The organism is Pseudoduganella sp. GW821-FHT05F09 (assembly GCF_059419605.1).
This window is the reverse complement of the sequence record NZ_JBWKSD010000006.1, coordinates 53,761-166,059: the sequence shown is the minus strand read 5'-3', so window position 1 is coordinate 166,059 and position 112,299 is coordinate 53,761. Positions and strand designations below refer to the sequence as shown.

Here is a 112,299-nt window from a genome sequence, read left to right as displayed (position 1 = left end):
CGCCATCTACGACGAGCAAAACCGCGTGATCGCCCAGCTGCACAGCATGGACTACGCCGCCATCGGCCTGGGCGACTACGGCAAGCCGGGCAACTACTTCCAGCGCCAGATCGAGCGCTGGAGCAAGCAGTACGTGGCCTCGCAAACCGAGCAGATCGAGGCCATGGACCAGCTGATCGCCTGGCTGCCCAACAACATCCCGCCCGGCGACGACACGTCCATCGTGCACGGCGACTACCGCCTGGACAATATGATTTTCCACCCCACCGAGCCGCGCATCCTGGCGGTGCTGGACTGGGAACTGTCCACGCTGGGCCACCCGTTCGCCGACTTCTCCTACCATGCCATGGGCTGGAATATCGAGCCGGGCCAGTTCCGCGGCATCGCCGGGCTGGACCTGAAAGCGCTGGGCATCCCTTCGCAGCAGGAATACATCGCCAAGTACGCCGAACGCACCGGCAAGACCATACGCCTGGAAGACTTCAACTTCTACCTGGCCTTCAATATGTTCCGCCTGGCGAGCATCATGCAAGGCATTATGAAACGCTATGTGGTCGGCACCGCCGCCAGCGCGCAGGCGCTGGAATCGGGCAAGATGGCGCGCCCCATGGCGGAGCTGGCCTGGGCCTACGCGTCCGGCAAACAAATCTGACAGGAGACCGGCATGGAATTCGAGTACTCGGAACGCTGCAAAGAACTGCAAGCCAAACTGCTGGCCTTCATGGACCAGCATATCTACCCGAACGAGAAGGTGTTCTACCAGGAAGTGGAGCGCAATGGCCGCGAAAAAGGCAACCGCTGGATCCCCACCGAGATCATCGAGAAGCTGAAACCGCTCGCGCGCGAACAGGGCCTGTGGAATCTGTTCTTGCCCAAGTCCACGCGCGCGCCGGAAGGCCTGTCCAATCTGGACTACGCGCCGCTGTGCGAAATCATGGGCCGCGTGCCCTGGGCGCCGGAGGTGTTCAACTGCGCCGCGCCGGACACCGGCAATATGGAAACGCTGGAGCGCTACGCCAGCGAGCAGCACAAGCAGCAATGGCTGGAGCCGCTGCTGCGCGGCGAGATCCGCTCGGCCTTCGCCATGACCGAGCCGGCCGTGGCCTCCTCGGACGCGACCAATATCGAGACCCGCATAGAGCGCGACGGCGACGACTACGTGATCAACGGCCGCAAATGGTGGATTTCCGGCGCCGGCGACCCGCGCTGCAAGATCTACATCACCATGGGCAAGACCGACTTCAGCGCCGCCCGCCACCAGCAGCAGTCCATGATACTGGTGCCGGCCGACACCCCCGGCCTGACCGTGGTGCGTCCGCTGCCGGTGTTCGGCTACGACGACGCGCCGCACGGCCACTGCGAGCTGGTGTTCGAGAACGTGCGGGTGCCGGCCGCCAACATCCTGCTGGGTGAAGGGCGCGGCTTTGAAATCGCCCAGGGCCGCCTGGGGCCGGGCCGCATCCACCACTGCATGCGCGCCATCGGCGTGGCCGAGCGCGCGCTGGAGCTGATGTGCCAGCGCCTGCACAGCCGCGTGGCCTTCGGCAAGCGCATTTCCGAACAGGGCGTGTGGCGCGAACGCATCGCCGAAGCGCGCATCCAGATCGACACGGCCCGCCTGCTGACCCTCAAGGCGGCCTATATGATGGACACCGTGGGCAACAAGGGCGCGCAGGCCGAGATCGCCATGATCAAGGTGCTGGCGCCCAACGTGGCCCAGCAAGTGCTGGACTGGGCCATCCAGGCGCACGGCGCGGCCGGGGTGTCGGACGAGTTCCCGCTGGCCTACCAGTGGGCGGGCAACCGCACGCTGCGCCTGGCCGACGGCCCGGACGAGGTGCACCGCAACGCCATCGCCAAGCTGGAGCTGGCCAAGCACCTGCCGCTGAAGGAAGACCTCAGCCTGCCGGTCACGCGCAGCTGAGCATCCTCCGGCCCCTGCAACATTGCCATCAGTGTTGCATCGAGGCCGGCGGGCGTGACAATTTTTCTTGGTCGCCGCGCGGCGCTCGGCTATTATCAGAGCGCTATCCACGCACTCCGGGGGCGACGCGGTGCTACACACTAAGGCCAGGCTGCCATCGATACGCTTGCAGATCGCGCTGCTGGTCCTGGCCTGCGCGCTGCCCTCCGTTATCGGCCTGGGCGTGCTGGTCCAGCACTTCTATCACCGCCAGCAACTGCAGATCCAGCACGACACCCTCATTACGGCGCGCACCTTGGCCGCCGCCATCGGCCATGATATCGACGAGGCCGAAGGCGCAGCCCTGGGGCTGGCAAGCTCGCCCGCCCTGGACGGCGGCAGCGCCGCCGGCCTGGCCGCCTTCGCGGCGCAGGCCGAAAGCCTGCTGCGCCCCAACTTGCCGGTCCAGCGCTTCCTCCTCAGCGGCGCGGACGGCAGGCTGCTGCTGAGCGCCGGGCCCGCCGGCGCCGCCATCCCCCAGCAGGACAACGCCAAACGCCTGGCCCCCCTATTCGAACAAGGCAAGCCGGCCCTGTCCGTGCTCGCCCAGCCCGGACAGCCCCACCATCCCCAAGTGGCGGTGGACGTGCCGGTGCTGCGCAACGGCAAGGCCGTCTACGCGCTGACCGCCGTGCTGCAGCCCCAGCGGCTGGACGCGGCGGCCGCCGCGCAGCACTTCTCGCCCCAACTGCTGATGGCGCTGATCGGCCCGGACGGTGTGGTGCTGGACCGCAACAAGAACCGCGAGCGCTACGTGGGCACGCCGATGTCGGAGGCCAACCGAGCTTTGCTGCTGGCCGACGGCGAGGCCGCGCTGCGCACCGACTCGCGCGACGGTTTCCGGGTTTTCGCCGCCCTGTGCCTGCTGCCTGGGCGGACTTGGGCGGTGGGCGTGGGCATGCCGGAGCAGGAAGCCATACTGAACGCCGAACTGCCCTCGGTGCCACTGGTGTCGGGCGCGGTGGCGATGCTGCTGGCGGTGGGCATCGTGCTGGCCTGGCTGATGGGCGGCCAGATCAGCCGCTCCATTGTCGGCCTGACCCGGCCCGCGCGCTCGCTGGCCAGCGGCGAAGCCATGCAACTGCCCATCATGACCTTCCGCGAGGCCGACGAAGTGGCCCAGGCCCTGGCCCAGGTGGAAGTGGACGTGCACCGCCACCGCCACGAGCTGGAGGCGCTGGTGGCCGAACGCACCGCCGAACTGGAAGCGTCCAAGGCCCTGCTGGAAACCGTGTACGCCAGCGCGCCGGTCGGCCTCAGCTATGTGGACCTGGACCTGCGCATCGTCATGATCAACGACTACCTGGCCTCGGTGAACGGCAGGCCGGTGGCCGAGCACATCGGCCTGCACTTCGGCGACGTGATTCCAGACCCGCAGGTGAGGAGCGACGTGGAGCGCGACTACCGCAAGGTGATCGCCACCGGGGTAGCCATTTCCGGCATCGAGATGAGCGGTAGCGCGCCGGGCCGGCCGGACCAGACCTCCCACTGGCTGTCCGGCTACTTCCCGGTGCGCGACGCCGCCGGCCGCATGATAGGCATTACCGGGCTGCTGGTCGACATCTCGCCGCAGAAGCGCATCGAGCGCGAGCTGCGCCAGTCCAAGCAGCTGTTCAAGTCGGCCGTCGAGCACATGCCCGCCATGATGTTCGTGAAAGGCGCGGCCGATCTGCGCTTCGAAATGCTGAACCGCCAGGGCGAACTGACGCTGGGCCGCCCGCGCACCCAGGTGCTGGGCAAGAACGATTTCGACTTCTTCCCGCGCGAGCAGGCCGAAGCCTTCGCCGCCGCCGACCGCGCCGTGCTGGCCAGCGGCGACGTGGTGGAAATCGCCGAGGAGGAGCTGACCTCGTCCGACGGCACCGTGCGCGTGCTCAACACCCGCAAGGTGGCCTTGCGCGACGACGACGGCAAGCCCACCCATTTGCTGGGCATGTCCATCGACATCACCGAACGCAAGCGCGCCGACGAGGTGCTGCGCGCCACCTCGCTCAGCCTTGCGCGCAGCAACGCCTTTATCCGCACCGTGACCGACCACGTGCCCGGCATGGTCTCCTACTGGGACGAGCAGCTGCGCTGCCGCTTCGCCAACCGCGCCTTTATCGAAGCCACCGGCAGCGACATCAACACCGTGCTGGGCGCCACCATCCCCGAAATCATGGGCGGCGAGATGTACCGGCGCAACCGCCAGCGCATCGAGGCGGTGCTGGCCGGCCACCCGCAAAGCTTTTACCAGGACCGCCCGGACCGCAACGGCGACTCGCGCTTCGTGTGGGCCAACTACATTCCCGACCTGAACGAAGACGGCAGCACGCGCGGCTTTTTCGTCATGGTGTCGGACGTGACGGAGCTCAAGCGCACCGAACTGCGCCTGCACGACCTGAACGAGCAGCTGGTGCGCGCGCGCGACCGCGCCGAAGCGGCCAGCCGCGCGAAAAGCGCCTTCGTTGCCAATATGAGCCACGAGATCCGCACGCCGATGAACGCCATCATCGGCCTGGCGCGGCTGCTGGAGGAGGCGCCGCTGGCGCGCCGCGAGCGCAGCTACGTGGGCAAGATCCAGCTGGCCACCCACTCGCTGCTGGCCGTGGTGAACGACGTGCTGGACTTCTCCAAGATCGAGGCCGGCCAGCTCAAGCTCGATCACAGCCCCTTCAATCTGGACCACATCCTCACCAGCATCGGCGTGCTGATCGGGCAGACCGCCTGGAACAAGGGGGTCGAGCCCATCTTCTGCATCGCGCCCGAGGTGCCGCTGGAGCTGCAGGGCGACGCCATGCGCCTGCAGCAGGTGCTGCTCAACCTGTGCAGCAACGCCGTCAAGTTCACCGAGCAGGGCGAAGTGGTGCTGGCGGTGCGGCAGCTGTCGTGCACCGCCACCTCGGCCACGCTGGAATTCGCCGTGCGCGACACCGGCATCGGCATCAGCCCGGCGCAGCAGGCCCATTTGTTCGAGGCCTTCTCGCAGGGCGACAACAGCACCAGCCGCCAGTACGGCGGCACCGGCCTGGGCCTGGCGATCTGCCGCCGCCTGGCCGACCTGATGGGCAGCGCCATCAGCGTGCACAGCGAACTGGGCAAGGGCTCCACCTTCCGCTTCGCCTGCACCCTGGAGCGGGCCGTGCACGGCCTGCCCGCGCCGCGCACGCTGGCGCCGGCGCTGGAGGGACTGAGCCTGCTCATCGTGGACGACAACGCCACCGTGCGCGACATGCTGGCGCGCCAGTGCGAGGCCCTGGGCTGGCGCGTGTGGAGCGCCGACAGCGGCCAGGCCGGGCTGGCCATGCTGCGCAAGCTGGCGCGCGCCGGCGCCCCGGCGCAGCTCGACCTGCTGCTGCTGGACGCCGGCCTGCCCGACCTGGACGGCATCTCGCTCTTGACCCAGGCGCATACCGACGATACCCTGCTGCTGCCGCCCACCATCATGATGGCGCCCGACCACTACACCGAGGAGTTGATCCCCATCGCCGATAGCCTCCACATCGCCACCGTGCTGGCCAAGCCCACCACGCCGGCCCGCCTGCTGTCGGCCATTACCGCCGTGCGTACCGGCTCGGTGCAGCAGTCCGCACTGCCGGCCCACACGCCGCTGTCCGGCCGCCTGGCCGGCATGCGCGTGCTGCTGGTGGAAGACAATGAAATCAACCAGGAAATGGCGCAATACATCCTGCTGCACGCCGGCGCCCGGGTCGACATCGCCGGCAACGGCCGCGTGGCGGTCGAGCTGCTGGCCGAGGACCGCAACCGCTACGACGCGGTGCTGATGGACCTGCAAATGCCGGTCATGAACGGCTACGAGGCCACCGCCGCGCTGCGCGCCATGGGCCTGGACGAGCTGCCCATTATCGCCATGACCGCCAACGCGCTGGACGAGGACCGCCAGCTGGCCATCGAAGCCGGCGTGAACGCCCATGTGCCCAAGCCCATCGACGTGGACGAGCTGCTGGCCACCTTGTTGCGCCTGGCGCCGCTGCGCCCCGGTCCCGGCCGGGCCGCGCCCGACGACAGCTGGCGCAAGCCGGGCGCCGAGGACAGGCCGCTCAGCCTGCCCGGAATCGACCTGGAGGCGGCGCTGAAGCGGCTGGCGGGCAACTACCCGGCTTTTGTCGGCCTGCTCAAGCGCTTCGAGAATTCGCAGGGCGGCACGGTGGGCGAAGTGCGCACCCTGCTGGGAAACAGCAAGCACCACGCCGCCGCCCAGCTGCTGCACCGCCTGCGCGGCGTGGCGGCCAACCTGGGCGCGGGCGACATCGCCCGCCTCAGCGCGCAGGCCGAGGTGGCGCTGCACGAGGCGCGCGAAACCGAGCTCGCTTTCCTGCTGACTGCGCTGGACCAGTCCATCAGCGTGGTGACCGAAGCGGCGCGCACCCTGCCGCTGCCGTTGCCGGAAACAGACGCGGCCAGCGGGCCGGCCGGGGCGTCGGGCGGCCCCGCCCTTCCGCAAGCACTGGAAGACCTGTTATCCTTGTTACAGACTAACAATATGAAAGCGTTGACGCACTTCCAGTCACTGCGTTCCGGACTCAAGGCACACGGCCACGACGCCGTGCTGGCCCTGGCCCACGCCGTGGAAACCCTGGATTTCGCCGCCGCGGAACAACTGGTGCAAGATATGCTGAAGCGAAAGGACACTGCATGAGCTGGAGCGACCTGGCGATGAACGGACGCATCCTGATCGTCGACGACGCGATGGAGAATATTCAGATTCTCCACCACGCGCTGCAAGACGAGCACGATGTGCTGTTCGCCCTCAGCGGTGAAAAAGCGCTGCAGATTGCGCACAACCAGCAGCCGGACCTGATCCTGCTGGACGCGGTCATGCCCGGCATGGACGGCTACGAAGTGTGCGCCGCGCTGCGCGCCTCGGCCGACGTGCGCGACATTCCGGTGATCTTCGTCACCGCCCTCACCCATCCCGAAGACGAAACGCGTGCGCTGGAAGCGGGCGCGGTGGACTTCATCAGCAAGCCCTTCAACGTGGCGGTGGTGCGCGCGCGGGTGCGCACCCAGCTGACCATCAAGCGCCAGGCCGACGCCATGCGCGAGCTGACCCTGACCGACGCGCTGACCGGCGTGGCCAACCGCCGCAGCTTCAACGAAGCCTTCGACAACGAATGGCGCCGCTGCGCACGCTCCGGCGTGGAAATGGCGGTCGTCATGATAGACATCGACCACTTCAAGCACTACAACGACGCCTATGGCCACCAGGCCGGCGACCTGTGCCTGCAGCAGGTGAGCGCGGCCATGAAACGCTGCGCTGGCCGCCCGCCCGACCTGCTGGCGCGCTACGGCGGCGAGGAATTCATCATTTTGCTGCCGCAAGTGGGCGCGGACGGCGCCGAAGTGGTGGCCAAGCGCATCCTGGACGAGATCCGGCTGCTGCAGATACCGCACAAAGCCTCGTCGGTGGGACCTCTGGTCACCGTCAGCATGGGCGTCGCCACCGCCCTGCCGGACGAAAACGCCGACCCCAGCGCCCTGATACGCGCCGCCGACGCCCTGCTCTACCGCGCCAAGGAAACCGGCCGCAACCGCTATTGCATGTCCGCCACGGATTAAGCCTGGCGGGTTACGGGCTTTGCGCTAGTAGCGCCGCATCACGAACTCGGCCACGCAGACGGGCTTGGGCTGGCCTTCGCGCTCGATCACCACGCCCCACTCCACTTGCGCACCGCCTTCGATGTCGGCGATGGACTGGATGGTCATGCGGGCGCGCAGGCGGCTGCCGACCGGCACCGGGCCCGGGAAGCGGACTTTGTTGAGGCCGTAGTTCAGGCCCATTTTCATGTCCACCATCCGCAGCGCGCTTTCCAGCATGGCGGGCACCAGCGACAGCGTGAGGAAGCCGTGCGCGATGGTGCCGCCGAACGGGGATTCGCGCTTGGCGCGGTCCTCGTCCACGTGTATCCACTGGTGGTCGTCGGTGGCGTCGGCGAAGCGGTTCACGCGCTCTTGCGTGATGTCGAACCACGCCGAGACAGCCAGCTCTTCGCCCACCAGCTGCTTCATGTCCTCCAGCGTGGCGATTTCACGCATCGGCCGCTCCCGCCGGGCGGCGGCCGAACATGCCCATGCCTTCCACCGTGGCAACCAGTTCGCCATTCTGGTTGGTGGCTTTCCAGACCGACACCACCACGCCCCGGTCCGGCTTGGAGTTCGACGGCCGCACCTCCTTGGTCACATACGTGACGTTCAGCGTGTCGCCCGCGTACACCGGCTTGACCCAGCGGATGCTGTCCAGGCCGGGCGAACCCATGCTGGACGAGTCGTTCAGGATGCCGTCCACCACCATGCGCATCATCATGCTGCAGGTATGCCAGCCGCTGGCGGCCAGCTTGCCAAAGATGGACTTGGCCGCCGCATCGTGGTCTATGTGGAAGGGCTGCGGGTCGAACTGTGTGGCGAAGGCGATGATCTCCTCCTCCGTCACCTGCCGGCCGCCCAGCGTGATCTCTTGGCCCTCGGCAAAGTCCTCGAAATACCATTTCTTCATGCGGCCTCCTGATTAAGCGGCGTGTTTGAATCCCGGCTGGGCGATGAAGCGTTCCAGGTGGTGGTCGGCGTCGCCCAGGGTCAGGTCTATCATGGTCAGGCGCTTGAAGTGGTGGGCGGCGGGCAGCTCGTCCGTCACGCCCATGCCGCCGTGCAGCTGCACCGCCTGCTGGCCGACGAATTTGCAGGCGTGGCCCACGCGCACCTTGGCGGCGGACACCACGCGGCGGCGCTCTTCCACGTCGCTGGAAGCCACTTTCACCGCCGCCAGCATGGCCATGGAACGGGCCTGCTCCAGGTGGATGAACATGTCCGCCATGCGGTGCTGCAGGGCCTGGAACTTGCCGATCGGCGCGCCGAACTGCTGGCGCGTTTTCAGGTAGTCCAGCGTGGCGGCGAAGATGGCGTCCATGGCGCCCACGGCTTCGGCGCACAGCAAGGTGGCTCCGTAGTCGGAGGCTGCGTCGAGGATGTCCCAGCCGGCGCCCACGCCGCCCAGCAGCGCGGATGCGGGCACTTCGGCGCCGCTGAACTGCACGGTGGCGGCGCGCTGGCCGTCGATGGTGCGGTAGTCGGTAACGGTCACGCCCTTAGTATCGGCCGGCACCACGAACAGGGAGATGCCGCCCTTGTCGCGCTGCTCGCCGCCGCTGCGGGCGGAGACGATGAAGGCGCCCGCCTGGCCGCCGTGGATCACCACGGTCTTGGCGCCGTTCAGCACATAGCCGTCGCCCTGCTCGTGGCCGGTGGTGGCGACGTCGCTCAGGTCATGGCGCGACTGCTGCTCGCCCAGCGCGCAGGCCAGCTTGAGTTCGCCGCCCGCCACCTGCTCCAGCAGCCGGTCCTGGCCGCCGGCCAGCTTCAGGAACTGCGCGCCCAGCACGGTGGCGAAATAGGGTTCCACCACCAGGCCGCGGCCCAGTTCCTGCATCACCACCAGCATGTCCACGGCGCTGCCGTTGAAGCCGCCCTGCTCTTCGGGGACGGGCAGCGCCAGCATGCCCAGCTCGGTGAGCGTGGCCCATGCTTCGTCCGACACGCCGGCCGGCGAGTGGATGATGCGCTTGCGCGTGTCGAAACCGTAGTCCTTGTCCACCCAGCGGCGCAGGGCGTCCGCGAACTGCTGCTGTTCTTCTTTGAAAGTAAAGTCCATGCTGTCTCCCCTCACAGGCCCAGTATCATCTGGGTGATGATGTTTTTCTGAATCTCGTTCGAACCGCCGTAGATCGAGGTCTTGCGGAAGTTGAAGTAGTAGCCGGCCAGCGGCGCGTGGTCGTCGTCGCCGGTCACGGCGTGTTCGGACTTGCCTTCCAGGTAGCTGGTGTCGAAGGGCAGCGCGTCCGGCCCCAGGGCTTCTATCATCAGTTCGGTGAGGATCTGCTGGATCTCGGAGCCGCGCACTTTCAGCATGGACGCTTGCGGGCCCGGGGTCTGGTCTTCCTGGCAGATGGTGCGCAGCACCGTGGTTTCCAGCGCCATCAGCTCGATTTCCAGGTTGGCCACTTTGGCGGCGAACAAGGGGTCTTCCAGCAGCGGCTTGCCGCGCTTGAGCTGCTTGAGCGCCACTTTCTTGAGGAACTGCAGCTCGCGCTTGGAGCGGCCCACCGCCGCGATGCCGGTGCGCTCGTGGCCCAGCAGGTATTTGGCGTAGGTCCAGCCCTTGTTTTCCTTGCCGATGAGGTTGGCGACCGGCACCTTCACGTTGTCGAAGAAGACTTCGTTCACTTCGTGGTCTTCGTCCAGCATGATGATGGGGCGCACGGTGATGCCCGGCGTTTTCATGTCGATCAGCAGGAAGGAGATGCCCTCCTGCTTGCGCACGGTGCTGTCGGTGCGCACCAGGCAGAAGATCATGTCGGCGTGCTGGCCCAGCGTGGTCCAGGTTTTCTGGCCGTTCACAATGTAGTGGTCGCCCACCCGCTCGGCGGTGGTTTTCAGCGAGGCCAGGTCGGAGCCGGAGCCCGGCTCGGAATAGCCCTGGCACCACCAGTCTTCGCAGCTGAGGATGCGCGGCAGGTAGTAGGCTTTTTGTTCTTCATTGCCGAAGGCCATGATGACCGGGGCCACCATATTGATGCCGAAGGGCAGCACGGGCGGCGTGCCGGCGATGGCGCACTCCTCTTCCCAGATGTGGCGCTGGGTGGCGTTCCAGCCCGGGCCGCCGTACTCGACCGGCCAGGCGGGGGCAACCCAGCCTTGCTTGGCGACGATACGGTGCCAGCGCACGATGTCTTCGCGCGACATGCGCAGGTGCTTGCGCACTTTCTGCTGCAGGTCGGCGGGCAGGTTGGCCGCGAGGAAGGCGCGCACCTGGTCGCGGAACGCCAGATCCTCGGACGAATAGTTCAAATCCATGCTGTCTCCTTTTATTCTGTTCTATCGTAAAAGCACGACCGTTCGCTAAGTGTACATCAGCGCACGGCGCAGCACCATGAGTCTGTGTGAGATCGCGCACAGATCGGCGACTCGAGCGTGTCACATCATCCACACAGTGGCACATACAAGGAGCACATCATGCCCAGAGGAGCAAGCCCGAAACGCGAACGCGAGTTCAAGGAAATCGAGCACAAATTCAAGGAGGAAGGCAGGTACAAGGGCCGCGAGGAGGAAGTTGCCGCCCGCATCGTCAACAAGCAGCGCGCGCAGAATGGCGAGACCAAGCACAAGCCGCTGAACCGCTCCGCTTCGCGCAGCAAGAGCCGCTCGACGAGGACGGCCTCGCGGCGCGGGAAGTCGAGCAGCTGATACTGCTATTCCACCTGGAACGGCAAATCGCGCCCTTCGATGGCCTGGTTGCCAGCGTAGTCCGCCGCCAGCACGCGCAGCTTGTAGTTGCCCGGCGCCAGGCCGGCCACGCTCCACATGCCGGGCGTGACTTGGCCGTGCATCATGCGGTTGGTGAGCGTGTAGGCGAAGCGCGTGGCTTTGCTGCCGTAGACGGTGATGCCGCTATTCGGCGCGTAAGCGTATTTCACGGCTTCCTTGTTGCGCGGCAGTTCGTCGTAGACCTGGGTGATGGTGGGCTGCTCGTAGCCCGCCACCGGGCTGCCGTCTTCGCGCAGCAGCTGGTAGCCGAGCTTGTAGAGACCCAGGCGGCGGCGCGCTTCGTTGCCGTCCATCTGGTCGTAGGCGTCCACCACGATGCTCAGCTCGCCGACTTCGCGCGGGATGACCAGCGGCTTGCGCTTGGCGGCCTTGATGACCTTGCCCCGGCCGTCGAACAGGGTGATGCTGTTGATGTGCGGGCGCACCGTATCCACCTGGCCTTTGAACGGCAGGCTGAGCGGGTTGAGGACTTTGCCCTGCTCGTAATAGTCGAGGTGGACGTGGGCCATGCCGTTGATGGTGCCCAGCGTGTCGCCCGCCGCGAAGCGCGCGCCGCGCCGCACGCGCACGCGTTCGGGCTTGCCCTTGGCGTTGCGCAGCAGCTGGAAGCGTTCGTCCAGCGCGGCGTTTTTCGTGTTGCGGCCCACGCGCATGTGGATGTAGGAGATGTGGCCGAGGGCGATGCCTTCGCTCAGGCTGCCGAAGCCCCAGTTGGGCAAGGGGTCGCTGACCTTGACGGGGGCCACGGCCAGCACGGGCTGGCCGACGTCGGCCTGCACGTCCAGGCCGGCGTGGAAGTGGTCGCGGCTCTCGCCTTCGAAATTGCCGCGCACTTCGCCCATCAGGCCCACCACTTCGTGCGGCTCGTTTTGCGGGCCGACCGGCCACAGGATACTGGTCACCGGGGACGCCCGCCGCGCCGCGCCGGACGGCGCCGTGGCGGCGGCTGGCGACGCTGCGGCGGTGGCAAGCACGCCATCGCCGCCAGCAGGCTGCGGCTGTGGCTGTGGCTGCGGCTGGGTCTGGACCTCGGCCGGCGTGGCCATGCTGAGGCGGTGGATGCGGAAGGTGGCGGCGTCGCTCACCACCAGGCTGCCGTTGCGCGCCAGCGCTATGCCGCGCGGCGCGTAGAGCTGCACTTTGCCGTCGCTGCCGTAGCCCGGCTCGACTTTCTGGCCTACGTCGGCCAGCCCGTCCAGGCCGCCCTGCGGCGTGAGCTGCAATATCCGGCCTTGCGAGCCGGTGGCGATGTATAAATGGCCGTCGTGCGTGCGCGCCAGCGCGATGGGACGGCGCAACAGGGCTTGCCTGTCGTTGTCCGGCGCGCGCACCACGGTGCTGACCATGCCGTCCTTGCCCAGCTTGCGGATGGCGTTGTTGCGCGTGTCGGCAATCAGCAGCGCGCCGTCCGCGTCCAGCAGCAGCGCGCAGGGAGTGTCGAAGCCCGCCTTCAAGGCCGGGCCGTCCGCGTCGCCCGGCAGGCCGTTGCCCGCGATGGTGCTTACCGTGCCGTCGGGCGCAATGCGGCGGATGGCGTCGTTGTAGGTGTCGGCCACGTAGACCACGCCGTCCTCGCCCACCGCCACGCCCACCGGGCCGTTGAACTGCGCTTCCCTGCCCTTGCCGTCCGCCGTGCCCGCCACGCCGCTGCCAGCCAGCGTGCTGACGGTGCCGTCCGGCGCCACTTTCCTGATGGCGTTGTTGCCGGTGTCCGCCACGTACAGATTGCCTTGCGCGTCGATGGCGATGCCGGACGGCGTATTGAACATGGCTTGCGCACCCGGGCCGTCGGCAAAGCCTTCCTTGCCGCCTGCAATTGTGGAGGTGGCGCCGCCCGGCGTGAGCTTGCGGATGCGGTTGTTGTCGCCCGCGTCGGCGATATAGATATTGCCGGCGGCGTCGAGCGCCACGCCGTAGGGGTCGGCAAAGCGCGCCACGGTCACGGGCATATTGCCTTCCGCAGCGCCCGCGATGCCGTCGCCCGCCAGCGTGGTCACGCGCGCGGCCCAGAATTCCGGCGTGCGCTCCACCATCTTTTCCGGAACAGCCTGCCCGGTCTCCGCCTGCGGCGCGCGCGCTTGCAAATAGAAATACACGCCCGCCCCTGCCACGGCCGCCGCCACAGCGATGCCCGCCAGGGGCAGGTATTTTCTTTGGTACTGCCGATTCTGATTTGCCGCCACTTTACTACCCGTCCAGGAATGAAGGATGAGCTTAACCGAAAAGGTGATGTGGATGCTATAGTTGGCGATCTTGCAACCCACCAGCCGGAGACCGTCATGCTGAAAATTTCCCTGCTTCCCCTCACCCTGGCGCTGAGCCTGTGCAGCGCCGGCGCCGACGCCAAAGTGCAGCAGTTGCCGGGCTTTGCCGCCAACAGCAAGGAGGCCAGCATCGCGGTCGACATCAACGCCAATGGCCAGGTGGCGGCGGTGATCGAAGACGAGGATGGCAAGCAGCGCGCGGTGCTGTACGACAAGGGCGTGCTGGAACTGGGTACGCTGGGCGGCAGCGACAGCTATACCAAGGGCATCAACGACGACGGCGTGGTGGTGGGCTCGGCGCAGGACGGCAAGGGCCACTGGCGCGCCTTCCTGGTGCGCAAAGGCGAGCGCATGCGCGACCTGGGCACGCTGGGCGGGGGCAGCAGCTACGGCACCGCCGTCAATGCGTCCGGCCAGGCCGCCGGATTCGCCGACACGGCGGACGGCTATTTCCGCGCCTTCGTGCTGGACGCGCAGGGCCGCATGGTGGACCTCGGCACGCTGGGCGGCAATATCAGCTACGCGTCCGGCATAAACAACCACGGCGCGGTGGTGGGCACGGCCGCGCTGCCGGACGGCTACCGGCGCGCCTTCATCCACCGTCCCGGCGCGGGCATGATGGACTTGGGCACGCTGGGCGGCCGCTCCAGCGCGGCCACCGGCGTGAACGACGCGGGCGTGGTGGTGGGCGCGTCCGAAATGCCGAACCGCCGCTGGCACGCCTTCCTGCACGACGGCGGCAAGATGGTGGACCTGGGCGCGCTCATCGGCTACGGCAACAGCTACGCCACCGGCATCAATGCTGCGGGCCATGTGGTGGGCACCATCCTGATCGGCGACGAGCGCCGCTCCTTCGTCTACCGCGACGGCAAGATGGCGGTGCACCAGGCGGGCAAGGGCTTGTACCTGACCAACGCCATCAACGACGAGGAGATCGTGGCCGGGGCAACCTACCTGAGCAAGCGCTACGCGGCGGCCACCATGCGCTCGGACATGATACCGGTGGTGCCCAAGGGCCACCGCGAGTTCATGGGCATGATGACGATGGCGGTCGGCGCCGCCGTGGCGCTGATGCTGCTGCGCCGCCGCTATCGCGGCATTGCGCTGGCGCGCTATTGAGGCCTCGCTATTGAGGCTTATTTCTTCCGCGCGCGCTTGAGGAAAGCGGGCAGCAGGTTGAATAGCCGGACCAGCGCGTGCAGCTGCCAGGGGAACACGCAGCACTCATCGCGCCGGGCGATGGCGGCGGCGATGCGCTGCACGGCCTCCTGCTCGGACATGAGGAAAGGCTTGCGGCTGGCGTCGCCGTGGTTCAGTTCGCGCAAGCGTGCCGTGTCCACATAGCCCGGCACGATGACGGTGACGGCGATGCCGAACGGCGCCAGCGCCTTGCGGTAAGCGCCGCACATGGCGATGGCCGCGCGTTTGCTGGCACTGTAGAGCGAGCCGTTGGGGTAGTCGTCCTGCAGGCCGGCGATGGAGGCGACCGCCACGAGGTGACCCTGCGCCTGGCCGGCTTCCATCATGGCGTCGGCGGCGGCCGCGAAGGCGTTATCCAGGCCACCCACGTTCACGCGCAGCACCGGCAAGGCGTTGTAGCGGTCCCGCGCGATGGCGGCGGCGTCGGTGTACTGGCCGGCAGTGACGATGAGCAGGTCGAGCTGGCCGGCGGCGTCCGGCAGCGCCGCCACCTCGGCCACCGTGCGCGCAACGGCGGCCCGGTCCGCAATGTCGCAGACGTGGATGCTGACCCGGCTGTCCCGCGTGAACGCCACGCCGTCCAGTTTCTCGGGATGCCGCCCACAGACCGCCACGCGCGCGCCCTGCGTCCAGTAATGCCGCGCCAGCCCCAGGCCTATGCCGCTGGTGCCGCCGACAATCATCACTTTCATGCCAGCGCCTTGTTGTGGCGCGTGGTGCGGCGCATGGCCGGGCTGCGGCCCTGCTCGGCCAGCGCATAGGCTTCGGCTGCGCGCTGGTAGCCGTACTGCCACTGCGCTTCCACTTCCTCCACATAGCGCGCATAGCTGCCCGGCGCCACCAGCCGCACGCGGTTGCCCAGCCAGTCCACGCGCTTCTGGATGCCGTTGCGGCGCAGGACTTCGCCCACGTCGCTGGTATCCACCCACACGTCCACCGGCTGCCCATGCACATGCCGCATGCGGCGGTTGCCGTCGAAACCGAATACGGCGCGCAAGGCGGGAATGGCCATCAACTGGTCGTAGGGCGGCTTCATTTCCATGGTGACGTGCCGCGCCAGGCTGCGCGCCAGCTCAACGGGAAACAGGTCCACTACGCCGCCGGTGTAATCGCCGGCATCGACCGAGTGGCAGCGGAAATAGTACATGTCCGAGATCGAGATGCGGACAGCGTCGACCAGCGGCATGGTGGTATCGACAAGCAGCCCGGGCGCCACCGCGTCCGTCCAGCCACCGCTGCCGATGGCAGACGGCAGGCCTTCGGCCAGCGCGGCGGTGCGGCTGCCGCAAAACAGGGTCACGCCGTACAGCTGGCGCCCCAGCCTGGGCTGGCCCACCTCATGCTCGCCGAACAGCATCTTGCCGCCCAGGATGGCCAGCGCTGTGCCGCCCTGCCCGGCCGCTGGCGGCAGCGGCAGCACGGCGGGAATCTCGAACAGATAGTCCTGGAACAGGTCCGGCAGGCGTGCCGCCTTGCCCGGATGCAGGCGGCGCAACGCCACGTTGGCCAGCGCGCGCAGCGGCGAAGCGCGCGGCCCCGGCTGCAGGCCGCAGAAGAACTCGTACATCTGCGGCGAGGCGACCCAGGCTTTGCGCGCCGCGCTGTCCGGCAGGTTGCGGATGATGGCGCCGGCCACCGCACCGCCGCAGGCGGCCAGCAGCAGGTCCGGCTCCTGGCCCGCGTCCACGGCGGCGGCGTGCATGCCGAGGTAGTAGCCGAAACGGAAACCGCCGCCGGCCAGCACCATGCAGCGCTGGTATGGTTCGGGGCGTTCCTGGTGCTGGTCTGGTTGTGCTTGCATCATGCGTGCCATAATGCATCAATTACATAGTTAATAACAAGGACAGCTTGACCATGACTCCGGTGGCGGTGCCCAGCATGCGCGAGCGCGTGACACAGCTTGCGTTCAATGGCGCGCTGTTCGGGCTATGTTACCCCTTGGCCAACCACCTTGCCGAACGCGCCGGCGCTACCCGCAGCGCGGCGCTGCCGTGGGATGCGGCCGTGCCCTTTCTGCCGTGGATGGTGCTGCCCTATATGACGTCCGGCCTGCTGTTCGGGCTCAGCTTTCTGCTGGCGGACAGCCGCGCCGCGCTGTCCGCGCTGAGCCGCCGCGTGGCGTTTTCCACCGTGGCCGCCTGCCTGGTGTTCGCCGTCTTCCCACTGCGTTTCAGCTACTTGCGGCCGGTTGTGGAGGCGCCGCTGCCCGCCTGGCTGTTCGCGCAACTATCCGCCATGGACCAGCCTTACAACCAGTTGCCATCGCTGCACGTGGCCTACTGCGTCATCTTCTGGCCGGCGCTGCGCCGCTTTGCAGGACGCCGCGCACCACGGACGGCCATGCAGGCGGCGAGGCAGGCCGCGCTGGCCGCCTGGCTGCTGCTGGTGGCGGCCGCCACCGTGTTCACCTGGCAGCACCACCTGGCCGACGTGGCGGCAGGCGCGCTGCTCGGCGTGCTTGCCATAAGCATGTTGCCCGAGGCCGCACCCGACGCGTCCAGGCCCGTCGCCTTCAGCTACGCGCTGATGGCCGGCCTGTCGCTGCTGGCCTGGCTTGCGCTGGGCGGCCCGTGGTGGCTATACCTGTGCGCCAGCCTGCTGCTGGTGGCGCTGGCCTACCAGCGCCGCCATGCAGCCTTCCTGCACAAGCACCAGGGCCGCTACCCGCTGTGGGTCTGGCTGCTGTACGCGCCCTATCTGCTCGGCTATCTGCTGACCTGGCAACTGGTGCGCTGGCGCGAGCGCGGCCGGCCACCATTCGAGCGGCACGGCGAGCGCCTGTGGGTGGGCCGGCGCCTGAGCAGCGCGGAAGCGGCGCGCCTGCCGGCCGCCTGCGCCGTCATCGACCTCGCCAACGAACTGAGCGAAACAAGGGCGCTGCGCCAGCGCCACTACCAGCACTTCCCGCTGCTGGACCTGCATGCGCTCGACACGCGCACGGTCCAGCCCATCCTGGCCGCCATCGCAGCCCACGCCGCCCAGGGCCGCGATGTTTACCTGCACTGCGCGATGGGTTACCAGCGCAGCCGCCATATCGCCCAGCTTTACAAGGAGTATTCCCAGCAATGAGCTTTTCGATCTACCAGCTGAAGCCAAAATTCCAGCAACTGCTGCAACCCCTGATGCGCGCGCTGGTGCGCTTCCGCGTGACGCCGAACCAGATCACGCTGGCCACCATGCTGCTGTCCGTGGCTTACGGCGCCGCGCTCGCGTGGCAGCCCGATTGCGCAGGCCTGTGGCTGGGCCTGCCCGCCTTCCTGCTGCTGCGCATGGCGCTGAACGCCATCGACGGCATGCTGGCCAATGCCACCGGCCAGAAGACCCGCCTCGGCACGCTGCTCAACGAGCTGTGCGACCAGGTGTCCGACGCCGCGCTCTACCTGCCCTTCATGCTGGCCGCCGCGCTGCACGCGCCGCTGGTGCTGCTGTGCGTGGTGGGCGCGCTGCTGGCCGAGTTCGCGGGCGTGCTGGCGCTCAGCGTGGGCGCCGCGCGCCGCTTCGACGGGCCCATGGGCAAGAGCGACCGCGCCTTCTGGTTCGGCCTGCTTGCCCTGCTGATCGGCTACCAAGCCGCGCCGCTGCTGCTGAACGGCATGCTGGTGCTGGTGATCGTCCTGTCCGTGTGGACCGTGTTCAACCGCCTGCGCCAGGCGCTGCGGGCTTCTGCGCCAGCGACACCGTAAAGATGCCCTCCAGGCCGATGCGCGTGGCAAGCTTCCGTCCGCCCGCATAGGCCACCAGCCCGTCCATTTCGGCCTGCGGCCGGGGCCGCATCTGCCATGGCGTGCCCCGGTGGCTGGTCAGCGTGAGCGCGATCATCTCCAGCTGCGGGTGCCAGGGCTGGCCGGTGTAGATCAGATAGCCGCCCGGGCGCAGCACGCTGAAGATGCCTTTGAGCGAGGCGTACACCGGCTCGTTGTCGCTGAACAGCTCATGCAGGCCGGACACGATGGCAATGTCGTATTCGCCTTCGGCGGCGCGGTAGCTGTCCGGGCTGAAGGCGTCGCGCAGCTGGAACTCCACGCCGGCGCGCAATTGCAGCTGGTCGGCCAGCAGGCGCGCCTGGTCCAGATTGTGCTGCGTGTAGTCGCGCAGGGTCACCTGGATATTCTTGTCCTGGAAGCGCTTCACGGTCTCAAGCACGTAGCGGCCGGAGCCGGCGGCAATATCCAGGATGCGCAGCGGCGCTGCACCCGTGTGCGCCGCGATGCGCTCGCCCAGCATCTGCTGCAACTGGCGCTTGCGCAGGCGGATGCCGCGCCACCCGACCGCGTCCAGATAGCCCCGGTCCATGGTTTTGCCCATGATGAAACGGCCGCCGGCCTGGTTGCGGTACACATAGTCCAGCGAGGCGCCCGAATCGAAGCCGTGCTCCAGGCCTGTCCTCATGCCGTCGCTCACGCCGCCCAGCGCGCCCAGCATGACGCGCTGCATGCCGAACCAGGCCTTGTGCAGCGCGCCGCAGCTCTCGCCGGCCTGCATGGCGGCGTAGCGGCGCGCGCTGTGGCTGTCCCGGTCGGCGTTCAGGTAGTGCGACGGGGACAGCGGCGCGCGCTGGAAGCACTGCTCGATGAACTGGCGGCTTTCATGCAGGGCGACGCTGGTGTCCTGCTCGTAAAACAGGGCGTGGAAGGCGTCCGGCAGGCGCACGTAGCGCTTCAGCGGCGAGGACAGACGGTCGAAAAAGGTCTGCTGCGGTCCTTCCTTCACCACATAATCCTTGCCTGCGGCCAGCATCAGCACGGGCGTGTCGATGGCGGCGGCGTCGTGCACGATGCGCTGCGCCGTGTCCGCCAAGCCCAGCAGCACGCAGGCGGAAATGGCCTTGGCGATCAGCGGATCGGCCGCGTAGGCGGCGGCCTCCTGCTGCGAATGCGTCAGCATGCCGGGGCGGATATAGCTGGTGACAAACAGCTCGGGCTTGAAGCGGCGCGCGAAACGCAGCGCGGGCTTGGCCAGCGGCACGTAGAGCTTGATTTCGAAGGCGGCGGCGGCCATGATGACGCCGCGCACGCGCGGCGCGTAGTCGTGCAGCCAGGTGGCGGCGATGACGGCGCCCACGCTATTGGCCACCACCAGGATGTTTTCCTCGGCAAAGCCGTGCGCGTCGCGGATGTGGCGGATGAAGGTGTCGAAATCCTCCACCAGGGCCTCGAAGCTGGGCGCGTCGCCGCGCTCGCCGGGCGAATAGCCGTGGCCGCGCGCATCCCAGGCAAAAGCATGGTCCTGCGCAAAGCCGAACTGTTCCACCAGCGGCTGGATGCGGCCGGAATGCTCGTGGCCCCGGTGCAGGAACACCAGCGCGCGCTGCGGCCCGTCCCGGCGCGGCGCCATCGGTTCCCAGGCGCGGTAGAACAGCCGCGTTCCATCCTTGCAGTCGAAGCCGGATTCGGTCGTGCGCCAGGCCAGTGAGCGTTCAGCTTTCATGCGGGCATCCCTTGTGCGGAGCTAATCAGAAAATACAGCAGCGGCGCGGTGACCACCAGGCTGTCCACCCGGTCCAGTATGCCGCCGTGGCCGGGTATCAGTTGCGAAAAATCTTTCACGCCCAGCACGCGCTTGGCGGCCGAGAACATCAGGTCGCCGCAGAACCCGCCCAGCGACAGCAGCACGCCATAGCCTGCCAGCTGCCGCGCCTGCGCCAGGTGCAGATAGCCGCCCAGCGCCAGCGACAGCAGCAGCGTTGCCGCCACGCCGCCCAGCAGCCCCTGCCACGTCTTGTTCGGACTGATGCCGGGGGCGATGCGGTGCCGTCCGAACAGCGTGCCGCTGATGAACTGCGCCACGTCGTTCAGCGCGGTCAGCACGTACAGGTAAAACAGCCAGGCCAGCCGCTGATGCGGCTCCAGCGGCAGCATTTCGTAGCGCGGCAGAAAGCTGGCGCCCAGGCACAGCATGAGCCAAAGCAGCCACAGCAGCGAGGGCGCGCTGCGTGACCAAAGGAAATATACCAGCGTTACAAGGATAGCAATGGATAGCGCGAACGCAACCGCCTGGGGTTTGACAAAAATCAAGGCGATCGTGGCGGCCAGTATGGCGGCGGCGGGCCAGGTGTAGCGCACCGCGCCGCCCTGGCCGGCAAACGGCGCCAACTCCCGCAGCGCCAGCACGCCTATGGCCAGCGCCAGCAAGGTGGCGCCCGCCGGGTGCAGCAGTAGGCTGAGCGTCACCACCGGGAAGATGGCCCACCAGGCGTTGACCTGCAGCCTGAGCCGGCTCTGCGGGCGGGCGCGCAGCGTCAGGCCAACGCCCAGCGAGGCCACGCCCAGCATCAGGTACAGCATGCCGAGCGCGGTCAGGATTTCCGTGCCCAGCAGAGAAAGCAGTCCTTGCATAATCGCCCTAATTGCATGAAAAGCAATTATACGCCGGATTTCTCTTTAGACAACGTCCTGCGCGACGGGCAGCGCTTCGGTCTTCCAGCGCAGCATGCCGCCGGCCAGGTTGGCGACCTGCTTGAATCCGGCCTTGGCCAGCAGCACGCTGGCCTGGGCCGAACGCACGCCGGAGCGGCACACGGCCACGATGGGGCGCTCGCGGTCGAACTCGTCCAGCTTGAACATCAGCTGCGACAGCGGCACCAGGCGCGCGCCGCGCAGATGGCCCAGGCGGTCGATGAACTCCGGCGCCTCGCGCACATCCACTATCTGTACCTGGTCGGCGTGCTCGAGCAGCGCCATCGGTTCGATTTCCCACACGCCGCTGAAACGCAGCGTGAGCGGCGCCCAGGCCGGCGTATCAGGCGGTTCGGCGCCGCCCTCGGGCTGGCCGCAGCGCAGGTTGGCCGGCACGGCCACCGCGATCATCTTGGGATGCGGCAGGTTCAGGTTGTTCATATGGCCGGCGAAATCGCCCTCGTCCACGTCGCCGCCCAGGCGCGGGTTGAAGCGGCGCTCCTCGGCCACGCTGGTGACGGTGATGCCGCGGTAGTCGTGTGCCGGATAGAGCAGGCAGTCGTCGGGCAGCGTCAGGATCTGGCCGCGCACCGAGGCGAACAATTCCTGCGGGCTGCCGCCCTGGAAGTCAGTGCGGCCGCAGCCGCGTATCAGCAGGCTGTCGCCGGTGAAGGCCATACTGTGGTCGTCCAGCACGAAGGTCAGGCAGCCGCTCGTATGGCCGGGCGTGGCGCGCACTTCCAGGTAGCGGCCGCCGAACTGGATGCGGTCGCCGTGCCGCAGCGGCCGGTCCGCCAGCTCGGCGCCGGCCGCCGCCGCCAGCGCAATGCCGCTGCCGCAGCTCTGGTGCAAACGCCAGGCGCCGGTCACATGGTCGGCGTGCACATGGGTGTCCAGCGTGGCCAGCAGGCGCAGGCCCAGCTCGCGCAGCAGCGCCAGGTCGCGCGGCACTTGTTCATAGACCGGGTCGATCAGCACGGCTTCCCCGCTGTCGCCCAGCAAGTAGGTGTAGGTGGACGAGGTTGGATCGAATAGCTGGCGGAAAATCATGGTCGTCCCTGAGATAGTATTTCTCGAATGATAGCAAAGGGCGACGGCCGTGCCAGGCGGCAAGGCAAAAAAAAGCCCGCTCAGGGAGCGGGCTAAATCTAATCTCTTGGAGGAGAATAGAGGAGACAGGTGTAATCATGCCGCGTCGCAGCATATAAATCCACTTTATCTTTCTAATGACAGTCATAGCCAAAACAAATAAGTCTGTCGCGTTGCGCTGCATAGGCAAAAAAAAAGCCCGCTACGGGAGCGGGCTGAATCTAATCTCTTGAAGGAGAATAGAGGAGACAGGAACTATGATGCCGTAGCGCATCATATATTTCTACTTTATATTAGTGATGATAGAAATAAATGATGCGTATAACTTGGCAAAGATACCTACTTTCCCACGTCGGCTGCGTATGGGAGCACGCGGGAGGCCAGTCGGGTATCGGTTTTGAGCAGGCCTACCTCGTCCGCCAGGATGTGTACCGCTTCATTGAGCAGCACGTCCTTGGCGGCTTTGGCGGCTTTTTCCGCGTCCAGCTCGGCGCTCAGGCTGCGCTCGTCGCCTTGCAGGCCGTCGTCGGTGCGCAGTGCGCCCTTCACTGCCGCCACCTGGCGCGCGGCCTTGGCGTTGGCGTTGGCCGGCTTGGCGGCGATGGCCTTGTTCAGCGCTTCCTTGGCGTCCGGTATCAGCACCGGGTCGTCCGGTGAGGCGACCAGGTTCAGCAGGCGCGCTTCACGCAGCTTGGCGCGCGCTTCCTGCTGGTCGCGTTCCTTGCGGCGGGCGGTTTCGTTCAGCGAGATGACGTTGTCCTTGCGCTGCTTCTTCACCAGGGCGATATCCTCGGCCAGGTACTGGAAGTCCTTGTCCTTGGCCACGCGCGCCTCGTGCTTCTTGTCCAGCAGCGGCACGATCTCCTTCAGCTCGCCTGCGGGAATGTAGATCGCCGGCTTGATGGCCACCCACGGCAGCGCGTTGTCATAGCTCGATTCGCCGAAGGTTTCCGGATCCGACATGGACGGCAGGTTGATGTCCGGCACCACGCCGCGCAGCTGGGTCGTACCGCCGTTGATGCGGAAGAACTGCGCCACCGTCATTTTCAGTTCGCCGTAGCGCGGCTTGTCGGCCTGCGAATAGCGGTCCAGGCTCACCAGCTGCTGCACGGTGCCCTTGCCGAACGACGGTTCGCCGATGACCAGGCCACGGCCGTAGTCCTGGATCGCGGCGGCGAAAATCTCCGACGCCGACGCCGAGCTGCGGTTGATCAGCACGCCCACCGGGCCGTCCCAGGCCAGGCCGGCGTTGGTGTCGCTTTCCACTTCGACCTTGCCTTGCGCATTGCGCTGCTGCACCACCGGGCCTTTGTCGATGAACAGGCCGGTCAGTTCCACCGCCTCGGTCAGCGAACCGCCGCCGTTGTTGCGCAGGTCGATCAGCACGTTGTCGACTTTTTCCTTCTTCAGCTCGGCCAGCAGGCGGGCCACGTCGCGGGTGGCGCTCTTGTAGTCCTTGTCGCCCTTGCGGCGCGCTTCAAAGTCCAGATAGAAGGTCGGCAGCGAAATCACACCGACGCGGCGCTTGGCCGTGCCGTCGCGCACTTCGAGGATGGATTTCTTGGCCGACTGCTCTTCCATGCTGATTTTCTTGCGCACCAGCGACAGCTGCGCCAGCTTGCCGTCCGGGCCGGCGTCGGCCGGCAGGATCTGCAGGCGCACGGTGGAGTCCTTGGCGCCGCGGATCTGCTGCACCACGTCGTCGATGCGCCAGCCCACCACGTCGGTGAAGCTGCCGGACTCGCCCTGGGCCACGCCCACGATGCGGTCGCCCACTTTCAGCTTGCCCGACAGCGCGGCCGGGCTGCCCGGCACCACTTCGCGCACCACGGTGTAGTCGTCGCGCTGCTGCAGCTGGGCGCCGATGCCTTCCAGCGACAAACGCATGGCGATGTCGAAGTTTTCGGCGGCGCGCGGGCCGAGGTAGTTGGTGTGCGGCTCGATCGACATGGCGTAGGCGTTCATGAAGATCTGGAACACGTCTTCATTGTTCAGCTTGCGCGAACGGCTCATGTAGTTGTCGTAGCGCTTGTCCAGCGTCTCGCGGATGGCCTTGTCGTCCTTGCCGGCCAGTTTCAGGCGCAGCCAGTCGTTCTTGACGCGCTTGCGCCACAGGTCTTTCACTTCCGCGTCGGTCTTCGGCCACTCGGCCTTTTCCCGGTCGATCTGGTAGCTCTCGTCCAGCGAGAAATCGAATTTGGTCTTCAGCAGTTCGCGCGCATACGTGATGCGCTCGTTGAAGCGCTGCTGGTAGAGATTGTAGATGGCGAACGGCACCGTCAGGTTTTCCGACATGATGGCGTCGTCCATCTTGGTGCGCATGGGGGCGAACTGGTCCACGTCGGCTTGCACGAAGAACAGCTTTTCGCCGTCCAGGGACTTGAAGTAGCGGTCGAAGATCTTCTCCGACATCGCGTCATCGAGCGGGGTAGCCTTGTAGTGGTAGCGCGTCATGACGTGGGAAGCCCACAACGCGGCTTGCGACTGCACCGCCTGCGGCTTGACGATCTCCGCTGCCTTGTCAGGCGCGGCAGCGCCCACTTGTACCGAAACGGCCAGCGCAATCGCGCTCAACAGCATCTGCTTCTTCATCGGCTTACTCCGAAAACTTTGATTTCATGGAAAACTGGGTACAGCTGCGCTTTATTCTACAGGATAGCAGGCTGCCAGCAATGGCTGTGCGGCACAGTTTCCGTGCCTAGCCTTAAGGCTGAATTAAAGGTGGCCCAGGGGCGCCCTAGCCCGCCAGCCGCGCCGGCAAATAGCAGACGGACCAGGCCAGGACGGCAATCAGCAGATAGGGCCAGGAACGCAGCGAAATCTTCCAGTCCACGGCCGACGGCCAGCAGGCCAGGAACTGCGGCGCCACGGCGAAGGCCAGCAACAGGTCCAGCGGCTCGAAATGCCAGCCGGGCTGGGCGCGCCACAGCGCCACCGCCAGCGGCACCGCCGCCACCAGGAAGGGCGCCAGCGCCACCGGGGCCGCGTTGTACCAGCGCACCCGGGTCAGGCTCACCGAGCCGAGCTGCCAGCTCTGCCCCACCCTGCGCGGCATCACGGAAAAGCCGGCCGGGCGCGCGCCGGTCAGCACGCCGACGCAGAAATGGGCCAGCTCGTGGCAGATGGTGCCGGCCAGCGTGAACAGGAAAAAGATGGGATGGAAGGCGGCCAGGCGCCGTATCACCAGCGCCAGCAACAGCGACGGGGCCAGGTAGAGCAAGACGTTGAGCAGCACTTCGCGGTGCTGGCAGAACCAGGCGGGGGCGATGGCGGCACAGTCGAACATGCTCGGATACTACCGTGTTTCCGCCGCCACCGGCACAACAATCAATTACTCGGAATAGAAGCAGCGGCCGCAGGCCTGGCGGTAGCTCTCGTTGCCGCCGATACTGATCTGCTCGCCTTCCTTCATGCGCTTGCCGTCCTGGTCCACGCGGATATTCATGGTGGCTTTCTTGCCGCAAGTGCAGATGTTTTTCAGCTCCTCGATATCGTCCGCCAGCGCCAGCAGGTAGGCCGAGCCGGGGAAAGGCTCGCCCCGGAAGTCGCTGCGCAGGCCGTAGCTGATGACCGGAATGCCGCGCACCTGCGCCAGCTTGTGCAATTGCTGCACCTGCACAGTGGTCAGGAATTGCGCCTCGTCTATCAGCAGGCAGGCGATGCGTTGATCGATCACCTTGAGGAAATCGGTGTCGGCGTCGAACACCTCGGTCTCGCGCTGCGGGCCGAGGCGGGACGTGACCTTGCCCACGCCGTAGCGGTTGTCGATGGCGGCGGTGAACAGGCGCACGGCCTGGCCCTGCTCTTCGTAGTTGTGGGCGACCTGCAGCATGGCGGTCGATTTGCCGGCGTTCATGGCCGAATAGCGGAAGTAGAGTTTTGCCACGGCGATGCGAGTGAAATGAACAAAGCGGGATTATACGGCCCGAGTCCCCGGACCCGCCAGTATGGCATTGCCGCGTCGCCAACTGCGCACGCTGGCGCAGCAAACCGATATGATTGCAATATGGGCAATCACATTTGACTTCAAATGTATTGCTTGCTACGATGGCCGCGTCCTCTGGCGCCTGGCGCCCGGAACCATATCCACATATGCCATCACCTTTGCCTTTGTGCAGCAGGAACCGAGATATTGAGTCGATTAAATAAACTGGGCGCTATCTTGCTGGCGGCCATGATGCTCGCCAATGCAGCTCGTGCGGAAACAACCCTGGAACGCATAGTCCGGACTGGAGTCCTACGCTTGGGGTATGTCGACGAGGCGCCGTTTGCCTACCTCCTGCCCGACGGCACGCTGACCGGCGAGTCCGCCGTGATCGCCACCGAAGTACTTGGCCGTTTGGGGGCGCAGCGCATCGAGCCGGTGGCTGCGACATGGGAGTCGCTTATTCCGGGCTTGCTGGCGGGCCGCTACGACATGGCCGCGGGCGCGCTGACGATTACACCGGAATTGAGCAATACCGTGTTGTTCAGCAATCCGCACTACCGGCTGGGCGATACGCTGCTGGTTGTGCGCAGCAATCCGCGCCAGTTGCGCAGCTACGGCGACATTGCCGCCGACCGGCGCCTGCGCCTGGCCGTGGTGACTGGGTCGGCCCAGTACGACTATGCGCTGGACGCCGGGATGAGCGCGCACCAGTTGCTGTCGGTGCCGAACAGCCAGGCGCAGTTGCAGGCCGTGCGCACCGGCCGGGCCGCCGCGGCCGCCGGCTCGGAACTGAGCATGCGCCGGCTGGCGCAGCGCGATCCGGCCCGGGTGCAAGCGCTGGCGGTGTTCGCTGACGACCCGGTACATGCCGGTTACGGCACGTTCGCCTTCCGCCCTGAAGACGCGGCCTTGTGCGATGCAGTGAACCGCGCGCTGAAGGGATGGCTCGGTAGCGCAGAGCACCTGCGCCTGGTGGCGCCATTTGGTTTTGGGCCGGTGCATGTCACAACCAGGACGGCGGCCGAAGTGGTGGCGCGCGCAGCACCTTAACACTTGTCGAAGACAAGGCAGTCCAGCTCAGTAGGCGGGTTACCGGACCCGTTGGCAGCCCTCATCGGGCTGCTTTTTTTTGCGGCCCGCAGCCGGCCTATCAGCACGCGCGGGTTTTTCCGCTATGATGCGCCCATGTCTACCTCCACCTCGTCACTTGGCCACGAAAGTTCTTCCGATCCGGCGGCGCCGGCACGCGTGCTGCGCCAATTCCGCGTGCTGTTCAACGCGGTGCGCGGCCATTTTCGCGAAGTGGAGCGGGCAGCCGGCATAGGCGGCGCACAGTTGTGGGCGCTAAGCGAGATCAGCGCCTCGCCAGGCATAGGACTGGGAGAGCTGGCAGCGGCGCTGGATATCCATCAATCGACCGCCAGTAATTTGGTGAAGGCGCTGCTGGAGCGCGAGCTGGTCACGCTGGCGCGGCGCGCCAAGGACCGGCGCGCGGTACAGCTGACGCTGACCGAAGAAGGGGCTGCGGTACTGGACAAGGCGCCCACACCTTTCCGGGGCGTGTTGCCCACCGCGCTGGGGGAGCTCGATCCGTCCGTGCTGGTCCGGCTGGAGGACGATCTGGCCGCGTTGATCGGGCTCTTGCAGGCCGGCGACCATGGCGCCAGAACGCCCTTGGCGGACTTGTAATTGTCCAGCTAGCGCGGCGGCGCCCGGTTTTTATTGATGATCGCCACCAGGATCAGCACATAGGACGCCAGACGGATCAAGTAATACAGGGGCGCGTCGGCATCGCCCAGCGGCGCCAGCGCCCACAGCAGGCGGTGCAAGGCCTCCAGCATGAAGGCGACCGCGAAGTACAGGAAAAAACGGTCGCGGGTCTGGCGCCAGAAACGCAGGAAAAACAGCGCGGCAACCAGTGCCGCCATCACGATGGCGCCGCTAAGCAAAGAGTTGACCGCCATCAGTCGTCCTCCCAAATCAAGCCATACAGCAGCGGCATCAAGGACAGCAATGCCGAACCCAGGCGCCAGAGCGACAGGTCCTGCTCAGGAAGAATGACGCGGTCCAGCATGAGCAGCATATTGTTGATGAACATGCCGGCGAAACACAGTCCGCTCCACAGCAGCAGCCGGTGCCGGGTCCTCGTGTAGCTGCGCAGCAGCAGCCAGGCACAGGCCAGCGCGGTTGCCGCGCACAGCAGATAAATGATGATGGCCATTCAGCGCTCCTTCTTACGCCACACAAAGGCATCGGCAAACAGATGCGCTTTGCGGTTGGTCTTCAGGTGGATCAAGGTACTGACTTCGATCAGATTTTGCCCGTATATCACCGCCAGCTGGTCAACCAGGCCAGCGAGCTGCGGCGTGCGCGGGGCGTAGAAATATCGCGCCGGCGCCGCCTCGTGCAAGCTCAGCAGGCCAGCGCGCAGCAGTTGCGCCAGCAACTCGTCGGCCTTGGCCGTATTCAGGTACAGGCGCTGCGCCAGTTGAGCGCTGTCCCACTCCCTGGCGCCGCCGTCGCGCAGCAGCAGCAGCGCTTCCAGGAAGGGCACGGAGGGAATGCACTGGACAATGAAGCGTCGGATGTCGTCAGGAATCATGGATGGGCAGTCGCGCCACAAAAATACATTTGGACAAATTATATTGCGGAAACAATATGCCTGGCGCACGATGTAGTGCGACCGTCATGGGTCGCTTCACCGGCGGCACAGCCTAGGCCGGCGGCGCCACGCGCCGCAACTGCAATTGCGCAAGCGCCCCGTACAGCGGCGGACTGAGCACGCGCGAGACCGTGCTGGCGATGACCGCGCAGGCCATCAGGCTCAGCACCATGGCATGGCCGTCCACCATTTCCATCACGATGATGAAGGCGGTCAGCGGCGCCTGGGTCGCGGCGGCCAGGAAGCCCACCATGCCCAGCGCGATGAGCGCCGGCGCGTAGGGATAGGCGGTCAGCAGCGCGATATCGCGCCCCAGTCCTGCGCCGATGGACAGGGACGGGGCGAAGATGCCGGCCGGTGCGCCGGTCCACACGGTAAGCCAGGTGGCGGAAAACTTTTGCAAGGCGAAGCCCGGCGCCGGCGCCGCCGCGCCGTCGAGCATGGCTTTGGTGGCCTCGTTGCCGCTGCCAAACGTCGCGCCGTGACTCAGCACGCCGATCACGGCGACCAGCAGTCCGCAGCCCGCCGCGAACAGCACCGGACGGGCCGCGCGCCAGCGGCTGAAGCGGTCCGCCGACTGGCCGCTCAGGCTGGCGATCAGCAGGCGCGCGAACAAGCCGCCCGCCAGACCGCTGGCCAGCGCGGTGAGCAGCCCCGGCCAGAACAGCGGCCATCCGATAGGGCCGGCGTGGATCACGCCGAAATGCGTGCCGTTCCCATACACTGACACGGCGATCAGGCCAGCCAGGACGATACCGGCGACTATCAGGCCGCTGTTGCGCTGCTCCGGCGCCCGCGACAGTTCCTCGATGGCGAACATCACGCCCGCCAACGGCGTGTTGAACGCCGCAGCGATGCCGGCCGCGCCGCCTGCCACCAGCAGCGACTGCGCCGAGACCAGGGATCGGCGCGGCAGCAGCGGCTGCACCGCCAGCATGACGCCGGCGGCAATCTGCACCGACGGCCCTTCGCGCCCCAGCGACAGGCCGCCCAGCAGGCCGGCGGCGGTCAGCCCGATCTTGGCCGCGCTCAGGCGCAAGGACACGAACAGCCCGCGTTGCGTCGGCCCCACCTCAGCTTCCAGGCAGGCCATCACTTGCGGGATGCCGGACCCGGCCGCGCCGGGGGCGTAATGCCGCGTCAGCCAGACCACGCCGGCCGCGCACGCCGGGCTCCAGACCAGGGGCAACCACCAGGCCCAGTGGCTGGCCCACTCGAACACGGCCAGCGCCGATTCGGCCAGCCAGGTGAACCCGACCACGATCAAGCCAGCCAGAGCGGCGGCGCCCACCACCACGGCGCGTGTCCACCATAGCCGTGGCGTGGCGAATTCGCGCCGGAAGGCGCTGGGTATGTCGTGCCGCTGGTGCATGGGATCGCCGGAGCAGGAAAGAATCGCCATTATAGAAGATAGGTTTGAACAAATGTAATTTCCGCATTGACTATATTTTCCATGCTTGCCACTTTGCCAAATTGAACGTTTGTCTGCGTGATGACGGTGGTGGCCACGTCGCGGCCGGTAGTTACCCGTCTACGCCAACAGCTGCCCAACACACACCGCTCCGCCACCGCCACTGCCGCCGAAAATAGGCGCATACTTGGACATGCAGAATTTGCATATACAAGCACACAATGATTCCTTCCCAGCGAGTATCGTGCGGCCTAACATCCGCCTTTTTTCACGGAAAGCGCGGCCGACACAATCAGCCGGCGCTGTTTCGAAGCGAGGAGTGTTTATGAACAAACCCCACGAGGCCGCCCTGTTCGGCCTGATCGGCAATACCCCGCTGATCGAAGTCACCCGGCTCGACACCGGCCCCTGCCGCCTGTTCCTCAAGCTGGAATCGCAAAACCCCGGCGGCTCCATCAAGGACCGCATCGGCCTGTCCATCATCGAAGCTGCCGAGCGCAGCGGCCAACTCCAGCCGGGCGGCGTCATCATCGAAGCCACGGCGGGCAACACCGGCCTGGGCCTGGCGCTGGTGGGCCGCATCAAGGGCTACCGCGTGGTGCTGGTCGTGCCGGATAAAATGTCCACTGAAAAAGTGCTGCACCTGAAGGCGCTCGGCGCCGAAGTGCACATGACGCGCTCGGACGTCGGCAAGGGCCACCCCGAGTACTACCAGGACTACGCGGCCCGCCTGGCGCGCGAACTGCCGGGCGCCTTCTACGCCGACCAGTTCAACAACCCGGCCAACCCGCTGGCCCACGAAACCACCACCGGCCCGGAAATCTGGGAGCAGATGGGCCACGACGTGGACGCCATCGTGGTGGGCGTGGGCTCGTCCGGCACGCTGACCGGGCTGAGCCGCTTCTTCCGCAAGGTGCAGCCGGAGCTGGAGTTCGTGCTGGCCGACCCCAAGGGCTCCATCCTGGCCGAATACATCGACAGCGGCGTGGTGTCCGGCACCAGCGGCTCGTGGGCGGTGGAAGGCATAGGCGAGGACTTCATCCCGTCCATTGCGGACATGGGCTCGGTGCGCAAGGCCTACACCATTTCCGACCAGGAAAGCTTCGACAGCGCGCGCGCCCTGCTGGGCGCCGAAGGCGTGCTGGGCGGCTCGTCCACCGGCACGCTGCTGGCGGCGGCCCTGAAATACTGCCGCGAGCAGACCGAGCCCAAGCGCGTGGTCAGCTTCGTGGCCGACACCGGCACGCGCTACCTGTCCAAGATGTACAACCACGGCTGGCTGGTGGACCAGGGCCTGGTGCAGCGCCCGCAAACGGGCGACCTGCGCGACCTGATCGGCCGCCGCTACGACGAGGGCGACGTGGTCAGCGTGGCCCCGTCCGACACCCTGCTGGTGGCCTTCAACCGCATGCGCGCGGCCGATCTGGCGCAGCTGCCGGTGCTGGACCAGGGCCGCCTGGCGGGCATCATCGACGAGTCCGACCTGCTGCTGAAGGTGGACAACCACGCCGAGCAGTTCACCAGCCTGGTCGGCGCCACCATGACCACGCGGCTGGAAACGCTGCATCCCACGGCCAGCGTGCAGGCCCTGCGCAGCACCCTGGACCGCGGCCTGACCGCCGTGGTGGCCGACGACAACAAGTTCTACGGCCTGATCACCCGCTTCGACCTTCTCAACCACTTGCGCAGGACTTTATCTTGAGCTCAAACAAAGACCACAAAGCCCACCTGGCCACCCGCGTGATCCACGCCGGCCAGTCGCCCGACCCGTCCACCGGCGCCATCATGCCGCCCATCTACGCCACCTCCACCTTCGTGCAGGAAAGCCCGGGCGTGCACAAGGGCCTGGACTACGGCCGCTCGCACAACCCCACCCGCTGGGCGCTGGAGCGCTGCGTGGCCGACCTGGAAAGCGGCGTGCAGGGCTACGCCTTCGCGTCCGGCCTGGCCGCCATCTCCACGGTGCTCGAGATTGCCGACGCCGGCTCGCACATCATTGCCGGCGACGATATGTACGGCGGCAGCTACCGCCTGTTCGAGCGCGTGCGCCGCCGCAGCGCGGGCCACGACTTCACCTACGTCGACCTGACCAATCCGGAAAACCTGCTGGCCGCCATCCGCCCGGAAACGCGCATGGTGTGGGTGGAGACGCCGACCAACCCCATGCTCAAGCTGGCCGACCTGCAGGCAATCGCCAGGATCTGCCGCGAGCGCAACATCATCGCCGTGGCCGACAACACCTTCGCCAGCCCGCTGGTGCAGCGCCCGCTCGAGCACGGCTTCGACATCGTGGTGCATTCGGCCACCAAATACCTGAACGGGCACTCGGACATCATCGGCGGCATCGCCGTGGTGGCGGGCGAGGAGCGCCAGGCGGCGTGGCGCGAGCAATTGGGCTTCCTGCAGAACTCCGTGGGCGCGATCGCCTCGCCCTTCGACAGCTTCCTGGCCTTGCGCGGCGTGAAGACGCTGGCCATCCGCATGGAACGCCATTGCGCCAGCGCCTTGCAGCTGGCCGAGTGGCTGGAGCGCGAGCCGAAGGTGAAGAAGGTGTTCTACCCGGGCCTGAAGTCGCATCCGCAGCACGAGCTGGCCAAGCGCCAGATGGAAGGGTTTGGCGGCATCATCTCCATCGACCTGGACACGGACCTGGCCGGCGCGCGCCGCTTCCTGGAGCGCTGCGAGGTGTTCGCGCTGGCCGAAAGCCTGGGCGGCGTGGAGAGCCTGATCGAGCATCCTGCGCTGATGACGCACGCCAGCATACCGGCGGCGCAGCGCGCCGCGCTCGGCATCGGCGACGGGCTGATACGCCTGTCGGTGGGCATTGAAGACCTGGCCGACCTGCGCCGGGACTTGCAGCACGTGCTGGACGCCATCTAGCGCGGATCTAGCGCGGCTTGGACGGGTCCGGCACGTTGAACACGCGCCGGACAAAGCTTTCCATGGCCTGGAACACGCCTTCCACGCCGAAGCCTGCGATAAAGGACAGCGCCGAGCCGCTCAGCGTCCACGCGCCCGCCAGCGCGGGCTCGGCGGTGCTGCCGGTGCCGCTGGCGTTGACGAACAGGCCGATGCACGCGCCTATGGTGGCGCCCAGTGCCAGCTGGCCCAGCGCCAGCGAATGGTCGCGCGGCGACAGCATGCTTTCGCGCATCTTGCGCCACAGGTCGCGCACCACCGCCGCCCCCGCGCCCAGGATGCCGTAGCACAGCGGCAGCACCGCGCTGCCCAGCACCAGCGTGAGGATGCGCGCGGTTTCCTCGTCGCCCCCCTGGCGCGGCGCGCGGCCGGGGCGCTGCGGCGGCTCGGGGATGGGTTCCAGGAAATAGGTGGCGCTGCGGTACAGCGCCTTCCACGGCTGCAGCCAGGCGGCCAGGTTGCGCCGCGTGACGGAACGCTCGCGGTCCAGCCGGTTGTCCTGCGTGCACAAGTGATATTCCTCTATGCTGCGGTAGCGCTGCGCCGGCGGCGTGTTGTCCAGCTGGGGCGCGCGCTCGGGGTCGCAGTAGACGACCAGGTGCATGGACGGCGGCATGACGGCCGCCGCTTGCGGCGCGCCCTTGGCCAGCCGCGCCAGCTCGTCCGCCGCCAGCTTGGCCTCGGCGTCCGACACCTTGGCGGTCAGCTCGCGCTGCTGGGTGCGCAGCGTGTCCAGGTGGGTCAGGATCACATTGCCCGCCGTGACGTTCCAGGACAGCAAGCAGGTGAACACCAGCCAGATCACCAGGCCCACCACGATGCGCCAGATGCCACGGCTGAACTTGCCGGCCGGGCCGATCAGGCCGGGGAAGGCGGTACGCGCCAGCGACATGCGGGTGGGCGGGCGCGTAAAACCGCCGCCCGGGGCGATCAGGTCGCCATTGCCGGCGCCGGCACGGCTGCCCGGCCAGCCGCCGCCGCCGCCCGCCCCGCCGCCACCGCTGCCATGGCCGCCGTCGCCTCGGCCGGAGCCGGGCGCGCTGCGGCTTGCGCTGTCCCCCATCAAGCCGCCGGGGCCGGAGGGGCCGCCCAGCCAGGGCGGCGGCCCTGCGTCCGCGCGCATGCCCTCCCCGCCGCCGGCTCCGGGCTGCGCGACGCCGCCTCCCCGGCGATCGACATGGCGGCCCCAGCGCGAGCGCTGGCGCGGGTCGTCCTCCCCCACCACCAGCAAGGTGAAGGCGATGGTGGCGCCGTTGGCCGGCTTGGCGGCGGCGTTCAGTTTGTCCTTGGCTTGCAACAGGATGGCCGCCTGGTGCGCCTGGCTGGCCTGGCCGGCCTCGGGCGGCCAGCCGATTTCGCAGATCTCGGTGATCAGCTCCTGCACATCCGGCGCCAGGCCCTTGTCCCAGCGCCCGGAAATGAAGTCGAGCAGCAAATACACTTCGCTCAGCTCGCGCACGAAGATGAAATCGCGGATTTGGACGGGCCGCGCGGCCCCTTCGCCTTTAATGTCAGCCATGGCGCACCTCCATACGCCATAGCATGTGCCGTCACATCTTAGCTGCGATGACAAATATCAAACCGATCTCAAGATTTGCCGTTCTCGTGCTTTTTTTCGCCGGGTTCAGGCGTACTGAACAGGCGCCGCACAAAGCTTTCCAGGGCCATGAACACACTCTCCACGCAGAAACCCGCGAGAAATGACAGGGCCGATCCGCTGAGCGTAAAAGCACTAAGCGGCCCCGACTCGCCCGCGCTCGCAGCATTCACCGGGAAAAACAGCCCGATGCACGCGCCTACGGTGGCCCCCAGCGCCAGTTGCTGCAAAGCCAGCGTGAAATCGCGCGGCGACAGCAGGCTTTCGCGCATCTTGCACCATAGTTGGCGTACTACGGCGACACCCGCACCAAGGATGCCGTACAACAGGGGCAACACGGATGCGCCGATCACCAGCACCACAATGCGGGCCAGCTGTTCGTCGCTGCCCGCATGTATTTCCGGGCCAGACGGCACATGCGCTCCCTGTGCCATCGTCGCATCCTTCCACGGCCAGAGCCAACTGCGCACGTCAATGCGGGCACGTTCGCGCTGGCGCTCCAAACGCTCTTGCTGGTTGCACAGATGGTACTCTTCAATGCTGCGCGGCTTGACCCTGCCTTGCGTTGCCGGCGCCTTCGGCTCGTCACGCTCCCCGCAATAGCAAAGGCGGTTCCAGCCGCAACATACATTGACAATATGCAAGTGATTGCCTAGGCAAACCAACAGGCCCCAAACAATTGTGCGCACCCGGCCACCAAAGCGCTCGGCCGAGTCCACCATGCCGGGGAATGCGAGTCGCGCCAGCGACATGCGGCTGCCTTTATGTTCGGCATCTATTATTCCGCCGTCATACTCCTTGTGGCCAGTCAAGCGCCCCGCCCTGGAGCGGTTGTCTTCTCCAACCGCCAGCACGGTAAATCCGATCGATTGCCCGCTCGCCGGCCGGGCAGCGGCGTTGAGCCTATCCTTAGCGCTGATCAGCATAGCGGCCTGGCGGGCCCGCGCCACCGGCTCCGCCGCAGGGGAGAAGGCAATATCGCAGATATCCTTCAGCGTAGGCGCGGTGAGTGCCAGATCCACGCCCAAACCGTCAAGCGACGCCGCCGAATGAGGCGTCAGTGCGGGCTGCGAAGTGCCGTTGGTTAAACTCTTGTCACTTCGGCCAGAGATAAAGTCCAGCAACAAATAGACTTCGCTCAGTTCACGGATGAAAATGAATTCCGCGACCGGCACCGGTGTGCCGTTGATGTCCTTGTCCGCCATCGCATTTCCTCCGGAATGTGCGTTGACGCTATTGTGATCTCATTTTACGGCCCAAAACTCACCAATGGTCACAAAACTCCGCGCCGGTCACTCGCCCGGGTGATATTTGCGTTCCAGCTGTTTTTCCACGTCTTCCTTGTAGAACAGCACGTCCTTGAACTCGCCGCGCGCATACATTTCGGCCTGGTCCATGAAGTGCGGCGAGGCCGGGTTGCCGCTCTGGCCGCCGGCCAGGATGCTCCTGGCGCGCACCCGCTTGCCGAACTCCACCGCCGCCACAAAGCTGTTGCCGCGCTCGCCATAGATGCGCTTGGTCTTCGGCGCGGACGTCTGGCCGTAGGCCGCCAGCGCGCCCCAGTTGCCGGAGGCGTAAGGCACCGGAATGCTGGGCTTGCCGTCGTCGAAAGGCTGCACCACGTCGCCGGTCAGGCGCTGGAAACGGTTGATTTCGCCCCACGGCGTTTGCCAGCTGCCGAAGTCCTCGTTCAGCTTGGCCGACGCGCGCGCCAGCGCGTACAGGCGCTCCTGCGGCGCCAGCTGCGTGGCGATGTAGTCCAGCACCGGCAGCTCCATCTTGCGGGCCGCCGGGCCGAAGATCTTGGCCAGGTCCTGCAGCCAGAAGATGGCCAGCGAGGTCTGCACGGAATTCAGCGAGTAGCGCATGTCCCAGCGGCGCAGCACATGCACCTGCGGCGCCAGGCTGGACTTCAGCGTGTCGCCGTCGGGCAGGTCGTCCCAGGCCGCAAACAGCTGCGGCAGCAGCGGCTCGAAGGCGGTGAGCTGGCTGTCGTAGGCCGAGGCGATCAGGCTCTCCAGCGTGAAGTCCTTCTTGTTCTCCAGCACCCGCACGGCGTGGATGCCGCGCGCGTTCTCCGGCTGCGCCGCCATATAGGCCGGATAGTCGGCCGCTTTCGGGCTGTAGGCGCCCGCTGCAGTAAACGGCGTGCTGTTGGTGTTCTGGATCCAGCCGTTCTTGGGATTGAACAGCTGTATCGTGTCCTTCACCGCATGCAGGCCCTTCCAGTCGGTGGCCGGGTCGCTGCCGTCCACCGGCTTGCGGTAGTTGAAGCGCGGGTCGCGCACGGGTATGAAATTGCCGTGGAAGTAGGCGATGTTGCCGTCCGCATCCGCATACACGGTGTTGTTGGACGAGTTGGTGCGCAGCTCCATCACCTTGTAGAACTCGGCGTAGTTGCGCGCCTTGGTGCGCAGCCAGGACTGCTGCAGCGCTTTCAGCGGCTCGTTCATCAGGCTGACCGACACCCAGCGGCCGTCGATGGCGCGCACCACCGGTCCGTGGTGCGTGAAGTAGGCGGTGACGGTCTTTTCCGCCATGCCGGCGGCGGTTTTATACGGCAGGCGCACCGGCACCGCTTTCACGGGGCGCTCCTCGCGGCCATATTTATAAACGAATTTGCCGTCCTTGCCACTGACCGTTTCCAGGAATTCGTCGATCACGTCGCCGCCGCCGGAGGTGTGCATCCAGCCCAGGCGCTCGTTGAAGCCCTGGTAGACGAAGAACTGGCCCCAGGTCACGGCGCCGTAGGCGTTCAGGCCCTCCATGCTGCTGACCTGCACTTCGGGCCGGAAATAGAAGGAGGTGTGCGGATTAATCATCAGCATGGCGTGGCCGGACTTGCTGATGGCCGGCGCAATGGCGAAGCCGTTCGAGCCGCTGGGCTCGTGGTCCAGGTCGCTGCCGGCCAGCGCCAGCGGCGGCAGGGGCTGCGGCGCCTTGCCGTAGAAGCGTTCCAGCTCCTTCAGGTCCACCGATTCGATATCGCCGCCTATGCTGCCTTCGCTGAAGCTGAGCGCCATCCACGGCTCGAAGCGCGTAATCAGCGCCGGCTGCACGTCGGGGTGGGTGAGCAGATAGTAATTCAGGCCGTCCGCATAGGCGTTCATCAGCTTTTTCAGCCAGGCCGGGGCGGCCGCGTACTGCGCTTTCAGGCTCTCCGGCGTGATGAACAGCTTCATGCGCAGGTCGCGGTACAGCTCGGCTTCGCCCTGCACTTCGGCCAGCCGGCCCATGGCGTTGATGTAATTGAGTTCCACCCGGTGGAAGTCGTCCTCGGCCTGCGCGTACAGCAGGCCGAACACGGCGTCCGCGTCGGTCTGGCCGTAGACGTGGGGGATGCCCCATTTGTCGCGCAAGATCGTCACGCGCTGGGCCAGCCCTTTCAGGCGCGCGGCCTCGGTCTTGGACAGCGGCGCGGCGGCAGCGGGGCGCGCCACGGCAGGCGTGCCGGACTGCGCGGCACTGGCGCACAGCGGCGCGGCGGCGGCGCCGCAAGCGGCGGCCACCAGCAGAAAACTCCATCTCGACATAGACAACTCCGGGTTGGTTCTGATCAGGAAGCGTCGACCAGCTGGGCGATGCGCTCGCGCAGCTCGGCGTTCTCATTGCGCAACTTGGACACGCGGTCTTTCAGCTGCGCCACTTCGGCGCGCAATTGCTCCACTTCGCTCAGCGGCTCGGCCGTGGCGCCGTCCTCGCCCGCCTTGGCTTCCTTGGGCGGGCGCGACGCGGCGCGCTGCTCGCGGATTTCCTTGGCGGCCTGCTGCAGCAGCTTCTTGCCGCCCGCCACCGCAGCCACCTGCTCGGCCTCCGGCAGCGAGGCCACCGTGGCGGCCGCGTTGATGGAGATGGTGCCGGCGCGCACCGCCTCCACCAGCTCCGGCGCGGCCGTTTTCTGGATCTTCTCGATCTGGCTGATGGTGTTGCTGCTCAGGCGGGCGGCGCGGGCGATGTCCTCGCGCGAGGTGCGCACCTTGGCCGGCGCGGGGGCGCCGTCCTGGTCCGGCTCGGGCGGCGCAATGCTGGCGTCTTCGGCGGCCGTCCTGGCGGCCAGCTCGGCGCTGCGGGCGTCCATGATGTCCTTCTTGCGCAGCGCCAGCACGCCGCGCTGGAAGTCGGACACGCTGCGGCGGCCCAGGTGGTTGTCTATCATCCACAGCATCACGTCTTCCATGCTGTGGAAGCTCTCGTTCTGGATCACCTTGAACGGAATGCTGTGGCGCTGGCAGATGGAATAACGGTTGTGGCCGTCCACCAGCACGTCGTTCCACAGCACCAGGGCGTCGCGGCAGCCCTCGGCCAGGATGCTGCGCTCAAGCGCAGCGTATTCGGCCTCGGTCAAGGGGTCGATATAGCTGCGCAGCATGTCATTGATTTGGATTTGCATTCGGTATTCCTGGAAAAATCGGGCGCGGCCGGCGCGCATGCGCGCACCCTGCCCCATCGCCGTCCAGCATGCTACACCAATTGCGTGTCCAACCCAAGGCGGGCGCCCCGCCGCTGCCGCAGGCTCAGGCGCCGCGCACCCGCAGCACCCGCGTCGCCCCCACATAATTGACCGCGTAGCCGTTGCGGCCCGCCGCCTTCACGCCGTACAGGGCCTGGTCGGCGGCCCGCATCACCAGGTCCGCCGCCACCGGCAGCTCGGTGGTGAGGGCGATGCCCACGCTGGCGCTCACCGCCAGCTGCTGCCCGCCCGCCGCGAACGGCGCCCGCATGGCTTCGATGATCTTGGCGCCCAGCAGGCCGATCTCGGCGCCGCCGGGCAGCTGCTCGAAGACGATCACGAACTCGTCGCCCGCCAGCCGGGCCACGGTGTCGGTGCAGCGCACGGCATCGCTCAGGCGGCGCGCGAACTCCACCAGCACCGCGTCGCCGGCGGCGTGGCCGTGCTGGTCGTTGATGGACTTGAAATGGTCGATATCGAGGAAAGCCAGGCCCACCTGCTGTCCGGCGCGCTGGGCGCGGGCCAGCGCGAGCGGGAAGTACTCGTCGAACATGCGGCGGTTGTGGATGCCGGTCAGCGCGTCGGTGGTGGCCAGGCGCTGCAAATCCTGCTCGGCCCGCTCGCGGCGGCGCGACAGGGAGAAGAACGCGCGGCTCAGCTGGGCAAACTCGTCGCGGCCCTGGACGTCGAACACGCTGATCGGCGCCAGGCCGGTGTCGATGTCGACCACGTGGCGGTGCAGGCGCAGCAGCGGACGCAGCATCAGCTTGACCAGCAGCCAGCCGAACAGCCCCGCCAGCAAGGTCACCACCGCGACCGCCAGCACGGCCCGGGCGCGCACGCTGGCCATGGGCGCGAACGCGCTCTGGATCGGGTAGGACACGCCGATCACCCAGTCCACCTCGCGCAGGCGCTGGTGCGCCAGCAGGGTCGGCACGCCGTCGTCGAGCAGCTCGTCGGTCCAGCCGTCCGCGCTGGCCAGGACGGCATCCACCAGCGAACCCTCGCCGGCGTCGCCGTGGCTCAGCAGCAAGGCCTTGTTGGGATGGTGGACGAAGACGCCGTCGCCGGTCACGATGAACAGATAGCCGGCCGTGCCGGTGCGCAGGCTGTCCAGGCGCGCCGAAAACGAAGGCCGCAGCAGCTCGATGGCGCCCTGCACCACGCCTATCATCTCGCCCTTGGCGTTGAGCAGCGGCTGCGTCAGCGCCACCACCGGTTTGCCGGTCAGTACGCTGCGGAACGGCGCCGACGTCACGCCCTCGCGGGTGCGCAGGGTGTCCTTGAAATACTGGCGCGCGGCGATGTTCAGCGTGCCCCGCGCGCGGCGGTCCAGCAGGCTGGCCACCAGCTTGCCGTCGGTATCGAACACGGTGACGTTGAAGAATTCGTCGCGCAGGCTGCTGTGCGCTTCCAGCAGCGCCTGCATGTCGCCGAGCGCGGGCTCGGCGCCGGCCGGCTGCTCGGTGAGCGCCTTGAGCATCTGGCGCTTGGCCACGATGTCGCGCTCCACATAGGCTGCGGCGGTCGCCAGCAGCGCCTGCTCCTGCTGCGCGATCGACTGGCGCATGGCCGATTCGGCAATCAGCAGCGACACGCCGCCCGCGCCCAGCGCGGCGAACAGCACCATTGCGGTGACGAGCATCGTGATCTTGAATTTGAAACTAAGGAAGAAATGAACCACTGGCTGCATAGCGAGCCTCCTGCCGCGCACGGAGCGCATCCAATCAACACTTTGGCGGAGCTGGGGCCAGTTCGGTGGCCGGAAACGGGGGCGGGGCGCCGGCCAATCTGCCGCGATTATAGTGGATATTGCCTCTATGCATAACAGCAATTAAGGCGCGTTGCTTAGTGGCAACGAGGCCGGCCAAGTTATCAAAGGCTGGGATGTTGGCGTGCAAGGCATTAAGGTGGGCGGCAAGCGCGCCCTGATCGTGCCCGCCGCACTGGGCCACGGCGACGGCGGCGCGGGTCCGATTCCTCCGAATGCCATGCTGATCTTCGAAGTGGAGCTGCTGGACGTGCGATACGGCGCGGCCGGCCGTGCGGGAATCTCTTCCAGGCTAGTCGCTCGCGTCATATATCGCCGCTTCGGAGAGTTTTCGTGGCCGAAGCAGCGGAACCTTGTAGTCGAACTCGATGATCGCGTCGTTGCCCCACTGTTCGCCCGCGACTGGCATCCGATACATTGGGGTCATGGAATCATCGTTGGCTTTCAACGGCGTGCGCCGGCTCCCTTCGACGATCCACGCGCCGCTGGTGGCGGTCCAAGGCCGGTGCCATATTACCGTTCTGGGCCGCTTGCAGCGGCTCCAGCGCCCCGTCGCCCTGCATTGGGAGTCGTATTCCCACGGCTTGTCAAACATCGCGATGGCGGCGTTGATTTCATATCGCAGGCGAAGGTCGCCCAGGCGCAGCTTTTCAGGCGATACCGTGCGGGTATGCACGAGAAGTCCAATACGTAGGGTGCCTCCCTTGAAATTGCTTACCAGGTCCGCCTCCCCTGCAAGACCGGGCAGGAGCGGCAGCGTGAACAACTCGCCCTCCTCAAGAATGATCGGGAATTCCAGCCCTTTCTCGGTGCGCACACGCAGCGCGAAATTGGGCGGGAGCTTGGTTCCCGCGGGCGGCATCACCGCGAAGCTGAATACCGCGTCGGGCGCGAGGGATTTGTTTTTTTCGTAGGCCGAGACAGCCGCGCGCATGGCGCCATAGCTCTTCCAGGGCACCGCCCGAAAACCGGTCACGCGGACCTGGGCCAGGACTTCCCCTGCCTGGCCATGGCTTTCTGCGGGAGGACTGGCCGCAATATTCAATTCGTCTGCCGCCCAACGCAGATTGCGGAACGCCTCGGCGTCCGAAGGGTTACTGGCCAGCTTGGATAAAGCCAAATGAAGTGTATCGCTGACCATGTCGACAGTATCGCCAACCGCAGGGCTCTCCATCACGGAGTTTGCACCGCCCGCAATGACGGCGGCGGCCGGCCTGCTACTGCGCTGCGCGGCAGACGCCTTGTTGGACGCCTGCGCACGATCGTCAAGCGCATGGATCTGCCCAATCGCAAGCTGGGCGTCGGGGTGACCCGCCTCCGCAGCCATGCTGAAATAGCTGTATGCCTGGTCCGGATCGCGCACCACGCCATCGCGTCCCAGATAATATAAATTGCCCAAGTTGTAAGCTGCCAGGCCGTAGCCGGCCTTGGCGGCTTTGGTAAAGCAGTCGATCGCCTGACCTACATTCTTGCTCGCGCCCTCGCCAGACAAGTAAGCTTCTCCCAAGGTATTCCATGCGGGCACGAATCCGAACTCAGCAGCTCGGACATACCACCTTTCGGCCTCGGCCCAGTCCCGTTCGACCTCGCCTCCCAGCTGATAAGCCCGTGCGAGCGCCATGGCAGCGTCGATGCGGGCATTCGTCGCGTCCGGTTTACCCGGATTGAAACGCATCCAGTCGCGGTGCGGATCGAACCTGTCCTCGGCGACCGCACGAAGCCACCTGATACCTTGGACCGCATCCTTCGGCGTGCCGAGCCCGTGGCGATGGATATGCGCCATAATCAAGGCAGCATCCGGGTAGCCTGCTTTCGCATACGCGGCCTCGAATCGCTGCAGCGCTATCGTATAGTCGTGGTTATCGAAGGCATCCAGCCCTTCACCCAAGCTCTTGTCCTTAGCCTGGATATGGCTCCTGCCGCACATGACTTTAAAATCGAGATTCGTGATCGGCGCATTCAAGCACAAGCTCAGCAAGCCCTCGAAAGCGGTGGCCTGCCGCGAAACAATTTTCCGTATCCGCGCTTCGGCATCTGCCGTCGGCTGCTTGACCGGGCGCTGCGCAGCCACCACAACGGTGCTGGCTTGCTGCGGCCACTGCCCCAACGCGGGAGACTGCGCAAACGCAGCGCACGCAAGGCCAGCCGCCAGCAAGGGCCACTGACGACGGTGTGCGTACCGAAAGACCCAAAACTTCATAGAAGAACGGCCGTATTGAAGACGTCGCCGGAGGCCGTTCGACGTCGAATTGGTGCCCGAACCGGAACCGCATGCCTCATGAATCCTCGTTTTCTGTAAGACATTCGAATTTAATGGATGGCGGTTTCAAATACCAAGCGCAACACTGGGTTAATTAACAGTGCCAGTCGGACGCTGCAACAGCTCGGTGTGCTGAGTATAAACGACGAGCGGCGATGCGGAATGGAGGCTTGCCAGTGGCCGCGTATTGAGCGACAGGGCAATTGCGTCGAGTTCGTCCCGGGAGTAGATCGCCAGGTGGCCGTGGATCAGCCTTTCCTCGACCTCTGCTGGACGGATAGGGATGCTCTGCATATCCAGGATCCGGCCGCGCCGGTCGATGCCCCGGTTGCGGGGTTGGCGGACTTGATTGTGGTGGCGCGGACAGGCGATCAACTCGCGCTTCAGTTCGCCGCGCGGATGCGCATGAATGGCGTTGTTGCTAGTGCCGTGCGACACGGCTCGACAGGCGGAACAGGCCGCAAGTCACGGATCACGTGTCAAGGCTGGAAGTCCAGCGCAAAAGGCGCCGCCAAGCCTGGCTTGTTCGAACGATAGCGAGGTAATCGTCGCGCAACGGCGTCAACTCAACGGCGCTGGCAGTCGCCTGGGCCAGGGCCGTAATTGCCTTATTGACTACGCGCGGATGACGGATTTCTTCTGGAGTGCGGGTTTGCGACATGGAGGGCTCGGAAAATGAATACTGCTCTTCAGGCAAAGACGACCGACGCGCGGCGTCTATCATGATGATGCTTGGGCTTAAGAGCAGCCACGCAGGACTTTACGCCAGACGCCCACTCTGGAAATCGCTGATGGCCTGGTCAAGCTCTTCCTGGGTATTCATGACGAATGGCCCTTGCTGCATGATCGGTTGACGCAGCGGGCGTCCGGCGATCAGCAACACACGGCAGGGTTCGGACGCCTCCAGGACGATGCCATCACAATCCGCATCATTTTCGAATACAGCCATATGGCGCAAAGGCACGGTTTGTTCTCCCACCAACACTTGGCCGCGGTAGGTGAAAATGAATGCGTTCCATTCGGGCGCAAGCGTCTGGGCAAAGCGCCCGCCAGCGGGCAGATGCAGGTCCAGATACAGTGGCTGCGTGGTATCGCGTCTGATCGTGCTCGCCACGCCGTGGCTGGCGCCCGCGATAACGCGCACCGTCACGCCGTCTGCGGTGACAAATTCCGGAATCTCGGCAGGCTTAAAATCGTGGTACCACGGCGCCAGCATTTTGTCTTTGGCCGCCAGGTTCAGCCAGAGCTGGAAGCCTTCCATCCGGCCCTGCTGTTGTTCCGGCATCTCGGAATGCACCACCCCGCGGCCGGCAGTCATCCACTGCATGCCTCCGCTCTCGAGCAGGCCTTCGTTCCCGGCGCTGTCGCGGTGGCGCATACGCCCAGCGATCATATATGTGGCGATCTCAAAGCCGCGGTGCGGATGGTCAGGGAAACCACCAAGATAATCATCCGGATCATTGGACGCTATGGCGTCGAGCATGAGAAACGGGTCCAGCCGGTGCTGCCATTCGTGGGTCAGCACGCGCGTCAACCGCACGCCGGCGCCATCGGAAGTCTGCTGGCCTGTCACCAGATGCTCGACAGGGCGCGGCCTACGGACCGGTTCCGAGTTGGGGGTAGTTTGCATAGTCATATCTCTTTATAAAAGTTTGCTGCGCACTGGCGGCTCCGTCCAGGCCAGCCAATGCGCTGCGGTGTCAAACCCGACAAGGACCGTGTAAGTCGAGGCGCAACCCCGCACCGGCTGGATGATCTGCCAGTCAAGATTAGCTGTCGATGAGCGGTAAAGCGGGGTTTCGCGTGGCGTTATTTCGCGCTTTGCTGTGCCGTCCCGTAGCTCTCCATCAACCCGCCATAGGCTGGAACGATGTGCTCGATCATGACCTTTGCGAATTCCATGGCTTCCGGGCGATTCCAGGTGTTCATCAACTCGGACATGACCGCGAAGGTGTCAATCGGCATTGCGCCTGCCTGCGCGACTCGGGCAATGGACAGGTCGGTTGCCATCTTCGACCAATTGCCCGACGCATCGACGATGCAGAACACTTTGTATCCCGCTGCGAGGGCGCTGAGTGCAGGAAACACCATGCAGATACTGGTGAGCGTACCTGCGATGAGCAGTGTCTTGCGCTGCGTTTGTTCGATGGCCTCAACAAAGGGGGGGTGATCCCATGCGTTGATCGGGCCGCTGCGCGGCACATGCACCGCGTCGGGGTTGCTCTGATGGATTTCAGGAAGAATCGGGCCATTCGGACCATCGGGAACCGACGCCGTTGTGATGGTCGGGATCTTGGCGATATGCGCGGCCTTTGCAAGCGTAACGACGTTGTTACGAAGCTCCGCATACTCCATATCGCGGACCAACTGGAACAATCCGGTCTGGTGATCTATCAGCAGCAATACCGCGTCGTCGGTGTCTATCATCCATTTATTCACAGTCATTTCATTTCCCTTTGGCTTTAGCCAGTCGATTTGCTGCCCACGGCAGCGAAGAGGATCGGACGACTACACTTGGTCTGAGCCGATCCCGTGTGCGATGACTGCATTAAAACAGTTGCACAATGAAAGATAAACCCACAAAATATCAACTCATTATTTGATTTTATAAAACAAAATGGCAATCGACATGGCAATGAGCATGCGGGTCTTTACCGCAGTGGTGGATGCAGGAAGCTTTACCGGTGCAGCGGACAAGCTCAATTTGTCGAGAGGAATGGCCACGCGCTATGTGGCGCAGCTTGAAGAACATTTAGGCGTTCGGCTGCTCAATCGCACCACGCGCAGGATCTCGCTCACCGAGGCCGGCAACGACTTCCACGAGCGGGCCACCCAGGTGTTGATCATGATTGAGGAGGCTGAAAATTCGTTAGCGCAGCAAGCCTCGATTCCGCGCGGCATTTTGAGGATGAGCTCCTCGAATGCATTTGGCGCCCGGCATTTGGGGCTGGCGCTCACGGAATACCTGCAGCAACACCCGGGGGTACAAGTTGACGTCACGCTCAACGACCGGGAGGTCGACCTCGTTGAGGAGGGTTTTGACCTCGCGATCCGCGTTGCGGCAAAGATTGATCCCGGACTCGTTGCGCGCAAGCTCGCGGGCGCGCGCCTCGTGGCATGTGCCTCGCCAGGCTATTTGAATAAGCATGGCGTTCCCAAAGTGCCTGAGGACCTTGTTAACCACCAATGTCTGACCTACGCCTACGTGAGTTCGCCCAACGAGTGGTGCTTTAGGCGTCATGGCGTAGAGCGCAGGATTCTCGTCTCCGGCGGCCTGCGCGCCAACAGTGGCGACATCTTGCGCAATGCCGCCACTGAAGATCTTGGGGTCATGCTGCAGCCGGATTTTCTGATCTTTGAGGCGCTGCGTGAACGGAAGCTGGTACGCGTACTGACGGACTGGGAAACCGACGAGCTCGGCGTATTTGCCGTTTATCCGAACCGCAAGTTTTTGCCGCCCAAGGTACGCAATTTCATCGACTTCCTTGCAGCGCGTTTCGGCCCAGAGCCATATTGGAGCGTGCCGCCAGAGGATCAGCACTAAGCACTGTCGCCACTAGCCTTGAGATAAGCTGGTGCTCCGAGCCGGAATCGAACCGGCACGCCTTGCGGCGGGAGATTTTAAGTCTCCAGTGTCTACCAATTTCACCATCGGAGCGGGGAAGCCTGACATTATGCCATGAGTGAAACATTACTACCAGACTAAAGTGCTGGTTCCGCCAGCTTGCCCAAGCTCAAAATACACTTCCCGCGCGCCCTCTATAATGGGAAATGACGCAGGGCGGGAGCACACTATCATGGCGGACGTGTCGCGGGAAGAAATGGATGCCAAGCTCGGCGCCCAGCAAGCCTGGGCCAACGGACTCATTGCCGAAATGCGCGCCTCGCTGGAGGGGCACACCCGCCTGGTCCACGAGCGGGAAAAGGCCAGCCAACTCCGCATGAAACGCTTTGAGATTGTGATGGAAGCCAGGATGTCGCGCAGCGAACAGCATATCGAACAGTTCGCCAAGCTGGTGGCGAGTGTCCGGGCCACGGTGGTTGTCACCGGCATCACCGTTACCATCGCCATCGCCTCCCTCATTGCGAGCTTCCAGGCCAATACGCTGGCTGCCTTAAGCACCGGAAAAGAGGCAACAGAGATCCTCGCCGAGGCGCAAAAGCAGAACCAGCAAGCGATGCAAGAAATGCATCGGCAAGTGGCGATAATTGTCGAAATTGCCGAGGAATTGAAGGCCCAGCAAGCCCAGAAAAACGGGCCTCAGCAAGCCCACCCGGAGCGCCCAAAAACCAGCCAATAAGCTGGATTCCCGGCCCGAAGCACTGACAAATTTGTCCTGTGCAACTTCGCCGCCTTGTTCCTATCAGAAACTACTTCCAGCAGGGAAATCCTCCCCTGTGGTTTTTCTGCACTCAAAAAATTCTCAACCCAAAAATGAGGCTGGCTGGGCTTTCCAGCGCCCTCCACTGCTCTGGTTTCGTTACCAGCACCACGGCCTGTTACATTTTGTGAGATTTGTCCTACAATGTACAGAGATTATCAAATCGAAAACTTGCGATGTAGAAATTATAACGGAAATTTGTTGCGCGGATGCACCAAAAATTGTTACAGGACCATGAAATTTTTCTATCAGTGATCCAAGTTGCTAGCTGATGTGTTAGACTTTTTCTACACTGCAACGGGTAGAGTCAAAATGAAAACATTTACTATCTCAGCGATTGCGTTTTACTTCTTTTACGTACTGAACGGCCTGATGGCCCCAGGACACGCCCAACGAAGTGTTGGTTCGTGTAACGACGTTATTGCCGGCATTGATGCCGGTGCAAAGACCAGTATGCCTAGGCACTGCAAGCGCGACGCGCTGGTAGCGCAGCAAGTCGCCACGGCCGTCCCTAGCAACTAAGGCGGCCGCCATCTGCGCCGGCGCAAGCCGGCGCGTTTCCCCTTCCGATTATTTGTGCTCCACGCCAGTCTTGGCGTGGCTGCGCCTTTGCGCGTGGTAGATGCCGGTATGGCCTGAGAACAGATAGCTGACCACGCACGCAAGCGCTGCATAGGGCGCAATTTCCGGCCCGAACAGCTCTATCGCCATCACCGTGGAGGCGATGGGGGTATTGGCCGCGCCCGCGAACACGGCGACGAAGCCCAGGCCCGCCAGCAAGCCGAAAGGCAGGTGCAGCAGCGGCGCCAGTGCGTTGCCCAGCGTGGCGCCGATGTAGAACAGCGGCGTCACTTCCCCGCCTTTGAATCCGCTGCCCAGCGAGGCGACGGTGAACAGGAATTTGCCCACGCTGTCCCACGGCGCCAGCGGCTGCCGGAACGCGTCCGCGATGATGGGGATGCCGAGGCCGATGTAGCGGTCGGTGCCGATGGCCCATACCGCCAGCGCAATCACCACGCCGCCCAGCAGCGGCCGCAGCGGCGCGTAGGCGATGCGGCGTTTCATGAAGGCGGACGCACCGTGCGCCGCCTTGGCGAACGCCATGCCGGCCAGGCCGAAGACTATGCCGGCGGCCATCACCGCCAGCAGCGGCAGCGCGCCCACGGGAACATGGGCGCCGACGGCGTAGTGCATGTGGTGCACGCCCCAGGCCATGCCGGCCAGGTCGGCGACTATCGCCGCGAGCATGCAGGGGAAAATGGCGTCGTAGCGCATGCGGCCGATGGCCAGCACTTCCAGGCCGAAAATGGCGCCTGCCAGCGGCGTGCCGAACACGGAAGCGAAACCGGCGCTGATGCCCGCCATGAGCAGGATGCGGCGGTCTTCATGGCGCAGCCGGAACAGGTGCGTGAGCTGGTCTGCCAGCGCGCCGCCCATTTGCACCGCCGTGCCCTCGCGTCCCACCGAGGCGCCGAACAGGTGCGACACGATGGTCCCGCCCAGCACCAGCGGCGCAAGGCGCAGCGGCACCACTTGCTTGGGGTCGTGGATCTCGTCGATCAGCAGGTTGTTGCCCGCTTCAACCGAGCGGCCAAAGTGCAGATAGATCCAGCCCACCGCGAAGCCGGCCAGCGGCAGCAGCCAGATAATGGCGGGGTGCGCTTGCCGCCAGTTGGTGGCGGCGTCCAGCGCGTACAGGAACAGCGCCGACGCGGAACCGGCCAGCGCCGCAACCAGGCTGGCGATGACGGTCCATTTCAGGAGGTAGGCGAGAGGTTTTATCAAAGTCGGGCCATCGTAGCAAAGGAACGATGGCCCGGCAAGGCGGCAGCGGCTTAGTGCTGGTGCGAGCCGCCGCGTTTGACTTCCATTACGTGGTTGTGATGCGGATTATCCTGGGCTGGCGATGGCGAAGGCGCAGGCGTGGCCGGAGCGCCCGGTGCGCGCGGCGCGGCGGGCAGCTCGCCGGTCCATTCGCGCGCCAGGGTGCCGGGCGGGTGCTTGTACCAGCCGGGGTCCTTGTAGTCGTTGCGCGCCAGGCCTTCGCGCACTTTCACCGTGGTGAACATGCCGCCCATCTCAATACCGCCGAACGGCCCCTCGCCCGTCATCATGGGCAGCGTGTTCTCCGGCAGCGGCATCTGCATGCCGCCCATGGAGCCGCCCTTGTCCCCCATCACCATATAGTCGGGCACCAGGCGGTTGATCTTCTCCGCCACGCCGCTATGGTCCACGCCGATCAGGTTGGGCACGTTGTGGCCCATGGCGTTCATGGTGTGGTGCGATTTGTGGCAATGGAAGGCCCAGTCGCCCGGATTGTCGGCGATGAATTCGATGGCGCGCATCTGGCCCACCGCGATATCGGTCGTCACTTCCGGCCAGCGCGCGGACGGACGCACCCAGCCGCCGTCCGTTCCGGTCACTTCAAAGGTGTGGCCGTGCAGGTGGATGGGATGGTTGGTCATGGTCAGATTGCCCGCGCGGATGCGCACGCGGTCGCCCTTGCGCACCACCATGGGATCGATGCCGGGGAAGGCGCGGCTGTTGAAGGTCCACAGGTTAAAGTCCAGCATGGTGTTGGTCTTGGGCTTGTAGCTGCCCGGCTCAATGTCATAGGCATTGAGCAGGAACACGAAGTCGCGGTCCACCGCGTGCTGCGCGGGGTCCCTGGGGTGCGTTACCCAGAAGCCCATCATGCCCATCGCCATTTGCGTCATTTCGTCGGCGTGCGGATGATACATAAAGGTGCCGGCATGCTTGGCCACGAATTCGTAGACAAAGGTTTTGCCGGGCTGGATGCCGGGCTGGGTCAGCCCGGTCACGCCGTCCATGCCGCACGGGAGGATCTGGCCATGCCAGTGCATGCTGGTGTGCTCGGGCAGCTTGTTGGTGACGAAGATGCGCACGCGGTCGCCCTCCACCACTTCGATGGTCGGTCCCGGGCTCTGGCCGTTGTAGCCCCACAGCCGGGCCGTCATGCCGGGCGCAAGCTCGCGCTCCACCGGCTCGGCCACCAGGTGGAACTCCTTCACGCCGTCCTTCATGCGCCATGGCAGGGACCAGCCGTTCAGCGTCACCACCGGGTTGTAGGGACGGCCGTTCGGCGGCAGCAGCGGCGGCGCGGTTGCGGCGCCCGACTGCTGCGGCGCTTCCGGCAGCGACGCGGCGCCGGCCCTGCTTGCCATGCCTGCGCCTATCAGCGCGGCGCCGGTCAGGAATGATCTGCGGTTGGTCATTTATTTGCTCCCTTGCCGCCCATTGCAGCTTCCAGATTGGTTTGCGCGACCCAGAATTCCTTGAGCGCGTTGATGTAGGCGCTCACGGCGGCGGCCTGTTCGCGCGAGTCGGCCAGCAGCTCGAAGGTGCTGGCCAGCATGCCGTTGTAGCGCAGCAGCGTCTCCTGCGACACCTGGCGGCGCAGCGGGATCACGTTGTCGCGGTAATGCTTCGCCAGCTCGTAGGAGGCGCGGTAGTCGTGGTAGCTCTCGCGCGCTTCGCTTTGCGCGTTGGCGGCCGTTTCGGCCAGCTTGTTCACGGCCTGCATATACACCGCCTCGGCGCGCGCCACGCGTGCAGAGCCCCAGTCGAACAAGGGGATTTCCAGCGTGATCTCGTAGCCGCGTTCGCGCGGCTGGCCGGTGGCGCTCTCGCGCACCGCCGCCAGTTCCAGCACGTTGATGAAGCGCGTGCTGCGCGTCAGGCCCAGCGTGGACGCTGTGTGTGCCGTCTCCAGCTTGGCTGCCTGGATGTCGAGGCGGTTGCGCATGGCTGCCTGTTCAACATCGGCCATTTCCCGCGCCTCGGGTGGCAGCTCCGGCAGATGCGGCGGCAGCTTGAATACGGCATCGGTCCCGCTCAAACCCAGCAAGCGGGTGAGCTTTTCCCGGCTGGCGTTCACCTGTTTGCCGGAGCGCAGCGCCTCGGCCAGCGCGTCGCCGTGGAAGGCCTGCTCGCGCGCGGCATCCAGCTTGCTCCAGTTGCCCGCCTTCTGCATGCGCTGGCCCAGCTCAGCGCCCGCCTCCGCCGCGTCGCGCACTTGCAGCGCGTATTCGTGCGCCTGGGCCGCAGCCACCGCTTCGTAATAGGCGCGGTGCGTTTCGGCTGCCACCTTCAGCGCTTGCTCCGCCACGGCCAGCTTGGCCTGTTCGAAGCGCCGCCCTTCTATGCGGCTGGCCAGCGGCGCGGTGATCAAGCTGACGAGGTTGAAGCCCAGCGTGCGTTCGATGGACGTGTCGCCGCCGCCCTGGGTGTGCTTGTAGCCAAAGGCAGGGTTTTGCAGGCGCCCTGCCTGGACCAGGTCCGCCTCGGCGATGCCGAGCGACCAGTAGGTGGCTTGCAGGCCACGGTTGTTCAGCAGCGCTATCTGCACGGCGCCGTCGGCCGTGAGCGGCTGTTTCAGCTGCTCTTGCAGCAGGGCGGCCAGCGCCTTGTGGTCTTCATCGCTGCGCAGCAGCTTGCCCTGCTGGCCGATGCGCTCCTGCGTGGCCTGGGCCACGGCGCCGAAGCCCTGGTCGCCGGAGAGCGAGGCGCAGCCGCCCAGGGCGACGGCCATCGCCACCGCCAGCACGGGTGCGAGCATGGCCGCGGGCCGCCTGGGCATAGGTGTATGTTTACTCATTGCTAAGTCTTCCTTGTCTTGCATGGATGTGGAGCCGCGCGCGCGGGTGCGGAGCACGTGCGCAGGTGCGGCAGCAGGCTTTAGACGCGGGCTGCCCGGGGCGGACGCTCGGGCAGCGCCAGATCGACCGCAGGAAGGCGGCCGGAATGGAAGGATATGAATTGGGAGGACGCCGCCGGCAGCTGCGGCAGTACCGGCAGCGCGGGCGCCAGGGCGGCCCCGACGCAGCAGGCGCCGGTGCTGCCGCATTTGGATGGGCCGTGGGAGTCATGCATGCCGCGCTCACCCTGGCCGCCGTCATGGCTGGCCTGCGCTGCGGCGGCCAGCATGGCGGCGTGGTCGTGGCCGGCAGCCATCGCAGGCGTGCCGGAGGGCGCTTGCGATGGCGCCGCAGCCGTAGCCGTAGCCGGTCCGCACAGCAGCATGCTGGCCGAGGCGACACCCTGGAAGGGAATCGCCAGCAGCATGAGCCACAGCAGCAGGGAACGGAACACGGCTTTCATGCCCGGCATCCTATCACAGGTGGCTTACTTCTCGACCACCGGGGCGCGGCCCAGCGGCTGCTCCATGTTCGCCAGATACCAGGACAGCGTGGACATGACCGCCACGTGGCGGCGCAGGTTTTCCGGGTCCACCTTGTCCAGCGTGTCGGCCGGGGTGTGGTGGTAGTGGAAGTAGCTCGAGGTGTCCACCTGCGGCTGGAACAGCGGCACGCCGTCTTTTTCCAGCAGCGCCAGGTCGGCCGCGCCCACGTGGTCGCGGCGCGTGAATACGCCGGCGCCGATAGGCTGCAGCGCCGCCATCACAGGCGCGAAGTGCTTCTCGGCCTTGGCTTCCACGCTGGCCAGAATGCCGAACGGACGGCCGCCGCCGCTGTCGCTTTCCATGGCGGCGAACTGCTTCAGGATAGTGTCCTTGTTGGCCGCGTGGTAGGCGGCGCCGCCGCGCGTGCCGTTCTCCTCGTTCATCCACGCGATCATGCGGATGGTGCGGCGCGGCTTCAGGTTCAGCGCCTTCAGCGTTTGCAGCACGCCCATGGCGCCCGCCACGCCGGTGCCGTCGTCGTTGGCGCCGGTGGCCAGGTCCCAGGAGTCCAGGTGGCCGGAAACGACCACGATCTCGTCCGCCTTGTCGGTGCCCGGCAGGTCGGCGATGACGTTGAAGCTGTCGGCGTCCGGCAGGTTTTGCGGGGTCAGCGTCAGGTGCATCTTGACCGGGCCGCGCTTGGACAGGCGGGCGATCAGCATCGAGTCCTCCGCCGTCACCGCCGCTGCGGGAATGCGGTCCGCTTCGGACAGCGCGGTGGCGCCGGTGTGGGCGATGCGGAAGTCCGCGCCGCCTACCGAGCGCACGAGGAAGCCCGCCGCGCCCATTTGCGAGGCGATTTTCGGCCCCATGGTGCGGTAGCGCGAACCATTGCCGTAAGCTGGGCCGGCCAGGCCGCGGTCGGCCATTTCCTGGTCAAATTTCACGTCGAACAGTACGATGGCGCCCTTCACTTCGGCGGCGCGCGCTTTCAGCTCGTCGAAGTCGCGCACCACGATCACCGGCGCGGTCAGGCCGGCAGCGGGCGTGGCGCCCGAGCCGCCCAGGGCGGTCAGCACCACGCGCTGGCTCAAGCCGGCCGGACGGCCGGCGTAGTCCACCAGTTCCGCCGTTTCGGCGCCGCGCACCCAGTGCGGCACTTTCACCGGCTGCAGGGTCACCGTCGCGCCCAGCTTGCGCATGGCGGCGGCCACCTGCTCCACCGCCGCTGCCGCGCCGGGGGAGCCGGACAGGCGCGGACCGATCAGGTCCGTCATGTCGGCCAGGCGTTCGTAGGCATAGTCACTCTTCATCGCTGCGTCGCGGATCTGTCCCAGGGTGGCGGGGTCGTTGGCTGGGGCGGCGATCGCGCCGGCGCTCAGCATGCAGCTCATCAAAACGGTCAAAACGGTTTTCATGCAGGTCCTGGTTGGGTAGAACTGTAGGGACGGAAACGATAACGTATTTAATAATGTTGCGCACTAGTTTTTGGATTTACACTGAAGCTTTTCCAACGAATGGATGCGGCCATGCTTAAAGGACAACTGTGCACCGTGCGCCATTTGCTCACCGCCGACCTGAATACCTTCATCGCGCTGGCCAATGACCTGCCCTCGCGCGGCGACTATTTTTCGCAGCAGTTCAAGTCGCCGGAAACCATGCGCCGGGAGTTCATGCAGAACGGCTTCGTCACCGAGGACAGCGAGCTGTTTGTGGTGGAGGACCGCGCCCACCACATCGTCGGCGTCATCACGCATTTCAAAAGCCGCACGCCAACCTCGCGCGAGATCGGCTACCGCCTGCTGGAACCGGCCCTGGCCGGGCGCGGCTACATCAGCGAGGCGCTGCGGATGCTGGTCGACCATTTGTTCAAAGTGCACGCCTGGCACCGCATCGAACTGCTGACGGCGCCGGAAAACACCGGCTCGGTGCGCATCGCGCAAAAGTGCGGTTTTACCGAGGAAGGCAGGCTGCGCGGCGCCTTCTTTATCAACGGACGTTATCAGGATGTCAGCATCTACGGCCTGCTGCGGCCGGAATGGGAGCGCCGGCGGGCAGCTTTGTAAGAATGTGTATATTCGTTCCGTGCGCCCGATTTGCCGAGCTATAGTAATACTCATACGACGGCAACATGACCATTTCGGTCCTGGCCGAGCAAAGGGGAACACCATGCTGAACAAAAAATTCCTGGGCGCGGTAGCACTGCTGGCCACCGTTGCCGTCTCGTCTTCCGCCATGGCTGCGGGCGACCGTGACTTCAACACCGCAGCCGGCGCCGTCATCGGCGCGGCCATCGGCAGCCAGAACGGCTCGGGCGGCGCGGTGGTGGGCGGCCTGGTTGGCGCGGCGGTCGGCAATAGCCTGGGCGGCGGACGCCATCACGGCGGCGGCTACGTGTCCACCCGCGTGTACACCCAGCCTGCGCCGGTTTATTACGCACCAGCGCCGCAACCGGTCTACTACGCGCCTGCGCCACAGCCGGTCTACTACGCACCCGCGCCGCGCTACTATGAGCCAGCCGTGGTCTATGTTGAACCTTCGCGCCCGTACTACTACCGCGAATCGCGCCGCGATTACTACCATGACCGTGGCTATCACGGACGCGGCCACGGCCATCGCTGATACCCGAATCCCTGTATGACCCCTTAACGGCCTCCGCCCTCGGCGCAGGCCGTTTTTTTACGCTTTTTTTCCGCCCTCCGCTAGCGCTCCGCAACGGCATGCCGCCGTGTGGGGAGCACCATGACAGCAAGCGACAGCATCATCACCCTGGAACTGGGCCATTACCGCCTGCGCGAGCGCATCGGCGGCTCGGCCTACGGCGTTGTCTGGCGCGCAGAGGGGCCGCGCGGAACGCGCGACGTGGCGCTCAAACTGATCAACGAAGCCCAGATGGCACGCGCCCTGCCCGCGCAGCGGGAGCGCTGGATCGCCAGCGCCGAAAACGAGATCACCTTCCTGCAACTGCTGGAGCCCTGGGACGAGCGCCATATCGTACGCCTGCTCGACAGCGGCTGGCACAACGGCCTGCCGGTGCTGGCGCTGGAGCTGCTGGACTGCGACCTGGCCCGCCACATGAAGACTCTGCGCGGACGCGGCGAAGCGCTGGCGCCGGAGCGGCTGCTGGCCTGGATGTCCCAATTGAACCAGGCGCTGGCCAAGGTGCATCAATACGGATGGCGCTACCTGGACCTGAAACCGGCCAATGTGCTGGTCGACACCCTGCTGGGCAATGTGAAGCTGGCCGACTTCGGCACCAACCGGCGCCTGGACGCGCACGGCGAGCACTCCTACACCGGAACCGCGAACTGGCAAGCGCCTGAACAGTTCTTCCCTGCGCCCGGGGGCGGCTATGCCACCGGCCGCCAGAGCGACTATTTCGCGCTCGGCGCCCTGTTTTATTACCTGGCGACCGGCGGCACGCAGTTGCGCTACTGCGGCGAATGCGGGCTGGCCTACCGCAACCATCTGAGCGGTGGTGCGGACGTGCTGCTGCGCCAGCATGGCGGCCTGCCCGCCACCTTGCACGCGGACGAGGAGATGCTGTTCGCGCGCGCCTTCGGCTCCGCCGGCCCAGCCGCAGACGCAGCGCTGCGGCTGCTGCGCCAGTTGCTGGCCCCGGAGCCGGAGGCCCGCCCGCGTCACGCGATCGACATCAGCCGTCAATTGGCCGCTATCGCCGGCCCGGCCGCCTTGCCGTACCGGCGGGCCGCCGAAACGCCGCATTGGTGGACTGCCCACGCCGGCCTGGCCCACACCAGCTGGCATCACGGCGCGGAGGCGTGATGCGCAGCCGCCTGTTCGCCGCCACCGCCGCCGCGCTGCTGGTGCTGACCGCGCTGCAAGCCTGGTCACTGCTGCGCGCCCCCGCCGCCTGGTCTCCCGCCGCCATCGAGATCCGGCTCGCTCCGGGCGCGCAAACCATGCTCGGCGCACGGGAACTGGCCGCTCCGCAGGCCGAGCACGCCCACATCCAGCTGCGCCGGGATGCGCAAGGCGCCTGGCTGCTGCGCAATCTGAGCGCATCGCGGCCCGCCGTGCTGCACGGCCCGGACGGCGACAAGCGCATGGGCAGCGCGGCGCTGGCGGACATGCAAAGCTTTCAGATCGGCGGCGCACTGTTCGCGCTGGAGCCGGGCCGCGCTGGCCGCGAGGCGGCATTCCAGTTTGGCGGCAGTTCCTGGCGCTACGACGGCGCCACGCTGTACCGCGACGGCAGCGCCCAGCCCTCATGCCCGGACGCCTCCGCCGCAACGCGCATCACGGCGCTGTGGAACCGCGTGGCGCCCGGTGTGCTCACGCTGGCCCGTCCGCTATCCTTCGGCGGCAATCTCCACTGCGGCAACCGGCTGGGGCTCGGCGGCATTGCGCCCGGCGCCGCCATGCTGGCCCGCAGTGGCGGACAGCTCGCGCTCAGCGCAGGGCCGCAGGACGACGGCCACACCGCCCTGCGCGCCATCAGCCGCGCCGCAGCTGGCACGCAAGCGCCCGTGCAGGCCAGCCTGCGCCAGGAAGAACGTCCGCTCGCCGGCGTGAGCTCATTCAGCATCGGCCGCACACGCTTTCAGCTGGGACGGCAGCCCGGCGCGGCAGGAGGCGATGCGCTCACACTTGAACCCTCGCGGCACATGGCCCTGTTCGCTGCTCCCGACGCCCGGCTGCCGCCAGAAGTGACTTGGCAATGGCGCCAGCGGACGCTGTGGGGCATCGCCGACTCCCCGGCCATCCTGGCGCTGCTGGCCGTCGCCATGGCCGCGCAGCTGTTCGTCCGGACGGCGGGGCCGGCGCGCCCGGCGTCCGCCAAGGCACTGGCGCGCGCCGTCGCCGCTACGGCCTTGCTGGCAGCCGGCGTTGCGGCCATCGTGGCGCAGCGCGCCGGACATCCCGGCAGCGCGGTCTGTTCCCTGCTCCTCGGCGCAAGCGCGCTGGCCTGCTGGCTGCTCGCGCCCAGGCGCCTCCCCCTTCCGGTAGCCGCCGCCCTGGTACTGCTGGCGGCCGGCCTGCTGGCGCAGCTCGAACTCGGCCTGGGCGCCAGCGTGTCGTCCTGGCTGCGCTACTACCAAAAGAGCACCGCGCTGCTCGCAGCAGGCAGCGGCGCCAGCGCGCTGTGGCACCTGTCCCATACATGGCGGCGCAGCACGCGCACCGTCACGCCCCAGCGCACCATGGAATGGCTGCTGGCCATCCTTGCCGCCGTAGCGCTGGCCGCGCTTGCCGCGCAAGTGCTGTGTGGCGACGAAACCGGCGTGTTCGACCTGCAGCCGGTGGAACTCGCCAAGCTCGCCCTCACAGCCCTCACCGCCCACTGCCTTGCGCTACGCATGAGCTGGAACGAAGCCAACAACCACCAACCCGGCCACGCCGCGCGCTGGCTGCAACTGGCCGCCCCCGCCCTGCTGTTCCTGGCGCTGCTCGCGTTCGCGCTGGTCCAGGTGGACGACTTCTCGCCCCTGATCCTGCTGCTGGTGTGGAGCCTGTCCATGGCCTTCGCCTACGCCCTGGCGGCCCGCCAGCGAGTGCTCGCTGCGGTGCTGGTCTGCGGTGCGCTGTCGGCCATCGCCGCCATCGCCATGGTGCGCGGCGCAGGGGCGGAAGGCGTGGCGCAGTGGCCGCTGGCCAGCAGCTTTTACGCCGACCGCTTCCAGGTCTGGCTCGCGCCTGCCGCCCATCCCCACACCGGCCAGCAACTGCTGCTCGGCGCCCACGCCATCGCCGAAGGCGGCTGGCTGGGCGCGGACAATATGCTGGGTCTGCGCTCCCTGGGCCTGCCGGTTGGCGCCGCCGTCAACATCCCCGCCGTGCAGGACGACTTCGCGCCCGCCTTCTTCCTGAACCGCCACGGCCTGGTAGGCGCAGTGCTGCTGTGGGCCGCCCAGGCCGCGCTGGTGGCGGGCCTGCTGCACGTGGCCGCGCGCGCCTACGCCGCCGCCACGCTGGCGCGCGATTTCCGCCAGGCCTGGCTGGGCCGCTTCCGCTACTTCGCCCTGTGCGGCGGGACGGCGTTTGTGCTGGGCCACCTGCTGCTGTCCTGGGGCACCAACCTGGCCATCTTCCCCATCATGGGCCAGCCCATGAGCTTCCTGTCCGCCGGCGGCAGCCACTTGCTGTTTTTCCTGTGCCCCCTGCTAGCCTGCTGTGCGGTCAGCGCGCAATCTTTAGAGGAGAACGAACATGCCGATCTACGTCCAACATGAAGTCCTGGGGCGGATTCCCGACGTCTTCAACGCCGAGGCAATCTGGCAAGCACCCGGCCTGGCGCTGTTCTCGCGCCGCCCTCTGCTGCGCGACCTGCTTGAACGCAGCCCGCGCGAACATCGCGGCCGCGCCGCCACGCGCTGCTTCTCGCACGTGACGCTGATGCTGCCGCAAGAGGAAGTCGATGACGACTACCACCTGACGCGTGGCGCCCGCGCCCGCGAACTGGCGCAGACCCTGGCCGCCCTGCACCAGAAGGACTTCGGCGACCTGCTCGGCAGCGACCAAGTGCGCTACGACGTGCTGGGCAAGGAAGAGCTGGCGCCGGGCGAGGTTGAGGTGCGCTTCGGCCACGCCGTCTACCTGCCCGCGCCCGACGAGAAGGCGCTGTTCAACGTGAGCGTGTCGCGCGACAGTGCGGTATGGAAGCCCGTGTGCGCCGTCTACCCGAGCCAGCGCCTGGCGCTGATAGGCGGCAGCGAAGGCGCGGCCAGCTATGTGGCAAGCGGCTGGCCGTTCGGTGGCGACAGCGCCACCTTGCTGCTGAACGACGGCCCGGACGCGCAGCCTGTGGTGCAGATGCGGCCCAAGGACGCCTTCGATTGCAGCTTCGATGCAAGCCAGGGCCACTACGTTATCAAGTCAAAAGACAGTAGCGCCGGCGCGCGCCTGCTGCTCAAAATCACCCGCAGCAGCTCCGCGCCGCCCGCCGTCCGCCCGGCGCCTCAGCACAGCGCATCCGCCGCGGCGCCCAGCGCCGGCAGTGCGTCGCCGTCCCGCGCCGCAGTGTGGCAGGCACGCCCGCAAGTACAGGCGGACAGCAGCGACCTGACCGCCGTTCCACAGCCCATCCGCCGGCCCGCCCCGCGCAGTGGAGAGACCGACGCAACCTATGCGCCCGTGCTGCAACGCCAGCGCGTCAGCCTGGTGGCGCTGGCCCTGCCGCGCCTGAGCCGCTACCGCGACACCGGCGCCACCGCGCTGGAAGTTCCGTTCGGCCATACCCTTGCCCTGAACGCCGATCTGGCCGCAAGCCGCGCGATCAGCTTCCTCGTCAACGACAGCGACGAACTCTATGCCTGCACGGACAGCGGCCGCCAGCGCATCACCGCGCCCGCCAGCTTCACGCCGGTGGACGCGCGCGCCATCCGCGTGCTGCCCGCGCCGCCGGCCATGGCGGAGCGCTATTGCGCAACCGTGTGCCTGGCGCAGCCGCTCAGTACCGCCATTGCCCCAGGAGTGCGCCTCGCCTTCGGCCGTGGCAGCCCCGCGCTGGCCGCGCTGCGCGTGCTCGATTCGCCGCGCTTCCTGGGCACAGGCAACGGTGCCGGCAGCAACGCCAGCGCGGACCGCATCGGCCTGTCGCGCAACGCCTTCAGCTTTGAAGCGGCGCCGCAGGGCTTCAAGATCGGCCGCCTGTCCGCCTCGCAGGCGCTGTACCACCTCGACGAGCGCATGGAATTCGTAGCCAGCATAGGCGAAGCCGGCGCCGACGCTCCCTACCTGCTGCCGGCTGGCCACCATCTCGTCGCGGGCCACTATGTGCTGCGTTTCGACGCGTGAGCGGCGCCATGCGGATCGACTCCTTTCACGGCCTTGCAGCCTGGCTGGCGGGGCTGGCCATCACACTGGTGCTGGCCTCCTGGCTCACGCCGCGCGAGTGGTGGCGGCGCCCCACAGCGCGCAACCTGTGCCTTGCGGTGCTGGGCACATGGGCGTTTGGCAGCCTGATACTGCATTTCGCCAGCGCCCCGCAGCCGCAGATGCAGCTGGCCGGCCTGCCCGGTTCCTTTGCCCCGGCGAGCGCAATGCAAACGCAGACAGCGGCTCCAATCCGCAGCCTGCCGCCCGCGTCTCTTCCCTTCCGCGTACACCGCGACCTGAACCTGCGCGCCTCGGCCAGCGTGGACGCGGAGCGCCTGGCGCTGGTGCCGGCCGGCGCCAGCGTCACGCCCACCGGCATACGCAACGGCGACTGGTGGGAAGTACGCGCCCATGCGGACGGCAAGACCAGCACCGGCTGGGTGAGCAGCCTGTGGCTGCGGCGCGCGGCGGAATGAGCGTGGCGTCCTTATTCGAGACACTCAATTTCGGCCCCGGCCTCGACGTGGCAGCGCGCAGCGCCTCCAGCAACAGCAGCAGCCACGCGCTGGAAAACCAGGACAACTTGGTGCTGATAGACGCCAACGGCCGCGCCATCGTCCTGCATGGCCAGATCGAACGCGCGGTCCAGCTTCCAAACTGGCCGCGCGGCCATATGCGCATGGCGGTGCTGGACGGCATGGGCGGCCACGGCTACGGGCGGCAGGCGGCGGAAGCGGCGGCCGCAGGCCTGCTGCGCATGCCCGCCTGCGCCACGCTGGAGGAACTGGCCGCGCGCCTGGACGCCCTGCACGCGCAGCTCCAGCAGCAATTCAGCACGCCCGGAGACGCGGGCCAGGCGCGCCGTCCCGGCACGACGCTCACGCTGCTGGAACTGCGTCCGCAGCAGCAGCCGCTGCTCTACCACGTCGGCGATTCGCGCCTGTACGAGATCACGCCGGAGCATGCGTGCGCGCTCACCATAGACCATGTGCCCGCCACGGCTTTCGCCATGCAAGGCCTGCTGGACGCCGGGGAATGGTGGCGCCAGGTGCATGGCGAACACCGGCCGCACATCGCGCAGGCTTTCATACTCGGCAACGCCTTCGCCGATCCGCAGCAGTTGGACGACGCACTGTGCGCCCTCGAGGGCGCGCGCCTGCCCGGTTTCCTGCGCCCGCTGGCGGACCGCCGCGCCATCACGGTGCGCAGCGGCGCGGTCTACCTGCTGGCCACGGACGGCTTCTGGGCGTGCCGCCGCCCGCAGGAATGGATAGCGCAATGGCCGGCATTGCTGGGCAGCTCGGCCAGCGCCGCCGGCGCGGTCGAAGCGCTGTTCGGCAGCTACCGCAGCGCGCCGCCGTCCGGCCTGAAACTGGACAATCTGACAGCCATCGCCTTGCGTTTCAAGACCGCGCAAGGCGGTTGCAATATTGACGAAACGGCACTACCACTGGCCCGTGTGATGCCGTTTTGATCAGGGCATTGTTGCGCCCTTGCCCCGCTCTTTGGCGCTAGCGCAAATCAAATGGAATAAGCGGCTGGAACGGTTGCCATGCACTGGCAAAACCCGTAAGCTCTCGTTTATGCCGCCGGTCCTGAAGCCATGAAAAAATGCAGCAACACTGACCACCCGCACTGCACATTCTGGGTACTCCCCGGAGAAGATGCATGCGCGGGCGGACATCAGCAGCCTGCAGCCGCGCCCACCAGTTACGATTTACTGAGTGCCATGCGCAGCGCCCGTGCCGCCTCCCCGGCCACGGCGGCCAGTCACGCCCCTGCCAATGTGCAGGCCAGTGCCCCCGCCTACCAGACGGCGCGGCCCCGCCCGCAGTTGCACATCAGCGGTTTCGACCCGCGCGCCGCAGGCGGCCGCCAGACCCTGAAAATGGAATTGCGCGGCATGCCGGACGACTGCGCGCCGCAACTGACTATCCAATTGCAATCCGAACTGATACCGAACGGCGCCTCGCGCCAGCAGTTCGTGCGCGCGGCGGACGGCGGCTGGCGGCCCGCGTTTGTCGAATTCACATCCCGGAACAAGGAACACGGCCAATACCAAATCAGCGCCGAGGTGCTCAGCCAGCACGCCGGCCTGGCCACGCGCCGCTGGGAATGCGTGTTTGTGATCCTGGTGCCGCGCCTGGACGCCACGCTCACTGAAATCCACCGCATCTTCCTCAGCACGCACAAGAATGTGCGCGTGGTGGCGGAAGACGCCTCGATTGCCCGCGTCAGCGCGCAAGGCGGCGAGAGCCTGGATATCGACGTCACCGCCCGCAACGCCGGCATCGCCCACGTCAACCTGGACGCGCCGCAAGGCAAGGTGGACATGGGCTTCTCCACCATCGCCTGGGACGAAGACCTGATCGAGATCGCCGTGCCGCGCAGCGCGCCGGTGCATCCGCATCCATCCACCGCCGCGAGCTTCGTCAACGCCGCGCCGGAAGCGGGCTCGCAACGCCAGCTGCGCCTGTTCGCGCTGGACGAATGCGTGCTGGGACGCTTTGAACTGGTGGACCCGGACGCGGACGTGCTGCTTCAGCACTTCGGCGAGGGCAGCCCGGAAGCGAACGGCCTCACGCGCCGCCTGTCCGGCCGCCACGCCGTGATACGCCGCGCCGCGCAAGGCAGCGGCTTTGAAATTGAAGACGTGTCGCGCTACGGCATCCTGCTGGACGGCGTCTGGCCCGGCAAGAACAAGCCGGTGCGCCTGCGCCAGGGCATGCGTATTGAAATGAGCGCCAGCATCAAGGGCATCGTGGTGCTGCAGGTGTCGGCCATCATGCCGCATGGCGTGATCCTGCACCGGCTGGACCAGGGCGCGCACGCCGAATGCCTGTTCCTGCTGGCCCCGAACTGCCACCCGGGCTACCCCATGCCGTCCTTCGCGGCCACGCCGCAGGCGGCCGCACTGCCGCTGATACTGCACCACGACGGCGGTTTCTGGCACCTGGACCAGCTCACCGGCAAGGAGACCGCGCTGGCGCCGGCCACACCGCTGGAAAAGCTGAGCCGCATGCCGCGCCTGATGCGCTTCGCCAGCGAACCGTATCCGGAAAGCTGGATCATCCGCACCGGCGCGCACGACCTGCACAGCACCATCGCCGCGCAGGACATGCACACCGCCTGACCAAAACGCTTACAACGGCGTGGGCTCCTTGTCCGCCGGACGCTTGGGCAGCGGAATGCGCTCGGTTTCTCCCGGCACCTGATCGAAACGCATCGCTTCCCAGTCTTCGCCCGCCTGCACCACGCGTTCCTTGCGCGACGACACAAAATTCCAGAACATGAAGCGGCGTCCGTCCAGCGGCTCGCCTCCTATCACCATGAACTGCGCGGCAGAACGGGCCAGCACGCGCTGGGCGGTACTCGTGTCCAGCAGCGCCATGGTGTGCAGCGCCAGCGGCACGCCGTCGATTTCCAGCTCGCCGCTGATGGGATAGATCGCCGCTTCGGCCGGCAAGCCCGCCAGGCCTATCTCCTGCTCCGCCTTCAGCGCCACGTCCAGGTACAGCGTCTGGCTGTAGGTCTTCACCGGCGAGGTCTTGCCGAAAGCGGTGCCGATCAGCACGCGCACGCTGGCGCCGTCCACCTGGAAGGAAGGAATCTGGTCGGCCCGCGTGTGCTCGAAGCACGGCTCGCATTCCTCATGCTCCTTGGGCAGCGCAACCCACAGCTGCAGGCCGTGCGTGCGGTGCGGCTGGTCCACCAGGTCCTTGGGCGTGCGCTCGGAATGGACAATGCCCTTCCCCGAAGTCATCAGGTTGATGGCGCCCGGTTCGATGCGCTGCACCGTGCCCAGGCTGTCGCGATGGTCCATCGCGCCCTCGAACAGATAAGTCACCGTGGCCAGGCCGATGTGCGGATGCGGACGCACGTCGTGGTCCGAGCCCGGCGCCACGTCGATCGGGCCGAAATGGTCGAAGAAGATGAACGGGCCAACCGCCTGCTTCACCGCCGACGGCAGATAGCGGCGCACCACGAAGCCGCCGCCCAGGTCTTTCTCGTGGCCTTTCAACACATTGGAAATAGTCATGATGCTTACCCCAGCACGGTGTTGATCTCGGTCGTCACAGCCGTCATGAGCTTGTGGACCGGGCATTTCTGCGCCGCCGACAGCAGCTCGGCGCGCTGCGTTTCGCTCAGGTCACCGGTCAGGTGCACCGTGGCGGACAAGCGGTACACGCCTTTGCGCTCTTCGCTGTCGTCGCGTTCAGTGGTCACTTCCACGTTCTCCAGCGGATAGCCCTTGCGCTTGGCGTACCACACCACGGTGAGCGCCTTGCAGGCGCTGATGGCCGCGTCGTACAGGTCGTGCGGCGAAGGACCGGCGTCGCTGCCGCCCTCCTCCACTGTGCCGTCGACGGAAATGATGTGGTTGCGCACATGGGCGATATGCCGCATTGGCAGGGACTGGTCGCGGATTACTTTGATAGACATGGGCTCCTCGCATGCGTAAGTCTTGGAAGCCACAATGTACACCGTTTGCCCTTGGTTCGCCTATCCCATTCGCCCATCTACACAGAATGCACATCTCATGACCTAGCTCAAACACAGGCCGCATATGGCTGGCAATCGCCGCTTGCGCTCCATAGAGTAAAAAAGTGCAGGGCCAACAATGGAGACCATCATGAGCGAAATTACTGGCGCCATAGACTTGAGCAAGATACCCGAGGAAGAATTCGATCCCGACCTGGACCTGCGAGCGGCGGTGGTGCGCGAAGGCGCGGTGCTGGGCTCCACCGTGGTCAAGGCGGGCAACCGCCGCGAGCCGCTGCGCTTTGCCGTGCAGTTCGAGGCGCCGCTGCTGCCCGGCGCCGCGCTGCCATGCCCGGTGCGCCTTGTGATAGGCCCCAACGTGGGCGATCTGGAACTGCTGGGCATCGACACGCTGAACCATGTCGTGGACCTGGCCGGCCAGCGCTCCGACACGGACGACGGCGGCGACGCCTCCCCCGGCGAACCAGCCGGCGCCAATGCCAGCTACGAGGTGAAAGTGGACGTGGGCGTGCTGGCGGTGGACATCGCCATCTACCACTGCTGGCTGTTCTGCTGCCGCACCTACACCCTGCGCGGGCGCGTGGTGTGCCGCCGCTGGCACTACAATCCCGCCACCGGCCACTGGAGCTTCTGCGACGAGCCGGTGCCCGGCGCCACCGTCGAAGCCTACGACCTGGACCGCTTCTTCTTCTGGTACCACCGCGACCTGATCAAATCCGCCATCACCGACATCAACGGCAATTTCGTCATCACTTTCCGCTGGTGCTGCCTGCGCTGGCGCCCGTGGCTGCTGCAAAGCTGGGCCGTTGACCATGAGCTGATCAACCAGATCCAGGACCTGCTGACGCGCTACCGCATCCCGCTGCCGCCGGTGCCGCCACCACCCTCGCCAGACCCGCTGTACCTGCAGCAGCTGGCCGCCCACGCCACGCGCAGCGGCGCCATGCCCGCCGCCCGCATGCAGCTTGGCCAGGGCGTTCCGGACAACGCCATGTCGGCCGAGGCGCTGCTGGCGGTGCTGCCGCCCTCGCCAGAGCTGGCGGCCCTGCACATCTGGCCCTGGTGGGACCGCAACGACTGCGCGCCGGACGTGGCGTTCCGCGTGACCCAGCCCTGCGGCGGCGCGGTGCGCGTCATCCGCAATGAAAGCAATGCGCAAACGCGCTGGGACATTCCCGCCAGCCTGCACGTCACGCTGCTGGCCAACGACCAGGCGTGCTGCCTGCCGGTCTGCTACGACCCCGAGTGCCCCGAGTGCCTGCAAGTGACCTTCGTTGGCTGCGTCGACACCAGCCAGATCGGCGCCGCCGACGTGCCTCCGCTGCCGGATCTGCGCGGCTACGCGTACACGGCCCTGCCGGCGCCGGAAGACCGGCCGTTCTACGGCTCGCTGCGCATACGCGGCGGCGTGGGCAGCGACGTGGACTACTTCAAGGTGCAGGTCTCGCGCGACGGCGGCGTCTGGACCGACCTGCCGCCGCCAGCCTTTGAAGGCTTCCAGCGCCACTACTGGGACGGCAGCGGGCAAGCCCTGGAGCCGGCGCCCGCGTTCGCGCCCATCACGAAGAACGGCCAGACCGTCATGATCACGCGCCAGCACTACGAGGCACTGCACCCGGCCATTCCGCGCTTCGGCGGCCAGGTCGTCTGGTACGACCCGGACACGCTGTTCTACTTCGACACCACGGCCAATCCCGCCATCACGCCGGACGCGCTGTACCAGCTGCGCTTCATCGGCTACTCGGCCGACGCGGCGGACAACTTGATACTGGCCAGCGCGCGCGTGCTGCCGGGCTGCGGCCAGCAGGAGGCGCAGAAGGTGTTCATCCGCGTGGACAACCAGGCCATGGTGCATCCGGCGCCCACCGCGCTGCATCCTTGCGGGCCGGGCACGGTGCATGACTGCACCAATGAGCCGGATTGCTATATCCGCAGCATCTGCGTCAACGAGGGCACGGCCGGCGAATACTGCATCAGCGCCTGCGACATGGTGCGCCTGTCCGCCAGCGATACGCTTACCGTGCACTTCAGCGCCACCGTGCCCGCGACCGTGCAGGACGGCCACCTGGGCGGCTACACGCTGTTCGCGGAATACGGCGTGGCGCAGACCTTCCAGATCGGCACCGGCGTACATGGCACCTTCAGCGCCGACCCCACGTTCGAAGTGGGTCCAACGTATCTGGAAGCGCTGTCGCAGGGCGCGCCAAGGCCGCACTGGTACGGCGGCCACTACAAGGTGACGCTGCGCGGCAGCGACTTTGACCGCTGCTGCGCCTACATCCTGCGGCTGAAGGCCTGGAAGCGCACGGCCAACTGCGGCGCGCCCAGCCTGACCCACTTCAACGAGTTCGAAGTGGCGTTCACCATATTGCGTCCGGAGCTATGCCCGGACGTGTGCCCGGAGCCAGGGGAGAATATGGGCTAGGGGCTGCAGATGGACGGCGCATGGTACGAGCTGCTGCTGGCTGTGCTGGCGGTGTGGCGGGTGACGCATCTGCTGCACGCCGAGGACGGCCCGTGGGACTTGACGGTGCGGCTGCGCGGCTGGGCGGGCGACGGTTTTCTGGGGCGCATGCTGGACTGTTTTTACTGCGCCAGCCTGTGGGTGGCGCTGCCGGCCGCCGCCATGCTGGGCACAAGCTGGCAGCACTTTGTACTGCTGTGGCCCGCGCTGTCCGCCGCAGCGATCACGCTGGAGCGCGTGCGCGGCGCGCTGCGGCAAGAGGAGCTTTAAATGGGATGCTGCGGAAGCAAGCGCCAGCAGATGGTGCAGAAGATTTATGGCTCGCAGGGCTACAGCGCCAGTGCGCAGGAAGGTATGCGGGCGGCGCAGGGGGCGGTGGAAGCGCCTGCCGGCGCGCCGCATTTCGCCACGCCGCCGGGCGTGGCCTTCGTGTACGACGGCGTGGCGGCGCTGGTGGTGACCGGCAGCGCCACCGGCCGCCGCTACCGCTTCGCCGCACGCGGCGCACGGCTGATGGTGGATCCACAGGACGCACCCGCCATGCGGCGGACGCCGAAGCTGCGCTGCCTGGCATAGGCGGCTCATGGCGGGTTACGCTAGCTTGCGCGCCACGCGGAAGCCGACGATGTCGTTGGCAAGCACAGCGGAATAACCGTTGCGCAGGGCCGAGCGCAGGTAGCGCGGCTGGTACAGCCAGGAGCCGCCGCGCAGCACGCGCCGCGCGGCATCGCCACCCTGCTCCCACGCGCTGCCGTCGTTCGGCGCACCTTCGTAATTGTCATGCACCAAGTCCTGCGTCCATTCCCACACATTACCGTGCATGTCGAACAGCCCCCAAGGATTCGGCTGGAACGCATCCACCTTGGTCGTGCCATGCCGGAACTCGCCCTTGGCGCCATTGTTGTAGGTGAAGTTGCCGTCGTAGTTGGCCATCTCCGTGCTGATATCGTCGCCGAAGCTGAACGCCGTGTGCGTCCCGGCGCGGCAGGCGTATTCCCACTCCGTCTCGCTCGGCAAACGGTACAACTGGCCCGTCTTTTCCGACAGCCAGGCCAGATACTTCTGCACGTCGTTCCAGCTCACGCCCACCACCGGATGCCCGTCGTCCTGCTTGAAGCCGGGCGACGCCCAATCCGTGTCCGACATGGACTCCCAGCCCGTGGCGCGCGCAAACTGGCGCCACTGGCCCACCGTCACCGGGAAGCGTCCCATGGCGAAGGGATACTCGATGCCCACCCAGTGCTGCGGCGTCTCCCTGTCCAGCCAGGACTTCTGCGACCCGGCCCGCATGGCGACGGCGCGCTCATGTTCGGACGAACCCATTTGAAAGCGCCCGGTCGGTATCAGCACCAGGTCCGGCCCTACGCCGGTGCCGTCCACGAACCTGTCCCGCAGCACGCCGCTGGCGTCCGCAACGGGGCTGCCCGGCGTGGGCATCAGCGCCGCCAGTTCGGCCGCGTTGCGCGCCGCCTGCTCCTTGCGGTGGCGCTCCTGTTCGGCGCGATACGCGGCTTCGGCCTTCAGCTGCGCCGCCTTGCGCTGCTGCTCCTCCTGCGCCTGGCGCGCCTTCAGCGCATCGGCCTCGCGCCGCGCCAGCAACTGCTCGCGCAGGCGCGCCTTGCGTTCCTTGGCCGCCTCCTCCGCCTCCAGCCGCTGCTGGCGTTCCAGCTCGCGCCGCTGCTGGTCCAGCTTCACCTTTTCCAGCGCGGCCGCCTGCGCCTCCGCCTTGCGGCGTTCGGCCAGTTCCGCCTGCCGCTTCAACTCCGCCGCTTTCGCCTGCTCGGCGCGTGCGGCCTGCTCGCGCCGCTGCTCCTGCTCGCGCTGGCGTTCGCGCTCCATGCGCTCGGCCGCCTGCGCCGCGAGCTCCGCCTCGCTGGGACCGGATGCGCCCAGCAAGGCGTCCAGCAGCGCGGTCACCGACTCGGGACGCTGGTCCTGCGCAAACGCGAAGCCGCGCTGCAGCACCTGCCACTGCATCTCGTTGAGCGCGGCCGGTGCGGACGGCAGAAACTGCGCGTTGCGGTTTTCATCGAAGGGCAGCCTGCCCTCAAGCAGCTGGTAGATCATCACCGCCACCGCGTACACGTCCAGCCTGGGGCTGGGCTGTCGCTGCGAGGCGCCCGCTTCCGGCGCGCGGTAGCCTGTGGTGCCTGCGTTCGGCGTCTGCATTCCCAGGCTGCTGCCCGCGTTGCGCGCGCGCGAGGCGATGCCGAAGTCCAGCAGCTTGACCTCGCCCTTCTGCGTCAGGAAGACGTTGCCGGGCTTGATATCGCGGTGCACCAGTTTGTACTTGTCCCAGGCATAGTCCAGCGCGTGCGCCACGGGGCGCAGCAAAGTCTGGATCTGTTCCGGCGTGGCCGGGCCGGAATGGGCCAGCCAGGCGTCCAGGTCCTGGCCGTCCAGGCATTCCATGATGATGAAGTAGCTGGCCGTGGCCGGGTCCTGCGCCCATTCGTAGATGCGCACGATGTTCTCGTGCGACAGGCGGCGCGCCTGCGTCGCCTCCTCGATCAGCAGCTTGGTGTGCGTGGCGCTCTGGGTGAGCTGCGGCGGCAGTATCTTCAGCGCCACCTGGGCGCTGTGACCCAGCTCCTCCTGCGTGGCCAGATCGGTGGCCTGCCACACCTGGCCCATGCCGCCCAGGCCTATCAGGCGCTCCAGCCGGTAGCGCCGGTTCTGCGGGCCGATCTCTTGGCCCGCCATCAGGCCCAGTTCCGTGCCCTGCCGGATCTGGATGGGCGACGCGGATGCGCCGGGCGCGGCGCTGCCTCCCAGCGGCGAATACTCGGCGTCCAGGATAGCGTTCTTGCGGCGGTCGAACTCTTGCAGGCTTAACAGGCCATCGTCATGCAAGGCGCGCAGTTCACGTATCTTGTCTCTTGCTGTTTGCATCTTCAACTTATAAAGGCACGCCGCATTCGGCGCAGAATTTCGCGTTCGGACGGTCGGCCGGAACCGGGTGGCCGTTCACGCACACGCTGTTGTTTACCCTATCGGCAGACTGCCCGGCTACATTAGCAGCCGTGTGATGGTGGTGCACCGGGGCGCCCGCCTGGGCCACGCCCACGCCCAGCTGCATCTGCGCGCTGAGCGCATTGGCGTGGGTGGCGTTTTGCAGTTTGAGCAGGTCGAGCTGGTGCTGCTTGTCCTTCTGTTCCTGCGCGTCGCGGTGGGCGCGTTCTTCGTTCACGCGTTCCTGCAGCATGCGCATGGCGTCGGCCGGACTCAGACTGTTTTCGGCAGCCACCACGGCCGCCATGGACTGGATCTGCGCCGGGCTCATGCCGGCGCGCACCTGCTCCTTCATCACCTGCGCCAGCGCGGCGGCGTTCTGCTCCGGGGCCATCGCGACCTTGCCGGTATCGCTCAAGTTGCCGATGGTGGCGATACGCTCGATGTCGATGCGCGCCAGTTCCGCAGCGTGCGACTGCTGCGCCAGCAGCAGGTCGTACTCGCCTTTCCAGCGCGCGAAGTTCTGTTCGCGTTCATGCTCCATTTTCTTCAGGTCGCGCTGCCATTCGGCTTCCTGCTCGCGCTGTTTCAGCGCCAGGCGCTGCTCGTCCACCGCCAGCTGGTCCAGCGCGGCGCGATGGATCACGGCCTGGGCCTGGCGCTGCTGCACGCCGTCCGCATCTATCGTGCGCAGCAGCTTTTCGTGCTGCGCCACGGCGTCGGCGCTGGCGCCGTCGCGCCGCATCTGGTCCAGCTTCTGGTTCACTTCGGCCACCTGCACCGTGTTCTCGGCGTCCTTCACGGCTTCGCCGCGCAGAAGCTCGCGCTGGTGCGCCAGTTGCTGTTGGTCCTGCCATTCCTGCACGCGCTCCGCTTCGCGCTTGCGCGCCGCGTTTGCCAGCGCCACGCCGTGGAAGCGCGCCTTGTGGTGCTCCGCCTCCAGCTCGGCCTCGCGCTGCTGCGCATCCGTTTCGCTTTTGCGCAGCAGTTGCAGCTGTGCGCGGCGGTGCGCCTCGTCCTCTATCGTCAACGCCTGCGCCACCTGGTTCTGGATCTGCTGCATGTGCAGCTGGTGCGAGAAACGCTGCTGCGCCAGCTGGCGCTGTTCCTGCGCGGCCTGCTGCGCCACTTCCAGCTCGGTGCGCATCTTGATCTGCGCCACCTGGCGCACGTGCTCCCATTCGGCCACGTCGCCGGCGCGGCCGGCTTTTTTCTTCGCCAGCTCGTGTTCGAGCTCGATCAGCGTGGCGCCGGCGCCGCGCTCGAAGGCCTCGCGCCGCGTGCGCGATTCGATAATGCGGCCATACAGGTCCACCTCGCGCGCGCGGATGGCCTGCACGCGTTCGGCCTCCTGCTGCACCAGTTCGGCCTTGTCCACGTTGGCGTCCTGGCGCAATTCGGCGCGGCGGAAATCGCTGCGCAGTTTCTGTTCCTCGCGCCAGATGGCTTGCCATTCTTCTTCGTTGTAGAGTTCATCGAGCTGCTTGACGTGCTCCAGCTGCGCGTGGCGCTCGTCGGCCACCAGCCACAGCGAACCCACGCGTTCGCGGTTGTTGTCGAATTTGTCGTGGCGCAGGGACAGCGTGTCCACCTGCGCCACCGCCAGGCCGAATTCGGCCAGGCGCAGCTTGAGGGCGGCTTGCAGGCGTTCGTCCAGTTGCAAGCGCAGGTCGGCATTGCCGCTCATGTCGCGCATGGAGCGTCCGCCGATGAATTCCGCCGCCACCTGGCGCACGGAGTCGGCAAGCAGCGCGTGCAGATGCAAGGTGGTGACGGCGCCGGGCACGGTCATGAAATGCTGGGCGAAGGCCGGGACGTTTTCCACCTTGATGCCGACCTTGAAGCGGGCCGCCACTTTCAGGTGCTCGGTGGTGTGCAGGTCGCTGAACGAAAATTCGACGGGCAGCGGCGTGGTGCGGGTGATAAGGATTTCGGCGTGCTGGTCGCGCAGCAGATGGTTCAGGCGCGTAAAGAAGCCTTCGATCTCGTATTCGCCTTGCGGCACTTCGGTGGCCTTGTCCGCTTGCAGGATGTAGGCGCGGGTGGTGGCCGGCACGCGCAGCGTCTTGTTGAACACGCCCGATAGCTGGCGCACGCCGAAATAGACGGCCAGTTCGTCGTTGGCCGGTATCCAGCGGTTATCGCGCAGCACGGGCTCATTGTGCGGCGCACCCAATATCACTCCGCAGTTCGCGCAGTAGCCGGTGCCGGCGCCATTTTTATGCTCGCAGCGCGGGCATTTTACGCCGCCAAAACCAAACATTCGGAACATGTCGAACTCCTTGTAAACCTGCTTACCGCATACTCATTCCAGCCGCCCCGTCCGGTCCTGATTTTAGCAGGGGCGCGCCGCTTTTATCTTGCGCACGATTCAAGCCCGGGCTTAGATCATGCCTATCCGTTCTATGCACGCCAGCGAGGCGCCACGGGCGCGCAAGGCGCCGGCGTAGGCTGGCGGGATGTCGTTTTGCCAATCCCGGGGCAGCAGCACGCGGTCACCCTGGACAGCTTGCTTTAGTATCAACTCCATCTTGGCTTCGCGGCCTTCCACGGTGTCCACGCGGCCGGCATGCCAGGCGCTGGAGCAGCCGCTGGCGATGATGCGGCCGCGCGGCACGAATTCGCGGCCGCGCGCGAGGCGGTCGGCCATTACCAGCGCCAGTTCGTGGGAGGCGCCCTGGAAGCGCGGCTGGCCGAAACGCACCACGGTGCGCCAGCGGCCCAGGCCACGGCCGTCGAAGTGGCGGGCGCCGGCCAGCGCCTGGCGGACGGCCAGTTGCGCGGTCAGGCCCAGGCCGGGGACGGCTATGGTGTCTTCCTCGTCGGCGCCACCTTGCTCTACAGGGTAAACGCTGACTTCCACCCAATTCAGGCTGTCGTTGATGCCGCCGCTGTGCAGCGGGAACCAGGCGCGCGCGCTGGATACGGCCGCCGAGGGGTCGGTGTGCCCGGTCAGGGCGCCGAGGTGGGACAGGGTCAGGCTGCCGGGATTGGTTTGCACGGTTTCGGCGCTTGGCGCGCTTGGGGCCCCCAGGACGGCCAGCGCTGGCACGGGGCTCGCTTCGATCAGGGCTTGCAGGTGGGCCGCCGCTTCGGGCTGGCCGGTCACGCTACCGCAATGCCAATTGTCGGACCAGCCGTCGGCGTAGACCAGCGGACAGGCGGGCTGCCAGGCGCCGCGCACCATGCGGTCCGCCAGCACGGCGGCCAGCTCCCAGCCACGTTCGCCGGCGGATGGTGCGAGGTCCATGCTGAGCACTACCTGGTCGCGGCTGTCGAAGCGGTGTTCGGTGTGGCGCGCAAGGCGCACGACTTCCTGCATACGCTCGCTCAGGGCGGGAGCGCCGGCCACCGCGCATTTGACGTCGGCGCGGTTGGCGCGCGGACGGCGGCTGGCGGTGATGGTCAGCACGCGGCCATCCGTGAGGACGCAGCGGCACTCTGCGTTGGCGGGGAGTTTCGGACTCGTGGTGCAGCTCATAGCGATGGCTCCCGGCGCTGTTCAGCTCCTGGCTGGGCCTCCGCAGCGTGTTCGCCGGTGGCGGCGCGGCGCTGTGCAAGGTGGTGGTCAAGGTTGGCGACAATGCGCTCGGCCTCGTCCATCAGGGCGGCCAGCACCGGTTCAGGATCGGCCGTGCCGCAGGCGGCGCCGAATTGCAGCGGGTTGGCGGCTAGTTGCAAACGGGCAAGCAAGGCCCAGGCCTGGTCAAGTTCGCGGGCAGCCAGGATGCTGTGGCCCGAGCGGCGCTCTTGCTGCGCGCGCGGCGCCGGCTGGCCGGGGGCGGACCAGGCCAGGGCTGGCATGGTGTTGACGTCCAGCGCGAGCAGCGCGACACACTGCAACAGGCTGCGGTGCGCCAGGAACAGAGGCTGGCCCGGTGGCAGCGCCACCTGCCGAAAACCGCTCGACAGCGCGGGCAGCTCGAGGAACAGGCGGCGCAGCGCATGCGCGTCGTCGCGGACAGTCGCGGCAACGGGGGCGTTCGTTGCGCTGGCTGCTACGGGGGCGGCAGGGCCGGTGGCGGTGGCGGCGGCGGCGGTCGCGGGCGCGGCGGCGGCCGTTGTGGCACTGGCTGCGGCTGCAGCGGGCTTTGATGCGGTCAACGGGATTGCGGCGGGTGCGTCCGGCACGGCAGCGACTACCGCTTGCGCGCGGGAGCGGAGCTGGGCGGCGTAGTCGGTTTGCTCGCCCAGGTCGACCGGCAGGCAGTCTTCCACTGTTACGCCGAAGCGGGTGTAGAGCAGCTGGTTAAGCCCCGCGCGGAAGGCGTTCCATTCGTCCAGCGACGTGCACGGCGGCAGTTCCAGCATGCCTTGCGCCAGAGCTTCCTGCACCGCCGCCTGCACGGCAGCCTGCAAGGCCGCCAAGGCCAGCGCTTCCGCCACCTCGCTGAACAGATACAGATCAAAGCGCTGCTGCGCCACGCGCGGGTCCGCCGCGTCGATCAGCACGCGGGTGCGCAGGCCTATTTCGGGCGCGGCCGCATAGGGCGTCACATCCACGCTATATGGCCCCGGATGGAAGGCGTACGCCACCTCCCCCTCCCTTGCGCCGCCGGCGGCAGCGCGCCGTGACTGCCCGCTCTCGCTGAATATCACGTGCACGCAGCCAGAGGGAGCCTGCGCGCCGCGCAAGCGCACCGCCACCAGGCTGCGGCCCAGCGCTGCGCAGGACGCATCTTGTGCTGCGTCCTGGGATGCGCCGCGGCTGCGGACGAAGGAAAAGATGCCCATGATTACCGCGCCACCGGCTCAACGGCAAAGCTCGCGCCATAGAGCTGGAAATGGGCCATCGGCGCGGTGTCGAACGGCCAGGCGCGCTCGCATTCACCGTCCGCGTCCAGGCGGCCCTGCAGCAGTATGGCGCCGCCGCCGTCCACCACGCGCAGCATGGGCTGCTCGCGCAGCAGGCGTGCAGCGAATGGGGCGCCGGCGTCCAGCTTCAGGATAAGCTGCCAGCCGCCTTCCCCGGTTTGCAGGAAATGCAATTGCCAGTGGCCGTCGTCCGTCAGCAGTTCATCCAGCACAGCGCTGCTGGAGGCGGCCCGCAGCATGCCCCTGCTGCCCTGCCACACCGCGTCGTTGGCCGCGCCCGACCCAGCCTCCGCGCGGCGCTCCAGCGACAACTGGCGGAAGCGCCGCAGCGTCAGCGGCGATGCCTGGAGGGCGGCGCGCTCGTTCGGCGTGAGCGCGCGGCTGCCGTCCAATGCCGACAGCAGGACCGCGTCCGGCAGCATCAGGCGGTCGCCCGGCGCCGCCCGGGACAGCAGCAGCCGCTCTTGCAATTTCCGGTCTGGCGTGGTCATTTTTGCATCCTTCCATTCATTGCGTACAGCTTGTCGATGGCCTCGTTGCGGCGCTTGCGCAGCGTCGGCATCGAAATCCGGTCCAGCGCCGCCAACTGCTGCAAGGTCGGCAGCTCGCCGGTGGCCGGGTCCAGCCAAGCGTCCGGATAGCTTTCGTCTTCGGCGCCGAGCAGTTTCTGGTAGACCGCCAGCCGGATCGGCAGCGATTCCCCATTCAGCACCTGCAGCATGCGGCTGCCGCCATCCTGGGCGGCGGTAGCCAGTTCCATAAAGCGGAGGGGCAAGGAAAGACTGGCCGCGAGGGCCTGGTCGGCTGCGGCGAGCGCGGGGTCGCGGACGGGCTGGAAGGCGTCCGCATCGGAGTCCGAATCGGAGTCCGAATCCGGGGGGATATCGGCATCGTCCTCCTCGCCGGGCGCTGGCAGGATCTGGTCCTCCACATGCCGCAGGCCATCCTCCTCCGCCTGCTCCGATTCGCCGACCACGCGCAAGTAGTCGTCCAGCCAGGCGGTGGCTTCGCCGTCGTCGCCGCGCCAGTCGTCGGCGCCACCCATATTGGCCGACAGCGCCTCGTACTCGCCGATTTCCGCCATCAGCGCGGCGATCTTGCCGGGGCTGTTCTTCAGGCTGGAGAAGCGCTTGGACTTGGTGTGCAGCGGCCCGGGAGAGCCGGTGAAGCGCTCCTGCGACTCGCTCCAGCGTATCACCCACTCGGCCTTGCAGCCTCCTATCGCCTTCATCTGGCGCGCTTCGATGGGAATGCCTTCCGCCGCGCGGCCAAGAATTGCCGCAATCTGCTGCTCGTGCTGCTGCCAGTTGGCGAACAGCTGCTCAATCTCGCGGTAAGCGGTATCGAGCATGCGGTAGGTGTACATTTTATTGGGACTGCAATCGCGCCCGGTGGCCACCTGGTAGTTGTCCGAGTCCACCTTGTCGCGCAGGCCGGCGTACATATCGTTGAATTTCTTGCGCAGCATGGCGTCGCTGCCGGGATTCAACCAGAACGCGCCATGCCGGGCGTGCTCGCTGGCCAGGGCCGAGGCCAGCCCGCTCCAGTACGAGGGCTGCGCCTGGAGCTCGAACGCGAGGCTGGTGGCCAGTTCCGACACGCTTTCGCCGTAGCTGTTGCCCGGTGCTTCGCCGCGCGCGCTGCGCTGCGCCTGCCGCAACTGGGCCGCCAGCGCGTCCGTGTAAATGTCGAGCTGCTCGGCTTCGCATCCGCCGCCAACCAGCAGCAGCAAGTCCATGCGCTGCACGGCCAGCAGCGAGCAGTGGCCCAGCAGCTTGCGCACCTGTTCCCATCCATGTTCCTGATATCGCGTTCCCGGCAGCCGCATGTGATCCCGTAGTTTAAAAAAGCGCGCCGCCGGACCATAGGGATCATATGGTCTTCGACGGACACTTCAAAATCATGCCACATCCTTGACTCAGCCATTCCCCTTGTTACAGGCCTATTTACCCCTCTGTTCCGCGTTCTGTCCGGGCCAGCCCGCCAGCAGCGCGGCCACCATAGGCGCGGCGTGCTCGCCGCCACTGGCGCCGGAATGGCTGACGAAGGCCGCCACGGCAAGGCGGTGCGGCTGCTGCGGCAGACTGCGCGGCTCCAGCCAGCCGGTGAACCAGACCGTTGCCGCCCCATCGCTCACGGGCGCGGTGCCGGTCTTGCCGTACAGGCCACGGCGCAGCGATGCCAGCGCAGGGGCGCTGAAGGCGGTAGCGGCGGTGCCGGCATCCACCACGCCTTTCATGCCGGCGCGGATGCGGTCCAGCCGCGCGCCGAGCGGCGCGGCTGGCACGTCGCTGGCCGCTTTGCCGTTCAGCTCCAGCAGCAGCCGTGGCGTGACCGTCGCCCCTTGGCCGATGGCGGCGGACACCATCGCCATTTGCAGCGGCGTTGCCTGCATGCGCAGGCCGATGGCCATTTGCCGCAGTTCGTGGCGGGTGTGGATCTCGTCCACGTGGGCAGGCGTGGCTTGCAGCGCATCGTAAGCCTGCCAGGGAAAATCGCCGGGCAGCAGGCCGCCGTCCAGGCGCAGGCGCTGCTCGAATCCCAGCCGGTGCGCGGCGGCGGCGATGGGCCGTACCGGGTCGAGCGCGCCCGCTTCCAGCGCCTGCACGCCGGGCACGCCGCCGTCGGGACGGCCGAACAGGCTGCGGTCGCTCAATTCCGAGGACCAGGCGAACCAGGTGTTCAGGCTATAGGTCAGCGCTTGCGCCAGTCCCAGCCTGCCTTCCTGGGCGCGGCGGTCCAGGCCTTGCTCCTTGTAGTTGGTGATGTGGGCGCCGCCCGGGCTGGCCGGATAGGTGGCGGCGCCGGTCTGGAAGGCGTAGCCGCGCTGGCGGGCGATGGCGTTGATGGCCGGGAGCGGCATGCCGCTCAGGAGCGCGTCCAGGCGCGGATCGGTTTGCGCGGCCAGTTCGAGGCCGAGCGCGCTGACGATCTTGAACGTGGAGCCGGGGCTGCGGTGGGCGCCGCCGTCGTGCTGGAGCGCGGGCAAGCGCAGAGGGCTGCGGGCCGGGTTGGCGCGGTCGAAGTCGCGCACTTCCGCCCAGTTGGCGGAGGTCGCGGGGGCGTTCCCCGCGCCTGCGGCGGCAAGGATGTCGCCAGTTTCGGCATCCAGCACAATAAAACCGGCATGGCGCCCTTGCGGCGCGGGCTGGCCTCCGCTGCACGCCTTGCCGTCCCAATGGCCCTGGCGCATGCCGATGCACTCCAGGATACGCTGGCTGAGCGCTTGCAGCGGCAAGTCTAGGGACAGTTTTGCGCTGGCCCCCGCAGCGCCGCCGCCGATGGCCGATGCGCGGGCCAGCATGCCGGCAATGCTGCTGGCGTGTTCGGGGCCTACGCCCAGCATGGGCGCCAGGCCGGCGTCCAGTGCGGAGGGTGAGGCGCTGCCGTCGGCCCACAGCAGCGCGCCGTTGCGGTCCTGGAGCTGCACACCCGCTGCGGCTTTGCCTGCGGCCAGTGCGGCGGGCGCCGCGCCAGGCAAGGCGGTTTCCAATGGCTGCCAGACGATGCGCCCTGCTCCCTTGGCCACCCGCAGGTGGCGGTAGCCCTGGTCTCCGGACGCGGCAATGCTGGTCATGTCCAGCGGCTGCACCTCGACGATGACGGCGCGGGCGCCGGGCAGCGGGTCCAGGGTGAGCTGCACCGCGTCGCTGGCGTTCGCGCAGCCGCGCCCCGTGCAGGCAGGAAGCAGCTTTGCGTGCGCGCCGCTGACCGAAACTACGCGGCCGGCCACGAGCAATTGCAGCGCGCCGCCGGATGGTGCGGGCAGCGGCACTGTCAGTTGCACGGCCTGCGCGGCGCTGGACTGCGGCCAGTAGGCGGCTCGCGTCCAAGGCTGCCAGCCTTGCGGCAGCTCCGCGAACAGGCGCGCGGCGGCGGGCGGCATCTGCGCGCTGGAAGCCAAAGGACTGCCGCCGGCGCTGGCTTCCCACGCTGGTCCGGACTTCACGCGCCACGCCAGCAGCCGGCGTTCGCTGTTGTAGATGTCGATCTGCTGCCGCACATAGGCGCCATCGGCCTGCTGGTAAAGGCGCTTGAGCAGCTTGACCGTGGCTTCGCCGGGCTGCACATGCCGCCATTCGGCCAGTCCGGTGGCGCGGGAGGCCGGAGCGCTGGCCAGCCATTGCGGCAGGTCGCGCGGCGCGACGGCGATCGTGCCGCTGGCGTCCAGGCGCACCAGCCCGGCCTCTTGCAGGGCGTTGAAAAGAATCTGGTCTTCCAGCTGCGCCGTGGCGCGCGCAGGAACCTGGTAGACGCCAGGCTGCAAATAGCCGCTCGCCGGGCTGCCCTCGGCGGGAAAAGCCGCCAGCAGCACCTTGTCGCCGGAAGCTATCATGCTGCCAGCGGCCAGGCTGGCGCTGCGGCCGCCAGTGCCGGCGGACGCGCCATCCGGCTGGCGCACCTGGTACAGCTGCACCAGCAGCTCGCCGGCCTGCGGGCAGCCCACGCTGGGGCGCCGCTCCACGCGCATGGCGGCGCCGGCGCCCCAGGACAGCCAGCCTTGCCGGCGGAATCCGGCGGCGCCGCTGCCGCCCTCCACCACGCGCCCTTCGCTGGCGTCGCTCAGCCAGCGCGCCGATGCGCCTGGCGGGCTGCGCCAGCTCAGCTCCAGGGCTTCGCCGCCGAAATCCGCACGCGCGTCGCCGCTGATGCGTACCTCGGGCATTGCCGCCGTGACGGCGGACTCGCCGCCAACCAGCAGCACATTGCGCAGCGCGCCGCCGGCGATGCCGGAGCGCTGCACGTCGTCGAAGCGATAGCCCAGCCGCAGCGGCACAAGTTTCGCACTGCCCGGCTCACGCAACTGGCTGCACAGGTCCACGCGCACCGTGCCCATGCCCTGCATGCCCGCCAGCGTCAGCACCGCGCCGCCCTTCACGGGGCTGAAGCGCACGCCTGCCTGCCGCGTCACTTCCAGCGTGGCGCCCGGCAGCGCGGCTTGATATACGGTTGCCGCATGGCGCTCGCTGGCGGCATCGGCGGTGGTGATGGTAGCGGCACCAAGCGCGCGCGCATGGCCGACGATGAGCGCTGCGCCAGCCAGAGCGGCCAGCACACCCAGTCCGGCCATCCACAGCGCCAGCGGAGGCGTCCCCGCGATCCGGGGCCAGAAGCTGCCTACGCTGCCTGCGCTGCTTATGCTACCTGCACTGCTTATGCCGCGCTGCGGACGCGTCCCGGCGCGCAGGTTGCGGCTGCGGCGCCAGGTACGCAGCAAGTGACTGATTTTGGCCCGCATATGCTCCCCGCCCCGGTGGTGTCTGTATGGCCGGACTTAGCGGGGGGATGGGGAAAGCGTGGTTCGAAAGCTATCGTTTTATCGCCGGATTTTGCATTTCGCGCCGCAAATAACGCCGCCCGTCGCAATCCCTTGGAAGCTTGAGGGCGGATTGAATACAGTGCAGTCATCGGAACACAAAACACCACTCACCCACCACCTGAAGGAAGACTAAAATGAACGTCCTGAAAAACTTCGAAGCCCTGTTTGTTGTGACCCTGGGCCTGGCCTGCGCCGCCAACTACGTGCTTGATACCGGCACCGCAACGGCCACCGAAGCACAGCTCATCGTCGCCCGTGCCAACGCACCCGCCATCGCTGCCGCCAAGGACATGCAAGTGGTTGTGGCCAGCGCCAAGCGCCCCAGCGCCGAACAGAAACTGCAGCTGCTGAACGACGAACGCAAAGCCAGCGCTTCGGCCAAGATCTGATGCCGGCCCAGAACATTCGCCTGCACGCCATGCGCCCCTCTACAGCGCCCGCGTGGCAGGCGAATCCGCTCTCTGTGTGCTAGCGCACACACCATTCCAAAGCTGTGTCAGTTGTAAGAAGTTGCATCTTCCTTTCTCCGTATCCCTGCCGCTTGATATAGTGAATTCAGCGTCACACATCAACGGAGAACAAAATGATCAAGCCTACCTTTTACGCAGCAGCCCTGCTGGCTGTAAGCTCTGCCGCTTTCGCGCCGATGCCTGCTTCGGCACAGGTGGACGTCAACCTGGTCATCGGCACCGCGCCGCCTCCGCTCCGCTATGAAAGCATGCCTCCGCCGCGCCACGGCTACGTCTGGGCGCCCGGCTACTGGAACTGGAACGGACATCGCCACGTGTGGGTTGCCGGCCAATGGATGCGCGAACGTCCGGGCTACTACTACATCCAGCCGCAATGGGTGCAGTCGAACGGCCACTGGATCCGCCACGAAGGCCGCTGGGACCGCCGTGGCCGGGGCGATATGGACCATGACGGCATCCCGAACCGCTACGACCGCGACCGCGATGGCGACGGCATCCCCAACCGCTACGACAACCACAACAACCGTGGCCATGACCGGGGCCGTGGCCACGACAATGACCGCGACGGCGTGCCCAACCGCTATGACCGCGACCGCGACGGCGATGGTGTGCCCAACCGCTATGACAACCGGCCCGACAACCCGCGCCGCAACTAAGCTTTCAAGCTAGCCTCCAACTAAGTCCGCCTGACCGGGCTGGCGCTCCAGTACTGCGCCAGCCCCAGGTTCTTCAACGCCGCGTTCACAAAGCGCGGCTCCAGCAATTCCTCCGATGGCAGATCCTGCCGTATCAGCTTCTGGCTGCGCGCAAAAGCGACCACGCGCCGGTAGTGGCGGTGCACCACTTCGTCATACAAGGGCGTCCAGCGGTCTTTCCAGGGCAGCGACGGATCGTCGTAAGTGCGCCGTATCACGCTTTCCGGCGTGCCATTGCGCGTGCCGTCGCGGATAACCGCATCCCTGTTCCCGTCCTGCGCGGCCCAGTACTGCGCCTTGATCCAGGCGGTGGCCACCAGTTCGGCCAGTTCCGGGTTGGCGCGCGTGTAGTCGCGCCGCCCCCACAGCTCGGCGCGCATCTTGCGGTCCGGCTGGCCCTTGCTGCTCCAGATGATGCGGCCTATGCCCTTGTCCTCCAGCGGGTAGCCATTCAGCTGGAACAAGCCGTCCACCGCCCCCGTCGCCAGCGCCGAAGCGCCTGGCTTGATGTCCATGTTCACCAGCTTGAAGTCGCGCGGCGTCAGCCGGTTGTCCTCGATCAGGTGCAGCAGCCCCAGCTCCCACGGCCGCCCGCGATGGACGCTGATGCGCTTGCCCTTCAGGTCCAGCAGCGAACGCGCGCTGGAACTGGTGGGCACCAGCAGGAACAGGTCGGCGCCGCGTCCCGCAGGCACCACCACCTGGGTGCGCACGCCGCCGGCGTTCAGTATCACCGACGGCAGATCGCCGTAGGCGGCAAACTCGATGCGGCCGCTGGCAAAAGCCTCGTTCATGGTGGCGCCGGTATCGCCCGTCACCGGGAACCACTCCAGCTGCACGCCGCGCTTGGCCAGTTCGCCGGCCAGCCAGCCTTCCTGCTGCACGCGGTAAGGCGTGCCGCTCAAGCTGGCCTTGCCGTTTTCAGCAAAGGCGGTGCTGGCGATGCGCAGCACCTTGGGCTGGCCCTGTGCATGCACAAGGCCGGGCAGCGCCAGGGTCGAGGCCACCGCCGCCGGGGCCAGCTTCAATAAAGATCGTCTGTCCATGCCGCCTCCCGGTATGCGTCAGGCCGCGCGCTGCTGCAGCAGCGACTGCGCCGTTTCAAACGGACGCGGGTCGATCCAGCTGCGCACGTCCACCGGATTGGGCAGGAACTGCCAGCGGAACAGGAAGTCGCTGAAATCCTGCAGGCCGGCGATGGAGGTCTCCGAAAGATCGGTGTCCAGGCGCAGATGCGCATCGTCGCCATAGGCCACCGTCACCCAGTACTCGCTGCTGTTCGATTCACGCGCCAGGAAGCGGCGCGTCTCGTCCGGGTTGCGGCGCGCCCAGTCCTCCGCGCGCAGCACCTGCTCCACAATGCGGACCGCCGAGTCGAAATGGTTCTCCAGCAGGTTCTGGTCCACCGTCAGCGTGCGCGGGGTGCCGTTGTTGGCGCGTATCAGCGGGTCCGGATGGGCGCCGGTGTCGATCACCGTGTGCAGGCCGAACTGGCTGGCCGTATGGGCCGCGCTGGCGCCCTTCAGGAAAATGGCGTCCACCTGGCCGCGCAGCAGGCCAAGCAGCTCGGCGCTCTGGCCGCCGCTGCGGCGGCCGCTGAACACATTGCTGCCCGCCGCGCGCACGGCAGGCGCATCGCTCTGCCCCGCTTCGATAATATAGTCGACCAGCTCCACGTCGCTCACCGCCAGGCCTTCCAGCTTGAGGGCGTTTTCCAGGCCGCGTATGGCCTGCGCGCGCGAGAAGTCGATCTGCGCCGAAGTCCAGCGCGGCAGGCCGAAACGGCGGCCCTTCAGGTCGCGCACGGTCTTGATGCCGCTGTCCGGCAGCGTCAGGATCAGCTGGGTTTCGTCGGACCAGGACAGGCCCAGCACGCGCGTATCGCGGCCTGCGGCGCGCGCCCACAGCGCCGGGATGTTGCCGCCGTGGCGTACGGAGTTCTGCAGCGTATGGTCGAAGTGCGACTCGCGCACCGCCTTGTCGTCCGACTCGCGCAGCGACTGCACATTGGTGCACTGCGAATGGAAAGACTCCTCCAGCCAGCCTTTTTGCAGCGCGATGCCGAGGCCAGTCGGCACCGGGCAGCGGGTGTACCACAGCGTATCGAGTTTATTGCTCATGCCAGCTCCTTGCTTGGGTTGATGTTGGGGTTAAAACGAAAAGTCCGCGTGCAGGCTGTCGCGGATGGCGACAAAGCCCGCCTGGCCGCGCTGGCGCGGATGCGGCAGCGCCACCTCCTGCACGCGGCGTATGCGGCCGGGCCGCGCGTCCAGCACCACGATGCGGTCCGCCAGATAGACCGCCTCGTCAATGTCGTGCGTGACCATCAGCATGGTGATGCCTTCCTCCTGCCACAGGCGGCGCAGCTCCTGCTGCAGCCGCAAGCGGGTGAGCGCGTCCAGCGCGCCCAGCGGCTCGTCCAGCAGCAGCACGTCCGGCTTGCCCACCAGCGCACGCGCAATCGCGGCCCGCTGCGACATGCCGCCGGAAAGCTGGTGCGGAAAAGCGTCGGCAAAACCGTCCAGGCCCACGCGGGCAATCTCCGCCGCCACGCGCTCGCGGCGCTCGTCCGCAGGCACGCGGGTGTTGGTGAAGGCCAGCGCAATGTTCTGTTCCACCGTCAGCCAGGGGAACAGGCGGTGGTCCTGGAACACCAGGCCGCGATTCAGGTCGGTGCCCTGGATGTCCTTGCCGTCATGCTGCAGGCGGCCTTCGTACTCGGTGTCCAGGCCGGCCAGCAGGCGCAGCAAGGTGGACTTGCCGCAGCCGGAAGCGCCCACGATGGCGACAAACTCGCCCGGCTCCACGCGGAAGGAGATATCGTCCAGCACGGGCAGGCGTTCGCCTTTCAGCGCGAAGGATTTGCTGACATGCTCGATCAGCAGGCCGCCGCTGCGGCTGCGCGGACGCGCGCTTGGCAGCGCGTGCAGCAGCGCCTTGGAAATAGGTGCGTTCATGGTTTCCTCAAGATTCAAATCGATGGATGCGGCGCGCTACGCGGTTCAGGATGGCGTTCATGGCCTGCGCCACCAGCGCTATCACCAGCACGGCCAGCAGCACCACGTCCATGCGGCCCGCCACTTCGCCGTTCAGCAGCAGCGAGCCGATGCCGGGACCGGCCGCGAACAGCAGTTCGCCGCCCATGCAGGCCAGCCAGGAGAAGGCCAGCGCGTGCGTCAGGCCCGTAACGATGGCCGGCGCGGCGGCAGGCAGCAGCACGCGGCGGAAGGTCTGCCACTGCGTCAGCGTCAGCACCTGGCCCACTTCGCGCAGCCGCACTTCCACGTTGCGTATCCCTTCGCAGGTATTGAGCGTGGTGGGATAGAAGGCGGCGATGGCCACCACCAGCAGCTTGGCAGCGTCGCCGCTGCCCACCCACAGGCCGAGCAGCGGGATCAGGCCGAGCAGCGGCACCTGGCGGATGCTGTGGTACAGAGGCCCGATCAGGCGCTCGGCCACCCGCGACTGCGCCATCAGCGTGCCGGTGGCGATGCCCACCATGCCGCCCAGGGCGATGCCGGTCAGCGTGCGGCCCAGGCTTACTTTCACGTGCAGCCAGAGTTCGCCGGACCCCAGCAGCTGCAGCAGGCTGTCCCACAGCAGCGGCAGCGGCACGAAGATATAGGCGGCGCTGGCGCCCTGACCCGAGGCCCACTGCCAGGTGGCCAGCAGGGCTATCGGCAACAGCGAAGCTTTGACAATGGAGATTGCTTTCATTTGCATGGTCAGCCTTTCTTCCAGCGGGTCAGGCGCTGCTCGATGAGGCGGAAGCTGCGGTCCAGCGCAAAGCCGATCACGCCGGTCAGCACCACGCCCACCATCACCACGTCCAGGCGGAACATCTGGCGGCCCATTTCCATCATTTGCCCCAGCCCGCTGTCGGCGGCCAGCAGTTCCGCGCCGACCAGCACCATCCAGGAGCGGGACAAGGCAATGCGCACGCCGGTCAGCACGTCCGGAACGATGGCGGGCAGCGCAACGCGGCGGATGACGCTCCAGCGCGAAAAGCGGTACACGGAGGCCACTTCGAAGTAGCGCGCGGAGATGTTGCGGATCGCGTCATGCGCAGCCAGGGCGACGATGAAGAAAGTTGCCTTGGCGACGATGAAGACCTTGAAACTCTCGCCTATGCCCAGCACCAGGATGAACAGCGGTATCAGCGCCACGGTGGGCAGTTGGCGCAGCACGTTGAAGGTGGGTTCGACGTAGGCGCGCAGCGGCTTGGACAGGCCAAGCAGCACGCCAGCGGCCAGGCCCGCAGCACCACCCAGCGCGAAGCCGGCGAACAGGCGGTACAAGCTCACGCTCAGGTGGTCGGTCAGTTCGCCGGACTGCACCAGTTCGGCGGCGGTCAGCGCGACCTGCCATGGCGACACCAGGATCTGCGGCGGCGCCCATTCCAGCGCCGTGGCGGCGGACCACAGCAGCAGCACCAGCAACGGCGCCGTCCAGGCAGACCAGCGCGCCGCCAGCCATCGGTCAGCCAGGCTGGGCGAGAAGCTGGCCGGCGGACGGCCCGGGTGCGCGGCCGGCGCGGGCCGGGTTTGCAGGGGCGATGCTACTGTCGGCGTGCCCGCTGGCGCAGCGGCCGCCGTGGCGGCTGATGCACCGGCCGATGCAGCGGCTGATGCACCGGCTGATGCAGCGGCTTGCAGCGGCGCGTCCTCGTGCAAGGCCCGCGATGGCCTGTATGCAGCGGCGATAGTCATTGCTATTCCTTCCTCAGCGGGTCCAGTAGTCTTGCAGCTGAAGCTGGGCCAGGCCCTGCTTCACGAACTGCGGCGCGAACAATGCGTCCACAGGCAGCGGCTTGGCGATCAGGCCCGCCTGTTTGGCGTATTCCGCCTCGGCCGCGTAATGGGCGCGCACGGCTGGCGTGAACAGCGGCGACCAGCGGTCCTTCCACTGCGTGCTGTCGCCTGCCAGCTCGCGCCGCACCACTTCCTCGCTCTGGCCGCCCAGCGCTTCGGACTTGATGTAGCTGTCGCGGCCCGCGTCCGTCGCAGCGGCGGCCTTGTGGTGCTCGCGCAGATAGGCCGACACCACCAGCTGCGCCACTTGCGGGTAGCGCTGCAGGAAAGCGCCATCGCCCCATAATTCGGCGCGCATCTTCCAGTCCTCCGGCGCCTTCTTGCTGGCCCAGATAATCTTGCCCACCTTTTTGTCCTCGAGAACAAAGGCGTCGCTCAAGGTGAAGAAAGCGTCCGCGCCGCCGGTCGCCAGCGCGGCAGCGCCGGCCTGCGGATTCAAGTTCAGTATCTTCACGTCGCTCAGCTTCAGGCCGTGCGCCTGCAGCAGGCGCGCGAACGGATACTCCCATGGGCGGCCGCGATGCAGAGCAATGCGCTTGCCCTTCAAGTCGGCGATGGAGCGCGCGCTGGAATTCGGCGGAACCACCAGATAGGTGTTGTTCAAGCTCCCGCCGGGCAGCACCAGCCTGGTTTGCAGGCCGGAGGCATTGGCGATGATGGACGGCAGGTCGCCGTAGTGCGCGAAGTCGATGCTCTTGCTGGCAAAGCCCTCGTTCACTTGCGCGGCCACGGCATTGGTGGTCACCGGCACCCATTCCAGGCGCACGCCCAGCTTGCCCAGTTCCGTTTCCAGCCACCGGTCCTGCGCCACCTGCGCCGAAGCGCCTGCGAAGACCGTCTTGCCGGCCGGCGCCGAGCGCGCCACCGCAGCGATGCGCACCGTTTCCGGCAGCTTGGCGCTGGCGGGCGCACTGGCGGCGGAAGCGGCCGAGGCCACCTGGGACGCGCCTGCTGCCCAGGCCAGCCCTGCCTGCGCCGCGCCCGGCATCATCACGGTAGCGACGCAAGCCGCGCAAGCCAGGGCGGCAGCCAGAAGACGCGCACTGCGCGGACGTTTGAAAGAAGTGGGGGACAGTGCCGTCTTCATCGCAGCTCCTTACAGATCGCTGCCGGGCAGCAGGGACAGCTCGCGCGCGGTTTCGATCAGATTGCTCATCTTCCATTGCTGCACCAGCACGCCCGGGCCGAAGTCGCGCGAACCGCCAATGGCCTCCGCCTGGATCTGGATCTTGGCGCCCTCCTCCAGCAGCAGAATGAACTCGGCCAGCTTGATCAGGCCCTGCTTGCCCCACACCGTGGCGCCGCCGTTGGCTTCCAGGATGGCGGTGGAATACGTGTTCTTGGCGATCAGGCCGAGGATGAAATCCACTTCCGGCTGTCGGCGGTCGATATAGATCGGGATCTCGCGTATCAGCTGGTAGCGCTGGACCGGCACGTAGCGGATAGGCAGCGTGCGGTGGGTCTGCGCCCAGGCGCCCAAGGCCGGCGAATGCACATGCGAGATCGACGTGACTTCCGGACGCTCGCGGAACAGTTTCAGATAGCGCCCGCCGCCGCCGGCGTTGCCCGCGTAGACCGTGCCGTCCAGGCCAACCACGGACGCCACCAGCGGCTCGCCCTTGCGGAACGGACCCGGATCGTTCACCACCACCACCTTGTCTTCGCCCGGAATCCGCTCAACGAATCCCACGGTGCCGTTGGCGGTCAGGCTGCCTGTTTCGCGCAGCGCGTTGAACGCCAGCTGCGCGTCCTTGCGAACCTGCTCCACGAAATCCTGTACATGCCGGCTCAGTTGCGCTTGTGCTACCAGTGCTTCAGTCATTGCATTTCTCCCTGCGGGTTGGTCATGCCTCTACTTTCGCAAGACGCGTGCCAGCCGAAACCGCCCCCTGCGCCAGCCTCAATGCGCGTGGCGTAGCAGCCACTGTTGATATCGCAGCAGCCGGCGGCGGCACTGTCGCAGCGGCAGCATGCGCGCCATGCCACAGGCGGGCATGCTTCCTGCAATCCCCTTGTGCGGCCGCATTCCGAAACCCTCAGCGGACCGATATAACCACTAACCACAAGGACAGACATGAGCACTATTGAAAAGCAAGCCAAACCGGTGGAAACGGTTTGGTTCACACGTTGTCCCGTCCCCACGGCCACCGGGCTGGCATACAAGCTCGGATGGCTGGACCAGGAGTTCGCGCGCGACGGCATCAGGCTGCAAACGCTGCAGGAAGTCGGCGGCGAGCTGGCGCGCCACCATTACGACCACCAGCTTGAGACGCTGGTGCGCGAAGGCGGCAACTTGCTGGCGCTGCCCGCGCGCGCGCAAGGCGCACCGACCCGGCTGATAGGCCTGACCTGGATAGACGAGTGGCAGTCCATCCTGGTCCGTCCCGGCTCGGGCATCACCAAGCCGGAAGACCTGAAAGGCAAACGCCTGGCGCTGCCCGCCTTCCGCAACGACGACCTGCAAAACAACCGGCGCGGCCGCAGCATCGCGCGCGGCATGAGCCTGGCCGGCTACAAGGGCGCGCTCGCTTCGGCGGGGCTGACGCTGGACGACGTGGAGCTGGTGGAGCTGGGCCAGAACGCGCCTGCCGAGTACCGCAACCTGGGCACCAATCTATGGGAAGGCATCTCGCCGCTGCTGCTGGGCGAAGTGGACGCGGTGTACGTGAAAGGCGCAGCGGCTGCGGATGCGGCGCGGGACGCGGGCGTGGTGGTGGGCATCGATCTGGACAAGCTGGAACGGCGCTACCGCGTCAACAACGGCACGCCGCGTCCGATCACCGTGCATGAGGACTTCCTGCGCGACCATTTCGAGCTGGTGGTGCGCTTCCTCACGCAGACGCTGCGCGCGGCCGAGTGGGCCAGGAGCCACAAGGACGAAGTGCTGGAGATACTGCAAGGGGAAACCCGCGCCGGCGGCAAAGGCGTGGCGGAAGCCTACCGCGACGGATTCCACCTGGCGCTGGCGCCGGACCTGTCGGACGAGAAGGTGGAGCTGTTCAAGCAGCAGAAGCACTTCCAGCTGGTGCACGGCTTCCTGGACCGTGACGTGGACGTCGATGCGTGGATAGACCGCAGGCCGCTGGAAGAAGCCCAGCGCCGCGTGAGCGAAAGCCTGCGCGCCGCAGCCTAAGGCAAATGGCCACCAACGCGGTGGCCATTTTCTGAAAATTAACGTTCGATCATGTAACTGCCGATTGCCTTGCCGTGCAGCTCAGTCTCCATTTCGTAGCGCATTCCAAGGCGCTCGGCAACACGGCGCGATGAGTCATTGCCCGAACTGATGAGAGCCCGAACTTTCGGCTCGCGCCGAACCTCGAACGCATAATTCAGGACCGCCGCAGCCGCCTCGCTGGCAAGTCCCTTCCCCCAGAATGCCCGATAAGTATTCCACCCCATCTCCATCACCGTGGACTGCTCGCGGAAGAAAGCCCCCACGCTTCCGACGAGCTGGCCAGTCTGTTTATCCTCCACAGACCACCAGCCAGCACCGTGTATGAGCCATAAGCCAGCATGTGAGGTGAATATACGCCAAGCCGTTTGACGGTCAGCTGAGCCCAGGTGGGCTGAACTTTCGGAATTCACCAAATGGTCCGCAAATAGGTCGAAGTCGCCGCGCCGGTATTCGCGGAGCGTAAGCCGTTCTGACTGAAGGTGCGGTACGGAAGTGGTGAACGTGTGATTCATAAGAATTCCATCCTTTATGCTGGCCGAAATAGGCTGGTTGCAATGAAGGATAACATTTTGCTCATCCGGAAAATGCGCGAAATCTCACAACATGGGGGGTTACGCAGCTGCGCGTAACCCGCCATGCATGAACTACAGCTGCGCGGTGTAGGACAGGCCGAACGTGCGGCGCGCGCCCCAGTAGACCGTGTCGCCGTTCACGGTGCCCGGCACGAAGCTGGTCAGCGTGTGGTTCTTGTAGATCTTGTCGCCCACATTGTTCACATAGGCGCTGAAGGTGTGCTTCCCGCCCGGCAGCGTGTACGACAGGCGCGCATTGCCGATGCCGTAGCCACCCTGGTTCAGCAGGCCGCGCGCGTCGGTTTGCGGATCGACGTAGTAGTACTGCTTGCTGGTGTAGCGCCAGTCGGCGCTGGCCACCAGCTTGCCGTTGGCTACAGGCAGGCGGTAGTCTGCCTGCAGCAGCGCCGTGCCGTGCGGGGAACGGACGAACTCATTGCCGGAACGGTTGCCGCCGTTGTTCTGGATATTGAACTCGTCAAATTCGGTGCGCAGGATGCCGATGTTGGCGTTGATGTGCAGCTCGTCCACCGGCTGCAGCTCCAGCTCGAACTCGGCGCCGTTCACGTGGGCTTTGCTGACGTTCTGCAGGTAGTTCACGCTCTGGGTAGGATCGCCGTTGTAGACGCCGGTGATGTTGACCTGTACGTTCTTGTAGTTGTAGCGGAACAGGTTGGCGTTGAAATTGAGCTTGTTCTCCCACCATTCCGACTTCAGGCCCAGTTCAAAGGAGTTCAGCGTTTCCGGGGCCACGGTGTTGAGGGCGCGCACGTCGGTTGCGCTGGTGTTGTAGCCTCCGGACTTGATGCCGTGCGCCGCCTTGAAGTAGGCCCGCGCGGTGGAGCTGATCTTGTATTCGGGCGTGAAGTCCCAGGTCAGCGCATGCCAGGTGGTGGACGGCGTGGACACGAAGTTGTTGTTGGCGACGGCCGCAGCGGCATAATTCGCGCCGCTGACGGTATTCCACCAGTTGTCCACGCTGCCGAATTGCGGCGTGCCGGACGCGGCCTGCTTGCGGCGCAGGTCCAGGTCCTTGGTCTCCGTGGTCCAGCGCAGGCCCAGGATGGCGCGCAGCTGATCGCTGATGGTGGCAGTGGCGCTGCCGAAGACGGCGAAGCTGCGCGCCTTGTGGTTGTAGATGGTGCTGTTGTAGCCGACCGGCTGCGTGCTGCCCGCCAGCGCAGGGGCGGCGCCGTTCGGCAGACGCGCGGAGGCGGAGTCCGAATCGATCTTCTCCTTGAAGTAGAACAGGCCGGCCACCCAGCTTACCTTGTCTTCCTGAGGCGACGCCAGGCGCAGTTCCTGCGACCATTGGCGGCTCTTGGCCGCGCTGCGGCTGCGGCTGATCTCCAGCGGCGTGTTGTCGCCGTCGCCCAGGCTCTCGGTGCGGTAGTTCTCGAAGCCGGTGATGGAGTTGAGCGAATATGGGCCGAGCTGGTATTCCAGCGCCAGTTGGCCGCCGCCCTGCTTCACCGAGCTGTTGGCCGGCGCATTGGCGCTGATGTCGTCCGGGTTGGTGCTGGGCGTGTAGCCGTTGCGGTACACGCCGTTGGCGGCGTAGCTGGCCACCGTGGTGATGGTGCCGTCGGTTTTATAGTCGCGGTAGTGCAGGTTCAGGTTGGCGCTCAGGTCCTTGCTGATGAGCGCCTTGAGCTGGCCCCGCACGGCGCTGTCGCGCAATGCGCCGTCCTTGCGGCCGTTGAACAGATTGGTGAAGCGGCCCTCGCCCTGGTCTTCGGAGTGGAAGGACAGCCGTCCCGCCAGCACGTCGTCCACCAGGCCGCCGCCGATGGCGCCTTCCACCAGCTTGGTGTCGTAGCTGCCATAGTCGGCCTTGAAGTAGCCGCTGGTGCGGAAGCTGGGCTTCTTGGAAATGACGTTGATGGCGCCGCCGGTGGTGTTCTTGCCCCACAGCGTGCCTTGCGGGCCGCGCAGCACTTCCACGCGGTCCAGGTCGAACAGCGGGAAGCCGGTGGCCGAGGAGTTGCTGATGTAGACGTCGTCCAGGTAGAAGCCGACCGGATTCGGGAAGTCGATCTGCTGCTGGCCGGCGCCTACGCCGCGTATCCACCAGCGCGGACGGCCGTGCTGCTGCGTGCCCGCCGAGGCGTTGGGCACGAAGTTCAGGATCTCGGCAGCGGAGCGGCCCACGCCGTCGTCCAGCAGCTCTTTGCCGCCAAGGACGGTAATGGAGCTGGGCACGGACTGCGCTTTCTCCTCGCGCTTCTGCGCGGTGACGGTGACGGTTTGCAGCGCACCCAGCTCGCCAACCACGTATGGGATGCTGGCGGCGGTGGCGGCAACTTCGGCCTGGTCCTCCGCGTGCGCGGTGCTGGCGGCGAAGGCACCGCCGCTCAGTGCTATGGCGAAAACTGCGCGCAGCTCACGGCTGATGGCGGTGCGTTTGAAGCGGGTTGCTGGCGATTGCTGGGATTGCATGGACACTTCCTTTGTAATGAGTAGCAGGTAAGTTACTCATTGCAAGCGCCGTGCCTGATTGCGATCAATGAAGTAAGCCTTGTGGCATAAGGCTTACTTTGAAATAGGAGGACTTGGTGATTTTTAAACACCCAGGCGGCGCATGCTGCCTGGGCGACATTGCTGCTTTTGAAGCAGCAAGGAAGGCGTGCCGTCAGCCCACTGCGCGCAGCGCTTGCGGCTGCACGTGGCCGCGCACCAGCGGCAGTACTTCTTCGCCTACGCGGTAGGCTTCTTCCAGGTGCGGCGTGCTGGAGAGGATGAAGGCGTCCGCACCCAGCTGCACCAGTTCGTCAAGGCGCTCGGCAACCTGCTGGTAGCTGCCGACGATGCCCTGCGTCTGCCCGCCGCGCAGCAGGTTGAAGCCGGACCAGACGTTGGGCTCGATAATCAGGTCGCGATAGCTGTTGAGCGTCGTCGGCAGATTGGAGCGCTGGCGCGCGGCGCCCACCGAATCGCCTTGCGGGGCCAGGAACTGTTTCAGCGTTGCCGCGTCCACGCGCTCGAAGCCTTTGCGCACTTCGTTCCACGCTTCCTCCTCGGTGGCGCGGGCGACGATGTCCACGCGCACCGCGCACTTGATCTTGCGGCCCAGAAGATCGGTCTTCTCCTTCACGCGGCGGAACTTCTCGCGCAGCGCGTCGAAGGGTTCCAGCCAGGTCAGATAGTAGTCCGCGTGCTTCGATGCCGAGGCCAGCGCCGCGTCCGAAGATCCGGAGAAGTAGATTTCGGGGAATTCCTCTTTCGACAGCGGGTCCGGCAGGCCGCCGTGTTCCAGCTGGTAGAACTTGCCCTGGTAGGAGAAGGGGCCGCCCTGCCACACGCCGCGCACGATGTCGAGGAACTCGGTGGTGCGCCGGTAGCGGTCGTCGTGGCTGGCGGAGTCGCCCCACCACAGCTGCGCAGGACCGCCGCCGCCGGTGATGACGTTGTACAGCGCCCGGCCGCCGGTGGCGCGCTGCAGGCTGGCCGTCATGCGCGCCGCCGTCACCGGGTTGAGGAAGCCGGGCTGGAACGGGATCATGAAGCGGAAGGTCTCGGTCTCGCGCGCCAGCAGCGCGGAAATGGCCCAGGGCTCGTCGGTCATGGGGAAGGAAGGAATCAGGCCGCCATGGAAGCCCGACACTTCGGCCGCATGCGCGATCTCGGCCAGGTAGTCGATATAGGTGTAGCCGCCGGCCTGCTCGAGCTGGGCGTTGCCTGCCAGCGTGTCGCCACGGTAAGGGGTGCGGCTGCGGTGGGAACTTGGCTCGCCGTGGGTGGGCAGGCGCCAGAAGAAGTCTATGGTCATAGTGTGCTCCAGTGGGATGGTGTGGGATTTACGCGGCCTGGCGCTGCGCGGCGGCGAGCCGTTCGCGCAGCACGGGCAGGACGTTTTCGCCAAAGCGGTAGGCTTCCTCCAGATGCGGCACGGCCGACAGCAGGAAGCTCGATACGCCGGCGGCGGCGTATTCGGCCAGGCGGTCGGTAACTTGCTCGAAGCTGCCGATCAACGCGGCGGGGCCGGCCGCGTGGGCGGCACGCGTGGCGTCTGCGGCGGCCTGGCTGCGGTAGATGGCCGCGTCGTGGCGGGCTTCATCTTCCGTCTCGCGGGCCAGCACGCTGATGCGCAGGCCTATGGCCAGTTGTCGGCCTTCGGCGGCGGCCAGCGTGGAAAGGCGCGCGGCCTGCCCGCGCAGCACTTCCGGCGGCGCGGCGTCCAGCACGTGCACGTCCGCCTGGCGGGCCGACAGCGCGAAGGATGCCTCGCTGACGCCGGACAGGTAGACCTTGGGCACGGGGTTGTTGGCCAGCGTGCCACGGAAGCCGCCCTCGCCCACTTCGAAGAACCTGCCCTTGAAGTTGAACGGCGCCGTGGTCAGCACGCCGCGCGCCACGGTGAGGAATTCGTCGATGCGCGGCAGCACGTCCGCGTCTTCCACAAAGTCGGCGTGGCGGCGGCGCTCTTCCGCCGCGCCGCTGGGAGCGATTTGCCAGGCAAGGCGGCCGCCGGTGAAGCGCTGGAAGCTGGCGGCGTTCTTGGCCGCGTACACGGCGGAACCCCAGGCCGCGTCGAACTCCGTTACCAGCTTGATGCGGCGCGTACCGCGCGCGATGTAGCCCGCTACGATCCACGCTTCCTCGCCTTGCAGGTCGTGGCTGATGCGCACGCCGTCGAAGCCGGACAGGTCGGCTGCGCGCGCAACCTGGTGCAGGTAGTCGTAGTAGTTGAAGCGCTTGCCGCGCGGGTCGGATACGCCGTCGCTGTAGGGTGAAGCTGCGTCTGCGGCGCGTTCGCCGCGCCGCAGGATGGCGGCCTCGCCGTAGCGGCCGTCGCCGCCGGTGGGCAGTTGCCAGATGAATTCTATGGTCATGTTTCAGCTCCTCGTGAGTTGTGGTGTCAGCCACCTTCACAACGCAGAAACCATGCCATGCTCTAACCGTGCTATCGGCCGCCTGGCGGCGGCCATGCTTGCTGCGCAAACGACAGGCTGCTGATTGCGCAGCAGCCCGTGCTTGCGAAGCTACAGCACGCCCGCCTTCTTCAGGTAGGTGCGCATGATGTTGCGGCTGATATTGAGACGTTTGGATGCGCGCACCTGGTTGCGGTCGCAGCTTTCGAACGCAGCCAATGCAAGCTCGTGCTGGAGCGCCTCGAATTCGATAACTTCGCCGGATGCCAGCAAGGCTCGCCACGCGGCATGGAAGCGCGCAGCCGACGTTGCTGCATCGACGGGGCCGCCGGCGTCGGCTGCTTGCCGGTGTTGCGCTGGCTGCACGGGCTGCGGCTGCGCTTCCACGCGGTATGGCTCTATCGCCGGCTCCTGCCTTGCCCAGCCGCGCAGGCTCAGGTCGTATGCCGTCACGGCGCCGTCGTGGCTCACCAGCAGCGCGCGGTGGATCACGTTCTCCAGCTCGCGGATATTGCCCGGCCACGGGTACTCCAGCAAAGCCCGTTCCGCGTCCGGCGTGATGGAAAACTCGGTCAGGTGCAGGCGCCGCGCGTAGATCTGCAGGAAGTGGCGCGTGAGCGGCATGATGTCGCCGGGCCGCTCGCGCAGGGGCCGCAGCGGCAGCGAAATCACCTGCAGCCGGTAATACAGATCCTCGCGGAAGCGCCCTGCCCGCACCGCTTCGGCCAGGTCCACATTGGTGGCGGCGATCAGGCGCACGTCTATCGGTATGGCCTTGCGCGCGCCCAGCCGCACCACTTCGCGCTCCTGCAGCACGCGCAGCAGCTTGACCTGCATGGGCAGCGGCAGGTCGCCTATCTCGTCCAGGAACAGCGTGCCGCCGCGCGCGGTTTCGAACCAGCCGGCCTTGGCCTGGTGCGCGCCGGTGAAGGCGCCGCGCTCGTAGCCAAACAGCTCGCTCTCGATCAGCGTTTCGAGGAAGGCGCCGCAGTTGACAGCCACGAAGCTGGCGTCGCGGCGGCTGCTGTGGGCGTGCACGTGGCGCGCGATCAGCTCCTTGCCGGTGCCGGTTTCGCCGGTGATGAGCACCGTCGCCTCGCTGGGCGCGATGCGCGTAATGAGCTCGTGCAGTTCGCGCGAGCGCGGGTCGGCGAAGACGAAGGCGGTGGCGCGCACCAGCAAGCTCATTTTCTGAGCTTCGCGGAAGGTGACCAGCGGTTCGCCCTCGCCCTCCACGCCCTTGGCAAAGTGGGCGCTGCGCGCGAATTCGGATGTGAAGTGGTTGGCTAGTAGTTCCATGATTCGACTATAGCCCGCCACCCAGGCCGAGTGAACGAATAGTGCTACGCTTGCTTATCCACTTTTCAGATATCCGCGTCTACACCGTCTCCGCCTGCGCCGCCGCGTAGGCGCCGTACAGCCGCGCGTAGGCGCCGCCCTGCGCTATCAGGCTGTGGTGGTCGCCCGCCTCCGCCAGCTCGCCGTTCCAGATGACGGCGATGCGGTCCGCATCCTGTATGGTGGCCAGCCGGTGCGCGATGATGATGGCGGTGCGGCCCTGGCACAGCCGCCTGAGCGCGGCCTGGATGCGGCGCTCGGTGTGCAGGTCCACGGCGGAGGTGGCCTCGTCCAGCACCAGCACGGCGGGATTGGCGAGGTAGGCCCGCACCAGGCATACCAGCTGCCGCTGGCCGTGGCTGAGGAAGCCGCCCAGCGGCCCCACTTCGGTGCGGTAGCCCAGCGGCAGGCGCTCCAGCACCTCGTCCGCGCCCAGCTCGCGCACGGCGGCGATGAGCGCGGCGTCGCTGGCGTCGGGCGCGGCCAGGCGCAGGTTGTCCAGCACACTGCCCGAGAACAGCACATTGTCCTGCAGGACCACGCCGATCACCTTGCGCAGCTCCTGCTGCTGGTAGTCGCGCACGTCCACGCCGTCCACCAGCACCGCGCCGGACTGCACTTCGTACAGGCGCGCCAGCAGCTGCACCAGCGTGCTCTTGCCATGCCCGGTGGGGCCGACGATGGCCAGCACCTGGCCGGCAGGGATATGCAGCTGCAGCGAACGGATGACGGGCCGCGCGCCCGCCGGGTCGTAGGAGAAGCCGACGTTGGCAAATTCCACCTCGCCGCGCCGCGCGGGCCGCTGCGGCGCGGGAGGATCGTTGATCTCAGGTTCGGTGTCCAGCAGCAGGAAGATGCGCTGCGCCGAGGCGGCGCCGGACGAGTAGCGCTCGAACAAGTCGTTCAGCTCCTGCAGCGGGCCGAGGAAGAGGTGGACGTAGAACAGGCTTTGCGCCAGCTGGCCCACCGTCATGCTGCCGTCCGCGATGCCGAAGCCGCCCGCCACCAGCAGCAGGCCCATGCCCAGGGTGCTCAGCACCTGCGTGAGCGGCAGGAACCAGCTGGAGCGGATATTGCCGCTCACCAGGGTCTGGTTGAAGTGGCGCAGCAGGCCAAGGTAGCGCTGCGCGTTGCTGTCCTCGTGCACCAGCTGCTTGATGAGGCGCACGCCGGACACCGTCTCCACCAGGTGGGCCGTGAAGCGCGCGCGCGCCTCGGCCACGCGCGCCCAGTTCTGCTGCGAGATGCGCTTGAACAGCCAGGTGAAGCCGGCCAGCAGCGGCACCACGGCGGCCAGCGCCGCGAACAGGCGCGGCGAGATCAGCCACAGCGCCACGCCCGCCACGGCGCAGCGCAGCAGCGCGGACAGCAGCTCCGGCGGCCCTTGTATCAGCAGCGGCTCCAGCGCGTCCACGTCGCGGTCTGCGCGCGAGATGATGCGGCCGGCCTTGGTCTGGTCGAAATAGCGCACGCTGAGCGACTGCACGTGCGCATACACGCGCACCCGCAGCGCGTTCAGGATGTGGATGGCCGCGCCGCCGGCGAAGTACTGGGACAGGCCGGACAGCAGGAAGCGCAGTATCCAGCTGAAGGCCAGCCCCGCCGCCATCACGGCCAGCAGGCGCTCGTCGAGCAGCAGGCCGGCGGCGGTCTTGATGAAGCCGTGGTCTATCACTTCGCGCAGGAACCAGGGGCGCAGGAAGATCACGCCCACCAGCAGCGCTTCGAGCGCGATCACGGCGGCGATGCGGCCGCGCACCTGGCGCAGCAGCGGCAGCAGGCGCCAGAACATGCTGCGGTCCAGCGCCTTGCGCGCCAGGGCCTGTTCCAGTTCGATGTCGCTCAGGGCGGTTTGCCCGCGCAGATTATTTGCCATCGCCGCCTCCCAGCAGTTCGCGGTAGCCCGCGTGCGACGCCATCAGCGCCGGATGCGTGCCCTCCGCTGCAATGCGGCCGCCGGCCAGCATGGCCACGCGGTCCGCCAGCAGGATGGTGGACAGTTTGCTGGCCACCATCAGCACCGTGACGGCGTAGTCGCCGCTGGCGCGCAGGCGGCGGATGTTGTCCAGCACGCGGCGCTCGGTGAGCGCGTCCAGCGCGCTGGTGGCGTCGTCCAGCACCAGGATGGCGGGCCGCGCCAGCAGCGCGCGCGCCAGGCAGATGCGCTGCCGCTGCCCGCCCGAGAGCGTCACGCCGCGCTCGCCCAGACGGGTTTGCAGGCCGTGCTCCAGGCCCGCCACCACGTCGGCGGCGGAGGCCCAGGCCAGCGCCTGCTCCAGTTCCGCGTCGGTGGCGTCCGGCTTGGCCAGGCGCAGGTTGGCGGCCAGCGTGTCCGAGAACAGGAAGCTCTCCTGCGGCACAACATGGACCTTGCGGCGCAGCTGGTCCAGGTCCAGCCCGCGCAGGTCGCGCCAGCCGCCCCAGGGCGAGCCGACGCGCACCGAGCCGTGGTCCGGCTCCAGCAGCCGTGGCAGCAGGCCCGCCAGCGTGCTCTTGCCCGAACCGGTGGCGCCCACCAGCGCGACCACCTCGCCCGGCGCCACTTCGAAGTCGCAGCCCGAGAGGATGGCGGTGCTGCCGCCCGGCGCGGCGATGTCCACGCCGTTCAGGCGCAGGCCCAGCGCGCCGTCGGGCAGGCTGCGGTCCTGCCCTTCAGTCTTGCCGGCGATGCCGGGCCGTTCGTCCAGCAGCTCCCAGATGCGGCCGGCCGAGGAGCGCGCGTCGGCGAAGATCTGCATCACGCGGCCCACGCCTTCGATGCGGAACACCAGCGTGTTCGCCACCAGCAGCGCGGCCACGATCTCGCCCACGTTCATGCGGCCCTGCTGCACCAGATGCGCGCCGTAGCCCAGTATCCAGACGTGGCCCAGCGCCACCACGGCCTGCGGCAGCGGGATGCGGGACGCGGAATAGGCCAGCGCCTGCCGCGCCAGGCGCACGAATTCGTCCACGTGGCCGCTGAAGACTTCCACGCGGCGCTGCTCCAGGCCGAAGCCCTTGATGACGCGCACGCCGTTCACGCCTTCGCTCAGTTCCTGGTTCACCTTGTCGTAGGCGGCGCCGGCGGCGCGGTCCAGGTGCACCAGCGTGCCGGTTTGCGCCACGAAGATGCCGATGCCGGCCAGCGTGAGCAGCAGCGGCGGCAGTCCGAGCCAGGGGCTGTACCAGCACAGCAGGCCGATGGAGGCCAGCACCACCAGCGCGGTTTCAAACACCTGGCGCCAGAAGCTGATCAAGGCGTCGCGCACCTTGTCGGCGTCGCGCGTGGTGCGGGTGACCAGTTCGCCGACGCCGTGGCGCCAGTGGTAGGCCAGGTCCAGGCGCTGCACCTGCTGCAGGATGCGCTGGCGCAGGACGGTGAGCAGCTCCTGGCCGATGATGAGCGACATCACGCCGCCGCAGTACTGCAGCACGGCGCGCGCGCCGGCCAGCGCGAGCAAGGCGAGCAGCCAGTGGCGGGCCACCGACCAGTCCAGCGCGCCGTCGGCCAGGCGCTGCACGGCGCGGCCGCTTTCCACGTCGTGCACGGCGCGGCCAACCAGCCATTGCTGCCACGCGAGGCTGAGGTTGACGATGGTGAACAGCGTGGCGGTCAGCGCAAAGCGCCACGGCATCAGTTGGTAGAGGGCAAGGCAGCGCAACAGCGGCTGCCGGACATTGGAGGGCTTGGTCACTATGCTTTCCTGGCAAGGAATGGGATGGAGCATGCTTATGCGCAGGAACCGTGCCAGCGGGCGGACGCCGCTTAGTGCGTGATTTTGCGGGGTTTGCACAGGATTGCGCGGCGGAGCGCGCCCCGGCGTGCGCAAAAGCCAGCAGCGCTGCGCGAATTTCAGCAGCGCTTGTTGATTCCGGTGGCGCGCAGGCAGTAGCATGGCGGCATGACGACATCCCCCTCCCCCGATACGCTGGCCGCCCTGATCGGCGCCGCCTTCCACAACGAGCGCGTGGCGGCGCGCCGCATGGCCGCCAGGGAGGGGGTGGACGAAGCGGAGGCGCTGCGGCGCGTGATGGCGCAGTCGGCCACGGCGCAGGGGCTGGCCGGGCTGGCGGACCTGCTGGCGGCGCGCGCCAGATTGAAACGGGACGAGGCGGAGCGGCGCGCGGCGAAGCTGGCGGCGCGCAGCGAGAAGGTGGCGGCCATGAAGGCGCGCGCGCGGCCCGCGCCGCAGCCGGGGGCCTGGCAGGCCTGGTTCGACGGCTCGGCCCACCCCAATCCGGGACGGCTGGGCATAGGAGGCCTGCTGCTTGGCCCGGCCGGCGAGCGGATCGAGATCAGCGAGCGCGCGGGACACGGCAACAGCGGCGAAGCGGAGTATCTGGCGCTGGTGGCGCTATTGGAAGCGGCCGTCGCGGCCCGTCCGGGCGTGCTGGCGATTTATGGCGACAGCCAGGTGGTGATAGGCGATGTGGCCGGCGGCGTGGGCGCAGCGGGAGGTGCCGGCGCGGCCGGACTGGAGCAGCACCGCGAGCGGGCGCTGGATCTGCTGGCGCAACTGGGGAAATCGGGGCGGGTGACGCTGCACTGGGTGCCGCGCCACCGCAACGGCGAGGCGGACCGCCTGTCGCAACAGGCGATCGCCTCCTGGGCGGGGCTGGACTAGCGCAGCAAGCGCGCGCCGCCGGCCTGGATGCGGCCGGCATGGCCAGTGCGGCCCTGCTCCGCGCCGCCCACCTGGAACACGCTGACCACCTGCGCCAGCTGGGCCGCCTGCTGCTGCATGGACTCGGCGGCGGCAGCGGACTGCTCCACCAGCGCGGCGTTCTGCTGCGTGACCTGGTCCATCTCGCCGATGGCCTTGTACACCTCGTCGATGCCCGCGCTCTGCTCTTTGCTGGCGGTGGTGATCTCGGTGATGATGGTGCTGACGCGGTGCACGCTGTCGACGATGTCGTCCATGGTGGCGCCGGCGTCGGCCACCAGCTTGCTGCCCTGGTTGACCTTGTCCACCGAGTCGCCGATCAGCTCCTTGATTTCCTTGGCGGCGGCGGCCGAGCGCTGCGCCAGCGTGCGCACTTCGCTGGCCACCACGGCAAAGCCGCGTCCCTGCTCGCCCGCGCGCGCCGCTTCCACGGCGGCGTTCAGCGCCAGGATGTTGGTCTGGAAGGCGATGCCGTCGATGACGGCGATGATGTCCACGATCTTGCGCGAGGCGGCGTTGATGGCGTCCATCGTGCCCACCACTTCGGCCACCACGGCGCCGCCCTTGACGGCCACGCCCGCCGCCGCGCTGGCCAGTTCCTGGGCCTGATGCGCGTTGCCGGCGTTGTTCTTCACGGTGGCGGTCAGTTCCTCCATGGAGGCGGCGGTTTCCTCCAGCGAGCCGGCCTGCTGCTCGGTGCGCGAGGACAGGTCCTGGTTGCCGGCCGCGATCTCGGTGGACGAGGTTTCGATCTGCGCGGTGCCGCTGCGCACCTGCAGCACGATATTGAGCAGGGAGCTGTTCATGTCCTGCAGGGCCAGCAGCAGCTGGCCGGTTTCGTCGCTGCCGCTGACGGTGATGCGGCCGGTCAGGTCGCCCGCCGCCACGCGCCGCGCCGCAGCCAGCGCCTGGCCCAGCGGCCGCGTGATGCCGGTGGTGAGCAGCCAGGAGCACACCACGCCGAAGGCCAGCACCAGCACGGTTAGCGCTATCAGCAAGCTGCGGCTCGTGCGCGCCCCGCTCTCGATCTGCGCCGCGATGGCGTCGATCTTGCTGCGCTGTAGCTGCTGCAGTTCGACGATCAAGTTCTGGTAGGAGGTGGAGCCCGGCACAAACACATTGTTGAAGTGCGCGTCGGCTTGCTCCAGCGCGCCCTCGGCCTTGAACTTGGCCACCTGGTCGCGCGAGGACAGGTAGATCTTGCGCTGTTCGCCGATGCGGGCAAACAGCGCCTTCTCATCGTCGTCGATCAGCGCCTCGACCTTCTTCTGCAGTTCACCCGACATGGCACTGGATTTCTTGGCTTCGTCGGCGAAATACCCGCCCAGCGCGGGATCGCTGCTGCGCGCGATCACGGTGGTGCGGCGGATCGCGCTATCTATCCTGCTCGACCAGTCGCTGATCAGGCGTTCTTTTGCGAGCGGCACTTCCATCATCGCGCGCGTGGCGTTGGCCACTTCCTGCAAGCGCCAGATGGCGACGCCGGTAATGGCCACGGACAGGGCCAGGATAACGGCAAAGCCCAGAGCCAGGCGCTTGCCGATGCTGATGCTGGAAAGTGCGCTCATGGCGGCCCTTACGCGGCCAGCGCGGTGTCGAGCAGGCCCATGTCGGCGCTCGTCATCAGGCGGTCGATGTCCACCAGGATCAGCATGCGCTCGTCGATGGTGCCCAGGCCGACGATGTACTCGGTGTTCAGGGTGGAGGTGATTTCCGGCGCCGGCTTGACCTGCTCCGGGGTCAGGATGGTGACGTCGGACACGCTGTCGACCACCATGCCCACCACGCGGTGGCCGATGTTGAGGATGATGACCACGGTGAACTGGTTGTAGGTCGGTTCGCCCACGTTGAACTTGATGCGCATGTCCACGATAGGCACGATCAGGCCGCGCAGGTTGATCACACCCTTGACGAACTCCGGCGCGCTGGCGATGCGGGTCGGCGCTTCGTAGCTGCGGATTTCGCTGACTTTCTGGATGTCGATGCCGTATTCTTCCTGGCCCAGGGTAAAGGCGAGGTATTCGGCGGCAGCCGCCACATTGGCGGTGGTGATGGCGTCGTTGGACATAGTTTCCCTTAAGGCTAAAGCCGTAAATTAAGAGCCGTAATGTTACCGTAAGTCAAGACTTGACGCATCAAATAAATGCACCAAGGCAATAACAGCATGCAAACGGCTATGGCCTTCTTGTTAATTCAATGCCACAATTAGGCGGTAGGCATCAATGCAAAACGCAGGGCAAGGAGAACAATGAATAGTTTGTTAAGCAGCTGGCATCCGCGCCTGGTGGCGCTGGCCGGCGCCGCCGCGGCCGACGACGGCGCGCACGACACCAACCATCTGCACCGCGTGTGGCGCAACGCCACGCTGCTGATGGACGATTACCCGGAGGCCGACGCGCTGGTGGTGCTGGCGGCCTGCTATCTGCACGACCTGGTGAATTTGCCCAAGAACTCGCCGGAACGCCACCTGGCCTCGCGCCAGGCGGCACGGCTGGCCAGCCGCCAGCTGGCCGAGCTGGGATTCCCGCCGGAGAAGCTGGCGGCCACTGCGCACGCCATCGAGACGCACAGCTTCTCGGCCGGCATCGCGCCCGAGACCATCGAGGCCAAGATCGTGCAGGACGCGGACCGGCTCGACGCGCTGGGCGCGGTGGGGCTGGCGCGCATGTTCTACACCGCCGGCCGCATGGGCTGCGCGCTGGCGCACGCCGAGGACCCGATGGCGCTGCACCGCGAACTGGACGACAAGGCCTATTCGCTCGACCATATCGACGTCAAGCTGGCCACCCTGCCCGGCAAGATGCAGACCGCCGCAGGGCGCCGCCTGGGGCAGAGCCGCCTGGCCGAGCTGATCGCCTTCCGCGACAGCTTTATCGCCGAGTGGGCCGCCAGCCCGGCCACGCCTTAGCCACCCCACGCCCGCACCGCCACAGCCCAGCCATGACCAGCAAAAGCGAACCCGTTCCCCTCTCCACCGCCTCGCAGGGCAACCTGAAGTTCGTGCTGGTGTGCGTCTTTATCGACATGCTGGGCATCGGCCTGGTGGTGCCGGTGCTGCCCATCCTGGTGGGCGAATTCGTGCACACGCGCGACCTGCAGGCGCTGTGGTACGGCATCATGGGCGCGGTGTTCGGCCTGATGCAGTTCATCTTCATGCCCATGCTGGGCGCGGTGAGCGACCGCGTGGGGCGGCGGCCGGTGCTGCTGTACTCCATGGCCGGCATGTGCATCAACTTCCTGTCCACCGCCTGGGCGCCCAACCTGGCCTGCATGTTCATCGGCCGCGTGATCGGCGGCGCCTCGTCGGCCAGCATGTCGGTGGCCTCGGCCTACGCCTCCGACATTTCCACCCACGAGAACCGCGCCAAGAGCTTCGGCAAGATAGGCGCGGCCTTCGGCCTGGGCTTCATCGCCGGCCCCATGCTGGGCGGCCTGCTGGGCAGCATCAACCTGCACCTGCCGTTCTACGTGGCGGCGGGCCTGTCGGCAGCCAATTTCGTCTACGGCTATTTCTGCGTGCCCGAGTCGCTGCCCGAGGCGCGCCGTTCCAAGTTCAAGCTCACCCGCGTCAATCCGCTCGACGGCCTGCTCAAACTGGCCCGGCGCGAGGACATCCGGGGCCTGATCATCGCCTTCGCGCTGATGACCTGCGCGCAGATGATGCTGCAGTCGACCTGGGTGCTGTACACCCACTTCCGCTTCAACTGGAGCCCGGGCCAGAACGGCGCCGCGCTGTTCTGCGTGGGCATGGCCGCCGCCGTGGTGCAGGCCGGGCTGCTGGGCATATTCATCAAGTGGTTCGGCGAAATGCGCCTGACGCTGATCGGCCTGGCCTCCGGCTGCATCACCTATACGCTGTACGGCCTGGCCACGCAGGGCTGGATGATGTACCTGTTCATCTGCTGCAACCTGATGGCCTTCGCCGCCGGGCCGGCGCTGCAGGGCATCATCTCCAAGTCCACCGACGCGCACCAGCAGGGCGAGCTGATGGGCTCACTGCAGTCGATCAGCAGCATCGGCGTCATCTTCATGCCGCTGCTGGGCAGCGCCATCCTGGGCGAAGTGAGCCACCTGCCGGCCAACGACTGGCGCATCGGCAGCAGCTTCTTCGTCTGCGCCGCCATGCAGGCCGTGGCCATTCTGGTGGCGCGCCACTACTTCCGCACGCACGACATGAAGCAGGCGGCCGCCAAGGCGGTGCAGCCATGATGGCGGCCGCTCGCACGGCCGCGCTGGCGGCGGCGCTGGCGGCGCTGGCGGCGGCATCGACGGCGGCGCGGGCCGAATGCTCGCGCGAGATCGCCGTGCCGGTGGCGCCAATCGGCGTGAGCATCACCGCCAACGGCGGCACGGTGGGCGGCATTTATCCGGACGTGCTGCGCGCGGCCAGCCAGAAGGCGGGCTGCCAGCTGGCGTTCTCGGTGGTGCCGCGCGCGCGCCAGGAAGTGCTGTTCGAGATGGGCAAAGCCGACCTGATGCTGCCCGCCACCCGCACGCCCGCGCGCGACGTGATCGGCACCTTTATTCCACTGATAGGCCACCGCGCCACGCTGATCTCTATGGCGGGCAGCCGCCCGCCGCTGGCCAGCGCGCAGGAGCTGCTGGACCGGCCCGAGCTGCGCGTGGCCGTGGTGCGCGGCTTCGACTACGGCGAGCGCTATCAGGCGCTGATCAAGGAGCTGGCCAAACAGGGGCGGCTGTTCCAGGAAGTGGACACGGTGGCGGTGGCGCGGCTGATGCTGTCGGGCGCGATCGACGTCACCATCATGGGGCCGACCACGCTGGCCGGCGCGGTGCTACGCGACGCGCGCCTGTCCGGCATGCTGGACAAGCTGCGCATCGAACCCATACCCGAGCTGCCGTGGAGCGTGAGCGGCGTGTACGTGTCGCGCCGCTCGCTCAAGCCGGAAGACCAGGCCGCCCTGCTGGATGTAATGGAGAACATCGCCCGCTCCAACACCATCCTGGAGAGCTTCCAGCGCGTGCACCGGGCCGACATCCTGGCCGAAAGCGTGCGGCCGCGCTAGGCGCCGGACGCGATCAGCCCGTGTCCGGACAGGTCGCCGCCGTCATCCTGCTTGCTGCGCTGCTGCACGCGGGATGGAACGCGCTGGTCAAGGCCGGCAAGGACGCCTTCCTGACGTCCGTGCTGGTGGTGTCGGGCGCGGCGCTGATCTCGCTGGCGGCGCTGCCCCTGCTGCCCGCGCCCGCCCCGGCCAGCTGGCCCATGCTGTGCGCCACCACCGCGATCCACTATTGCTATTTCGGCCTCATGTCCGCCGCCTACCGGCACGGGGACATGAGCCTGGCCTACCCGCTGATGCGCGGCAGCGCCCCGCTGCTGGTTGCGCTGGCCAGCGCGCCGCTGCTGGGCGAGCAGCTCACGGCAATGCAATACGCCGCCGTGGCCTGCATCAGCGGCGGCATCTTCAGCATGGCGCTGGCGCGCGGCGGCGCAACGCCGGCAGCTGCGGCAGCGCCGGCAGCGGCCGAGCCTGCGCAGCGCCAGCGCCGCGCCGTGCTGTACGCGCTGCTGAATGCCTGCGCCATCGCGTGCTACACGCTGGTGGACGGCGTCGGCGCCAGGCGCTCGGGCTCGCCGCTGGCCTACACCATGTGGCTGTTCGTGCTGACCGCTGCCGGGCTGCTGGCCTGGACGCTGCTGCGCCGCCGCGCCGGCTTCGCCGCCTATGCGGCCGCCCACTGGCGCACCGCCGCGCTGGGCGGTGCGGGCACGCTGGCCTCCTACGCCTTGTCCCTGTGGGCGATGACGGTGGCGCCGGTGGCCGCCGTGGCGGCGCTGCGCGAAACCGCGATCCTGTTCGCCGCCGGCATCGCCGTCGTCTTCCTGCATGAGAAAATCAGCCCGCAACGCTACGCCGCCATCGCCCTCATCGCCTGCGGCGCGGCGCTGATGCGCTACGCCTAGTGTCCGGCGGTGGGACGCACCACGATTTCGCTCACATCCACGTCCGCCGGCTGCTCGATGGCGAACAGGATGGCGCGCGCGATCGCGTCCGGCGCGATGGCCACCTTGCGGAACTCCTGCATCTCGGCGCGGGCCTGCTCGTCCGAAATGCTGTCCGCCAGTTCGGACTCCGTCACGCCCGGCGACACCAGCGTCACGCGGATGTCGCCGCCCACCTCCTGCCGCAGCCCCTCGGTAATGGCCGCCACCGCAGCCTTGGTGGCGCAATAGACCGCCGCCGTCGGGCTCACCGAGTACGCGCCGACGGAAGCGATGTTGATGATCTGGCCCGCGCGCCGCACCTGCATCAGCGGCAGCACCGCCGCGATGCCGTACAGGACGCCGCGCACGTTCACGTCCAGCATGCGGTCCCACTCCTTGAGCTTGAGCGCGTCCAGGCGCGACAGCGGCATCACGCCCGCGTTGTTGATCATCACGTCCACGCGGCCGTGCTGCTTGTGCGCGGCCAGCACGAAGGTCTGCACGTCGTCCGCGTCCGTCACGTCCAGCGCGCGGAACTCCGCCGAACCGCCCGCTGCGCGGATCTGCGCCGCCAGCGACGCCAGCCTGTCCGTGCGGCGTGCGCCCAGCACCACGTGCATGCCCTGCTGCGCCAGCAGGCGCGCCGCCGCCTCGCCTATGCCGCTGCTCGCGCCGGTGATCAGGACGACTTTTTGATTTTCCCGCAGTTTCATGATGCGCCCCCCTAAGCGTTGTTCGATGCACGGATTTTAAAGACGCCCGGCGTGGCCGTGAATGCCGGAAGATCTCGACATATTGCCTAATCCTCCAATCCGCGCGATAAACGTGGCGGAATCTGGCATAATGCATGCACGAAGCTACTGATCACAGGATACCCATGACTAGCCAGCAACAACGCATGATGGCGCTGATGGACCGCCTCGCGCCCGCCGAAGGTTCCACCCTGTCCGCGCTGGACGGCGTGAAATTCATGCGCGTGAACCGGCCGGTGCCGCGCACGCCGGTGCTGTATGAACCGTGCATCGTCATCGTCTGCTCCGGCCGCAAGCGCGGCTACCTGGGCGGCCAGTCCTATGACTACGACGCGCAGCACTTCCTGGTGATGTCCGTGCCGCTGCCGTTTGAAGGCGAAACCGTGCAGGCCTCCGAGGCCGAACCGATGCTGGCCGTGTCCATCCGCATCGACCTGCAAATGGCGGCGGAACTGATGCTGGCGGTGGAGCAGTCCGGCGCCGCCATCGCGGCCGAACCCAAGGGCATCATCTCCTCGCCGATGGACGCCAAGCTGTGCGAGGCCGTGCTGCGCCTGCTCGAAGCCTTGACCTCCCCGCTCGAGACGCAGCTGCTGGCGCCCAGCGCGATGCGCGAGATCCTGTACCGCGTGCTGACCGGCGTGCAAGGCGGCTCGCTGCGCGCCGCGCTGGCGCACCAGAGCCATTTCGGCAAAATCGGCAAGGCGCTGCGCCGCATCCACGCGAATCTGGGCAGCCAGATCGACGTGGCCACGCTGGCCGGCGAGGCGGGGATGAGCGTGGCGGCCTTTCACGCCAACTTCAAGGCGGTGACGCAGACCTCGCCCATCCAGTATTTGAAGTCGACCCGGCTGCACAAGGCGCGCCTGCTGATGGTGCAGGACGGCCTGAGCGCGGCCAGCGCGTCGGCGCGGGTGGGCTACGAGAGCAGCTCGCAGTTCAGCCGCGAGTTCAAGCGCTTCTTCGGCCGCACGCCCGCCGACGAAGCGCGCGAAATGCGCACCCTGCTGTCCCAGATGCCGGCCGAACGCGGCGCGCCCTATATCACCGTGCAGTAAGGCTGCCCTGCCCGGCCGGCCCGTAAGCGCCTGCCGGCGCGGCAAGTGGCTGGTGGCGCTCAGTCGTCTGTCAGACAGTCTTCCATGCGGCGATGCTTGGGCAAGCGGCGCTCGAGTTGAGTGGTGGCTTTGTGGTGAACATGCTGGACCAGCGTCAGCGTGGTCTGCAGCGCGTCGCTCATGGTGCGGGCGGCGGCGGCCATGGCGTCAAGCGGCGAGGCGGCCACCGGGCGCGACTCCTGCGCGTGCCGCAGCTTGATGGCCTGCACCCATTGCTTTTCACCGTGCAGCTTGACCCATAATTCGCGCCAGGCGTTGCGGCCCGGCCCCGCCAGCATCAGCGTGATCTGGTGGGGCGACAGCGGCCTGCCCTGGTAAAGCAACTGCTCGCCGACAACGTGCGCGTAGTGGCAAGCGCCGTCATGCTGCATGCGGAGGCTGCTGCCGCTGGGCAGGAACAGGCATTTCCACTGGTAGCCGCTGACCGGCTCAGCAGCCTTGCGCTGCGCGGCGATCCAGTCGGTGATGGCGTGGCTAAGCGCCTCGGAGGTGGAGAGCGTGCTGCCCGAAGTTCGCAGATAATCGGCCAGCATGCGGTAGGCGGCGGGCGGTATCCCGGCGGGGTGCGTCTGTAGAACCATTCTCTTTCCCCTTTCTCTTTCTGTCTCTTTTTGTCTCTTCCTGTCTCTTAGACAGCAGGAGACAAAAAGAGTTCAAAAGAGACAAAAAGAGAACACCGAAAGAGAACTGTTCCACAGAGGGACCTGAATCGGACTAAGGCACACTCAGGCCATTAATTCTATGCTTTGACCGTATCCGGCCAGCTCATGGAAAATATCGTCCAGGTAGATGGCGATTTCATCATCCGCCAGCGTGGGTGGGATGACGATTTCGTCCATGGGCACGCGCTTGCCGAAGTCAAGGCGGCAGACTTCCCACGCATCCCCCACACGGCGCACGTCAAGCTGGAAGCGGCCATAGATGTTGAACTTCATCAAAACCGCCACCAGGATTTTTTCCGTTTAAAGCGCATGAGCGGTATCGATTCCGGCTCCAGATGCGCCGGGTCTATCATGCCTTCCAGCTGATAACCAAACAGCGAGAGCAGCGCGGCCTCGCCCATATCCAGCGGATGAAAAACGAAAGGGTAGTCAGCAGCGTCCTCTTCAGGGGCCACGGCCGGATGCTTTCCAGCCCAATATGGCGCCTCAAACGGCTGCCTGTCTCCGATGTCCTCTAGCACACCGCTATCTGGAGAGAGGCTCAGCGACCGCTGCAAATGTCCGTCTGTCCAAATGGCGTAGGCAAACCAGTCCACCACGCTATGCATCGCATGCAGATAAACACTATGGCCCGGCAATGCCTCAAGAAATTTGGCCGGAAGACTTGATGGGTAGTCTATGCCGAATTCCTTGGCCGCCATCACCGTTAGTCCCGTAAAACATCCTACGATCAGCACATCGTCCGCCGGGCAGGTATAAGACAAGTCCCCATCACTTAAAGGCTCCAGCCTCTCGGAGGCGAATAGCCGTTTCGCCAGTGCGATGGTTGCGTCACGGTCCAACGCAGGCCTGTCCTTCAATATCGCCGAAGGATTTCCTTTGCAATACACCAGCATCCAAGTCTTCGCCCCCATTCACTCCGCCTTTTTAGGCGGGCGGATGCCGGTGTACTGTGCGGAGACCAGCTTCCATTTGCCGTCCTTCAGTTGCGCCACATAGCTGGCGCGCATGGCGAAGGTGCGCGCTTGGCCTTCCGCGCCCATGGTGTAGTTGAGCTTCGCCAGCACCACCGCCGTGTCGCCCAGCAGCCGCACCATCGGTTCGGTGACGGTCAGCTGCGGCGACGCGCGCTTTTGTTCAGGGGCGTAAAACGACAGCATCTTCTCCCGGCTGTCCACTTCCCCCGCAGGCGACACCTCGACATAATTCTCTGCGGTGACGGCCTTCAGCGTGGCCTGGTCGAAATCCCGCTGCGCCTCGGCGTGGCGCTGCACCAGTTCGACCAGCGCCGGACTGCCGGCATCGGGGGCGGCCATGGCATTGCCGGCACACGCCAGCGCGAAGGCCATGCATTGAAAAGCAAAACGCGGTTTGCGGACTGTCATCCCCATCGCTCACTCCATATTGAAAAATATGCAAGCAGGATAACAGGCGGCGGCGCGTGAAAATGCGCACATTCTCACACCGCGCCCAAGCTCAAGCCGCCCACGCGATCGCTTCCATCAGGCCTTGCAGCCTGCTGGCCCGGGCTGCGTTCACCATCTTCACGTAGGAGATCCTGCCGGCGAGGTAGGCCCGGAAATCCGGATGGCCGCCGCGGTTCTGGGATGCGGGGCCGTGGCGCACGCAGTTGGTCAGCGTGGCTTTGAGCTTGTCGTATTCGTCGCGGGCGATGTTGGGATGGGCGTTCACCACGATGCCCGTCACTTGCTGCCGCGCCCCTTCACGCATCAGGCGGGTCTTGCGCGTGTTTACGCGGAAGCCTTCTTCCAGCGCGATCGCGGCAACCTGGATGTGGAAACGCTCCGCAGCCCGCGCGAACACCGGGCCGCCGGAGAATGCCAGGTCGTCGGCATAGCGGCTATAGGACCCGCCCAGCGACTCCGCCAGCGCCGAGAGCCGGATGTCGAGACGGTAGGCGCACAGATTGGCCAGCGCGGGCGAGCATGGGGAACCCTGCGGCAGATGCGGGGACTTCAGGGCCTGGCGTTCGCTCCACGAGAGCATATCTCCGGCCGGCGCGCCTCCATCCGGCGCGCCGCGAAAGGCGCCCTGCGGTGTGCGGTTGACGCAGATGCGGGCCAGCGTCCCGGCCGTTTTAGGCGGGTAGCCCAGCTTTTCAAACAGCGCATGGACGCGCGACAGCTGGATGCTCGGGAAAAAATCCTTCAGGTCCATGCGGATGACGGCGTGCCGCCCGGCGTGCTGCGCCGCGTGCGTGACGCAGGAGTGGCCGCGCCGGAAGCCGTGCGCTGCCGGATGCGGCGGCGCCAGGTCCAGTATCTCGCGCAGGATTTTCCGCTGGATGCGCCGCAGCCGCGCCTTCGGTATTTCTATCAGCCGCACGCCGCCGCTGCGCTTCGGCACCCAGCGATAGTGGTAGCGCTGAAGCGGCGATTGTTCGTCGCGCGCAAGCCGCCATTGGTCGGCGAACCAGTCCAGCGCGCCCACCGGCTCATTCAGCCATGCCGCCAGCGCAGCGGCGTTTGCCAGCTCCGGCAGCGCAAGCGCGGCGAGCCATGCGGGTTTGGGCGGGCGCACCGGCGGATCGACGCAGTAGCGCCGCACTGCGGGCAAGGATATCGGCTCCGGCAAGGCAAAGACTTCGCCATCGTCGGCTTCCTCGGCGCCCGAGCCGCCGCCATGGCCCACGCACT

General features: G+C 66.8%; 97 protein-coding genes, 1 tRNA gene and 2 pseudogenes (2 of these 100 cut by a window edge). 36 read left to right on the top strand and 64 right to left on the bottom strand.

Annotated elements, in window-relative coordinates; all coding sequences use genetic code 11:
• The 4 genes from AC07S4_RS20490 to AC07S4_RS20475 all read left to right on the top strand — a co-directional run.
• A protein-coding gene (locus AC07S4_RS20490) for a phosphotransferase (RefSeq protein ID WP_494988406.1) crosses the window boundary here: on the top strand, positions 1–652 show its 3' portion. It extends 428 nt beyond the left edge of the window; 652 of the gene's 1,080 nt are visible here — the last part of the coding sequence; its start codon lies beyond the left edge, outside the window; the stop codon is at positions 650–652.
• A 12-nt stretch (positions 653–664) separates the two neighbouring features.
• Positions 665–1,924 carry an acyl-CoA dehydrogenase family protein gene (locus tag AC07S4_RS20485; protein ID WP_494988405.1) on the top strand — a complete coding sequence of 420 codons (1,260 nt, stop codon included), beginning with the start codon at positions 665–667 and terminating at the stop codon, positions 1,922–1,924.
• 130 nt (positions 1,925–2,054) lie between these two features.
• Positions 2,055–6,602 carry a PAS domain-containing protein gene (locus AC07S4_RS20480; RefSeq protein ID WP_494988404.1) on the top strand — a complete coding sequence of 1,516 codons (4,548 nt, stop codon included), beginning with the start codon at positions 2,055–2,057 and terminating at the stop codon, positions 6,600–6,602.
• On the top strand, positions 6,599–7,522 hold the full coding sequence (locus tag AC07S4_RS20475) for a diguanylate cyclase domain-containing protein (RefSeq protein WP_494988403.1): 924 nt from the start codon (positions 6,599–6,601) through the stop codon (positions 7,520–7,522). Before AC07S4_RS20480 ends, AC07S4_RS20475 begins: the two co-directional genes overlap by 4 nt.
• A gap of 24 nt (positions 7,523–7,546) precedes the next feature.
• On the opposite strand, the gene AC07S4_RS20470 is transcribed toward AC07S4_RS20475, so the two are convergent.
• Genes AC07S4_RS20470 through AC07S4_RS20455 form a run of 4 tightly spaced genes read right to left on the bottom strand, consistent with a single transcriptional unit; the run spans position 7,547 to position 10,810 of the window.
• Complete coding sequence (locus tag AC07S4_RS20470; protein WP_494988402.1) at positions 7,547–7,999, bottom strand: MaoC family dehydratase; 453 nt, start codon at positions 7,997–7,999, stop codon at positions 7,547–7,549.
• Positions 7,992–8,456: a MaoC family dehydratase gene (locus AC07S4_RS20465; protein ID WP_494988401.1), complete on the bottom strand. Its 465-nt coding sequence runs from the start codon at positions 8,454–8,456 to the stop codon at positions 7,992–7,994. The genes AC07S4_RS20470 and AC07S4_RS20465 overlap by 8 nt, the downstream gene beginning before the upstream one ends.
• 12 nt (positions 8,457–8,468) lie before the next feature.
• Entirely contained in the window at positions 8,469–9,608 is a 1,140-nt protein-coding gene (locus AC07S4_RS20460) for an acyl-CoA dehydrogenase family protein (RefSeq protein WP_494988400.1), read from the bottom strand.
• A gap of 11 nt (positions 9,609–9,619) precedes the next feature.
• Complete coding sequence (locus AC07S4_RS20455) at positions 9,620–10,810, bottom strand: acyl-CoA dehydrogenase family protein (RefSeq protein ID WP_161072267.1); 1,191 nt, start codon at positions 10,808–10,810, stop codon at positions 9,620–9,622.
• Positions 10,811–10,969: 159 nt separating this feature from the next.
• Between AC07S4_RS20455 and AC07S4_RS20450 the strand changes: the two genes are divergently transcribed.
• Positions 10,970–11,200 (top strand): hypothetical protein, encoded by a 231-nt coding sequence (locus AC07S4_RS20450; protein WP_494988399.1) that lies wholly within the window; start codon positions 10,970–10,972, stop codon positions 11,198–11,200.
• 5 nt (positions 11,201–11,205) lie between these two features.
• On the opposite strand, the gene AC07S4_RS20445 is transcribed toward AC07S4_RS20450, so the two are convergent.
• Positions 11,206–13,464: a gluconolaconase gene (locus AC07S4_RS20445; protein WP_494988398.1), complete on the bottom strand. Its 2,259-nt coding sequence runs from the start codon at positions 13,462–13,464 to the stop codon at positions 11,206–11,208.
• A 96-nt stretch (positions 13,465–13,560) separates the two neighbouring features.
• Here AC07S4_RS20445 and AC07S4_RS20440 point away from each other — a divergent pair, with 96 nt between their 5' ends.
• Positions 13,561–14,664: an HAF repeat-containing protein gene (locus AC07S4_RS20440; RefSeq protein ID WP_494988397.1), complete on the top strand. Its 1,104-nt coding sequence runs from the start codon at positions 13,561–13,563 to the stop codon at positions 14,662–14,664.
• A gap of 17 nt (positions 14,665–14,681) precedes the next feature.
• Here the strand turns inward: AC07S4_RS20440 and AC07S4_RS20435 are convergent, their stop codons facing one another.
• The gene (locus tag AC07S4_RS20435) at positions 14,682–15,437 is read right to left on the bottom strand and encodes an SDR family NAD(P)-dependent oxidoreductase (protein WP_494988396.1); all 756 of its coding nucleotides are present in this window, start codon (positions 15,435–15,437) and stop codon (positions 14,682–14,684) included.
• Complete coding sequence (locus AC07S4_RS20430; RefSeq protein WP_494988395.1) at positions 15,434–16,549, bottom strand: patatin-like phospholipase family protein; 1,116 nt, start codon at positions 16,547–16,549, stop codon at positions 15,434–15,436. The genes AC07S4_RS20435 and AC07S4_RS20430 overlap by 4 nt, the downstream gene beginning before the upstream one ends.
• Before the next feature lie 50 nt (positions 16,550–16,599).
• Between AC07S4_RS20430 and AC07S4_RS20425 the strand changes: the two genes are divergently transcribed.
• Positions 16,600–17,814: a phosphatase PAP2 family protein gene (locus tag AC07S4_RS20425; RefSeq protein WP_494988619.1), complete on the top strand. Its 1,215-nt coding sequence runs from the start codon at positions 16,600–16,602 to the stop codon at positions 17,812–17,814.
• A complete protein-coding gene (locus AC07S4_RS20420) occupies positions 17,811–18,428 on the top strand; it encodes a CDP-alcohol phosphatidyltransferase family protein (protein WP_494988394.1) in 618 nt (205 codons plus the stop codon). Before AC07S4_RS20425 ends, AC07S4_RS20420 begins: the two co-directional genes overlap by 4 nt.
• Here the strand turns inward: AC07S4_RS20420 and AC07S4_RS20415 are convergent.
• The 6 genes from AC07S4_RS20415 to AC07S4_RS20390 all read right to left on the bottom strand — a co-directional run bounded on the left by AC07S4_RS20415 (position 18,379) and on the right by AC07S4_RS20390 (position 26,115).
• Positions 18,379–20,172 (bottom strand): bifunctional alpha/beta hydrolase/class I SAM-dependent methyltransferase, encoded by a 1,794-nt coding sequence (locus AC07S4_RS20415; protein ID WP_494988393.1) that lies wholly within the window; start codon positions 20,170–20,172, stop codon positions 18,379–18,381. The genes AC07S4_RS20420 and AC07S4_RS20415 overlap by 50 nt on opposite strands.
• A complete protein-coding gene (locus AC07S4_RS20410) occupies positions 20,169–21,080 on the bottom strand; it encodes a phosphatidate cytidylyltransferase (protein ID WP_494988392.1) in 912 nt (303 codons plus the stop codon). The genes AC07S4_RS20415 and AC07S4_RS20410 overlap by 4 nt, the downstream gene beginning before the upstream one ends.
• A gap of 45 nt (positions 21,081–21,125) precedes the next feature.
• A complete protein-coding gene (locus tag AC07S4_RS20405; RefSeq protein WP_494988391.1) occupies positions 21,126–22,190 on the bottom strand; it encodes an MBL fold metallo-hydrolase in 1,065 nt (354 codons plus the stop codon).
• 378 nt (positions 22,191–22,568) lie between these two features.
• Positions 22,569–24,821 carry a carboxy terminal-processing peptidase gene (locus tag AC07S4_RS20400; RefSeq protein WP_494988390.1) on the bottom strand — a complete coding sequence of 751 codons (2,253 nt, stop codon included), beginning with the start codon at positions 24,819–24,821 and terminating at the stop codon, positions 22,569–22,571.
• Between the two features lie 145 nt (positions 24,822–24,966).
• The gene (locus AC07S4_RS20395; protein ID WP_494988389.1) at positions 24,967–25,515 is read right to left on the bottom strand and encodes a hypothetical protein; all 549 of its coding nucleotides are present in this window, start codon (positions 25,513–25,515) and stop codon (positions 24,967–24,969) included.
• A gap of 45 nt (positions 25,516–25,560) precedes the next feature.
• Positions 25,561–26,115: a thymidine kinase gene (locus AC07S4_RS20390; protein ID WP_161072283.1), complete on the bottom strand. Its 555-nt coding sequence runs from the start codon at positions 26,113–26,115 to the stop codon at positions 25,561–25,563.
• A gap of 246 nt (positions 26,116–26,361) precedes the next feature.
• Between AC07S4_RS20390 and ehuB the strand changes: the two genes are divergently transcribed.
• Positions 26,362–27,207 (top strand): ectoine/hydroxyectoine ABC transporter substrate-binding protein EhuB, encoded by an 846-nt coding sequence (gene ehuB / locus AC07S4_RS20385; protein WP_494988388.1) that lies wholly within the window; start codon positions 26,362–26,364, stop codon positions 27,205–27,207.
• A 135-nt stretch (positions 27,208–27,342) separates the two neighbouring features.
• The gene (locus AC07S4_RS20380) at positions 27,343–27,846 is read left to right on the top strand and encodes a MarR family winged helix-turn-helix transcriptional regulator (RefSeq protein WP_494988387.1); all 504 of its coding nucleotides are present in this window, start codon (positions 27,343–27,345) and stop codon (positions 27,844–27,846) included.
• 8 nt (positions 27,847–27,854) lie between these two features.
• Here AC07S4_RS20380 and AC07S4_RS20375 read toward each other — a convergent pair whose 3' ends face one another.
• From AC07S4_RS20375 to AC07S4_RS20360, 4 genes are all read right to left on the bottom strand, one after another.
• The gene (locus AC07S4_RS20375) at positions 27,855–28,121 is read right to left on the bottom strand and encodes a DUF5985 family protein (RefSeq protein WP_161072286.1); all 267 of its coding nucleotides are present in this window, start codon (positions 28,119–28,121) and stop codon (positions 27,855–27,857) included.
• On the bottom strand, positions 28,121–28,378 hold the full coding sequence (locus AC07S4_RS20370; RefSeq protein WP_161072287.1) for a DUF5985 family protein: 258 nt from the start codon (positions 28,376–28,378) through the stop codon (positions 28,121–28,123). Before AC07S4_RS20370 ends, AC07S4_RS20375 begins: the two co-directional genes overlap by 1 nt.
• Positions 28,379–28,759 carry a hypothetical protein gene (locus AC07S4_RS20365; protein WP_494988386.1) on the bottom strand — a complete coding sequence of 127 codons (381 nt, stop codon included), beginning with the start codon at positions 28,757–28,759 and terminating at the stop codon, positions 28,379–28,381.
• A gap of 112 nt (positions 28,760–28,871) precedes the next feature.
• Positions 28,872–30,191: a chloride channel protein gene (locus AC07S4_RS20360; protein WP_494988385.1), complete on the bottom strand. Its 1,320-nt coding sequence runs from the start codon at positions 30,189–30,191 to the stop codon at positions 28,872–28,874.
• Between the two features lie 364 nt (positions 30,192–30,555).
• Here AC07S4_RS20360 and AC07S4_RS20355 point away from each other — a divergent pair, with 364 nt between their 5' ends.
• Positions 30,556–31,932, top strand: coding sequence for a pyridoxal-phosphate dependent enzyme (locus AC07S4_RS20355; RefSeq protein WP_494988384.1), 1,377 nt, complete (start codon positions 30,556–30,558; stop codon positions 31,930–31,932).
• Positions 31,929–33,110 (top strand): trans-sulfuration enzyme family protein, encoded by a 1,182-nt coding sequence (locus AC07S4_RS20350; protein WP_494988383.1) that lies wholly within the window; start codon positions 31,929–31,931, stop codon positions 33,108–33,110. The genes AC07S4_RS20355 and AC07S4_RS20350 overlap by 4 nt, the downstream gene beginning before the upstream one ends.
• Positions 33,111–33,117: 7 nt before the next feature.
• Here the strand turns inward: AC07S4_RS20350 and AC07S4_RS20345 are convergent, their stop codons facing one another.
• The 5 genes from AC07S4_RS20345 to AC07S4_RS20325 form a co-directional block, all read right to left on the bottom strand.
• Complete coding sequence (locus AC07S4_RS20345; RefSeq protein WP_494988382.1) at positions 33,118–34,668, bottom strand: hypothetical protein; 1,551 nt, start codon at positions 34,666–34,668, stop codon at positions 33,118–33,120.
• A 68-nt stretch (positions 34,669–34,736) separates the two neighbouring features.
• Complete coding sequence (locus AC07S4_RS20340; RefSeq protein WP_494988381.1) at positions 34,737–35,951, bottom strand: hypothetical protein; 1,215 nt, start codon at positions 35,949–35,951, stop codon at positions 34,737–34,739.
• Positions 35,952–36,038: 87 nt separating this feature from the next.
• Entirely contained in the window at positions 36,039–38,279 is a 2,241-nt protein-coding gene (locus tag AC07S4_RS20335; RefSeq protein WP_494988380.1) for a penicillin acylase family protein, read from the bottom strand.
• A 23-nt stretch (positions 38,280–38,302) separates the two neighbouring features.
• Positions 38,303–39,136, bottom strand: coding sequence for a hypothetical protein (locus AC07S4_RS20330; protein ID WP_494988379.1), 834 nt, complete (start codon positions 39,134–39,136; stop codon positions 38,303–38,305).
• Positions 39,137–39,260: 124 nt separating this feature from the next.
• Positions 39,261–40,841, bottom strand: coding sequence for a diguanylate cyclase domain-containing protein (locus AC07S4_RS20325; protein WP_494988378.1), 1,581 nt, complete (start codon positions 40,839–40,841; stop codon positions 39,261–39,263).
• Positions 40,842–41,058: 217 nt separating this feature from the next.
• Between AC07S4_RS20325 and AC07S4_RS20320 the strand changes: the two are divergent.
• Positions 41,059–41,220, top strand: a pseudogene (locus AC07S4_RS20320) (FKBP-type peptidyl-prolyl cis-trans isomerase); the annotation flags it as partial.
• A gap of 39 nt (positions 41,221–41,259) precedes the next feature.
• On the opposite strand, the gene AC07S4_RS20315 reads toward AC07S4_RS20320, so the two are convergent.
• The 5 genes and pseudogenes from AC07S4_RS20315 to AC07S4_RS20295 all read right to left on the bottom strand — a co-directional run bounded on the left by AC07S4_RS20315 (position 41,260) and on the right by AC07S4_RS20295 (position 45,654).
• Entirely contained in the window at positions 41,260–43,167 is a 1,908-nt protein-coding gene (locus AC07S4_RS20315; protein WP_494988377.1) for a tetratricopeptide repeat protein, read from the bottom strand.
• Between the two features lie 297 nt (positions 43,168–43,464).
• Positions 43,465–43,665: pseudogene (locus AC07S4_RS20310) on the bottom strand (IS30 family transposase); the annotation flags it as partial.
• Positions 43,666–43,699: 34 nt separating this feature from the next.
• Complete coding sequence (locus AC07S4_RS20305) at positions 43,700–43,951, bottom strand: hypothetical protein (protein ID WP_494988376.1); 252 nt, start codon at positions 43,949–43,951, stop codon at positions 43,700–43,702.
• Between the two features lie 36 nt (positions 43,952–43,987).
• Positions 43,988–44,857 carry a pirin family protein gene (locus AC07S4_RS20300; protein WP_494988375.1) on the bottom strand — a complete coding sequence of 290 codons (870 nt, stop codon included), beginning with the start codon at positions 44,855–44,857 and terminating at the stop codon, positions 43,988–43,990.
• A 179-nt stretch (positions 44,858–45,036) separates the two neighbouring features.
• Complete coding sequence (locus AC07S4_RS20295; RefSeq protein ID WP_494988374.1) at positions 45,037–45,654, bottom strand: isochorismatase family protein; 618 nt, start codon at positions 45,652–45,654, stop codon at positions 45,037–45,039.
• A 190-nt stretch (positions 45,655–45,844) separates the two neighbouring features.
• Here AC07S4_RS20295 and AC07S4_RS20290 point away from each other — a divergent pair, with 190 nt between their 5' ends.
• Entirely contained in the window at positions 45,845–46,771 is a 927-nt protein-coding gene (locus tag AC07S4_RS20290; protein WP_494988373.1) for a LysR family transcriptional regulator, read from the top strand.
• Between the two features lie 29 nt (positions 46,772–46,800).
• Here AC07S4_RS20290 and AC07S4_RS20285 read toward each other — a convergent pair.
• Positions 46,801–46,885: transfer RNA gene (locus AC07S4_RS20285), tRNA-Leu, on the bottom strand.
• Between the two features lie 139 nt (positions 46,886–47,024).
• On the opposite strand from AC07S4_RS20285, the gene AC07S4_RS20280 reads away from it, so the two are divergent.
• Both AC07S4_RS20280 and AC07S4_RS20275 read left to right on the top strand, forming a co-directional pair.
• The gene (locus tag AC07S4_RS20280; protein ID WP_494988372.1) at positions 47,025–47,528 is read left to right on the top strand and encodes a hypothetical protein; all 504 of its coding nucleotides are present in this window, start codon (positions 47,025–47,027) and stop codon (positions 47,526–47,528) included.
• A 393-nt stretch (positions 47,529–47,921) separates the two neighbouring features.
• Positions 47,922–48,131 carry a hypothetical protein gene (locus AC07S4_RS20275; protein WP_494988371.1) on the top strand — a complete coding sequence of 70 codons (210 nt, stop codon included), beginning with the start codon at positions 47,922–47,924 and terminating at the stop codon, positions 48,129–48,131.
• 48 nt (positions 48,132–48,179) lie between these two features.
• Here the strand turns inward: AC07S4_RS20275 and AC07S4_RS20270 are convergent, their stop codons facing one another.
• The 5 genes from AC07S4_RS20270 to AC07S4_RS20250 form a co-directional block, all read right to left on the bottom strand.
• Positions 48,180–49,394 carry a voltage-gated chloride channel family protein gene (locus tag AC07S4_RS20270; RefSeq protein WP_494988370.1) on the bottom strand — a complete coding sequence of 405 codons (1,215 nt, stop codon included), beginning with the start codon at positions 49,392–49,394 and terminating at the stop codon, positions 48,180–48,182.
• A gap of 50 nt (positions 49,395–49,444) precedes the next feature.
• On the bottom strand, positions 49,445–50,845 hold the full coding sequence (locus AC07S4_RS20265; RefSeq protein WP_494988369.1) for a multicopper oxidase family protein: 1,401 nt from the start codon (positions 50,843–50,845) through the stop codon (positions 49,445–49,447).
• Positions 50,842–52,188 (bottom strand): TolC family protein, encoded by a 1,347-nt coding sequence (locus AC07S4_RS20260; protein WP_494988368.1) that lies wholly within the window; start codon positions 52,186–52,188, stop codon positions 50,842–50,844. The genes AC07S4_RS20265 and AC07S4_RS20260 overlap by 4 nt, the downstream gene beginning before the upstream one ends.
• A gap of 119 nt (positions 52,189–52,307) precedes the next feature.
• Complete coding sequence (locus AC07S4_RS20255) at positions 52,308–52,730, bottom strand: hypothetical protein (protein WP_494988367.1); 423 nt, start codon at positions 52,728–52,730, stop codon at positions 52,308–52,310.
• Between the two features lie 24 nt (positions 52,731–52,754).
• A complete protein-coding gene (locus AC07S4_RS20250; protein ID WP_494988366.1) occupies positions 52,755–54,170 on the bottom strand; it encodes a M20/M25/M40 family metallo-hydrolase in 1,416 nt (471 codons plus the stop codon).
• A 111-nt stretch (positions 54,171–54,281) separates the two neighbouring features.
• On the opposite strand from AC07S4_RS20250, the gene AC07S4_RS20245 reads away from it, so the two are divergent.
• The 8 genes from AC07S4_RS20245 to AC07S4_RS20210 all read left to right on the top strand — a co-directional run bounded on the left by AC07S4_RS20245 (position 54,282) and on the right by AC07S4_RS20210 (position 63,664).
• A complete protein-coding gene (locus tag AC07S4_RS20245; RefSeq protein WP_494988365.1) occupies positions 54,282–54,818 on the top strand; it encodes a GNAT family N-acetyltransferase in 537 nt (178 codons plus the stop codon).
• A 103-nt stretch (positions 54,819–54,921) separates the two neighbouring features.
• Complete coding sequence (locus AC07S4_RS20240; protein WP_494988364.1) at positions 54,922–55,374, top strand: hypothetical protein; 453 nt, start codon at positions 54,922–54,924, stop codon at positions 55,372–55,374.
• A gap of 120 nt (positions 55,375–55,494) precedes the next feature.
• Positions 55,495–56,538, top strand: coding sequence for a serine/threonine-protein kinase (locus AC07S4_RS20235; protein WP_494988363.1), 1,044 nt, complete (start codon positions 55,495–55,497; stop codon positions 56,536–56,538).
• Positions 56,538–58,946, top strand: a complete 2,409-nt coding sequence (locus AC07S4_RS20230) for an FtsW/RodA/SpoVE family cell cycle protein (protein WP_494988362.1) — start codon at positions 56,538–56,540, stop codon at positions 58,944–58,946. Before AC07S4_RS20235 ends, AC07S4_RS20230 begins: the two co-directional genes overlap by 1 nt.
• Positions 58,924–60,510: a hypothetical protein gene (locus AC07S4_RS20225; protein WP_494988361.1), complete on the top strand. Its 1,587-nt coding sequence runs from the start codon at positions 58,924–58,926 to the stop codon at positions 60,508–60,510. Before AC07S4_RS20230 ends, AC07S4_RS20225 begins: the two co-directional genes overlap by 23 nt.
• A gap of 8 nt (positions 60,511–60,518) precedes the next feature.
• Positions 60,519–61,007 (top strand): SH3 domain-containing protein, encoded by a 489-nt coding sequence (locus AC07S4_RS20220; protein ID WP_494988360.1) that lies wholly within the window; start codon positions 60,519–60,521, stop codon positions 61,005–61,007.
• A gap of 2 nt (positions 61,008–61,009) precedes the next feature.
• A complete protein-coding gene (locus tag AC07S4_RS20215) occupies positions 61,010–62,005 on the top strand; it encodes a PP2C family protein-serine/threonine phosphatase (RefSeq protein WP_494988359.1) in 996 nt (331 codons plus the stop codon).
• A 255-nt stretch (positions 62,006–62,260) separates the two neighbouring features.
• The gene (locus AC07S4_RS20210; RefSeq protein WP_494988358.1) at positions 62,261–63,664 is read left to right on the top strand and encodes an FHA domain-containing protein; all 1,404 of its coding nucleotides are present in this window, start codon (positions 62,261–62,263) and stop codon (positions 63,662–63,664) included.
• 9 nt (positions 63,665–63,673) lie between these two features.
• Here AC07S4_RS20210 and AC07S4_RS20205 read toward each other — a convergent pair whose 3' ends face one another.
• Both AC07S4_RS20205 and AC07S4_RS20200 read right to left on the bottom strand, forming a co-directional pair.
• The gene (locus AC07S4_RS20205) at positions 63,674–64,570 is read right to left on the bottom strand and encodes a pirin family protein (protein ID WP_494988357.1); all 897 of its coding nucleotides are present in this window, start codon (positions 64,568–64,570) and stop codon (positions 63,674–63,676) included.
• Between the two features lie 5 nt (positions 64,571–64,575).
• Positions 64,576–64,974 (bottom strand): OsmC family protein, encoded by a 399-nt coding sequence (locus AC07S4_RS20200; protein WP_161072323.1) that lies wholly within the window; start codon positions 64,972–64,974, stop codon positions 64,576–64,578.
• Between the two features lie 190 nt (positions 64,975–65,164).
• On the opposite strand from AC07S4_RS20200, the gene AC07S4_RS20195 reads away from it, so the two are divergent.
• Genes AC07S4_RS20195 through AC07S4_RS20185 form a run of 3 tightly spaced genes read left to right on the top strand, consistent with a single transcriptional unit; the run spans position 65,165 to position 68,074 of the window.
• A complete protein-coding gene (locus AC07S4_RS20195) occupies positions 65,165–67,459 on the top strand; it encodes a hypothetical protein (RefSeq protein WP_494988356.1) in 2,295 nt (764 codons plus the stop codon).
• Positions 67,460–67,468: 9 nt separating this feature from the next.
• Positions 67,469–67,768: a DUF1360 domain-containing protein gene (locus AC07S4_RS20190; RefSeq protein WP_494988355.1), complete on the top strand. Its 300-nt coding sequence runs from the start codon at positions 67,469–67,471 to the stop codon at positions 67,766–67,768.
• Positions 67,769–68,074, top strand: coding sequence for a hypothetical protein (locus tag AC07S4_RS20185; protein WP_494988354.1), 306 nt, complete (start codon positions 67,769–67,771; stop codon positions 68,072–68,074). It abuts the gene before it with no gap.
• 15 nt (positions 68,075–68,089) lie between these two features.
• Here the strand turns inward: AC07S4_RS20185 and AC07S4_RS20180 are convergent, their stop codons facing one another.
• The 7 genes from AC07S4_RS20180 to AC07S4_RS20150 all read right to left on the bottom strand — a co-directional run bounded on the left by AC07S4_RS20180 (position 68,090) and on the right by AC07S4_RS20150 (position 80,504).
• Positions 68,090–70,390 (bottom strand): SUMF1/EgtB/PvdO family nonheme iron enzyme, encoded by a 2,301-nt coding sequence (locus AC07S4_RS20180; RefSeq protein WP_494988353.1) that lies wholly within the window; start codon positions 70,388–70,390, stop codon positions 68,090–68,092.
• Between the two features lie 7 nt (positions 70,391–70,397).
• Positions 70,398–72,602 (bottom strand): coiled-coil domain-containing protein, encoded by a 2,205-nt coding sequence (locus AC07S4_RS20175; RefSeq protein ID WP_494988352.1) that lies wholly within the window; start codon positions 72,600–72,602, stop codon positions 70,398–70,400.
• A 231-nt stretch (positions 72,603–72,833) separates the two neighbouring features.
• Entirely contained in the window at positions 72,834–73,931 is a 1,098-nt protein-coding gene (locus AC07S4_RS20170; RefSeq protein ID WP_494988351.1) for a hypothetical protein, read from the bottom strand.
• Positions 73,928–75,184, bottom strand: coding sequence for a hypothetical protein (locus AC07S4_RS20165; protein ID WP_494988350.1), 1,257 nt, complete (start codon positions 75,182–75,184; stop codon positions 73,928–73,930). The genes AC07S4_RS20170 and AC07S4_RS20165 overlap by 4 nt, the downstream gene beginning before the upstream one ends.
• A gap of 2 nt (positions 75,185–75,186) precedes the next feature.
• Complete coding sequence (locus AC07S4_RS20160; RefSeq protein ID WP_494988349.1) at positions 75,187–75,756, bottom strand: hypothetical protein; 570 nt, start codon at positions 75,754–75,756, stop codon at positions 75,187–75,189.
• On the bottom strand, positions 75,753–77,093 hold the full coding sequence (locus tag AC07S4_RS20155; RefSeq protein ID WP_494988348.1) for a hypothetical protein: 1,341 nt from the start codon (positions 77,091–77,093) through the stop codon (positions 75,753–75,755). Before AC07S4_RS20155 ends, AC07S4_RS20160 begins: the two co-directional genes overlap by 4 nt.
• A 114-nt stretch (positions 77,094–77,207) precedes the next feature.
• Positions 77,208–80,504 carry a penicillin-binding transpeptidase domain-containing protein gene (locus tag AC07S4_RS20150; RefSeq protein WP_494988347.1) on the bottom strand — a complete coding sequence of 1,099 codons (3,297 nt, stop codon included), beginning with the start codon at positions 80,502–80,504 and terminating at the stop codon, positions 77,208–77,210.
• 215 nt (positions 80,505–80,719) lie between these two features.
• On the opposite strand from AC07S4_RS20150, the gene AC07S4_RS20145 reads away from it, so the two are divergent.
• Both AC07S4_RS20145 and AC07S4_RS20140 read left to right on the top strand, forming a co-directional pair.
• Positions 80,720–80,974 (top strand): hypothetical protein, encoded by a 255-nt coding sequence (locus AC07S4_RS20145; RefSeq protein ID WP_494988346.1) that lies wholly within the window; start codon positions 80,720–80,722, stop codon positions 80,972–80,974.
• A 194-nt stretch (positions 80,975–81,168) separates the two neighbouring features.
• Positions 81,169–81,711, top strand: coding sequence for a YXWGXW repeat-containing protein (locus AC07S4_RS20140; RefSeq protein ID WP_494988345.1), 543 nt, complete (start codon positions 81,169–81,171; stop codon positions 81,709–81,711).
• Between the two features lie 20 nt (positions 81,712–81,731).
• On the opposite strand, the gene AC07S4_RS20135 is transcribed toward AC07S4_RS20140, so the two are convergent.
• From AC07S4_RS20135 to AC07S4_RS20105, 7 genes are read right to left on the bottom strand one after another with little or no spacing between them, the layout of a single operon-like run.
• Positions 81,732–82,796 (bottom strand): ABC transporter substrate-binding protein, encoded by a 1,065-nt coding sequence (locus tag AC07S4_RS20135; protein WP_494988344.1) that lies wholly within the window; start codon positions 82,794–82,796, stop codon positions 81,732–81,734.
• A gap of 18 nt (positions 82,797–82,814) precedes the next feature.
• A complete protein-coding gene (locus AC07S4_RS20130; protein WP_494988343.1) occupies positions 82,815–83,870 on the bottom strand; it encodes an ABC transporter substrate-binding protein in 1,056 nt (351 codons plus the stop codon).
• 30 nt (positions 83,871–83,900) lie between these two features.
• Positions 83,901–84,707 carry an ABC transporter ATP-binding protein gene (locus tag AC07S4_RS20125; protein ID WP_494988342.1) on the bottom strand — a complete coding sequence of 269 codons (807 nt, stop codon included), beginning with the start codon at positions 84,705–84,707 and terminating at the stop codon, positions 83,901–83,903.
• A gap of 7 nt (positions 84,708–84,714) precedes the next feature.
• Positions 84,715–85,473, bottom strand: coding sequence for an ABC transporter permease (locus AC07S4_RS20120; RefSeq protein ID WP_494988341.1), 759 nt, complete (start codon positions 85,471–85,473; stop codon positions 84,715–84,717).
• Positions 85,474–85,475: 2 nt separating this feature from the next.
• Positions 85,476–86,459, bottom strand: a complete 984-nt coding sequence (locus AC07S4_RS20115; RefSeq protein ID WP_494988340.1) for an ABC transporter permease — start codon at positions 86,457–86,459, stop codon at positions 85,476–85,478.
• A 13-nt stretch (positions 86,460–86,472) separates the two neighbouring features.
• Positions 86,473–87,648, bottom strand: coding sequence for a PhnD/SsuA/transferrin family substrate-binding protein (locus tag AC07S4_RS20110; RefSeq protein ID WP_494988339.1), 1,176 nt, complete (start codon positions 87,646–87,648; stop codon positions 86,473–86,475).
• A 9-nt stretch (positions 87,649–87,657) separates the two neighbouring features.
• Positions 87,658–88,383 (bottom strand): class II aldolase/adducin family protein, encoded by a 726-nt coding sequence (locus AC07S4_RS20105; RefSeq protein WP_494988338.1) that lies wholly within the window; start codon positions 88,381–88,383, stop codon positions 87,658–87,660.
• Positions 88,384–88,635: 252 nt separating this feature from the next.
• Between AC07S4_RS20105 and AC07S4_RS20100 the strand changes: the two genes are divergently transcribed.
• Positions 88,636–89,694, top strand: coding sequence for an ABC transporter substrate-binding protein (locus AC07S4_RS20100; RefSeq protein ID WP_494988337.1), 1,059 nt, complete (start codon positions 88,636–88,638; stop codon positions 89,692–89,694).
• 38 nt (positions 89,695–89,732) lie between these two features.
• Here AC07S4_RS20100 and AC07S4_RS20095 read toward each other — a convergent pair whose 3' ends face one another.
• The 7 genes from AC07S4_RS20095 to AC07S4_RS20065 form a co-directional block, all read right to left on the bottom strand.
• Positions 89,733–90,248: a GNAT family N-acetyltransferase gene (locus tag AC07S4_RS20095; RefSeq protein WP_494988336.1), complete on the bottom strand. Its 516-nt coding sequence runs from the start codon at positions 90,246–90,248 to the stop codon at positions 89,733–89,735.
• 132 nt (positions 90,249–90,380) lie between these two features.
• Complete coding sequence (locus AC07S4_RS20090) at positions 90,381–92,747, bottom strand: TonB-dependent receptor (RefSeq protein WP_494988335.1); 2,367 nt, start codon at positions 92,745–92,747, stop codon at positions 90,381–90,383.
• 193 nt (positions 92,748–92,940) lie between these two features.
• A complete protein-coding gene (locus AC07S4_RS20085; protein WP_494988334.1) occupies positions 92,941–94,077 on the bottom strand; it encodes an LLM class flavin-dependent oxidoreductase in 1,137 nt (378 codons plus the stop codon).
• A gap of 28 nt (positions 94,078–94,105) precedes the next feature.
• Entirely contained in the window at positions 94,106–95,140 is a 1,035-nt protein-coding gene (locus AC07S4_RS20080) for an LLM class flavin-dependent oxidoreductase (protein WP_494988333.1), read from the bottom strand.
• A gap of 150 nt (positions 95,141–95,290) precedes the next feature.
• A complete protein-coding gene (locus AC07S4_RS20075; protein ID WP_494988332.1) occupies positions 95,291–96,478 on the bottom strand; it encodes a sigma-54 interaction domain-containing protein in 1,188 nt (395 codons plus the stop codon).
• A gap of 79 nt (positions 96,479–96,557) precedes the next feature.
• Positions 96,558–98,393, bottom strand: a complete 1,836-nt coding sequence (locus AC07S4_RS20070) for an ABC transporter ATP-binding protein (protein ID WP_494988331.1) — start codon at positions 98,391–98,393, stop codon at positions 96,558–96,560.
• Positions 98,383–100,191 carry an ABC transporter ATP-binding protein gene (locus AC07S4_RS20065; protein ID WP_494988330.1) on the bottom strand — a complete coding sequence of 603 codons (1,809 nt, stop codon included), beginning with the start codon at positions 100,189–100,191 and terminating at the stop codon, positions 98,383–98,385. The genes AC07S4_RS20070 and AC07S4_RS20065 overlap by 11 nt, the downstream gene beginning before the upstream one ends.
• Positions 100,192–100,398: 207 nt before the next feature.
• On the opposite strand from AC07S4_RS20065, the gene AC07S4_RS20060 reads away from it, so the two are divergent.
• The gene (locus AC07S4_RS20060) at positions 100,399–101,121 is read left to right on the top strand and encodes a reverse transcriptase-like protein (RefSeq protein WP_494988329.1); all 723 of its coding nucleotides are present in this window, start codon (positions 100,399–100,401) and stop codon (positions 101,119–101,121) included.
• On the opposite strand, the gene AC07S4_RS20055 is transcribed toward AC07S4_RS20060, so the two are convergent.
• The gene (locus AC07S4_RS20055) at positions 101,118–102,728 is read right to left on the bottom strand and encodes a methyl-accepting chemotaxis protein (protein WP_494988328.1); all 1,611 of its coding nucleotides are present in this window, start codon (positions 102,726–102,728) and stop codon (positions 101,118–101,120) included. The genes AC07S4_RS20060 and AC07S4_RS20055 overlap by 4 nt on opposite strands.
• 8 nt (positions 102,729–102,736) lie before the next feature.
• On the bottom strand, positions 102,737–103,228 hold the full coding sequence (locus AC07S4_RS20050; RefSeq protein ID WP_161074253.1) for a chemotaxis protein CheW: 492 nt from the start codon (positions 103,226–103,228) through the stop codon (positions 102,737–102,739).
• Between the two features lie 180 nt (positions 103,229–103,408).
• Here AC07S4_RS20050 and AC07S4_RS20045 point away from each other — a divergent pair, with 180 nt between their 5' ends.
• From AC07S4_RS20045 to AC07S4_RS20030, 4 genes are read left to right on the top strand one after another with little or no spacing between them, the layout of a single operon-like run.
• Positions 103,409–104,068, top strand: coding sequence for an HD domain-containing protein (locus AC07S4_RS20045; protein ID WP_494988327.1), 660 nt, complete (start codon positions 103,409–103,411; stop codon positions 104,066–104,068).
• Positions 104,069–104,100: 32 nt separating this feature from the next.
• Positions 104,101–105,369, top strand: coding sequence for a TCR/Tet family MFS transporter (locus AC07S4_RS20040; RefSeq protein ID WP_494988326.1), 1,269 nt, complete (start codon positions 104,101–104,103; stop codon positions 105,367–105,369).
• Positions 105,366–106,187 carry a substrate-binding periplasmic protein gene (locus AC07S4_RS20035; RefSeq protein WP_494988325.1) on the top strand — a complete coding sequence of 274 codons (822 nt, stop codon included), beginning with the start codon at positions 105,366–105,368 and terminating at the stop codon, positions 106,185–106,187. The genes AC07S4_RS20040 and AC07S4_RS20035 overlap by 4 nt, the downstream gene beginning before the upstream one ends.
• Positions 106,188–106,207: 20 nt before the next feature.
• Positions 106,208–107,089, top strand: coding sequence for an EamA family transporter (locus AC07S4_RS20030; RefSeq protein WP_494988324.1), 882 nt, complete (start codon positions 106,208–106,210; stop codon positions 107,087–107,089).
• Here the strand turns inward: AC07S4_RS20030 and AC07S4_RS20025 are convergent.
• The gene (locus AC07S4_RS20025; protein WP_494988323.1) at positions 107,086–107,823 is read right to left on the bottom strand and encodes an SDR family oxidoreductase; all 738 of its coding nucleotides are present in this window, start codon (positions 107,821–107,823) and stop codon (positions 107,086–107,088) included. The two genes, AC07S4_RS20030 and AC07S4_RS20025, sit on opposite strands and share 4 nt — an antisense overlap.
• 164 nt (positions 107,824–107,987) lie before the next feature.
• On the opposite strand from AC07S4_RS20025, the gene AC07S4_RS20020 reads away from it, so the two are divergent.
• Entirely contained in the window at positions 107,988–108,920 is a 933-nt protein-coding gene (locus AC07S4_RS20020; protein WP_494988322.1) for an AraC family transcriptional regulator, read from the top strand.
• 59 nt (positions 108,921–108,979) lie between these two features.
• Here AC07S4_RS20020 and AC07S4_RS20015 read toward each other — a convergent pair whose 3' ends face one another.
• From AC07S4_RS20015 to AC07S4_RS19995, 5 genes are all read right to left on the bottom strand, one after another.
• On the bottom strand, positions 108,980–109,561 hold the full coding sequence (locus AC07S4_RS20015) for a hypothetical protein (protein WP_494988321.1): 582 nt from the start codon (positions 109,559–109,561) through the stop codon (positions 108,980–108,982).
• A gap of 144 nt (positions 109,562–109,705) precedes the next feature.
• A complete protein-coding gene (locus AC07S4_RS20010; protein ID WP_494988320.1) occupies positions 109,706–109,915 on the bottom strand; it encodes a DUF7661 family protein in 210 nt (69 codons plus the stop codon).
• Positions 109,915–110,556: a DUF6928 family protein gene (locus AC07S4_RS20005; RefSeq protein WP_494988319.1), complete on the bottom strand. Its 642-nt coding sequence runs from the start codon at positions 110,554–110,556 to the stop codon at positions 109,915–109,917. The genes AC07S4_RS20010 and AC07S4_RS20005 overlap by 1 nt, the downstream gene beginning before the upstream one ends.
• Complete coding sequence (locus tag AC07S4_RS20000) at positions 110,557–110,958, bottom strand: nuclear transport factor 2 family protein (protein WP_494988318.1); 402 nt, start codon at positions 110,956–110,958, stop codon at positions 110,557–110,559.
• Positions 110,959–111,118: 160 nt separating this feature from the next.
• Positions 111,119–112,299 carry the 3' portion of a reverse transcriptase family protein gene (locus AC07S4_RS19995; RefSeq protein WP_494988317.1) on the bottom strand. 205 nt of this gene lie beyond the right edge of the window, so the window shows 1,181 of its 1,386 coding nt (coding positions 206–1,386); its start codon lies off the right edge, out of view; it ends in the stop codon at positions 111,119–111,121.

What these genes read in the sequence shown, in the direction of transcription:
- AC07S4_RS20485 (WP_494988405.1), top strand. Translation starts at nt 665, where the DNA reads ATGGAATTCGAGTACTCGGAACGCTGCAAAGAACTGCAAGCCAAACTG.
- AC07S4_RS20475 (WP_494988403.1), top strand. Translation starts at nt 6,599, where the DNA reads ATGAGCTGGAGCGACCTGGCGATGAACGGACGCATCCTGATCGTCGAC.
- AC07S4_RS20470 (WP_494988402.1), bottom strand. Translation starts at nt 7,999, where the DNA reads ATGCGTGAAATCGCCACGCTGGAGGACATGAAGCAGCTGGTGGGCGAA.
- AC07S4_RS20465 (WP_494988401.1), bottom strand. Translation starts at nt 8,456, where the DNA reads ATGAAGAAATGGTATTTCGAGGACTTTGCCGAGGGCCAAGAGATCACG.
- AC07S4_RS20460 (WP_494988400.1), bottom strand. Translation starts at nt 9,608, where the DNA reads ATGGACTTTACTTTCAAAGAAGAACAGCAGCAGTTCGCGGACGCCCTG.
- AC07S4_RS20455 (WP_161072267.1), bottom strand. Translation starts at nt 10,810, where the DNA reads ATGGATTTGAACTATTCGTCCGAGGATCTGGCGTTCCGCGACCAGGTG.
- AC07S4_RS20450 (WP_494988399.1), top strand. Translation starts at nt 10,970, where the DNA reads ATGCCCAGAGGAGCAAGCCCGAAACGCGAACGCGAGTTCAAGGAAATC.
- AC07S4_RS20440 (WP_494988397.1), top strand. Translation starts at nt 13,561, where the DNA reads ATGCTGAAAATTTCCCTGCTTCCCCTCACCCTGGCGCTGAGCCTGTGC.
- AC07S4_RS20435 (WP_494988396.1), bottom strand. Translation starts at nt 15,437, where the DNA reads ATGAAAGTGATGATTGTCGGCGGCACCAGCGGCATAGGCCTGGGGCTG.
- AC07S4_RS20430 (WP_494988395.1), bottom strand. Translation starts at nt 16,549, where the DNA reads ATGATGCAAGCACAACCAGACCAGCACCAGGAACGCCCCGAACCATAC.
- AC07S4_RS20425 (WP_494988619.1), top strand. Translation starts at nt 16,600, where the DNA reads ATGACTCCGGTGGCGGTGCCCAGCATGCGCGAGCGCGTGACACAGCTT.
- AC07S4_RS20420 (WP_494988394.1), top strand. Translation starts at nt 17,811, where the DNA reads ATGAGCTTTTCGATCTACCAGCTGAAGCCAAAATTCCAGCAACTGCTG.
- AC07S4_RS20415 (WP_494988393.1), bottom strand. Translation starts at nt 20,172, where the DNA reads ATGAAAGCTGAACGCTCACTGGCCTGGCGCACGACCGAATCCGGCTTC.
- AC07S4_RS20410 (WP_494988392.1), bottom strand. Translation starts at nt 21,080, where the DNA reads ATGCAAGGACTGCTTTCTCTGCTGGGCACGGAAATCCTGACCGCGCTC.
- AC07S4_RS20405 (WP_494988391.1), bottom strand. Translation starts at nt 22,190, where the DNA reads ATGATTTTCCGCCAGCTATTCGATCCAACCTCGTCCACCTACACCTAC.
- AC07S4_RS20400 (WP_494988390.1), bottom strand. Translation starts at nt 24,821, where the DNA reads ATGAAGAAGCAGATGCTGTTGAGCGCGATTGCGCTGGCCGTTTCGGTA.
- AC07S4_RS20395 (WP_494988389.1), bottom strand. Translation starts at nt 25,515, where the DNA reads ATGTTCGACTGTGCCGCCATCGCCCCCGCCTGGTTCTGCCAGCACCGC.
- AC07S4_RS20380 (WP_494988387.1), top strand. Translation starts at nt 27,343, where the DNA reads ATGTCTACCTCCACCTCGTCACTTGGCCACGAAAGTTCTTCCGATCCG.
- AC07S4_RS20375 (WP_161072286.1), bottom strand. Translation starts at nt 28,121, where the DNA reads ATGGCGGTCAACTCTTTGCTTAGCGGCGCCATCGTGATGGCGGCACTG.
- AC07S4_RS20370 (WP_161072287.1), bottom strand. Translation starts at nt 28,378, where the DNA reads ATGGCCATCATCATTTATCTGCTGTGCGCGGCAACCGCGCTGGCCTGT.
- AC07S4_RS20365 (WP_494988386.1), bottom strand. Translation starts at nt 28,759, where the DNA reads ATGATTCCTGACGACATCCGACGCTTCATTGTCCAGTGCATTCCCTCC.
- AC07S4_RS20360 (WP_494988385.1), bottom strand. Translation starts at nt 30,191, where the DNA reads ATGCACCAGCGGCACGACATACCCAGCGCCTTCCGGCGCGAATTCGCC.
- AC07S4_RS20355 (WP_494988384.1), top strand. Translation starts at nt 30,556, where the DNA reads ATGAACAAACCCCACGAGGCCGCCCTGTTCGGCCTGATCGGCAATACC.
- AC07S4_RS20345 (WP_494988382.1), bottom strand. Translation starts at nt 34,668, where the DNA reads ATGGCTGACATTAAAGGCGAAGGGGCCGCGCGGCCCGTCCAAATCCGC.
- AC07S4_RS20340 (WP_494988381.1), bottom strand. Translation starts at nt 35,951, where the DNA reads ATGGCGGACAAGGACATCAACGGCACACCGGTGCCGGTCGCGGAATTC.
- AC07S4_RS20335 (WP_494988380.1), bottom strand. Translation starts at nt 38,279, where the DNA reads ATGTCGAGATGGAGTTTTCTGCTGGTGGCCGCCGCTTGCGGCGCCGCC.
- AC07S4_RS20330 (WP_494988379.1), bottom strand. Translation starts at nt 39,136, where the DNA reads ATGCAAATCCAAATCAATGACATGCTGCGCAGCTATATCGACCCCTTG.
- AC07S4_RS20325 (WP_494988378.1), bottom strand. Translation starts at nt 40,841, where the DNA reads ATGCTCGTCACCGCAATGGTGCTGTTCGCCGCGCTGGGCGCGGGCGGC.
- AC07S4_RS20315 (WP_494988377.1), bottom strand. Translation starts at nt 43,167, where the DNA reads ATGAAGTTTTGGGTCTTTCGGTACGCACACCGTCGTCAGTGGCCCTTG.
- AC07S4_RS20305 (WP_494988376.1), bottom strand. Translation starts at nt 43,951, where the DNA reads ATGATAGACGCCGCGCGTCGGTCGTCTTTGCCTGAAGAGCAGTATTCA.
- AC07S4_RS20300 (WP_494988375.1), bottom strand. Translation starts at nt 44,857, where the DNA reads ATGCAAACTACCCCCAACTCGGAACCGGTCCGTAGGCCGCGCCCTGTC.
- AC07S4_RS20295 (WP_494988374.1), bottom strand. Translation starts at nt 45,654, where the DNA reads ATGATAGACACCGACGACGCGGTATTGCTGCTGATAGATCACCAGACC.
- AC07S4_RS20290 (WP_494988373.1), top strand. Translation starts at nt 45,845, where the DNA reads ATGGCAATCGACATGGCAATGAGCATGCGGGTCTTTACCGCAGTGGTG.
- AC07S4_RS20280 (WP_494988372.1), top strand. Translation starts at nt 47,025, where the DNA reads ATGGCGGACGTGTCGCGGGAAGAAATGGATGCCAAGCTCGGCGCCCAG.
- AC07S4_RS20275 (WP_494988371.1), top strand. Translation starts at nt 47,922, where the DNA reads ATGAAAACATTTACTATCTCAGCGATTGCGTTTTACTTCTTTTACGTA.
- AC07S4_RS20265 (WP_494988369.1), bottom strand. Translation starts at nt 50,845, where the DNA reads ATGACCAACCGCAGATCATTCCTGACCGGCGCCGCGCTGATAGGCGCA.
- AC07S4_RS20260 (WP_494988368.1), bottom strand. Translation starts at nt 52,188, where the DNA reads ATGCTCGCACCCGTGCTGGCGGTGGCGATGGCCGTCGCCCTGGGCGGC.
- AC07S4_RS20255 (WP_494988367.1), bottom strand. Translation starts at nt 52,730, where the DNA reads ATGAAAGCCGTGTTCCGTTCCCTGCTGCTGTGGCTCATGCTGCTGGCG.
- AC07S4_RS20250 (WP_494988366.1), bottom strand. Translation starts at nt 54,170, where the DNA reads ATGAAAACCGTTTTGACCGTTTTGATGAGCTGCATGCTGAGCGCCGGC.
- AC07S4_RS20245 (WP_494988365.1), top strand. Translation starts at nt 54,282, where the DNA reads ATGCTTAAAGGACAACTGTGCACCGTGCGCCATTTGCTCACCGCCGAC.
- AC07S4_RS20240 (WP_494988364.1), top strand. Translation starts at nt 54,922, where the DNA reads ATGCTGAACAAAAAATTCCTGGGCGCGGTAGCACTGCTGGCCACCGTT.
- AC07S4_RS20235 (WP_494988363.1), top strand. Translation starts at nt 55,495, where the DNA reads ATGACAGCAAGCGACAGCATCATCACCCTGGAACTGGGCCATTACCGC.
- AC07S4_RS20230 (WP_494988362.1), top strand. Translation starts at nt 56,538, where the DNA reads ATGCGCAGCCGCCTGTTCGCCGCCACCGCCGCCGCGCTGCTGGTGCTG.
- AC07S4_RS20225 (WP_494988361.1), top strand. Translation starts at nt 58,924, where the DNA reads ATGCCGATCTACGTCCAACATGAAGTCCTGGGGCGGATTCCCGACGTC.
- AC07S4_RS20220 (WP_494988360.1), top strand. Translation starts at nt 60,519, where the DNA reads ATGCGGATCGACTCCTTTCACGGCCTTGCAGCCTGGCTGGCGGGGCTG.
- AC07S4_RS20210 (WP_494988358.1), top strand. Translation starts at nt 62,261, where the DNA reads ATGCGCAGCGCCCGTGCCGCCTCCCCGGCCACGGCGGCCAGTCACGCC.
- AC07S4_RS20205 (WP_494988357.1), bottom strand. Translation starts at nt 64,570, where the DNA reads ATGACTATTTCCAATGTGTTGAAAGGCCACGAGAAAGACCTGGGCGGC.
- AC07S4_RS20200 (WP_161072323.1), bottom strand. Translation starts at nt 64,974, where the DNA reads ATGTCTATCAAAGTAATCCGCGACCAGTCCCTGCCAATGCGGCATATC.
- AC07S4_RS20195 (WP_494988356.1), top strand. Translation starts at nt 65,165, where the DNA reads ATGAGCGAAATTACTGGCGCCATAGACTTGAGCAAGATACCCGAGGAA.
- AC07S4_RS20190 (WP_494988355.1), top strand. Translation starts at nt 67,469, where the DNA reads ATGGACGGCGCATGGTACGAGCTGCTGCTGGCTGTGCTGGCGGTGTGG.
- AC07S4_RS20185 (WP_494988354.1), top strand. Translation starts at nt 67,769, where the DNA reads ATGGGATGCTGCGGAAGCAAGCGCCAGCAGATGGTGCAGAAGATTTAT.
- AC07S4_RS20180 (WP_494988353.1), bottom strand. Translation starts at nt 70,390, where the DNA reads ATGCAAACAGCAAGAGACAAGATACGTGAACTGCGCGCCTTGCATGAC.
- AC07S4_RS20170 (WP_494988351.1), bottom strand. Translation starts at nt 73,931, where the DNA reads ATGAGCTGCACCACGAGTCCGAAACTCCCCGCCAACGCAGAGTGCCGC.
- AC07S4_RS20165 (WP_494988350.1), bottom strand. Translation starts at nt 75,184, where the DNA reads ATGGGCATCTTTTCCTTCGTCCGCAGCCGCGGCGCATCCCAGGACGCA.
- AC07S4_RS20160 (WP_494988349.1), bottom strand. Translation starts at nt 75,756, where the DNA reads ATGACCACGCCAGACCGGAAATTGCAAGAGCGGCTGCTGCTGTCCCGG.
- AC07S4_RS20155 (WP_494988348.1), bottom strand. Translation starts at nt 77,093, where the DNA reads ATGCGGCTGCCGGGAACGCGATATCAGGAACATGGATGGGAACAGGTG.
- AC07S4_RS20150 (WP_494988347.1), bottom strand. Translation starts at nt 80,504, where the DNA reads ATGCGGGCCAAAATCAGTCACTTGCTGCGTACCTGGCGCCGCAGCCGC.
- AC07S4_RS20145 (WP_494988346.1), top strand. Translation starts at nt 80,720, where the DNA reads ATGAACGTCCTGAAAAACTTCGAAGCCCTGTTTGTTGTGACCCTGGGC.
- AC07S4_RS20140 (WP_494988345.1), top strand. Translation starts at nt 81,169, where the DNA reads ATGATCAAGCCTACCTTTTACGCAGCAGCCCTGCTGGCTGTAAGCTCT.
- AC07S4_RS20135 (WP_494988344.1), bottom strand. Translation starts at nt 82,796, where the DNA reads ATGGACAGACGATCTTTATTGAAGCTGGCCCCGGCGGCGGTGGCCTCG.
- AC07S4_RS20130 (WP_494988343.1), bottom strand. Translation starts at nt 83,870, where the DNA reads ATGAGCAATAAACTCGATACGCTGTGGTACACCCGCTGCCCGGTGCCG.
- AC07S4_RS20125 (WP_494988342.1), bottom strand. Translation starts at nt 84,707, where the DNA reads ATGAACGCACCTATTTCCAAGGCGCTGCTGCACGCGCTGCCAAGCGCG.
- AC07S4_RS20120 (WP_494988341.1), bottom strand. Translation starts at nt 85,473, where the DNA reads ATGCAAATGAAAGCAATCTCCATTGTCAAAGCTTCGCTGTTGCCGATA.
- AC07S4_RS20115 (WP_494988340.1), bottom strand. Translation starts at nt 86,459, where the DNA reads ATGACTATCGCCGCTGCATACAGGCCATCGCGGGCCTTGCACGAGGAC.
- AC07S4_RS20110 (WP_494988339.1), bottom strand. Translation starts at nt 87,648, where the DNA reads ATGAAGACGGCACTGTCCCCCACTTCTTTCAAACGTCCGCGCAGTGCG.
- AC07S4_RS20105 (WP_494988338.1), bottom strand. Translation starts at nt 88,383, where the DNA reads ATGACTGAAGCACTGGTAGCACAAGCGCAACTGAGCCGGCATGTACAG.
- AC07S4_RS20100 (WP_494988337.1), top strand. Translation starts at nt 88,636, where the DNA reads ATGAGCACTATTGAAAAGCAAGCCAAACCGGTGGAAACGGTTTGGTTC.
- AC07S4_RS20095 (WP_494988336.1), bottom strand. Translation starts at nt 90,248, where the DNA reads ATGAATCACACGTTCACCACTTCCGTACCGCACCTTCAGTCAGAACGG.
- AC07S4_RS20090 (WP_494988335.1), bottom strand. Translation starts at nt 92,747, where the DNA reads ATGCAATCCCAGCAATCGCCAGCAACCCGCTTCAAACGCACCGCCATC.
- AC07S4_RS20085 (WP_494988334.1), bottom strand. Translation starts at nt 94,077, where the DNA reads ATGACCATAGACTTCTTCTGGCGCCTGCCCACCCACGGCGAGCCAAGT.
- AC07S4_RS20080 (WP_494988333.1), bottom strand. Translation starts at nt 95,140, where the DNA reads ATGACCATAGAATTCATCTGGCAACTGCCCACCGGCGGCGACGGCCGC.
- AC07S4_RS20075 (WP_494988332.1), bottom strand. Translation starts at nt 96,478, where the DNA reads ATGGAACTACTAGCCAACCACTTCACATCCGAATTCGCGCGCAGCGCC.
- AC07S4_RS20070 (WP_494988331.1), bottom strand. Translation starts at nt 98,393, where the DNA reads ATGGCAAATAATCTGCGCGGGCAAACCGCCCTGAGCGACATCGAACTG.
- AC07S4_RS20060 (WP_494988329.1), top strand. Translation starts at nt 100,399, where the DNA reads ATGACGACATCCCCCTCCCCCGATACGCTGGCCGCCCTGATCGGCGCC.
- AC07S4_RS20055 (WP_494988328.1), bottom strand. Translation starts at nt 102,728, where the DNA reads ATGAGCGCACTTTCCAGCATCAGCATCGGCAAGCGCCTGGCTCTGGGC.
- AC07S4_RS20050 (WP_161074253.1), bottom strand. Translation starts at nt 103,228, where the DNA reads ATGTCCAACGACGCCATCACCACCGCCAATGTGGCGGCTGCCGCCGAA.
- AC07S4_RS20045 (WP_494988327.1), top strand. Translation starts at nt 103,409, where the DNA reads ATGAATAGTTTGTTAAGCAGCTGGCATCCGCGCCTGGTGGCGCTGGCC.
- AC07S4_RS20040 (WP_494988326.1), top strand. Translation starts at nt 104,101, where the DNA reads ATGACCAGCAAAAGCGAACCCGTTCCCCTCTCCACCGCCTCGCAGGGC.
- AC07S4_RS20035 (WP_494988325.1), top strand. Translation starts at nt 105,366, where the DNA reads ATGATGGCGGCCGCTCGCACGGCCGCGCTGGCGGCGGCGCTGGCGGCG.
- AC07S4_RS20025 (WP_494988323.1), bottom strand. Translation starts at nt 107,823, where the DNA reads ATGAAACTGCGGGAAAATCAAAAAGTCGTCCTGATCACCGGCGCGAGC.
- AC07S4_RS20020 (WP_494988322.1), top strand. Translation starts at nt 107,988, where the DNA reads ATGACTAGCCAGCAACAACGCATGATGGCGCTGATGGACCGCCTCGCG.
- AC07S4_RS20015 (WP_494988321.1), bottom strand. Translation starts at nt 109,561, where the DNA reads ATGGTTCTACAGACGCACCCCGCCGGGATACCGCCCGCCGCCTACCGC.
- AC07S4_RS20010 (WP_494988320.1), bottom strand. Translation starts at nt 109,915, where the DNA reads ATGAAGTTCAACATCTATGGCCGCTTCCAGCTTGACGTGCGCCGTGTG.
- AC07S4_RS20005 (WP_494988319.1), bottom strand. Translation starts at nt 110,556, where the DNA reads ATGGGGGCGAAGACTTGGATGCTGGTGTATTGCAAAGGAAATCCTTCG.
- AC07S4_RS20000 (WP_494988318.1), bottom strand. Translation starts at nt 110,958, where the DNA reads ATGGCCGCCCCCGATGCCGGCAGTCCGGCGCTGGTCGAACTGGTGCAG.